Consider the following 112,922-nt stretch of genomic DNA (forward strand, 5'->3'; position numbering starts at 1 on the left):
GCGAGGGCTTCGACCTCACCGAGGCCGGCACCACCAAGAAGCTCGCGGTGTACGTCGTCCACGACCCCGAGGAGGTCCCGGGCGTCGCCCGCCTCGGCCCCGACCCGCTCGCCGACACCTTCGACGAGCAGACCTTCGCCGCGCTGCTCGACGGTGAACGGCGCCAGATCAAGGGGGCGTTGAGGGACCAGAAACTGATCGCGGGCGTCGGCAACGCCTACAGCGACGAGATCCTGCACGCGGCCCGCATGTCCCCCTTCAAACTGGCGGCGACCCTCACCCCCGAGGACGTGCACACCCTCTACGAGGCGCTGCGCACCACCCTCACCGAGGCCGTGGAACGCTCGCGCGGAGTCGCCGCGGGCCGTCTCAAGGCCGAGAAGAAGAGCGGCCTGCGCGTGCACGGCCGCACCGGCGAACCGTGCCCCGTGTGCGGCGACACCATCCGTGAAGTGAGCTTCAGCGACAGCTCGTTGCAGTACTGCCCGACCTGCCAGACGGGCGGCAAGCCGCTGGCCGACCGCAGGATGTCCCGGCTGCTGAAGTGAGCATCACGGCTGCGGCGCCGACACCGGCAGCGACAGCAGCCGCCCGCCGCCGACCGCCCACACCTCGAACCGTGCGATGGCGTCCGGCCGTTCCGCGGCCCCGCCCGTCACCGACACCCGGTCCGTACCGGCGCCGCCGTGCACCGCCCAGCTCGCGACCGTCTGCTCCGTCCCGTCCCGCCCCACCGCGACCAGCCGGCACACCCGAGGCCCGCCCGGATCCCGCACGTCCAGGTCGACCTGGCTTCCCCAGCCGCGCCCGTCCGCGGTGAGCCGGGCCGTCACCCCGGACACCGTGTCGCGCCCTCGCAGCGCGAGCCCGTCGCCGCCCGCGGCCGACTGCCGCAGCACGACGCCCGCCCCGGCCGCCACCATGAGCAGTGCCAGCGCGACGACCGCCGCCCAGGCCCGCCTGCGCCCGGCGCGGTGCAGCGCGCCCAGCCGGTCCACGGCCCGCTCGACGAGCGTCGGCGCGGGCCGCGCCAACCACTCCACGCACGGCGGCGTCGCCCGCGCGTACATCGTCAACAGGCCCGTGGTGGGCCGCAGTTCACCGATGTGCGCCGCGCAGGCGGCACAGGCCGCCAGATGGTCCTCGAAGCGGAACCGGTCCGCCGGGTCGAGAACCCCCAGGGCGTAGGCGCCCGCGTCACGATGCCGTTCCAGGGACCTCATGCGTTCCTCCCGCTCTCGACCACCGGTACGCACGGGGCAGCCGATTCATTCAAGCGACCGCGCGATTACACTCCGCCGCATGCTGCGCGTACTGGCCGTCGACGACGAGGAACCCGCCCTCGCCGAACTGCTCTACCTCCTGCGCGCGGACCCCCGCGTGCACAGCGCCGAGGGCGCCACGGACGCCACCGAGGCGCTGCGCCGCATCGGCCGCGCCCTGGAGGAGGGCCCCGGCGGCGACGGCGTCATCGACGTGCTCTTCCTCGACATCCAGATGGCGGGCCTGACGGGCCTCGACGTGGCGCGCCTCCTCGCCGGGTTCGCCCGCCCGCCGCTGGTCGTCTTCGTCACCGCCCACGAGGACTTCGCCGTCCAGGCCTTCGAGCTCAAGGCCGTCGACTACCTCCTCAAGCCGGTACGCCGCGAACGCCTCGCCGAAGCCGTCCGCAGGGTCGCCGAACGCGTCACCCTCGCCCCGCCCCCGGCCACCGTCGCCGACCGGATACCCGTCGAACTCGGCGGCGTGACCCGCATGCTGGCGGTCGCCGACATCACCTACGCCGAGGCGCAGGGCGACTACGCCCGCCTGCACACCGCGGACGGCGCCAGCCACCTCGTCCGCATCCCGCTGACCACCCTGGAGGAACGCTGGCAGCCCCTCGGCTTCGTCCGCGTCCACCGCAGCCATCTCGTCGCCCTGCACCGCATCGACGAACTCCGCCTCGACGGCGCCGGGATGACCGTGCGGGTCGGCGCCGCGCAGATCGCCGTCAGCCGCCGCCACACCGGCCGGGTGCGGGAGCTGCTGATGCGCCGCTCCAGCGGCTGACCAGCCCCCTTCCTCAGACGCGCGACTGATGCCTACACTCCGCCCGTGTCCGAACCCCGACGTCAGGTGGTGACCGGAGAGCCGCGCACCGCGCACGGCGCGACCGGTCCGCCCGGCCTGCGCACCCAGTGGGAGATCGACGAACAGACGACGCTCGGCGCCGCGTACGTCCGCTCCCTCATGCGCAGCCAACTGCGCGCGGGCATCACCGCGTTCGTCGTCCTGGCCGCCCCCGTGGCGATCCTCCCGCTCTTCTTCGGCGCCCTGCGCAACGCGGCCGTCGAATGGCTCGTCCTCGGCTTCGGCTGCTACCCGTTCCTCGTCCTCATCGCCTGGTGGTACGTCCGCAGGGCCGAACGCAACGAACGCGACTTCGCGGCCCTGGTCCGCGGCCGCGACGGCACCGACCCCGGAGCACCGTGAACGAGGCGTACGCGATCCCCGCGGTGGCCGTCGTCGTCCTCGCCACCGTCCTCATCGGCGGCTTCGGCCTGCGCATCTCCCGCACCACGTCCGACTTCTACGTGGCCTCGCGCACCGTCGGACCCCGCCTCAACGCCGCCGCGATCAGCGGCGAATACCTGTCGGCGGCCTCCTTCCTCGGCGTCGCGGGCCTCGTCCTGGTGCACGGCCCGGACATGCTCTGGTACCCGGTCGGCTACACGGCGGGCTATCTGGTGCTGCTCGTCTTCGTCGCGGCCCCGCTGCGCCGCTCGGGCGCGTACACGCTTCCCGACTTCGCCGAAGGACGCCTGGAGTCCCGCCAGGTCCGCCGGGTGGTCAGCATGTTCGTCGTCGGCGCGGGCTGGCTCTACCTCGTGCCCCAGCTCCAGGGGGCGGGCCTGACGCTCCAGATCCTCACCGGGGCGCCCCGCTGGTTCGGCGCCGCCCTCGTGGCGACCGTCGTGGTCCTCGCGGTCGCCGCGGGCGGCATGCGCTCCATCACCTTCGTCCAGGCCTTCCAGTACTGGCTGAAGCTGACGGCACTCCTGGTGCCCGCCTTCTTTTTGCTCCTCGCCTGGCGCGGCCAGGGCGGGCAGCCCGGGGCCCTGCCCGCCCCGGAGCCGCCCACGGCCGGCGCGGGCGCCGGGCAGCCCCTCGCCACCAGCCGCGCCGACCACCCGCTCTACGCCACGTACGGCCTGATCGTCGCGACGTTCCTGGGCACCATGGGCCTCCCGCACGTCGTGGTCCGCTTCTACACGAGCCCGCACGGCCGCGCCGCCCGCCGCACCACCGTGGTGGTCCTCGCCCTCATCGGCGTCTTCTACCTCCTGCCGCCGCTCTACGGCTGGCTCGGCCGCCTCTACGTCCCCGAACTCACCACCGCCCAGGACGCGGACGCCACCGTGCTGCTGCTGCCGGGGCGGATGATCGACGGGGTCGCGGGGGACCTGCTGGGGGCGCTGGTGGCGGGCGGCGCGTTCGCCGCGTTCCTGTCCACCGCGTCGGGCCTGACCATGGCGGTGGCCGGAGTCGTCAGCCAGGACGTGCTGCCCACCAGGGGAGTGCGGCACTTCCGGCTCGGCGTGGTCCTGGCCATGGCGGTGGCCCTGGGCGGCGCCCTCCTCGTCGACGGTGTCCCGGTCGCCGACGCCGTCGGCATGGCCTTCGCGGTCTCGGCGTCCTCCTTCTGCCCGCTCCTGGTCCTCGGCATCTGGTGGCGCCGCCTCACCCCGCCCGGCGCACTCGCGGGCCTGTTCCTGGGCGGCGGCTCGGCCCTCCTCGCCGTCACCCTCACGGTCTCCGGCGCGGCCACCTCGGGCTGGCTGCACACCCTCCTGGCCTGGCCCGCGGTCTGGTCGGTCCCGGTCGGCTTCCTGGCCATGGTCCTGGTCTCCCTGGCCACCCCCGCCGCGATCCCGCCGCACACGACGGCCACCATGACCCGCCTCCACCTCCCGGAGTCCCTGCGCGAGCCACCACGTCCGGCCGGCACCCGCCCGCAGCCCGCACCCCCCACGGCGAGAGGCGAAGAGCAGTGACAGCCACCGGTACGGTCACGGCGGTCCTCCTCGCCCTCTGCCCGCTCCTCCTGGGCGCGGGCTTCGTCCTCGGCCGCCGCACGGCCCACCCCACGGGCCGCAGCGACGTGGGCACCCCCGTGGAGCGCGCCACCTTCGAAACCCTGCACACGGCGTCGCTCGCCGCCCCGGCCCTGCGCGCGGGCCTCACCGAGGACACCGCCCGCACCTCGGCCCGCCGCCTGCGCAGCCTCCTCGGCACGGAGGCCCTTGCCCTCACCAACCGCTCCACGGTCCTCGCCTGGGACGGCGCGTCCGAGCACCCGCACGCCAAGCACGTGATGCCGCAACTGGAACCCCTGCTCGCCGGCGGCCGCACCGTCGCGTTCGACTGCGGCTGCGACACGCTCGACTGCCCGCTGCGCTGGGCCGTCGCCGCCCCGGTGGTGGCCGACGGCCGCGTACGGGGTGCCGTCGTCGCCTACGCCCCCCGCGAGTCCGCCGTCCTGGCCCGGGCCACCGACGAGGTCGCCCGCTGGGTCTCGGTCCAGCTCGAACTCGCCGAACTCGACCGCTCGCGCACCCGGCTGATCGAGGCGGAGATCAAGGCCCTGCGCGCGCAGATCTCGCCCCACTTCATCTTCAACTCCCTCGCCGCGATCGCGTCCTTCGTCCGCACCGACCCCGAGCGCGCCCGCGAACTGCTCCTGGAGTTCGCCGACTTCACCCGCTACTCGTTCCGCCGCCACGGCGAGTTCACGACCCTGGCCGACGAACTGCACTCCATCGACCAGTACCTGGCGCTCGTCCGGGCCCGGTTCGGCGACCGGCTCGCCGTCACCCTCCAGATCGCCCCGGAGGTCCTTCCGGTCACGCTGCCGTTCCTGTGCCTGCAACCCCTGGTGGAGAACGCGGTGAAGCACGGCCTGGAGGGCACCGTCACCCGCAGCCGCATCTCGATCGGCGCCACGGACGCGGGCGCGGAGGCCGAGGTCGTCATCGAGGACGACGGCGTCGGCATGGACCCGGACCGCCTGCGGGCGATCCTGCGCGGCGAGGGCGACCGCTCGACGGGCATCGGCCTGTCGAACGTGGACGAACGCCTGCGCCAGGTGTTCGGCGACGCCTACGGCCTGGTGATCGAGACGGCCGTGGGCGCGGGCACGAAGATCACCGTCCGGATCCCGAAGTACCGGGCCGGCGTCTACGCACCCTGACAGAACTCCGCGGCCGCATCAGAACAGATGGATCGCCAAGTGACCCAGCGGCAGACCGAGTTGCCACGCGGGCGTCCACACCTGTGGTCCGTCCTCCTCCTCGGGCACCGGCACGGCGTCGAGATCGGGGGCGAGCAGCTCGGTCTCCTCCAGCCATCTCCACGCGGCGGCGGCGAGCCGCAGATCCGGCGACCGGTGCCCCGCACCGCGCGCCCGCGCCTCCCGCTCCCGGAACCGCGCCCGTACCCAGGCCTGCCACGGCTGGTCGTACGCCGTCAGCGACGACCAGGTCTCCAGCTGCGACACCACGCGGATCCCGGACAGCTCGTCACCCGCGTCGGACAGGAAGATCGTCAGGGCGAGCGCGTCACGGCCCGCCCGGAACTCGAAGGACGTGGGCGGCATCAGATCGCCGGTCCGCAGCAGCTCGTCCGCGATGTACTCGGCGTACAACCAGGCCATGGGAACAGTGAGTTCACCATTGGCGGCACTCGACGCGCCGCCCTCGTTTCCGTACAGCATCCCTTCCTGCCTTCCTCCGGTCCGTGCGCTTCGCCGGCCCCCGGGTCCCACCCGTCCAACTCACCGGGGAGGACAGCGGATTACTCAACCGAGGAACGGCACCCCGAGCAAGGCGCTTTACCGATGCTTGACTTACGGTCCGGTTTCAACGCAGGTCAGGTGCGTAATCCGGAAGGACCCTTCGCAACGCCCGCAACGCGTAATACGCACGGGACTTGACGGTACCCGGGGGGATGCCGAGCGCTCGTGCGGCCTCCGCCACGCTGGCGCCCCTGAAGTAGACCTCCATCAGTACCGCCCGGTGATCGGGGCTGAGCGTCGCCACCGCGTCCCGCACGTCGAGCGCGGCGGTGGACCGGTCGGCGTGGTCGGCACAGACCCGGGCGTTCTCCAGCACCGCGTCACCGATCTCCGCCGGGCGGGCGAGCCGGGCCCGCCGCGCGTCGATGGCGAGCCTGCGGCCGACCGTGAACAGCCAGGGCCGCACCGACCCGTACTTCGCGTCGAGCGCCTCGGGATGCTGCCAGGCCCGTACGTACGTCTCCTGGACCAGGTCCTCCGCGCGCTGCCGGTCCCCGTCGCACAGCCGCAGCAGGAACGAGAACAGCGATTTGCCGTGCTCGCGCTGAACCGTGGCGAGGTCGTCCTCCGTGGTGGTGGGTGTGATGAGCGCCGTCGTCATGCGCGTATGGCAGCGCACGCCCGTGCGCCCGCCCAGGCACCGCGCAGGCATCTGCGGCAGACGGTCGAAGCCGTCGACGAACGGTGCGGTGAGCGGGCGCCTCCGCGCTACTCCTGCGATACGCGGTTGAGGGCGGAGCGCTTGTACGAGTACCCGAAGTAGATGATCAGCCCGATCGCGAACCACACGGCGAACCGCACCCAGGTCTGCCACTGGAGGAACGTGATCAGCCAGATGGAGAAGACCACCCCGACCGCGGGCACCACGGGCATCCCCGGCGTCCGGAACGTGCGCGGCAGCTCCGGCTGCCGGTAGCGCAGCACGATCACCGCGACACACACCACGACGAAGGCCAGCAGGATCCCGATGTTGGTCAGCTCGGCCGCCTCGCCGATCGGCAGGAACCCGGCGATGGCCGCCGACGCGAAGCCGACGATCCACGTCACGCGCGTCGGAACGTGCCGGGTGGGGTGCGTCTTCGCGAACCACTTCGGCAGCAGCCCGTCCCGGGACATGGAGAACCACACCCGGGTCACGCCCAGCATGAACGTGAACATCACCGTGAGGATGCCGATGATCGCGCCCACCGCGATCACGTCCGCGAGCCCGCTCAGCCCGACCGCCTTGAACGCCGTCGAGAACCCGCTCTCCGGGTCGATGTCCTTGTAGTTCTGCATCCCCGTGAGCACCAGGCACGCGAGCACGTACAGCACCATCGAGATCGCGAGGGAGTAGAGGATCGCCTTCGGCATGTGCCGCTGTGCGTCCTTGGACTCCTCCGCCGCCGTCGACATGGCGTCGTAGCCGAACACCGCGAAGAACACGGTCGCCGCGCCCGTGAACGCCCCGCTGACACCGAACGGGAAGAACGGCGTGTAGTTGCCCGTGTTGATGTGGAAGAAGCCCACACCGATCACCAGCAGCACCACGAGCACCTTGAGCACGACGACGACCGTCTCGAAGCGGGCCGCGTTCTTGATGCCGAGGGTCAGCAGATAGGCGATCAGCAGACACAGGAGCGCCGCGAAGAGGTCGACCTTGTGCCCGCTGCCGGTGCCGGGCGCGCCCAGCATCCACTTCGGCAGGTCGAGCCCCATCTCGCCCAGCAGGAAGCTGAAGTAGCCGGAGATCCCGATCGCGACGACCGCGACGATCGCCGTGTACTCCAGCAGGAGGTCCCAGCCGATGAACCAGCCCACCAGTTCACCGAGGACCGCGTACCCGTACGTGTAGGCCGATCCGGCCTTCGGGATGAGCCCGGCGAACTCCGCGTAGGACAGTGCGGCCGCCGCGCTCGCCACACCCGCGATCAGGAACGAGATCAGCACCGCGGGCCCGGCCGTGCCGTTGGCCACCGTGCCGGCGAGCGTGAAGATGCCGGCCCCGATGATGCCGCCGACACCGATCGCGGTGAGCTGCCACAGCCCCAGCGACCGGGTCAGACCGGGGCCTTCGCCGCCCCCGCCGCCCTCCGAGTCGTCGATCTGGTCGATGGGCTTGCGGCGCAGCACGCCCTGTCCCATCCGCAGTTTCGGTGGAGCTGTCATGAGCGCACCTCTTCGCATATGCGACGTCGGCCGATGGCCGATCATGATGCACCCAGGACGACACCGACGGAAGAAGGCGCGCGCCGCCGGACACGTCCTGTGGCACGGCGCCTACGGCACGACGGTGACCGGCCAGCGGCCCGCCTTCACCAGACGCACGGCGACGGAACCGACGATGCGGTGCCCGGCCTGCTCCGACACGCCGACGACCACGGCGTCCGCCTTCAGTTCGTCCGCCGCGGTCACCAGACCGTTGAAGGGATCGCCGCGGAAGGTGTGGAACTCCCAGCGCACGTCGTATATGTCCTTGACCCGTTCGGAGTGCGCCCGGATCTCCGCGACGAGACTCTCCGCGATCTCGTCGGTCGTCTCCGCCACGGACACCCCGAGGGCGGCCCCGGCGGCCATCACGGGCTGCACGTACACCACGGCGAGCAGGGCGTGCTGCCGCCGGGCCAGGCCGCCGGCGTAGGCCGCGGCCCGGAACGACGAGTCGGAGCCGTCGACACCGACGACGATCACCTTCGGGCCGTCCGTGCCGCGCTCGAACTGATGGGGCTGCTGTTCGGTCACGGCCAGAGGCTAACGGAAAGCGCTGGTAGGGGCGGCGGCGGGGCAGGGGCGCGGGGCCGGACGGGTGCTTTCGCACGTCTCATCCGGTGGTGGTGTGCGCGGTGACCCCGGCACCGTGCGACGGATGATTCATGACCAACCATCAGATCGCGCCCGGTCGCAGGACGTTGCTGCGCGGATTCACCGCCGTCGGCCTCGCCGCGCTCACCGGCTGCGCCGCCGCCGATCCCGCCGGCGCTCCGCGGGGGGCGAGCCCGAGCGCGGCGCCCGCCGCCGGCGGCCCGCCCGCGGCCCGCCCCCTGAAGCCGTCCGCGTACCGGCTCAGACCGATCACCGGATACGGCCCGCAGCGCACCGCCCGCACCCCGCTGAAGGCCCGTCACCAGCCCCTTCTGGAATGGGACTTCGGCCGCGGCGAACGCTCCATGGTGCTCACCTTCGACGACGGGCCCGACCCCCGCTACACCCCCGACATCCTGCGCACCCTGCGCAAGCACGACGTCCGCGCGATGTTCTTCGTGTGCGGCGAGATGGCCGTGGACAACAAGGACCTGCTGCGCGAGATGGCCGACGACGGACACGTCGTCGGCAACCACACCTGGACCCATCCGCTGCTGACCCGGATGACCCGCTCGGGGATGCGGCCGGAGATCGAGCGCACCTGCGAGGTCGTGGAGGACGCCGTCGGCGAGCCGCCCGCCTGGTTCCGCGCCCCCTACGGCGCCTGGAACCGGGCCGCCTTCCGGCTCGGCGCCGAACTCGGCATGGAGCCCCTCGCCTGGACCGTCGACACCCTGGACTGGAACACGCCCGGCACCGGCACCATCGTCTCCCGGGTCCTGGCCGGCGCGGCCCCCGGCGTCGTCGTCCTCAACCACGACGCGGGCGGCAACCGGTCGCAGAGCGTCGCCGCGCTGCGCGAGTACCTGCCCGCGCTGCTCGACGACGGCTACCGCATCACCGTGCCGCCGCGCCGCCCCGTCTGACCCGGACCGCGGCCGGGCGCCCGCCGGGACCGTGCGCTCAGCGCACGGACACCAGGCGGGCGAAGACCACCACGTTCCCGTCGTAGCCCTGCTGCTTGGAGAAACCGCCGCCGCAGGTGATGACCCGCAGCTCCGCGGCGCCGGTCGAGCCGTACACCTTCTTGCCGGGGAAGGCGGACTTCTCGAAGACCTCGATGCCGTAGATCTTGAAGACGGCCGTCTTGCCGTCCTTCCGCTTCACCTCGACGTGGTTCCCCTTCTTGAGGGAGCCGAGGCCGTAGAAGACCGCCGGGCCCTGCATGTTGTCGACGTGCCCGACGACGACGGCCGTGCCCTTCTCGCCGGGGGACACCGCGCCCGAGAACCAGCCCGCCAGATTCGGGTCCTGCGGCGGCGGCGCGTCCACCCAGCCCTCCGCGTCGAGACCGACCGGCATCACCGGCGCGTCGACCTGGATCGCCGGGATGCGCACCCGGTCCACCGCGGAGAACGGCAGCGGATCGGGCGCCTTCGAGGTGGCCCATACCGGCGTACGGCTGTCCGCGGCGGCGGCCGAGGCGGGCTGTGGCGGACCGATGTCGAATTCCCCGGAACCATTACGGATCAGGGCGAGACCGGTGAGCAGGACCAGCGCCATCACGCCCCATGGGGCGCGCTTTCTCGGCTGCTCCTCCTCTTCAAGGATTGCGTCGGACATTCGCTCATCCCCTCTGGAAACGGCGGCGAGACCGAATCCGTTGCGCGTATCAGCACGCTAAGTCGGCGGCGGCCGCGCAGCGACGGGGCAAAGGCGAACGGGTGGCCCCGACATCGCAGCTCAGAGGCCCGGTGAGCCATCCGAGTCGCCCCTTCCAGGAAATTTCTGACGGTCCGTGACCTGCGGCGATAACCGTCTTTACGGAATTCTGACGGTGTGTCGCCTCACCAGGACGGCCGATTCCCGAAATGCGGCTCTGCGCACGGCATCTGAGGGTTCGTCTGGGAGGCGTTCTCGCCGAAAGTCCCGGGGACCGTTCCCCGGGGACGTCTTCCGCGGAGGATTTCCATGCGTACCACCCGTGCCCTGGCGGTGTCCGCCGCCGCGGTCCTCGCCGTCGGACTCGCCGCCCCCGCCGCGTCGGCCTGGGAGGACCCGACCAACCTCTCGGTCTCGCCCAGCGTCATCCCGCGCGGCGGCGAAGTGACCGTGTCGGTCGACGGGACCAAGTGCCAGTCGAACAGCACGGCGTCCTCGGACGCCTTCGGCACGATCAACCTCAGCCCGGTCCCGGGCGGCAGCCAGGCCAGCGGGACGGCCACCATCAAGCACGACGCGACCGTCGGCGCGCACGACGTGAGCGTCAGCTGCCAGGGCGCCCCGCTGATGAGACCCGCGGCCTTCACCGTCATCCACGGCGGTGTCCGCGGCGGCCTCGGCGGCTCGACCCAGACCGGCGCGACCCCGACCGACATGGCGATCGGCGGGGCCCTGGTCGCCTCGGCGCTGATCGGCGGCGGCGTGTTCTGGATGCGCCGCCGTGCGGAGGGCAAGGCGTAGCACCGCGGAACACCCCCGGGACGACGGGCCCCGACCCCCTTCGCGGGGCCCGTGCACGTGAGAGGGCCGGTGCCCCGAAGACCGAGCGGTCTTCGGAGCACCGGCCCTCTCGGGGGACGTGTCAGGCGTCGCCCTCGCCGGTGCGCCGACGCGAGAAGTAGTACGCGCCGCCCATCGCGCCCACGATCAGGGCCGCGCCGAGACCGATCTCGTGCAGATCGAACCCGGCGAGGCTGCCCCCCACACCCGCCTTAACGCCGTGCGGCACGGGCGGCGGCTGCGGGTTGTCCTGTCTGCCCGAGGCGATGGTCAGGTCGACGCTGCGGCTCGGCCCGCCCTTGCACTCGAACTTCACGGTGTACAGGGCTGCCTGCTTGGCGTCCCAGTCGACGGTCGCGGTCTTCTGCCCGCTGCCGCTGTCGATCGTGACCGTGTCGAAGATGCCGGCCGACACGGTGGTGATGTCGCTGCACCCGCTCGCGTAGAGCGTGACCTGACCGCCCGCCGCGATGGTCGTGGGCGCGACGCTGACCTGGAACGAGTCGTTGTCGCCGGCCACCGCCGCGGGGGCGGAGAGCAGGAGGGCGGTGAGGCCGAGCGCGGCTGCCGAAGCGGTGCGTATCGCGGTCATGATGGAGTTCCTCCGGGTCCACGAGGAGCAGCTGCGGACCGGTTCCGCGCGCTTGGGACAAGCACCTCGATGCCCGAAACGCTAGGGACACCCCCTTATGGGCGCGATCGGTGTCGTACGAACGGGGCACAGGTGTGGGCCGGACAGGGGACACGACGGCCCGTCGGCGTCACCCGGCGCCGGGGAACAGCATCAGGAACGGCTGGGCCGTCGCCGCCACTCCACGGCTGTAGGGCGCGTCGAAGTCCCAGATGAGGAAGAGCAGGAAGGCGATCAGCGCGGAGAACAGCCCGGCGAGGATCAGCTCGCGGGGTGTGCGGCGGATCTGCAGCGCGAAGATCATGCCGATGGTGACCAGGGCGCCGATGACGAGCCCGAACCACACCACGCCCGGCATGGTGGCGCCGGTGGAGTCGGCACGCGCGTTACGGGCGTCGTCGGCGGCGGTCACCTGGTCGAGCAGCGGCTGATACGCCTGCGCCTCGAAGTCGTCCTTCGGCACGTAGTCGGTGACGTCGTGCCGGACCTTGTCGAGCAGCTGGGTGCCCTTGTCGGTCAGCTCACCCTTGGTGCGCATCGTGTGCCACTCGGTGGTCACGACATGGCTGACATATGCGTCGACATCCGCGCGGATCCGGTCCCGGACACCGGCCGGATAGACCCGGACGCGCTCGTGGATCTCGTGCAGCGCCTGCGCCTCGTTGCGGACGTGGTCCTGGGCGGCGCTGCGGGCCTCCCAGACGCCCGCGATGGCCAGACCCAGGACGATCGCGTAGACCACGCCGATCATCATCGTCATGTACTCGATCACGTCCGGGGTCTCGGACGGATCGTCGTCGTCGCCGATTCTGCGCTGCTGCAGGACCTGGACGGCGAGCACGATGGCGCACACGGCGACCATCGCGAGGGCGAGAACAAGCCATTCCGACATCGTTTACCTCACGAAAGGATCAGCGGGGGCGCAGGGCCGCGACCGCGAGCACCGCGGGCGCGGTGATGAGCAGGGTGAGCGTGACCAGGGACGGGCCGCTCTGGGGCGGCGCGCGGTGGACCGCGGGACGGTAGGCCGGGTAGTGCACGGGCGTGGGGGTCGGGGTCGGCTTCGGGGTGGGGCTCTTGGTGGGGGTGGGCTCGGGCTTGGGCGGGGGAGGCGGGGTGGGCGTGGGCGTGGGCGTCGGTGTGGGCGTCGGGGCCGGAGGTGGTGCCGGGGCCGCGCGCGGCGGTTCCGGTGTCGGGGTCGGAGTCGGCGGTGGTGCCGGAGGGGGCGGTGGCGGCGGGGGTTTCGGCGGTGGCGGTTTGGGCGTGGGCTTGGGGGTGGGCTTCGGCGGGGGCGTAGTGGGGCCCGCGCTGCAGAAACCGCCGTCGCCGGCCACCGCCACGGCGCCGCCCGTCGCGCCGCCGTCGACGGACGCGTAGGCGCAGGCGTCGGAGGGGGCGAGGGCCGACGCCGCCGCGGCGGGCACGCCGCACAGCCAGGCCGTGAACAGCACCGCGAGGACGCGTGGGACCAGGCCGGAGGTACCGCCTCCGGCCCGCTGGGTTCGATGCACGACGGAGAGCATGAGCACCCGCGGACTCCGGCACGCCGTGATCGGCGCGGATTGCCCCGAAGGAGGGGTGTGGGAGCACGCGGGGTTTGCGCGCCGCGCGACGGTGTCCGCGAGAAATCTTGGAGCGCGTTGAACGCACAGGGCGTCGCCGCCCGTAACTAGGGCCATGTGCGAACCCGACCGGGATCGCACAACACCCAAGCAATCAGCGGGAGTTGATGATGAAGACCTCCTGGCGGAGCGCCTCGCTCGTAGCGACAGGTGCGGCCTTGCTGGCGCTGACGACGGCGTGCGGTCAGGACAAGGGCGATCAGAGCGCGACCGGGCAGAACGTGGGCAACGCGTCCCAGGCGCAGGGCGGTTACGGCTCCAGCGGCTCCGACGCGTACGGCTCGTCGGGCGACAGTTCCGCGAGCCCCGCGGCCAAGGCCGAGTCGGCCGGTCAACTCGCCGCGTGGGACAGCGAGAAGCTCGGCAAGGTGCTCACCGACAGCGCCGGCATGACGCTCTACCGCTTCGACAAGGACACCGCGAAGCCGCCCAGGTCGAACTGTGACGAGGCCTGCCTGAAGACCTGGCCCGCGGTGCCCGCGAGCGGCGCCAAGGCCGCCACCGGGGTCGACTCCTCGCTGCTCGGCTCGGTGACCGCGGCGGACGGCACGAAGCAGCTCACCGTCGCCGGCTGGCCCGTCTACCGGTACGCCATGGACAGCAGCCCCGGGGACGCCAAGGGGCAGGGCGTGGGCGGAGTCTGGTACGCGGCCGCCCCCGACGGCAAGAAGGCGAGCCCGGCCGCGGCCGCCGCCCCGGCGGACCTGAAGGGCCTGTCCACCCGCAAGGACCCCAAGCTGGGCGAGATCGTCGTCGACAAGAACGGCATGACCGTCTACCGCTTCCTCAAGGACTCGGCGTGGCCCATCAAGTCCAACTGCGTGGGCGCGTGCGCGACGAAGTGGCCCGCCGTCGAACCGGTCGCGAAGAACGACACGAAGGACATTCCCCTCAAGGGATTCATGTCCTTCACCAGGCCGGACGGCAGCAAGCAGCAGACGCTGAACTGCTGGCCGGTCTATACGTTCTCCGGCGACAAGAAGCCGGGGGACACCAACGGCCAGGGAGTCGGCGGCACCTGGTACGCGGCCTCTCCGGAGGGAAAGCCGGTGGGCGCTCCCAAGTGACGCACCGCCGGTGCGGCGGGCAGTGAATCGAGTAACAACCCAGGAGGGGCCGGTGCGTCCGGCACGCGGCTCACAGTAGAGTCGTCAAGGATTTGGCGAATCGCCGGTCCGTTCCCACGCGGCCAAGTGAGGGTCATGCGGGGGTAACGGACCGGTTCTTCTCGGTTGGGAAAGAGATGGTTTCGGGGTGGTTTCGGATCGCCGCCAAATGGCACGTGCCGCAGGTAGTGACCGAGAACGGATGGTCAATTTCCGTTTTGGCTCGCTCCTTTGTCGGTTGATCAGTAGCCTCGCCTCGAACACCGGATCGCCTACGCCTTGGAGAGTTTGATGGAGCGTCCTGCCTGGGCCCCGCAGGGCATTGACATCACGGTGCCCAGTGTGTCCCGGATCTACGACTACTACCTGGGCGGTTCGCACAACTTCGAGGTCGACCGGGAAGCCGCCCGCAAGGCCATGGAGTTCCTGCCGGGCCTGCCGAAGATCATGCAGGCGAACCGGGCGTTCATGCGGCGGGCGGTGCGCTACGCCGCGGACCAGGGAGTGACCCAATTCCTCGACATCGGCTCGGGCATCCCCACCTTCGGCAATGTGCACGAGGTGGCCCAGCGGGTCCGGCCGGGCGCCCGGGTCGTCTACGTCGACCACGACCCCGTCGCCGTCGCGCACAGCAAGGCCGTTCTGGAGGACAACCCCGACACCGCCGTGCTCGCGGCCGATCTGCGCGGGCCGCGCGAGATCCTGCACAGCGCCGAGGTGGGTGAACTCCTGGATCTGGAGCGGCCGGTGGCGCTGCTCCTGGTCGCCGTACTGCACTTCATCGAGGACGCCGACGACCCGTACGGCGCGGTGGCCGAACTCAGCGAGGCGCTCGCACCCGGCAGCCTGTTGATCGTGACGCATGCCTCCTATGAGGGAATGCCCATATCGACGGAAGAGGCCGGCGGCGCGGTCGACGTCTACCGGAACGATGTCCGCAATCCGCTGATCATGCGGAACCGTGAGGAGATCGCACGGTTCTTCAAGGGGTACGAGGTGGTCGACCCCGGCATCGTCCCGATACCGGAGTGGCGGCCGGAGAACGCGCCGCAGGACATCGAGGACGCGGATCCTTATACATTCGCGGGCTATGTGGGAGTGGGGCGCAAGGCGTGAGCGAAGAGCCGGGCGGACCGGAAGACAGACTGCGCAGGTTCGCCACGATCTGGAGCCGGGCCATCTTCCCGGTGACGGCGACGTCGCTGACCAGGCCGGAGTTCGAGGAGGAGCTCGTCCCGCTGGCCCGCTCGCTGCGGGCGGCCCTGGCCGCGCGGACGCTGAACGCGGCACAGGGACAGGCCGTCGGAGCCGCGCTCGTCGACGCGCACTGCACCGACCCCGAGGCGCTCAGCCGCACCCTCGGCGTGGTCGACTCCTATCTCGTCCTGTACTGCGGCGAGGAGGCGGACACTCCTGAGCGCGAGGACGATCTGCGGGCCCGCTGCGCCCGTATCCAGCATGCCGTCGCCGCCGGTTTCGCCGCCGCGCTGCGCGAGCGCACCCTCGCCGAGCAGGAGGCCATCTCGCGGGCCGCGCTGAACGCGCGCAGCGCCGTCGCCGAGGCCCTGCACGCGAGCGAGGCCCGGTTCCGCGCGGTGTTCCACGGCGCCGCGATCGGCATCGCCATCGCCGCGCTCGACGGCACGGTCCTGGAAGTGAACGACGCGCTGGTGCGCATGTTCGGCGGCAGCGAGGGGACCCTGCGCGGCCGCAACCTCCGCGACTGGACCCACCCCGACGACGCCCCGCAGGTCTGGCACCTCTACCAGGAGCTGGTGCGCGGCGACCGCGAGCACTACCGGGTGGAGAAGGCGTTCTACCGCCCCGACGGCACCGCGCTGTGGACCAACCTGACGATGTCGCTGCTGCGCGACAAGGACGGCGAACCGCAGTACCAGCTGGCGCTGATGGAGGACACGACCGAGCGCCGGCTGCTGAATCTGCGGCTGCGCTACGAGGCCACGCACGACGCGCTGACCGGCCTGCCCAACCGCACCCTGTTCTTCGAGCGCCTGGAGAAGGTGCTCGGCGCGGGCGAGGGCCGCCGCTTCGGCCTGTGCTACCTCGACCTCGACGGCTTCAAGACCATCAACGACAGCCTCGGCCACGCGGTCGGCGACCGGCTCCTCGTCGAGGTCGCCGACCGGCTCCAGGCCTGTGCCACCGCGCGCGGCGAGATGGTGGCCCGGCTCGGCGGCGACGAGTTCGTGGCGCTGACCACGGGCCCGGACACCCAGACCGAGGTCGACGAACTCGCGGGCCGGATCATGAACGCGCTGGCCACGCCGATCCGCATCGACGGCCGCGAACTCACGGTGCGCGGCTCGATCGGCATCGTGGAGGGCCCTGCCGCCGACCGCAGCCCCGCCGAGGTGCTGCGCAGCGCCGACATCACCATGTACCGGGCGAAGTCCGCGGGAGGCAACCGCTACGAGCTGGCCGACCCCGAGGCGGACGCCCGCGCGATCACCCGGCACGGCCTGACGACGGCGCTGCCCGCCGCCCTCGACCGCGGCGAGTTCTTCATCGAGTACCAGCCGCTGGTCCACCTCGGCGACGGCAGCGTGCGCGGCGCCGAGGCCCTGGTCCGCTGGCTGCACCCGCAGCACGGGGTCCTCGGCCCCGACCGCTTCATCCCGCTCGCCGAGCACACCGGGCTCATCGTGCCGCTCGGCCGCTGGGTCCTGGAGGAATCGGTCCGCCAGGCCTGCGTCTGGCAGGACCGGCACGAGGACGCGGGCCCGCTGCGCATCAACGTCAATCTGTCGCCGAAGCAGCTCACGCACCCCGGGCTCGTCTCCGACACGGTCGACATCCTGGAACGCTCCGGCCTCGAACCCGGCGCGCTCTGCCTCGAAGTCACCGAATCGGCGCTGATCGGCGCCGACGACGACCTGCTCAAGCCGCTGCGCCGGCTCTCCGAGATGGGCGTCGACATAGCGCTGGACGACTTCGGCACCGGCTACTCGAACCTCGCGAACCTGCGCAGACTGCCGGTCAACGTGCTCAAGCTGGACCGTTCCTTCACCCAGGGAATGCAGCAGTTCCCCGCCGACCCGGTCGACCTGAAGATAGTCGAGGGCATCGTCTCGCTCGCCCACAGCCTGGACCTCGCGGTCACGGTCGAGGGCGTGGAGACCGGCGCCCAGGCCGAGCAGCTCAGGGAGCTGGGCTGCGACACCGCCCAGGGCTGGTACTACGCCCGCCCGGGTCCGCCGGACCGCCTGCACGAGCTCGCGCTCGCCGACGCCACGGGGTGAGCCGGTGACCGTCCGCTGGACGTACGCGTTCATCGACCGCCCGTACGAGGAGTTCGGCGCCGCCTGCGACTTCTGGGCCCGGGTGACGGGGACGCGACGGTCCGAACTGCGCGGCGAGCGTGGTCAGTTCGCCACGCTCGTGCCGTACGAGGGTGAGGGCGACCCGTACGTCAAGGTGCAGGGGGTCGCGGACGGGCCGGGTGGGGCGCATCTCGATCTCGCGGTGGACGATGTGCCGGGGGAGTCGGCGCGGGCGCGGTCTCTCGGCGCTGAACTCGTCTTCTCCGAGGAGGGGTTGGCGGTGCTGCGCTCGCCGGCCGGGCATCTGTTCTGTCTGGTGCCGTGGCTGGGGGAGTCGGTGGTGCCCGCCGGGGTCGCGGCGGCCGGGCGGCTCGATCAGGTGTGCCTGGACACGGCGCCGGGGGTGTATGCGGCGGAGGTCGACTTCTGGGCGGCGCTGACCGGCTGGCCCGAAGTCCCCTGTCGCAGCCCGGAGTTCCGGCTGCTGAAGTCGTCCCCGATCCAACTCCTCCTCCAGCGCCTCGACTTGGACGACCCCCCGACGGCCCACCTTGACCTCGCCTGCGCGGAGCCGTCCCGGGTGCGGTCCTGGCATGTCGCGGCGGGCTCCGCACTCCTTCGGGAGGGCCGATCCTGGTCCGTGATGCGCGACCCCACGGCGGCCCTGTACTGCTTGACGAACCGCACACCGTAGGGCTCCCTGGTCGTGTGCAGCTCCGGCGCGGGCTGACCGCGCAGTTCCCCGCGCCCCTAAAAGCATGCGTTTCGTCCTCGACTGACCGCCGGTGGGGGCTGGTCGCGCAGTTCCCCGCGCCCCTGAGGCATGCGCTCCGCGCAGCCTCCCCTTGAGGCAACGCTCCGCGCGCCTCTCCGCCGGAGGCTGCGCTCCCGCGAGCCTCTCCCGGGGAGGCTGCGGCTCCGCCGCGCCTCATTGATGAGATGCCGCACGAAGTGCGCATCTCAGGGGCGCGGGGAACGGCGCGACCAGCCACGACGAGAGGCGCGCGTGAGGAACTGGTTTGAGGGGCGCGGGGAACTGCGCGAGAAGCGGTCTCCGGGTCGCAGACGAACGACAACCCAGGGGCGCGGGGAACAGCGCGACCAGCCCCCCGCCGGCCGTCAGTCGAGTGGCGAGCCCCCGGTGGCCCCGCCCCGCTCCACCAGCATCCCCTGAAGCTCCCGCGCAGCCCGCGGCGGCGCGACGTCCGACCGGTGCGCCAAGGCGATGGTGCGCCGCAAGCCGGGCCGGGCCAGCGGTGTCACCCGGAGATCGGCCCCGGCCCGCGTCGCCACCATCGACGGCACCACGGCCACCCCGAGCCCCGCCCGCACGAACCCCAGCACCGCATCCATCTCCCCGCCCTCCACGGCGAAATCGGGCTCGAACCCCTCGGCCCGGCACGCGGCGACGGTCAGCTCCCGCAGGTCGTACCCGTGCCGGAACATGACGAGCCGCTCACCCTCCAGGTCGGAGATGCGCACGGACCGCCGCCCGCGCCCCGGCCGCGGCGCGCTCGGCGACGACACCACGACCAGCTCCTCGCGCAGCAGCTCCACGGAGGTCAGCGCGGGCGCCGGCGCCGGAAGCGGCAGTACGACCAGTGCCAGATCCAGCGCCCCGCGGGCCAGCTCCCGTACGAGGTCGTGCGAGCCGCCCTCCTCGATCAGCAGCTGGATCCCCGGGTAGCGGTCGTGGAAGGCGCGCAGCACGTCCGGAAGCAGGCCCGTGCACAGCGACGGCGTCGCCCCGAGCCGCACCCGCCCCCGCCGCAGCTGCGCCAGCTCCTGCACCTCGTGCCGCGCGGTGTCGGCGTCGGCCAGGATCCGCCGGGCCAGCGGCAGCAGCGCCTCGCCGGCGTCGGTGAGCGTGATGTTGCCGCGCGCCCGCTGGAAGAGATCGGCCCCCAGCTCCCGCTCCAGCGCCCTGATCTGCTGGGACAGTGACGGCTGGGCGACATGCACCAGCTCGGCGGCGCGCGTGAAGTGCCGGGTCTCCGCGACCGCGACGAAGTACTGGAGCTGCTGGAACTGCATGAGCCCCACTGTACCGCCGTGATAGCCACAGCCTATGGAAATGAGCTGGACCATGTCTTGGACCGATCAGGTCTTCGGGCCCTACCGTCTTGTGACATGGCTCTGGCAACGCGGACGGACCGACGACCGTCCATGACACGCACGGTGTGGGACAGCTCCGTCGGGAAGAAGACCGTGATGGCGGTCAGCGGCATCGTGATGCTGCTCTACCTGGTCGCCCACATGATCGGAAACCTGAAGATCTTCTTCGGCCCCGAGGAGATCAACCACTACGCGCGCTGGCTGCGCACCATGGGCGGCCCGGTCCTGCACTACGAGTGGGGCCTGTGGATCGCGCGCGTCGTGCTCGTCGTCGCGGTGGTGGCACACGCCACGTCCGCGTACCAGCTCAGCCGCCGCGACATCAAGGCACGCCCGAACAAGTACGTGCACAAGAAGCCGAGCGCCTCCTACGCCACGCGCACCATGCGCTGGGGCGGCATCATCCTCGGCCTGTTCATCGTCTGGCACATCCTCGACCTGACGACCGGCACGGTGCACCCCGGCGGATACCAGCACCTGCACCCGTACCAGAACATCATCGACACGTTCTCGACCTGGTACGGCAATGTCATCTACATCGTCGCGATGCTCGCCCTCGGACTGCACATCCAGCACGGGTTCTGGAGCGCCGCGCAGACCCTCGGTGTCGGCAGCCGCACCCGTGACCGCGTCCTGAAGACCGTCGGCAACGCCCTCGCCGCACTGCTCACGCTCGGTTTCATCGCCGTGCCCGTGGGCGTCATGACCGGATTGGTGAGCTGAAGAACATGACCTCCTCCCACGAGTACGCCGACTACTCGACCGGTGAACCCGTCGTCGACGCCAAGGCGCCGGGCGGACCCGTCCACGAGCGCTGGGACACCCGGCGCTTCGAGGCCAAGCTGGTCAACCCGGCCAACCGCCGCAAGCACACCGTCATCGTCGTGGGCACCGGCCTCGCGGGCGGTTCGGCCGGCGCGACGCTGGCCGAGCAGGGCTACCACGTCGTGCAGTTCTGCTTCCAGGACTCGCCGCGCCGCGCCCACTCGGTCGCCGCGCAGGGCGGCATCAACGCCGCGAAGAACTACCGCAACGACGGCGACTCCGTGCACCGCCTCTTCTACGACACGGTCAAGGGTGGCGACTTCCGCGCCCGGGAGTCGAACGTGCACCGCCTCGCGCAGATCTCCGTCGAGATCATCGACCAGTGCGTGGCGCAGGGCGTGCCGTTCGCCCGCGAGTACGGCGGTCTCCTCGACAACCGCTCCTTCGGCGGTGTGCAGGTCTCCCGTACGTTCTACGCGCGCGGGCAGACGGGCCAGCAACTCCTCCTCGGCGCCTACCAGGCCCTCAGCCGCCAGGTCGCCGCGGGCAACATCGAGCTGCACCCCCGTACCGAGATGCTCGACCTCGTGATCGTCGACGGGAAGGCGCGCGGCATCGTCGCGCGGGACCTCGTCACCGGCAAGATCGACACGTACTTCGCGGACGCCGTCGTCCTGGCCTCCGGCGGCTACGGCAACGTCTTCTACCTGTCGACGAACGCCATGAACTCCAACGCCACGGCGATCTGGCGGGCCCACCGGCGCGGCGCGTACTTCGCCAACCCCTGCTTCACCCAGATCCACCCCACCTGCATCCCGCGCACCGGCGACCACCAGTCGAAGCTGACGCTGATGAGCGAGTCGCTGCGCAACGACGGCCGCATCTGGGTGCCGAAGGCCAAGGGCGACGACCGCCCCGCGAACCAGATCCCCGAGGACGAGCGCGACTACTACCTGGAGCGCATCTACCCCTCGTTCGGCAACCTGGTGCCGCGTGACATCGCCTCCCGCGCCGCGAAGAACGTGTGCGACGAGGGCAAGGGCGTGGGACCCGGCGGGCAGGGCGTCTACCTGGACTTCGCCGACGCCATCGGGCGGATGGGCCGCAAGGCCGTCGAGGCCAAGTACGGCAACCTCTTCGACATGTACCAGCGGATCACCGACGAGGATCCGTACCAGGTGCCCATGCGGATCTACCCCGCCGTGCACTACACGATGGGCGGCCTCTGGGTCGACTACGACCTGCAGACCACCGTTCCGGGACTCTTCGCGATCGGCGAGGCGAACTTCTCCGACCACGGCGCCAACCGTCTCGGTGCCTCCGCGCTGATGCAGGGCCTGGCCGACGGATACTTCGTCCTCCCGGCCACGATCAACGACTACCTCGCGAAGAACCCGCACCACGACGAGGTGAGCGCCGACCACCCGGCTGTGCAGGAGGTTGTCGCCGAGACGGAGGACCGGCTGAACCTACTGCTGGCCGTGGACGGCGACCGCACCCCCGACTCCTTCCACCGCGAACTCGGCGAACTGATGTGGGAGTTCTGCGGCATGGCCCGCACCGAGGAGGGCCTGCGCAAGGCCCTCGGCCGGATCCCGCAGATCCGCGAGGAGTTCTGGCGCCGCATCAAGGTGCCCGGCACGGGCGAGGAGTTCAACCAGTCCCTGGAGAAGGCGAACCGCATCGTCGACTACCTGGAGCTGGCCGAGCTGATGTGCCTCGACGCGCTGCACCGCGCCGAGTCCTGCGGCGGCCACTTCCGTGAGGAATCGCAGACCCCCGACGGCGAGGCCGCCCGCCAGGACGAGGAGTTCTCCTACGCGGCCGCCTGGGAGTTCACCGGCACCGGCGACGCCCCCACCCTGCACAAGGAAGACCTGGTCTTCGAGTACGTCCACCCCACTCAGCGGAGCTACGCATGAAGCTCACCCTGCGCGTCTGGCGCCAGAAGAACGCCGACGCCGAAGGCGCCATGTCCACGTACGAGGTGGACGGGATCAGCCAGGACATGTCGTTCCTGGAGATGCTCGACACCCTCAACGAGGAACTCATCGAGGGCGGCGACGACCCCGTCGCCTTCGACCACGACTGCCGCGAGGGCATCTGCGGGGCCTGCTCGCTCGTCATCAACGGCGACGCCCACGGCCCCGAGCGCACCACCACCTGCCAGCTGCACATGCGGTCCTTCAAGGACGGCGACACGATCGACATCGAGCCGTGGCGCGCCTCCGCCTTCCCGGTCATCAAGGACCTGGTCGTCGACCGCTCGGCCTTCGACCGCATCATCCAGGCCGGCGGCTACATCACCGCCCCGACCGGCACCGCCCCCGAGGCGCACGCCACGCCCGTGCCCAAGCCGGACGCGGACTTCGCCTTCGAGCACGCCGAGTGCATCGGCTGCGGAGCCTGCGTGGCGGCCTGCCCGAACGGCGCGGCCATGCTGTTCACCTCGGCGAAGATCAACCACCTGAACGTGCTGCCGCAGGGCGCCCCCGAGCGCGAGACCCGCGTCCTGGACATGGTGGCGCAGATGGACGACGAGGGCTTCGGCGGCTGCACGCTCACCGGCGAGTGCGCGACGGCCTGTCCGAAGGGTATCCCGCTGTTCTCCATCACGAGCATGAACAAGGAGTGGCTGCGCGCCAACCGCAAGGTCAGCCGCTGAGCCGCGCCCTCACACGTCCCGCGAACAGCGCGGGGTGGGCGGGACCGGGAGCAGGTGCTCTCCCGGTCCCGTCATCGCGTTACAGGGTCTGACGCTTCGTCATGTCCGCGGGGTACCGTCCCCTCCATGTATCCGGGAACGTACGACCGAGCCAGGCCGGCCGTCGTCACGGCCGACGGCGACACCACCCTCACCTACGGCGAGCTGGAGGAGAACTCGCTGCGCCTCGCCGACCACCTGCGCACGCGGGGACTGCGCCGGGGCGACCATCTCGCCCTGCTCTGCGGCAACGAGCCGCGCGCGATGGAGGTCTACTGGGCCGCGATGCGCTCCGGCCTCTACCTCACGGCCGTCAACCACCACCTCACCGCCGACGAGGCCGCCTACATCGTGCGCGACTGCGGCGCGAGCGCCCTCATCGTCTCCGGACCGCTGAGCGAACTCGGGGCGGCCGTCGCCGATCTGGCGCCCGGCGTCACCCACGTGCTCGGTCTCGACGACGGCACCTACGACGCCGCGCTGCGGGCCGCGTCCGCCGAGCCGCCCGAAGTCCAGCCGCGCGGCACCGACATGCTCTACTCGTCCGGGACCACCGGCCGCCCCAAGGGCGTCGAACCCGCCCTGCCGGAGGGCGACGTCCGCACCGAACCGTCCACGGTGCAGCTCCTCTTCCAGCCCATGTACGGCTTCGACGAGAAGACGGTCTACCTCTGCCCCGCACCGCTCTACCACGCGGCGCCGCTGCGCTTCTGCGGCACGATCACCGCGACCGGCGGCACCGTCGTCCTGATGAACTCCTTCGATGCGCAAGGGGCGTTGGCGGCCATCGAACGCCACCGGGTCACGCACAGCCAGTGGGTGCCGACCATGTTCGTCCGGATGCTGAAGCTGCCCGACGCCGTCCGTGAGCGGTACGACACCTCGTCGATGAAAGTCGCCGTGCACGCGGCGGCGCCCTGTCCTGTTGAGGTGAAGCGTCGGATGATGGAGTGGTGGGGACCCGTCCTGTACGAGTACTACTCGTCCACCGAGGGTAACGGGATCACGTTCATCGGCCCGGACGAGTGGCTTCGCAGACCGGGTTCCGTCGGACGCGCCGGTCTCCTCGGCGAGTTGAGGATCTGCGACGAGGAGGGGAAGGTCCTGCAGGCAGGGGAGACCGGCACCGTCTACTTCGAGCGCGACGAACTCCCCTTCCGCTACCACCGCGACGACGACCGCACCCGCGAGGCCCAGCATCCCGAGCACCCGTCGTGGACCACCACGGGCGACATCGGTCACGTCGACGAGGACGGCTATCTCTTCCTCACCGACCGCAAGGCGTTCATGATCATTTCGGGTGGGGTCAACATCTACCCGCAGGAGATCGAGGACTGCCTCGTCCTGCACCCGGCGGTCGCCGACGTGGCCGTCGTCGGGGTGCCGGACGAGGAGATGGGGGAGTCGGTACGGGCGTACGTGCAACCGGCCGAAGGCGTCTCCACGGGAGCGGAGTTGGCGGCCGAACTGATCGGCTACGTCCGTGACCGCATGGCGCACTACAAGGTGCCCAAGGACGTCGAGTTCGTCGATGCCCTGCCCCGCACTCCCACCGGAAAACTGGCCAAGGGCAGGCTCCGTCAGGGCAGCAGGCGCGCGAGATAGGGGGCGGTGCGGCTCTCGGGGTGAGCGGCCACCTCGGCGGGCGGCCCCGCCGCGACGACTCGGCCGCCCGCATCCCCGCCGCCGGGGCCCATGTCGATCACCCAGTCCGCGCCCGCGACGACCGCCATGTCGTGCTCCACGACCACCACGGAGTGCCCCGCGTCGACGAGGCCGTTCAGCTGCCGCAGCAGCACCTCCACGTCGGCCGGGTGCAGCCCGGTGGTCGGCTCGTCCAGGAGGTACAGGGTGTGGCCGCGCCGCACCCGCTGCAACTCGCTGGCCAGCTTGATGCGTTGGGCCTCGCCGCCGGAGAGCTCGGTCGCGGGCTGGCCGAGCCGGAGATAGCCGAGACCGACGTCGAGCAGCGTCCGCAGACTGCGCTCCACGGCCGTCGCCGCGGGATCGTCCGCGAAGAACGCCGCCGCCGACTCCACGGTCAGATCGAGGACTTCGGCGATGTTCAGCCCCCGGTACGTGACCTCCAGCGTCTCCTTGTTGTAGCGGGCGCCCCCGCAGGTCGGGCACGGCGCGTACGTGCTCGGCAGGAAGAGGAGCTCGACGCTGACGAACCCCTCGCCCTGACAGGTCTCGCAGCGCCCGCCGGTCACATTGAAGGAGAACCGGCCCACGCCGTAGCCGCGCGCCTTCGCCTCGTCGGTGGCCGCGAACACCTTGCGCACGACGTCGAACAGGCCGGTGTAGGTCGCGAGGTTGGAGCGCGGTGTGCGCCCGATCGGCTTCTGGTCCACGACCACGAGGCGCCCCACACCCTCCCGGTCCTCCGTGATCTCGCCGATCAGCGTCGACTTGCCGGACCCCGAGACGCCGGTGACGGCCGTGAAGGCGCCGAGCGGGACGTCGACCGTCACGTCCCGCAGATTGTGCCGGGTCACCGGGCCGAGCGTGAACCAGCCTCGTGGAGTACGGATCTGACGCGTGGTCACCGGGGCGTCGTCGAACAGGAAGCGGGCGGTCGCCGAGCGCTCGACCCCCTTCAGCGCCGCCACCGGACCGCTGTGCAGCACCTCGCCGCCGTGCTCACCGGCCAGCGGACCCACGTCCACCAGCCAGTCCGCGTGCCGCATCACGTCCAGATGGTGCTCGACCACGAAGACGGAGTTCCCGGCCGACTTCAGCCGGTCCAGGACCGTGAGCAGCGACTCGGTGTCGGCCGGGTGCAGACCCGCCGACGGCTCGTCGAGGACATACACGACACCGAAGAGACCCGACCTCAACTGCGTCGCGAGCCGCAGGCGTTGCAGCTCGCCGGCCGACAGGGTGGGAGTGGCGCGGTCCAGGCTCAGATAGCCGAGGCCGAGCTCGGTGACCGTACCGATCCGGGCGCGCAGATCCTCGGTGAGCACGCGCGCCGTCTCGGAGGGGTCGGGCGTGTCCAGGACCCCGGCCAGTTCCGTCAGCGGCAGCCGGGCCAGCTCCGCGACGTCACGCCCCGCGAACGTCACCGCCAGCGACTCGGGCCGCAGCCGCGCACCGCCGCACACCGGACACGGCGCGCTGTCCAGGAACTTCTCCGCCTTCGCCCGCAACGACTGGCTCTTGGAGTCCGAGAAGGTCTTCAGGACGTACCGGTTCGCGCTCATGTACGTGCCCTGGTACGGGCGTTGGATGCGGCCGGCGTCCCGCACCGGGTGCACGGTCACCACCGGCTGCTCGTCCGTGAACAGGATCCAGTCCCGGTCCTCCTGCTTCAGCTCCCGCCAGGGCCGGTCCACGTCGTACCCGAGCGCGTCGAGGACGTCCCGCAGGTTCTTGCCCTGCCAGGCGCCGGGCCAGGCCGCGATCGCGCCCTCGCGGATCGACAGCGACGGATCGGGGACCAGCAGCTCCTCCGAGGTGCGGTGGACCCGGCCAAGACCGTGGCACTCCGGGCAGGCGCCGGCCGCCGTGTTCGGGGAGAAGGCGTCCGAGTCGAGCCGCTCCGCGCCCGGCGGATAGGAACCGGCTCGCGAGAACAGCATCCGCAGCGAGTTCGAGAGCGTGGTGACCGTGCCCACCGAGGACCGGGACGTCGGCGCCGAGCGGCTCTGCTGCAACGACACCGCGGGCGGCAGCCCGCTGATCTCGGCGACCTTCGGCGCCCCGACCTGATGGATGAGGCGGCGCGCGTACGGGGCGACCGACTCGAAGTAGCGGCGCTGCGCCTCCGCGTAGACGGTCCCGAAGGCGAGCGACGACTTGCCCGAGCCCGACACCCCGGTGAAGACCGCGAGGACGTCCCGGGGAACGTCGACGTCGACACCCTTCAGGTTGTGCTCACGGGCGCCGCGCACCCGCACGAAGCCGTCGTGGCGCGGATCGGACGGGGCGGGGTGGTGCATGGGGCGGGCTCCCGGTCGGGCGGAGGTCACTCTTCGTCGTGCTCCATGATCCACCCACCGGGGGCGGTGGCGCGCGCCCGGCGGCGCGGCCGGCGCACGTCCCGGAGAACGTCCGATGAATGATGTGCACATGCCTTGACGGGCCGTCGCGGGCCCCAGCACCGTTACGAGGTCTTCTTCGGTCGAGTGGGGGATTCGTGAACAGCAGACTGTTCGGCGTCGGCGCGGCACTGTGCGCCCTCGCCCTCGTGGGCGCGGCACCGCCACCGGCTTCGTCCGCGCCCCGGCACGGGCTGCCGCTCGGCGCCGCCGGCCTCTCCGAGACCCGGACGACCCGGACCCTCCAGCCGGGCGTGACGCTCACCCGCATCGTGCGCGGCGCCGACACCCCGGCCATGGACTGGACCGTGGAGCTGTCCATCCCGGGCGGCGCCGGATCCCCCGATCCGGACGCGCCGCCGAGCGCGCTCAAGGACGAGGAGAGCGCAGGCGAACTCCTCACGGCGCTGCGCGCCAAGGGCTTCGACGCCCGCTCCGAGAAGGTCACCACCCCGGCGACCGCCGACTACGCGGGCGGCACGCTCGGCTGGCGGGTCCGCGTCGGCACCTTCGCCGACGAGAGCGCGGCCACCGCGGAACGCACCCGGCTGCGCGCCGCCGGATACACCGGGTCCGCCTGGTACACCGGCTGGGACGGCGACGCGGGCGACCGCGGCCCCTGGCACATCGACGTCCTCACCATCGACCCGAAGAAGTTCCACGGCGACCTCAAGGCCTCCTACGGCGCCGACCTGGAGAACCGCGAGACGACCAGCGCGCTCGCCGCCGCCGACGGAGCGAGCGCCGGGGTCAACGCGGGCTTCTTCGTCCTCGACCCGAAGGCGGGCGCCCCCGGCGACCCGGCCGGCGTCGGCGTCTACGACGGGCAGCTGCTCAGCGAGGCGGTGAACGGCCGCCCCGGCCTCGTCGTCCACGACTCCGCGCGCGGCACCGACGTCACCCGCTTCACCTGGAGCGGCACCGCCACCGCGGGCCGCACCTCGCTCCCGCTGGACGGCGTCGACCGCGTCCCCGGCCTGATCCGCAACTGCGGCGGCACCGCCGACGACCTGCCGACGGCCCGGCCCCTGCACGACACGACCTGCATCGACCCCGACGAACTCATCGCGTTCACCCCCGAGTTCGGCAAGGAGACCCCGAAGGGCGAGGGCGCCGAGGCCGTGCTCGACCGGCACGGCAAGGTCGTCGAGGTGCGGTCCTCGCGCGGCGTCGCCCTGCCCGCCGGCGGCCGCAGCGTCCAGGCGACCGGCACCGCCGCCGCCCGGCTCACCGCACTCGCCGAGGCCGGCCGCACCCTGCGCGTCCGGAGCGGCCTGAAGGACACCAAGGGCCGCCCCGTCACCGCGTCCCGCACCACCAGCGTCGTCAACGGCGGCCCCGAACTCGTCCGCGACGGCCGCCTCCACGTCACCCCGGCCACCGACGGCATGGTGCAGCCCGGCAACCCGAGCTTCTACTACGGCTGGGTGCACAAGCGGAACCCGCGCACCTTCGCCGGGACCGACGCCGCGGGCCGGACCGTCCTCGTCACCGCCGACGGCCGCAGCACCGGATCGCTCGGCCTGAGCATCCCGGAGAGCGCGGCGGTCGCCCGGGCGCTGGGCCTCACCGACGCCGTCAACCTCGACGGCGGCGGCTCGACCACCATGGTCGTCGACGACCAGGTCATCAACGACCCGTCCGACGCCACCGGCGAACGCCCGGTCGGGGACGCCCTCCTGGTGCTCCCCGCCACACACTGACCCCGCACCTCCAGTACGGAAGCAGGCCAGGTACCGCACCGGAGCACGATCCGCCGACGCCCCACGGGAGCCGCCATGACCGCCGCCCTGACCCGCCGCGCCAGACGCCTGCTGCTCGTCCTGGCCGCGCTGCTGCTCACCTTCGGGGCGGCGCCGTCGACCGTCGCCGCCCCGGCCCCGCCCGCCGCGGAGGTCGTCGCCGTCACCCAGGTGGCCGAGCGGCAGGTGGACCTCTCGGTCCGCGCGTCGGCGCTCGGCGGCCGCACGGTGAAGGTGCGCCTGCTCACCCCCGACGGCTGGGACCCCGCCGACCGCGGCAGGCACTGGCCCACCCTGTGGCTGCTGCACGGCTGCTGCGGCGACTACACGTCCTGGACCGCCAAGACCGACGTCGCCTCTCTCGACAGCCTGCGCCACGTCCTCGTCGTCATGCCCGAGGCCGGCTGGAACGGCTGGTACAGCGACTGGTGGAACCACGGCCAGGGCGGCGACCCCGCCTGGGACACCTTCCACACCCGCGACCTGCGCCGCCTCCTGGAGCGCGACTGGGGCGCCGGCTCCCGCCGGGTCGTCGCCGGTCTCTCCATGGGCGGTCAGGGCGCGCTGATCTACGCGGCCCGCCACCCCGGCATGTTCAGGGCGGCGGCCGCCTACTCCGGCTCCGTCCACCCGCTCCTCAACGACGAGTCCACCACCCGCATCCTGGGCTTCTTCGCCGGTCAGAACACCGACCCGCTCCGCGTCTGGGGCGATCCCGTCGCCCAGCGCGCCATCTGGGCCGCCCACGACCCGTACCACCTGGCGAAGCGCCTGAAGTCGCTGCCGGTCTACCTCTCCAGCGGCGACGGCACCGCGGGCCCGCTGGACCCGCCGGGCACCACGAACGCCCTGGAGGCCGACTTCGACCGGCAGAACCACGCGCTCGCCGACCGCCTGAAGAGCTTGGGAGCCCAGCACCTCACCACCCACTTCTACGGCCCCGGCACCCACACCTGGCCGTACTGGCAGCGCGAACTGCACTCCTCGCTGCCGATGCTCCTGCACGGTCTCGGCCTGAAGAGCTAGCGTCGGGCGGGGCGTCAGGCTGGTGTCAGGCGGGCGATCCGGGCCAGCCGGCGGTACGACTCCAGCAGGCCCTCACGGTCGTACGTGCTGGTCGTCACCAGCACCTCCTGCGCCCCGCTCTCCTTGATCACCGTCTCCAGCTCGTCGGCGACCTGCTGCTCGGTGCCCGCGATGTGGCCGCGCAGGCCGGACTCGTAGAACTCGCGCTCCTTCGCGGTCAGTTCCAGGGACGCCACCCGCTCGGCGGGCGGCAGCGGCGGGAACGTGCCGTGCGTGCGCGAGTGCGCCATCGACCACGCCTCCGGGATCAGCAGCCGACGGGCCTCCGGCTCGCTGCCCGCGACCGCGACCGTCCCCGAGATCACGACGTACGGTTCCGCCGCCCACGCGGAGGGGCGGAACTCGGCACGGTAGCGGTCGATGCCGCGCAGCATCTTCTCCCGGCTGCGCAGATCGCCGATGACCATGGGCAGACCCGCCCGGGCCGCGATCGAGGCGCCCTCGCCCATCGCCAGGACGAACGGCGGCAAGGTCAGCCCCTCGGACGGGCGGGCGTGGGCGCGCGTCGCCGACGTACCGGTGAAGAACGCCAGGAGTTCGTCGAGCTGGCCCGCGAAGTCGTCGGCGACGTCCTTGTCCCGGCCCAGCGCCCGGCGCACCCCGTCCGTGAACCCGACCGACCGGCCCAGGCCCATGTCGATCCGGCCCGGGAAGAGCGCCTCCAGGACCCCGAACTGCTCGGCCACCACCAGCGGCTGATGGTTGGGCAGCATGACGCCGCCGGTGCCGACGCGCAGCCTGCGCGTGGCCCCCGCGACGGCCGCCGCCAGCACCGTGGGAGCCGAACCGGCCACCCCGGGCACCCCGTGGTGCTCGCTGACCCAGAACCGGTGATACCCGAGCCGCTCCAGGTCCTGGGCGAGCGCGACGGTGTCGCGCAGGGCGTCGGGGCCGGAGTGGCCCTCGCGGGTGCGGGAGCGGTCCAGGACGGAGAAGCGGGTCGTCTCGATCACGGTGGTCACGTTCTGTTCAACGTACTGAGCCACCGGGGATTCCCGGCAATAGGCTGAAACCCGTGACCTCCGACAAGAAGCCGCTGGCTGTTTTCGATCTCGACGGAACGCTCGCCGACACCGCGCACCGGCAGCGGTTCCTGGAGCGGAAGCCGCGGGACTGGGACGGCTTCTTCGGCGCGGCCCCGGACGATCCTCCGCTGTCCGAGGGCGTCGCCCTGGCGCGGGAGAGCGCCGAGGAGTGCGAGGTCGTGTACCTGACCGGGCGGCCCGAGCGCAGCCGGGCCGACACCGTGGCCTGGCTCGCCGCGCAGGGGCTGCCCGCGGGCACGCTGCACATGCGACGTGACGACGACCGCAGGCCGGCCCGGCGGACGAAGCTGGAGATCCTGCGGCGCATGGCGCGCGGCCGCACCGTCCGGATGCTCGTCGACGACGACGAACTGGTCTGCGACGAGGCGGAACGCGCCGGATTCACCGTCGTGCGGGCCCGCTGGGCGAGCACGTCGACGGCCCTGAAGGACGCCCAGGAGCGCGAGGGACGTACCTGACGGCGGGTGGTGGGCCGACCGGCTCACTCACCGTCCTCGAGGCGGAAACCCACCTTCAGGCCCACCTGGTAGTGCTCGACCTCCCCGTCCACGATCTGGCCCCGGACCTGGGTGACCTCGAACCAGTCGAGGTTGCGCAGGGTCTGCGAGGCACGGCTGATGCCATTGCGGATCGCCTGGTCGATCCCCTCGTGGGAGGTGCCGACGATCTCCGTGACGCGGTACGTGTGATTCGACATGCTTCCACCGTGCCTCAGGCCGGGGACTTGCGCGAGGGATCACGCGTTCGACTTACTTCCCGGTAACTCTTGACCGCGGCAATGGTCCATACCAAAATCCAGCCACACCCGTACGAGCGTTTCGCTCGTTCCCCCACGTCGGGCCGAACCTCCCTGTCCGCAGGCAGAAAGTGACCCTCGTGATCTCCCGCCGTGCCCTGCTGTCCCTCGGTCCCCTCGTCGCCGCGTCCGGCCTGCTGACCACGGCGTGCAATGTGCTGCCGGGCGGTGACGCGGGACGGACCACCGTCACCGTGTGGCTGATGCAGGGCAGCGCGTCGGACGCCTTCATCGAACGGTTCACCAAGGACTTCGAGGCCGAGCACGGCGATCTGCGCCTCGACGTCCGCATCCAGGAGTGGACGGGCATCGGCGAGAAGGTCACCAAGGCGCTCGCCACCAAGGACGGGGGCTCCGGCGTCCCCGACGTCATCGAGGTCGGCAACACCCAGGTCCCGGGATACGCCGACGGGGACGGGCTGCTGGAGCTCTCGCTGGAGTCCGCGCGCGACCTCGGCATGGACGACTGGCTGCCCGGCCTCGCCGAGCCCGGCGCCGACAACGGCCGCCAGTTCGGCATCCCCTGGTACGCGGCCAACCGCGTCGTCATCTACAACACGTCCCTCTTCGACGCGGCCGGCATCAAGAAGCCGCCGAAGACCCGGGACGAATGGCTCGACATGACGCGCCGCCTCGACTCCGGCGGCACACAGGGCATCTACCTCGCCGGGCAGGACTGGTACACGCTGTCCGGCTTCATCTGGGACGAGGGCGGTGAACTCGCCCACGAGTCGGCGGGCACCTGGACCGGCGCCCTGCACACCGACGCGGCCCTGCGCGGCATGGCGTTCTACGGTCAGCTCCAGGCGCTCGGTGACGGCCCCAAGGACGCCGACGAGGAACACCCCTCGCAGGCCGACCGGTTCGCCGAGGGCGACGTCGCCCAGATCATCTCGGTGCCGGGCTCCGCGCAGCGCATTCTCCAGAAGAACCCGTCCCTGAAGGACAAGCTGGGCTTCTTCCCGATCCCGGGGAAGACGGCGGCGCGCGCCGGTGCCGTGTTCACCGGCGGCTCCGACCTCGTCATCCCCGCACACACCGCCCACCGCTCGGCCGCGGTCGCCGTGGTGGAGGCCCTGGCCGGGAAGAAGTGGAACACCGACCTGGCCAGGACCATGAACTACGTGCCGAACAAGACCACGCTCGCCGCCGCGGTGGCCGGCGAGCCCGGTGTCGCCGCGATGGCCGTGGGCGCCGCCCACGGCAAGGCGACCCCGGCCTCCCCCCTCTGGGCGGCCGTGGAGGCCGCCGACAACCCCATCAAGTCCTACATGTCCCGGGTCCTGATGGGCGCCGACCCGAAGACGGAGGCCCAGAAGGCGTCGAAGGAGATCACGAAGCGCCTGGACGACCGGGCCGAGTAGACGGAGACCGGCGCCCCGTCAGGGGCGCGGGGAACTGTGCCACCAGCCACGACGCGCCGGCACCCGGAGAACTCCTCAGCCCCCGACCCCGCTGAGCGACAACGCGAACCGCCCCGCGTCATCGGTCCACCAGTGCGTCAACTCCATCCCGGCGGAGCGCAGTTCGCCCGCGACCCCGTTCCGCCGGAACTTGGCGGACACCTCGGTCCGTACCTCCTCACCGTCCGCGAACTCGACCACCAGATCCAGCGCCGGAATCTTGACGACCTGCTCCCGAGCGGAGCGCAGCCGCATCTCGATCCACTCGGCCCGCCCGTCCCACAGGGCGACATGCCCGAAGGCGGCCGGGTCGAAGTCGGCGCCCAGCTCCCGGTTCATCACGGCCAGCACGTTCTTGTTGAACGCGGCCGTGACCCCGGCCGCGTCGTCGTACGCGGCGACCAGCTCGGCCTCGTCCTTGACCAGGTCCGTGCCGAGCAGGAAGAAGTCGCCCGGCGAGAGCATCCCGCGCACCGACGCGAGGAACGCCGTCCGCTCCTCGGGCAGCAGATTGCCGATCGTGCCCCCGAGGAACGCCACCAGACGCGGCCCCGGAGTCGCGGGGAGCACCAGATCGCGGGTGAAGTCGGCGACGAGCGCGTGGATGTCGAGTCCGGGACGGTCGGCGTGCAGCGAACGCGCCGCACCGCGCAGCGCGCTCTCGCTGACGTCCACCGGCACGTACGCCGCGAGATCCGGCAGCGCGTCCAGCAGATGGCGGGTCTTGTCCGACGAGCCCGAGCCCAGCTCGACCAGGGTGCGCGCCCCGGTCGCCGCCGCGATCTCGGACGCGCGGGCCACCAGGATCTCCCGCTCGGCCCGGGTCGGGTAGTACTCGGGCAGCGTCGTGATCTCGTCGAACAGCTCGCTGCCGCGCGCGTCGTAGAACCACTTGGGCGGCAGCGTCTTGGGGGAGCGGGTCAGACCGTGCAGGACGTCGGCCCGCAGGGCCGCGCCGGTCGCGTCCTCGGGCAGGGTGCGGGTGACGTCAAATGGGGGGTTCGTGGTCACGCGGGCTCCTTGAGCGGGGTGAGCAGGACGTCGGTGCGGCTCGCGGCGAGCAGGGTGCGGTCGGGCACCTCGACCCAGCGCGGATCGTCGTCGTAGGGCTCGGAGGCGACGACGGTGCCGCGAGCGGGGTCGGCGAGGTACCACAAGGTGTCGCCCCAGGCCGTCGCGGCGATCGTCTCGCCGTTGGTGAGCAGGAGGTTGAGACGGGCCGCGGGCTGCGCCTCGGCCACGTCGAGCACGGTGTCGGCCAGCGCCTGGGCGGGCTCGTCCCCGGTGCGCAGCCGGTGCAGGGCGAGCGCCCACAGGAACGCCGCGTCGCACCGCGCCTCCATCGACAGCAGGCCGGCGGCGGGCAGCGCGGACACGAGCGGGGCCAGCGACCCGGGCCAGCCCGGCACCGCGCCGTTGTGGCTGAACAGCCAGGGGCCCGCCGCGTACGGCGCCGCGGCGGCCTCCCCGTCCGCGCCCGCGAGCGTCGCGTCCCGTACGGCGGCCAGCAGCGCCCCGGAGCGGACGACCCGGGTCAGATCCGCGTACGCGGCGTCGCCCCAGACCGGCCCGAAGCGGCGGTAACGGGCGGGCACCGGGTCCCCGTCCGCGTACCAGCCCACGCCGAAACCGTCGGCGTTGACCGTCCCGTGCCGCTGTCTGCGCGGCTCCCAGGACTGGCGGAACAGACTGTGCGGCGGCGCGTTCAGCACCTCGCCGAGCGCCACCGGTGGTCCCAGGTAGGCAAGATGACGGCACATCAGGAACCGTCCTCCCGCGCCTGGGCGTCCCGCGCCGTGCGGAAACCCGAGAAGATCTGGCGGCGCACCGGAAGGTCCCAGTTGCGGAACGTGCCCCGGCAGGCGATCCGGTCCACCGCGAACGACCCGCCGCGCAGCACCTTGTGGTCGGAGCCGAAGAAGACCTCCGAGTACTCGCGGTACGGGTAGGGGGCGAAGCCGGGATAGGGCAGGAAGTCGCTGGCCGTCCACTCCCACACGTCACCGATCAGCTGCCGCACCCCGAGCGGCGACGCACCGAGCGGATAGCTGCCGGCGGGGGCCGGGCGCAGATGGCGCTGGCCCAGGTTCGCCCGCTCCGGCGTCGGATCGGCGTCGCCCCACGGGTAGCGCGTCGAGCGGCCCGTCGCCGGATCGAAGCGGGCCGCCTTCTCCCACTCCTCCTCCGTCGGCAGCCGGCGCCCCGCCCAGCGGGCATAGGCGTCGGCCTCGTACCAGCTCACGTGCAGCACCGGCTCGTCGGGCGGCACCACCTCCGTCACCCCGAACCGCCGGCGCAGCCACTGGCCGCCCGCGTCCCGCCGCCAGAACAGCGGTGCCTCCAGGCCGTGGTCGCGCACCATGGCCCAGCCCGCCGACGACCACCAGTCGGGCGTGCGGTAGCCGCCGTCGGCGATGAACTCCAGATACCTCCCGTTCGTCACCGGCGCGGTGTCGATGAGGAACGGCGGCACCAGGCGGGTGTGGGCGGGCCGCTCGTTGTCCAGTGCCCAGGGCTCCGCGGACGTCCCCATCGTGAACGGGCCGCCGGGTACGAGCACTTCGGCCGGTCCGGTGAACGGGACGGCGAGCGGTTCGGGGTCCGGAGCGGTCAACGCCGTCGCACCCGTACGGAGCTGATGGGTGATCAGCATCGTTTCGTCGTGCTGCTGCTCGTGCTGGGCGATCATGCCGAAGGCGAAGCCCGACCGGGTCAGCCGCGCGCCTCCTTCGGCGTCGAACGACGCGCCGGCCAGCACGTCCAGGGCCCGACCGCGCACCTCCGCCGCGTAGCCGCGTGCCTCCTGCGGCGCCAGCAGCGGCAGCTTGGGGCGCTCGGCACGCGGATGCTCGAACGCGTCGTACAGCGGGTCGATCTCCGGCCGGATCGCCTCCCGGCCGCCGACGGCCCGCAGCAGCCACTGCTCCTCCTGATTGCCGATGTGCGCGAGATCCCACACCAGCGGGGACATCAACGGCGAGTGCTGCGCCGTCAGTTCGGGCTCCTCGACGCAGCTCGTGAGCAGCGTCGTGCGCAGCCGCGCGGTCTCCAGGGCCTCGACCGCGCGGCTCCTGAGCGCCTCCGGGTCCATGGCCCCGCTCTCCGCGCCTTCCGGGGTCTGCTGACTGGTCATGAGCGGACGGTCCTCCCCTGTGCGGATGCGGTCGCGGGACCGCTGAGCCGGTCGAGCACGTCGTCGGCGGGACAGCGGCCCCGCAGGACGTAGCGCTGTGTGAAGTCGGCGACGGCCCGGATCACCCCGGGGTCCGCGCCGATCCGGGGGAGCGCGTCGAGCGCCGCGGTGAAGCAGGCCGCGGCCGCCTCCCGCAGCTCCGGATCGGTGAGGGCGAGGCGGGCCGCGTCCTGCCACAGCGGGTTGTGCGGCGCGGGCAGCGGCCCGGAGCGCTCCGCCAGCGGCTTCACGGCCCGGTACGCGGTCTCGGCGGCCTGCGGATCGTCGAACAGGGCCGTCGTCACGGCGAGCGGGATCAGCCAGCCGTCGTCGCCGTCCTGGGCGTCGATCATGCGGAGTTCGAGGTGGCCGCGCGGGCGCACCGGCGGGAACAGCGTGGTCAGGTGGTAGTCGAGGTCGGACCGGGTCGGCGGGCGCGGAGCACCCGTGCGCACCCACTCACCGAACGTCAGCCGTTCGGGCACCTCCCACGGCCCGCTCTCCCGGCGTACGCACATCACCGGCGCGTCGAGGACGTGCCGCGCCCAGGCCGTGCGCGGCTCCGCGGCCGGGCCGGGCGCCCCGGAGCGTCCCCGGTCGATGCGCTCCCACAGCAGCTGCCGCGTGGAGCGCCAGCCGGTGGCCCGCCCGGACAGCATCGGTGAGTTGGCGAAGGCGGCGACGAGGACGGCGCCGAGCAGGTGGGACAGCACCCAGCGCCTGCCGTGGCCCAGGGGGCCCGGTTCCTCGTACCCCGCGTCCAGGCACACCTGGACGGACGCGGACGAGCACATCATGGAGCGGCCGGCGGGACCGGCCCGGTCGAGGGAGGCCTCCAGGGCGTCGTAGCGGGGTTCGTGCAGGACGCGGCGGGGCGGCCGCCAGGGGTCGGTGCCCTGGCCCGAGAGTGCGAGGCCGTGCTCGCGGAGCACGGAGCGGACGGTGGTCAGATCGGCCCGCATGGCCGAGACGCATTCCGTGAGGGTGGCGGCGGGGAGCGAACTGAGCTCCAGCTGGCCGCCGGGTTCCACCGTGAGTGCCGAGTGCAGGGGCACGGCACGCAGTGCGACATAGGCCGCGTCGAGTCGTTCGGGAGCCAGTGGGAGCCAGGGCGCCCCCTGCGGGCGCGGCTCGTGGACGATCCATTCCAGTTCGACACCGACCGTGCGCGGCGGTCCGGTCTTGAAGCAGATGCCCCGGATCAGGGCCTCCACCTCGGCCTCGGTGCGCAGTACACCGGGGCTCGTACAGTCTGCCTCGCTCATACCGGGATTCCTCCTGGTCCTCACCCGTTCCATGGTCCCCGGTCGGGGCCATGGCGTCGATTCGGCCCGGGTCGGGCCTTTTCGGGCAACGCTCGTCCTACCCAAGACCCTCGCCGGGAATCGCACAAGGGTGCGCCTCATGGTGGGAGTGGCCCGATTCGCCCGGCGAAAACCTGTTGTCCGCGAGGTCACCGAGCGCACACGATGGGTTCATGAGAAAGACGGGGGAGGGCGTGTGAGCGCCCGGCTGCGGGAGATCGCGCAGCGCACGGAGGAGATCGTCGCCGCGGGGGAGTACGTCACGGGGGACGGGCGCACGATCCACCTCGCCGACGCGGTGGCACGGGCCAGGGAAGGGACTCGCGTGTACGGTCCCGAGCCGGTGACCGTGCCGCACGCGCCGGCCGTGGCGACGCCGTCGGTCGAGGTCACGGGGGAGAGCAGCCTCGACGCGGCGCGCCGCATGACGGGGGAGCGGGCGGAGCGGATCGCGGTGCTGAACTTCGCGTCCGCCCGCAACCCCGGCGGCGGTTTCCTGAACGGGGCACAGGCCCAGGAGGAGGCCGTCTGCCGGTCCTCGGCGCTCTACACCTGCCTGCTCGAAGCGCCGGAGTTCTACGAGCACCACCGCGCCGACCGCGATGTCTTCTACACCGACCGGGTCATCCACAGCCCCGGCGTACCGGTGTTCCGGGACGACCGCGGCCGGCTCCTCGACGAGCCCTTCGAGGTGGGCTTCCTGACCTCACCCGCGCCGAACGCCGGGGTGATCGCCCGCCACACCCCGGAGCGGGTCGACCGGATCCCCGCCGCCCTCGCGAGCCGCGCCGGGCGCGTCCTGGAGGTCGCGGCGCTGCACGGCTACCGACGCCTGGTGCTCGGCGCGTGGGGCTGCGGCGTGTTCCGCAACGAACCCGAGCAGGTCGCGCGGGCCTTCGCGGACCTGCTGGACGGCCGCTTCCACGGCCGTTTCGAGCAGGTCGTCTTCGCGATCCTCGACCGCACGAAGGACGCGGCGACCCGCTCGGCGTTCGAGCGGGTCCTCACCGGCCGCCAGGGCCTGTCTCCCAGGGCCGCTCAGCGCCAGCCGTAGCGCTCCCGCAGCCGCAGCACCACCGTGTTGAACCGGCCGCGGTCCAGGGCGCACGCCTCGCGCCGCATCCCCTGGTCGTGCACCCGCAGCACCCGGTCCAGATCCACCCACGAGTCGCGGCCCTCCCGGTCCCACGGCCCGGAGCCGAGCGCCACCCACTCGCGGTCCTGGTCGTGCCGCTTGCTCGACAACTGCACGGCCAGCAGCGTCCCGGCCGCCTCGCGGGCGACGACGAGAACGGGACGGTCCTTGCCGCGCCCGTCGTTCTCCTCGTAGGGCACCCACGTCCAGACGATCTCCCCCGGATCGGGGTCGCCGTCGTGCGCGGGCGCGTACTCGGTGCGCACCGGGCCCACCCGGCGCGGCTCGGCCTCCACCGTGGCCGTCGCACCGAAGCGGCCGGGGTGCTCGTTCGCGGAATCATCCGTAAAGGCAGTCACGCGGGTCACGTTAGAGCCTGGACGGCCCAATCCGTGCGGCGGGTCCGGCGGTCGGCCCACAGGCTCGGGGCATGGCACGACGACGCATACACCTGACCGCCCTGACCGCACTCCCCGCGTTGCTGCTCCTGGCCGGCGCCCTCGCGCCCGTCACCGCACGGGCCGCCGACACCCCGGCCGCCGACACCCTGGCCCCGCCGCGCACCGTCTCGGCCTGGCTGCCGTACTGGGACCAGGAGAACGCCTACCAGGACGCCCTGGAACACGCCGCCCAGATCCGCACCATCAGCCCCTTCTGGTACCAGGTGAAGTCCGCGGGCCGCGTCGACGGCCACCCCGGCGCAGGGGAGCGCCGCATCATCAACGGCCTGCACGACAAGGGCATCCAGGTCGTCCCGACGGTGATGGAGACCATGAAGCCCGGCGCCCTCGGCGCCGTCATGACCAGCGCCGACCGCCGCGCCGAACACATCGACGCGCTCCTCGCCGTGGTCCGCAGCCGCGACTACGACGGCATCGACCTCGACTACGAGACCATCGCGCCGAGCCCCGACGCCACCTACCGCGCCGTGCGCACCGGGTACGCCGACTTCGTCACCGGTCTCTGCGCCCGCCTGCACGAGATGCGCAAGCAGTGCTTCGTCACCGTGACCCCCAAGACCCGTACCAGCGGCCGCGTCTGGGACTACGAGCGTCTTGGCGCCGCCGCCGACCGGGTCCGCGTCATGGCGTACAACCTGCACTACGCCGAGGGCGCCCCCGGCCCGCTCTCCACGCCGCAGTGGTACGACGAGATCCTGGCCACGGCCACCGCCCAAGTCCCGCGCGCCAAGCTGGAGATGGGGCTGCCCGCCTACGGCTGGAACTGGGCGGTCGGCGACAAGGCCCGCGCCCGGCACGTGACATGGAAGGACGCCGAGGCCCTGCGCCGCAAGGAAAAGGCGCCGTACACCCTCGATCCCGACTCCAGCACCCCGCACTTCACCTACCAGGACGGCACGACCCGCCGCACCGTCTGGTACCAGGACGCGCGCGGCACCGCAGCCCACCTGACGGTGCTGCGCGACCACGGCGTCCCGCACACGGTGCTGTGGGCGCTGGGCTTCGAGGACCCCGGAGTGTGGAAGGTGCTCGCCGACGGCTAGGCACCTCAACGGCCGCCGCGCGAAAGCGTGTTGAAGGCACGTACGGCACGGAGTGCCCGCCCGGCGTCCGGTGCGGGCACCCCTTCTGGAAGGATGCCGTACGTCATGGTGGAGAAACCGCAGATACCCAGTCAGCAGCCCGCGCCCGGCGATTCCGTGGGCCCGTCCCGCGGCTCGGCGCCGACGAGCGCGGACGTCGCGCGCCAGGCCGGGGTCTCGCGCGCCACCGTCAGCTACGTCCTGAACAACACCAGCGCCGTACGGATCAGCGAACCCACCCGGCGTCGCGTCCACGAGGCCGCCAAGGAGCTCGGCTACGTCCCGCACGCGGCCGCCCGCAGCCTGCGCGCCGGGCACACCCGCATCGTCCTCATGCCGGCGCCCGACGTACCGGCCGGCACCCTGTACAGCGGATTCCTCAACGAGTTCCAGTGGGCGCTGAGCCGGTTCGACTACACCGCCGTGCAGTACGGGAGCGTGGGCGTCGGCGGCGACGACGCGGCCCGCGCCTGGGCCGAACTGCGGCCCGTCGCCGTCCTCGCCCCGGTCGGCATGGGCCGGCGCGGCATCGGCATCCTGCAACGGTCCGGCGCCAAGGCCGTCATCACGCTCGGCGCGGAACCGGTCGAGGGAGCACACGCCCTGATCGCCGACCACCGCGCGGTGGGCCGGGTCGCGGCGGACCATCTGCGGGAGCGCGGGCACCGTCGGATCGGGGTGCTGATGCCGCGGGAGGAGGGCCTGGACGCGTTCGCCGCACCACGCCTCGCGGGCATTCGGCAGGCAGGCGCCGAGGCGGTCGCGCTGCCGGTCTCCTACGACGAGGAGAGCGCGGCCCAAGTGGTCGCGAGGATAAGAGAGTCGGGGCTCGGCGCCGTCTTCGCCTTCAACGACGAGTACGCGATGCTGCTGATGCGGGCGTTGCAGGACGCGGGCGTCGGCATCCCCGACGACGTGTCCGTCGTCGGCGCCGACGATCTGATGCTCGGGCGACTGCTGCGGCCCCGCCTGACGACCGTCCGGCTCGCCCTGCCCTCCGGGCAGGAACTGGCGGAGTTCGTCGACCGGCTCGTGCGCACCCCGGCAGCCGAGCCGGAGACCAGGGACGTGCTCGGCGCGAGCCTGGTGCGGCGCGAGTCCACCTGACCCCGGCCGCACCCGCCCCGAAGGGCTCAGGCCTCGTCGGTCGGCTGTCCCTGCTGCCCTTGCTGAGCCTGCTGCTCGGCGACGGACTTGCGGACCTCGTCCATGTCCAGCTTGCGGGCCTGGCCGATCACGTCGTCCAGCGCCTCCTGGGGGAGCGCGCCCGGCTGGGCGAACACGGCCACCTGGTCACGGACGATCATCAGCGTGGGGATCGACTGAATGCCGAAGGCGGCGGCCAGCTCGGGCTGCGCCTCCGTGTCGACCTTTCCGAAGACCAGGTCGGGGTTGGACTCGGCGGCCTTCTCGTAGACCGGGGCGAACTGCTTGCAGGGCCCGCACCAGGACGCCCAGAAGTCGATCAGCACGAACTCGTTCTCCGTGACCGTCTGATCGAAGTTCTCCTTCGTCAGCTCCATGGTGGTGCTGCTCATGGTGTTTCCCTCTTCCTGCTTCCTGGGTTCGGGGGCGAAGCCGTAGGGGGCAATGCCTTTGTGCACAACCGTCCGCATGACGGACGTATTCCGCGCCCATACCCATGTGGCCCGCACGCACACCTACGACCACACTGGGCGTCATGACACATGCCACGGATACCACGAATGACCACGCGTACGACGTTGTAGTGCTCGGGGCGGGACCGGTCGGGGAGAACGTCGCCGACCGGGTGCGGGCAGGCGGCCTGAGCGCGGCGATCGTGGAGAGCGAGCTCGTCGGCGGCGAATGCTCGTACTGGGCCTGCATGCCCAGCAAGGCGCTGCTGCGCCCGGTGATCGCGCGGGCCGACGCCCGGCGGGTGCCGGGCCTGCGCCAGGCCGTTCAGGGACCGCTCGACACGGCCGCCGTGCTCGCCCACCGCGACGATTTCACCGCTCACTGGAAGGACGACGGCCAGGTCGGCTGGATCGAGTCCATCGGGGCGGATCTCTACCGGGGCCACGGCCGCCTCGACGGGCCCCGCCGGGTCACGGTGACCGCCGAGGACGGCACGGTGACCGTGCTCACCGCCCGGCACGCCGTCGCGGTCTGCACCGGCACGAGCGCCGCCCTGCCCGACCTGCCGGGACTGCCGGAGATCAAGCCCTGGACCAGCCGGGAGGCGACCAGCGCCGACCGTGCGCCCGGACGTCTGATCGTGGTCGGCGGCGGGGTCGTCGCCGTCGAGATGGCCACGGCCTGGCAGGCGCTCGGCTCGCAGGTCACCCTGCTGGTGCGCGGCGCCGGCGTGCTGGACCGGATGGAGCCGTTCGCCGGGGAGCTGGTCGTCGACGCCCTGCGCGAGGCCGGAGCCGACGTGCGGACGGGCGTGTCGGTCACGGCCGTCGAACGCACGGACGGCACGATCTCGGCCACGCTGACCGACGGGACGGTCCTGGAGGCGGACGAGATCCTGTTCGCGACGGGCCGCGCCCCGCGCACCGAGGACATCGGCCTGGACACGGTCGGTCTCGCCCCCGGCTCCTGGCTGACCGTGGACGACAGCCTCCGCGTCGAGGGCAGCGACTGGCTGTACGCGGTCGGCGACGCCAACCACCGGGCGCTCCTCACCCACCAGGGGAAGTACCAGGCGCGCATCGCGGGCGCCGCGATCACCGCCCGGGCCTCCGGGGTCCCGCTCCTCGAGACCGACCCGTGGGGCGCCCACGCCGCCACCGCCGACCACGCCGCCGTCCCGCAGGTCGTCTTCACCGACCCCGAGGCGGCGAGCGCGGGCCTGACCCTCGCCGAGGCGGAGGCGGCCGGGCACCGCGTCCGCGCCGTCGACTACGACCTGGCGAACGTGGCCGGATCCAGCCTCTACGCGGACGGCTACACCGGCCGCGCCCGCATGATCGTCGACCTGGACCGCGAGGTGCTGCTCGGCGTCACGTTCGTCGGCCCCGGCGTCGGCGAACTCATCCACTCGGCGACCGTCGCGATCGCAGGCGAGGTGCCGATCGAGCGCCTGTGGCACGCGGTGCCGGCGTACCCGACGGTGAGCGAGGTGTGGCTGCGGCTGCTGGAGACGTACCGCGGCTAGGCCGGCCCCGGGTCGGCGGTTGCCGGAGTGGCACCGGGGTCGCACGCTTGTCCTGAGAAGGAGCGTGATCGCCGTGGCCCGCAACCGCCGACTCGTCCTGAGCCCGCCCGCCGAGGTGTGGCGGCTGCTGTCCGACGGCCATCGCTACGGCGAATGGGTGACCGGGAACCAGCAGGTGCTCGCGGTGGACCCGGACTGGCCCGCCGTGGGCACCACGCTGCGGTTCCGGGTCGGCATCGGCCCGCTGACCACCGACGACATCAGCATCGTCCGGATCTGCGAGCCCGGGCAGCGGCTGGAGCTGGAGGCGAAGGCGGAGCCGTTCGGCGCCGCCCGCGTCGCCATGCGGCTGATCCCGTGGGGCGAGCACACGCTGTTCGTCCTCGACTGGCATCCCCTGCGGGGCCCGGGCACCCGGATGCACGGGCTGCCCGTGGACTACCTGGTGAAGGTGCGCAACGGCATGATGCTCACCAAACTGGCGAAGATCGCGGTCGCCGAGCGGTCGGGGAAGGCCCCTGTCCGCTAGTGCTGCTGCGGCTTCTGCGGGGTCGCCTCGCTCGGCCGCACCACCACGAACCCCTCGCCCTCCAGCATGAGTTGGACCGCCTCCCCGGACCCGCCGCGGATCATCGACCCGATGGACTGCGAACGGTGCAGGGAGGTCCGCAGGTCGGCGGTCCAGCCCACGATCGCGTCCGTGTCGACGTACACCGGCTGCTGCGGCGCCACCGGCAGCACCAGCGGATTGCCCTCGCAGACCAGGCCGAGGCGGCCGTGCCCCGTGAACACGCTGTTGAACAGGCCGCCGCCGCTGATGCCGGCGCCCTTCACCGTCTTGATGTCGTAGGACAGCGTGGGGTCGAAGCAGAGCACGTTGCGCCCGTTGACGGTGAACACGTCGCCCGGTTCGAGGTCCACCACGAACACGTTCTGCGCCTCTTGCGCGAACCAGGCCTCGCCTCTGCCCTTCACCTTCATCAGGGGAAGCCCCTCGCCGGTGACGGCCCGCTTCAGCATCCCGCCGACGCCCTGGCCCTTGCGCTCGAACTGCAGATTCCCCCGGTAGGCGATCATCGCCCCCTGCCGCGCCATCATCTCCCCGTCGACGACGTACCGGATCGACTTGGCGTTCTGCACGGACATGCCCGGCGCCACAGCGGCCTGCACCATGAACTCATTCGCGAAAAGATCACCCTTCATCCGGGCATCGTGTCCCGGAGGGAATCGCTCCCACAAGGTGTGCGCGTGATCCATGGTGAACGCCGCCGACGCCCGGGCGTGCAGGCGCACCGGGCGCCGACGACGAGTGAGGTGAGCGGACGGGATAGAGCCCGCTGACTCACCCCGTACTACCGGCCCAAGTCAGCGCGTGGATGCACTTGTTGGGGAAGTTCTTTCGATTTCCCGGACGGCCGATCGCGAAGAAGTGTTCGCGAAGAACTCTTCCCGAACGACTCTTCTCCTTCTACGCTCGGGTGCCATGCGAGAAGCCGCCGACGAACAGCCCCACGACCCGCATGTCCCGCCCGTCGAGGCCGAGTTCACCCTCGACACCGCCGCGCTCCGGGTGCTCGCCCACCCCGTGCGGCTCGCGCTCCTCGACGACCTGCGGCGCCGGGGACCCGCGACCGCACGGCAGTTGGCGCGGCGCTTCGACCTCGACTCCGGGGTCGCCAGCTACCACCTGCGCCGGCTCGCGGCGGGCGGACTCATCGAGGAGGACGTCGAGCGCGGCAATCGGCGGGACCGGTGGTGGCGGGCGCTGCACCGGGCCTCGCAGCACGACCCGGCCGAGCGCGGCGGACCCGAGGGGCGGGACTACGCCCGGGCCGTCGCCCTCGCCGCGGCCGAGAGGCTGCGCGCGGCCGCCGCGCGGACCGTGCCCGCCATGCCCGACGCGTGGTTCGCCGTGTCCGCCTTCAGCGACTTCAGCGTGCGGGTCACGCCCGACGAACTGCACGCGCTGAAAAGCGAGTTGTACGCCGTCGTCGCCCGGTACCGGGACAAGGAGCCCGCGCCCGGCGCCGTGCCTGCCACCGTGCAGTTCCAGGCGTTCCCCTCCGACGAGGCAGCGGGGGCATGACCGCGACGGTGTCCGCGCCGGCCGCCCACCGCGATCCGAACGTGCTGCGCTGGCTCGGCGCCTACACCACATCCGTCACCGGCGATGTCCTCTACATGACCGCCCTCACCTGGGCCGTCGTCGACACCGCCGGACCCGCGCAGGCCGGGTTCGTCCTCGCCGCCGGCGCCGTGCCCCGCGCTCTTCTCATGCTCGGCGGCGGAGTGCTCGCCGACCGGCTCGGGCCGCGCCGGGTGCTCATCGGCAGCGATCTCGCGCGCTGTCTGACCGTGCTCGCCGTGGCCGCCGCCCTCTCCGCGGGCGGTGCCCACCTCGCGGTGCTGTGCGCGCTCGCGGTCTGCTTCGGCGTCGCCGACGCGCTGTTCCTCCCGGCCGTGGGCGCGCTGCCCCCGCGGCTGACCGCGCCCGACCAGCTGACGCGCGTCCAGGGCATGCGGTCCCTCGCGGTGCGGTGCGCCAACACCGCGGGGCCGTTCGCGGCGGGCGCGGCGCTCACCGCGGGCGGTGCGGCAGGGGCGTTCACGGCGGTCGGCGCGCTGTTCGCCGTGTCCCTGGTGCTGCTCGCCCGGCTGCGCGTGCCCGGCGCACCGGAACCGGTCGCGGCCTCCGCCGGGTCCCAACTCCGCGACGGGATCCGCTACTTGGGGAGACACCGTGCCCTCGTGCGGCTCGTCGCCGTCATCGGGCTCGGCGAGATGTGCTTCAGCGGTCCCGTCGGCGCCGCGCTGGTCCTGTTCACCGACGAGCGCGGCTGGCACCCCGGCACCCTGTCGCTGCTGCTCGGCGCGTTCAGCGTGGCGGGCGCGGCGGCGGGCGTCGCGCTCACCCTCGTACGCCGTGTGCCCGCACCGCGTACCCTGCTCGCCGCGAGCCTGGCCCTCACCGGCGGGCTCGTCGCCGCCATCGGGCTCGCCCGCCCGGGACCCGGCGCCGCCGTCGCCCTGTGCGCGCTGCTCGGCGCCGCGAGCGGGGTGCCCATGGTCCTCGGCCACGCCCTCCTCCAGCAGTGGACCGACCCCGGCTACACCGGCCGGGTCACCTCGGTCACCTCGCTGTGCACCCTCGGACTGAGCCCGCTGCTGCTGCCGCTCGCCGGTCTTGTCGCGGCGGCCCGGGGCGCCGGGGTGTTCCTCGCCGGATGCGGCGCGGTGTGCCTGCTGGCCGCCGCGCTCGCCCTGTCACTGCCGGCGGCCCCGCGCCCGTGACGCCTGCTTCACGGCCTTCAGGATCACGAACTTCGGGTCGCCCGCGACCAGTTCACTGGTGCCGAACAGGCGGCGCAGCTTGAGGTGGTAGCCCAGGTGCCGGTTGCCCACCACCCACAGCTCACCGCCCGGCGCCAGCGCGGCACGTGCCTGCGTGAACATGCGCCAGGCCGTCGCGTCGGTCGTCGCCTGGTGGGAGTGGAAGGGCGGGTTGTTCAGGACGAGGTCGACACTGCCGTCCGGGACGCCCTCCAGACCGTCGGCGGCCCGGAAGCGCGCCTCACCCGACGCGTTCTCCCGGTACGTGGCCTCGGCGGACGCCACCGCCTGGTACGACTCGTCGGTGAAGAGGACCTCTGCGTCGGGATGGGTCAGCGCGGCCGTCGTGCCGACCACTCCGTTCCCGCAGCCGAGGTCGACGATCCGTCGGGCGTCCGTGGCCCGCGGCAGGTGCTGGAGGAGGAAGCGGGTGCCGATGTCGAGGTGCTCGGCGCAGAACACCCCTGCGTGATTGACGACCGTGCGGCCCGCGAGTGGGCCGATGTCGTCGGGCAGCGCGTACCGGTGCGGCCAGGGGTTCGGGCCCGGCGTCAGGGACGGATCGGGGGTGGTGAAGATCAGCCGCGCCTTCTTCTCGGCGAGCGAGGTGCGGGTCGGGCCGATGATCCGCTCGAACAGCTGGAGCGTCGAGGTGTGGATCTCCTTGACCATGCCGGTGCCGACGACCACCGTGCCCGCGTGGACGGCGGGCCGCAGCCGGTGCAGCTGGTCCTCCAGGAGCGCCAGGCTCTTCGGGACGCGCACGAGGAGCACGTCCGCCCGGGCCGGCGGGGTGTCCTGCGTGGTCAGCAGGGTCGGCCCCGAGAGGCCGTTGCGCTTGAGGTTGGTCCGCGTGGCCTCCAGGCCGAGGTACGAGTCCGAGATCACCGTCGGCGCGCGGCCGCCCGTCCCCGCGAGGGCCGTGCCCAGGGCGCCCCAGCGGTCCCCGACGACCACGACGGACCCGGACAGGTCGACGCCCTGCTCGGCGAGGTGCTTCAGCAGATAGGCGTCGGCCGCGTCCCAGGCGCGCAGCGGGTCGCGCGGGTCCTCGGGATGGCGGGTGAGGGCCAGGTCGGACCAGGGTGTGGTCAGGACGGGTGCGGGGGCGGCCTTGTCGGTGCGGTTCATCGTCTCGCAAGGCTAGCCGAGGCCCCCGGACCGTCCCGCCTCGGCCGCACCGCCGGTGATCAGTCCTCGGGGAAGTCCCCGGCGAGGGCCGCCGCCATCCGCAGGTGCGGCGCCGCCTCGGTGTCCCGGCCCTGCCGCTCCAGCGTGCGGCCGAGCATCAGCCGGGCGTAGTGCTCCACCGGGTCGCGCTCCACGATGGTGCGCAGCTCGGCCTCGGCGCGCCGCAGTTGCGCCGAGTGGTAGTAGGAGCGGGCCAGCAGCAGACGCGGGGCGACCTGCTCCGGGACCTCGGCGACGAGACCGTCCAGAACCCGGGCGGCGGTCGCGTACTCCTTGGCGTCGAAGAACATCCGCGCCCGCTCCCAGCGCTCCGCGGCCGTTCCGTGCGAGTAGTACTCCTGCTGCTCCACTGTTGCCTCCTTCGCGGCCGTCAACAGGGTGCGCCCCCGGCATATTCCTGGGGCCCGCGCGGCTCAGGCGAGGCCCGCCCGCAGCGCCGCCTCCAGCTCGAAGCGGGCGTCGGGATCGGCGAGCTGGGCGCCGAACAGACGCTGGAGATGGTGCAGCCGCTGCCGGGCGGTCTGCGGGTGGATCGCGAGGCGCTCGGCGAGTTCCGGGGCGCTGCCGTGCGGCGTCTGCAGATGGGCGAGCAGGGTGTGCGAGAGCCGGTCGCGCTGTTTCGGCGTGAGCGCGTCCAGCGGGGCGAGCCGCCGGGCCGCCATGAGCCGGACCAGCGGGGGATCGGCGAGCAGCAGCAGATCCGTGAGCCGCCGGTCGGCGTCGGCGGGCTCGCCCGCCGGGGCGTGGGCGCGCAGCGAGCGGGCCCAGCGCAGGGAGTCGGCGGCCTGCCGCAGCGGCACGACCGGGCCCGTGGCACCCGCGCGGTCCTGCAGCGCCTGCCGCAGCAGGGGGTCGGCGAACAGCTCCGCCGGATCGGGCACCAGCAGGCACGGCGCGGGCCCGTCGAGATCGGCGAGCACCAGCGACGGCAGCCGCAGCCCGTGCGACGGCCTGCCGGGCACGCCCGTGCGCGGACCCGGCCCCGGGCTCAGGGCGACCGCCGCCACCGTCCGTGGCAGCGGCCACTCCGCGTCCCGCGCCGCCTGCCGCAGCACGTCGTCGGGCACGGGGTCCGACCGGGCCGTACGCGGATGCGGGCCGGGGGAGGGGTCGGGCGCGATCAGCAGGGTGAGCAGGCGGTGTCTGCGGCGGCCGAGCGTGCCTGCCGCGTCGGCCTGGGCCCGGGCGTACGCGGCGACGGACGCGGCCGCGATCTCGTCGATGTGCGTGAAGGCGGTCTCCGCGAGCTGCGCCACCGCGTCCGTGGCGAGCGACAGACGGCGGGCGACGCGCACATAGCGCCGCCACGCGACCCGGCCGCCGAGCCGGTACGCGGCCTGCAACGCGTCGAGGCTGCGGCCCTCCGACAACTCGCCGCGGCCCAGGGCCCGGTAGACGGGCAGCCGCTCCGCGTCGAGTTCCCCGCCGCCCTCCTCCACCCGGTCGACGAATTCCGCGAGAGCGGTTTCCACCCCGTTCTGGATGGCGGCGCCGAACTGCCCTGACAACGGGCGGGAGAATTCCGGGATCTGGCGGCGGATTTCATGAATGATCTCGGCGGCAAGGGTGCGGTTCTCCTTGCGGAGTTCCGCCGCGAGCCGCTGCGGAAAGGCCGCCCACGCGCCGCCGAAGCCCGGCGCGCCGGCCGTGCCGGAAGCGTTCATGCCCCACCTCAACTCCCGTCCGTCCCGCCGAGTATGGGCCGTTGTTACTCACGGGTCAAGATGTTGACGGCAAGTCAAATAGCGTCGCCGGTGGGCCGCTCACCAGCGATATCGTGGGCCGTCCGGGTGGGACTACCGGCAAAACACTCATGTGGGTGACACCTTCGGTGGCGGCCGCGAGCCAAATCCTGGCACCGTCCTGCGCGCCTCACGCATCCCTCTGCCCACACCGTTGCCGTGGCCCGGAACTGCTTCTAGCTTCTCGCCGTCCGACGCCGCTATTGGCGCGGTATTCCAGAACAAGGGACGGTACTGGAAATGAGACACACGATTTTCGGCGCGGTAGCCGCGAGCGCCCTTGGGATTTCCGGGCTGCTCGCTCTTGGCGCGCCGAGCGCCTCGGCGGCCGACAGTTCCCGGCCGGTCGAGTACAACTTCACCAGCGGATTCCTCAAGGGATTTCTTCAGGCGGGCCAGGCCCCCGACGGAGCCAACGACTGGGCGTGCCGGCCGAGCGCCGAGCACCCGCAGCCCGTCGTCCTCATCCACGGCACGCTGGAGAACATGAACGACAACTGGCGGGGCGCGGCGCCCCTGCTGGCCAACAACGGGTACTGCGTCTTCGCCTTCAACTACGGCTCCGACAGCGAGACCGGCGCCGTCCAGGGCACCGGTCCCATGAAGGACAGCGCCGCGAAGCTGGGCACCTTCGTCGACAAGGTGCGCGCCGCCACCGGAGCCGCCGAGGTCGACCTGGTCGGGCACTCGCAGGGCGGCGGCCCGATGCCGCGCTACTACCTGAAGAACGACCCGGACGCCGCGGGGAAGGTCGCCAAGCTGATCGGCATCACCCCGTCCAACCACGGCACCACCCTGAGCGGCATCACCGAGCTCGGCAAAGCCCTGCACCTGCTGGAACCGGCCAACGACCTGCTGACCAAGACCAGTCCGGCCCTCGTCGAGCAGGAGATCGGCTCGGACTTCAACAAGCAGCTCGACGCGGGCGGCGACACCGTGCCGGGCGTCGACTACACGGTCATCGCCAGCAAGTACGACGAGGTCGTCACGCCGTACACCAACAGCTACTTGACGGCGGGTCCGGGCGCGACGGTCCGCAACATCCGCGTCCAGGACTCCTGCGCCCTCGACCTCACCGATCACCTCGAAGCCGCGTACGACCCGATCACCCTCACGTACGTGCTGAACGCGCTCGACCCCGCGCACCCGCGCCCGGTGAAGTGCCAGGCCGTGCTTCCGCTCACCGGCCCCGTGGGCCCGGTCCGCTAGGAGGGTGAGCGAACGACGGGGCGGGGCCGTTCGCGGACCCCGCCCCGTGTGGCGCCCGGGGCGCCGGGCAGGCTGGGGTCATGCACACCACGGACGCCGAAGGACCCGCACACCGCCTCCTCCCCGGCGCCCCGCAGTCGCCGGTGATCCTGCACGTGCCGCACGGCTCCCGCACGATCCCGCCGGACGTCCGCTCCGGCATCCTCCTCGGTGACGCGGCCCTGGAGCGGGAGCTGGACCTGATCACCGACGCGCACACCCAGGAGATCGCCGCCCGCGCCGCCCGGGACGCGCCCGTGACACCCTGGCGGTTCGTCAACGAACGCTCCAGGCTGGTCGTCGACCCCGAGCGGTTCCCCGACGAGCGCGAGGAGATGCACGCGGTCGGCATGGGCGCCGTCTACACCCGCACCACCCACCGCGCCCCGCTGCGCGCCGAGCCCGCACCGGACGAAGCCGCCCTGCTCGCCCGCTACTTCGAGCCCTACGCAGAGGCGATGACCCGGGCGGTCGAGGACCGGCTGACCGCGACCGGCCGCGCGGTCGTCATCGACGTGCACTCCTATCCGAGCCGCGCCCTGCCCTACGAACTGCACGGCACCGGCCCCCGCCCGCCGGTCTGCCTCGGCACCGACCCCTTCCACACCCCGGACACGCTCCTCGCCCACGCGCGCACGGCGTTCGCCCCGCTCGGCGAGAGCGGCCTGGACACCCCGTTCGCGGGCACGTACGTTCCCTTGCGCCACTACGGCACGGACCGCCGGGTCACCGCCGTCATGCTGGAACTCCGCCGTGACCTGTACGTGGACGAACCCGTCACCCCGCACCGGGGGCTCGACGCGGTGGTGGCCGCCCTGACCGACCTGATCCGGAAGGTGACCGGTGAACCTGCCTGAACCGCCCGCGAAGGCGCCCTTCCTCTACGTCGTCGTGTGCGCGGCCGGGGCCGCCGACGGCATCGGCAAGCTGATCGGCCCGGCCCAGGAGGCCGGCTGGGACGTCGGGGTGATCGCTACCCCCACGGCGGCCGACGGCTTCTTCGACGTCGAGGCGGTCCGGGCACAGACGGGCCGCCCGGTCAGAGCGGCGTCCCGTCGGCCGGGCACCCCGCGGCCGTTCCCGTCCGCCGACGCCGTCGTGGTCGCCCCCGCCACCTTCAACACCCTCAACAAATGGGCCGCGGGCATCGCCGACACCCTGGCCGTGGCCACGCTCTGCGAGGCCTTCGGCGCGGGTGTGCCGGTCGCCGCCGCCCCCTGCGTCAGCGCGGAACTGGCCCGGCATCCGGCCTACCAGGAGAGCGTGCGCCGGCTGCGGACGATGGGCGTGCGCCTCGCGGACGGCCCGTTCGGCTGGGAGGCGGCGACGGAGCTGCTGGCCGGACTGCGCGCCCGTACGGCACCTCAGGACTCCTGAGCGGCCTCCTGCGCGATCTGGTCGAACTGCGCCGCCATCGCCGCCTGCAACGCGTTCGCCCCCGACAGCGGCCGCACCATGACGGTGAACTCGTCGATCAGCCCCTCGTCGTTCACGTGCAGGAAGTCGCAGCCGGTCAGCTCCCGGTCGCCGACCCGCGCCGCGAAGACGAGCGCGTGATCGCGGCCGCCCGCGTCGTTGATCTCCCGTACGTAGTGGAAGTCCTCGAAGACCCGGGTCACCCCGCGCAGGATCGCCGCGGTGATCGCCTTGCCCGGGTACGGCTTGAAGACCACCGGGCTGGTGAACACGACGTCGTCGGCGAGCAGCGCCTCGATCGCCGCGTGATCGTTCGCCTCCACGGCCTTGCGGAATGCCTCCATGGCGACACCTCTCCTGATTCCCGGGCCACCGGCCCGCCGATCCATCCGTACTCAACTAATTGAATAGGTGTGGATGAAAGTAATCGCATCGCTGTACGGTGTCCAGATGTCTCTCAGATACGCGGTGCTCGCGGCCCTGCTGGAGGGTGAGGCGTCGGGCTACGACCTGGCGAAGATCTTCGACGTGTCCGTGTCGAACTTCTGGGCGGCGACGCCCCAGCAGCTCTACCGGGAGCTGGAGCGGCTCGCCGCCGACGGCCTGATCCGGGCACGCGTCGTGCCGCAGGAGCGCAGGCCGAACAAGCGGCTGTTCACGCTCACCGACGACGGCCGCGCCGACCTCGCCGCCTTCACCACCAAGGAACCGCGCCCCATGGCGGTGCGCGACGAACTGATGGTCAAGGTGCAGGCGTCGGACATCGGCGACACGGCCGCCGTGCGCGCCCACATCGAGGAGCGCATGACGTGGGCGACGGGCAAGCTCGCCCGCTACGAGCGCGTGCGCGCCCACCTTCTCCAGGGCATGACGGAGGAGGAGTTCCTGCGCGACGGCGAGCGGGTCGGCCCGTATCTGACCCTGCTGCGCGGCATCTCCTTCGAGGAGGAGAACCTCCGCTGGGGCCGCCGCGCCCTGGAGATCCTGGACCTGCGCACGGCACGGGCGGAGCGATGAACCCTTCTTCCTCCTCCGCCCCTCCGGCGACCTACCTGCGCTACGTGGCGCTCGGCGACAGCCAGACCGAGGGCGTCGGCGACGGCGACGACACCACCGGGCTGCGCGGCTGCGCCGACCGCCTCGCCGAACGGCTCGCGGAGCTGGACTCCGGGACGCGGTACGCGAATCTCGCGGTGCGCGGCCGCCTCGCCGGGCAGGTCCGCGCAGAGCAGCTCCAGCCCGCGCTCGCCCTGCGCCCCGACCTGGCGACGGTCGTGGCCGGGGTCAACGACCTGATGCGGCCGTCCTTCGACGCCGACGAGACGGCCGGCCACCTGGAGGCCATGTTCGCCGCGCTGACGGAGGCGGGCGCCAAGGTGGCCACGGTGACCTTCCCCGACGTCGGCAGGATGATCCCGGTGGCCCGCCCGCTGGGCGGCCGGATCACCGCGCTCAACGCCCGGATCCGGGTCGCCGCCGAACGCCACGACGTCGCCGTCGCGGAGACCGCGCACGCGCCGGTCTTCATCGACCCGCGGCTGTGGGCTGCCGACCGGCTGCACGCGAGCCCGCTCGGCCACGCCCGGATCGCGGCCGCGGTCGCCGACGCCCTCCACCTGCCCGGCAGCGACGACTCCTGGACCCGGCCGCTGCCCCCGCAGCCGGCCGCGGCCCGCGCGGCGGCGGCCGAACTGCGCTGGCTCGCCTCGTACCTGGGGCCGTGGCTCGGCCGGCGGCTGCGCGGCAGGTCCTCCGGCGACGGGCGCGCCGCCCGCCGCCCGCAGCTGCTACCCGTCAGCCCCGCGGAAGCGTGACCAGGGACTCCGGCGTCAGATCCGCGAGCGTCGGGTAGCCGTCGACGGCCATCGTCAGATCGGCCTCGGCGAGCAGTGAGCGCAGCACGTGCACGATGCCGTCCTCGCCGCCCACGGCGAGCCCGTACGCGTACGGGCGTCCGACGCCGACGGCCGTCGCGCCCAGCGCGAGCGCCTTCACGATGTCGGCGCCCGAGCGGACCCCGGAGTCGAAGAGCACCGGCATGCCGTCGGCCGCCTCGACGACGCCGGGCAGCGCGTCGAGCGCCGCCAGGCCGCCGTTGGCCTGGCGGCCGCCGTGCGTCGAGCAGTAGATGCCGTCCACGCCGCCGTCCCGGGCGCGGCGCACGTCCTCCGGGTGGCAGACGCCCTTCAGGATCAGCGGCAGATCGGTCAGCGACCGCAGCCACGGCAGGTCGTCCCAGGTGAGCGGATTGCCGAAGAGGCCCACCCAGGAGCCGACGACGGCCTGCGGATCGTCGGACGGGGTGAGCTCCTTGAAGCGCGGGTCGGAGGTGTAGTTGGCGAGACAGTGGCCGCGCAGCTGCGGAAAGTTCGCCGTGGACAGGTCGCGCGGGCGCCAGCCCGTCACCCAGGTGTCGAGGGTGACCACGATGCCCTTGTAACCCGCCGCCTCGGCCCGCTTGACCAGGCTCTCCGCGAGCGCCCGGTCGGTCGGCGTGTACAGCTGGAAGAAGCCGGGGGTGTCACCGAACTCGGCGGCCACGTCCTCCAGCGGGTCCACCGTCAGCGTCGACGCCACCATCGGCACCCCGGTGCGCGCCGCGGCCCGCGCCGTGGCCAGATCGCCGTGCCCGTCCTGCGCGCACAGCCCGATCACCCCGACCGGCGCCATGAACAGCGGCGACGCCAGCCGGTGCCCGAAGAGGTCCACGGACAGGTCCCGCTGGGTGGCGCCCACCATCATGCGGGGCATCAGCCCGTAGCGCCCGAACGCCTCCACATTCGCCCGCTGGGTCCGCTCGTCCCCGGCGCCACCGGCCACATACGACCAGATCGACGGCGGCAGCGCCGCCTCGGCCCGCCGCTCCAGCTCGCCGAACTCCATGGGGAGCGTGGGGACGACACCGCGCAGTCCGTCGAGGTAGATCTCGTACTGGTAGTCGCCGAACTGCGGGCTCATGCGGGACCTCTTTCTGCGCGTCGTTGAGGAGCGAGGCCCAATCTGCCAGCAGAAACGCGCCAGGGAAAGAGATCATTTCGCGGTGGTGGCGAACGCCACGGACCGGGTGAGGATCCGCTCGACCGCCTCCTGCTCCAGGCCGTACCAGCCGTGGTCCGCGCCGGGCACCGTGACCAGCTCCACCGGTGCTCCCGCCGCCCGCAGCGCTCCCGCCAGGTCCCGCCCGTGCGAGCAGGCCACCATCGTGTCGGCCTCGCCGTGCACCACCAGGAACGGCGGGGCGTCGCGGTGCACCTGGCGCACGGGGCTCGCGGCGACGGCGGCCTCCGTCACGTCCCCGGGAGCCGCGCCGAGCAGCAGCGCCTCCGGCGTCGCCGGGTCGGCCGGGTCGAACGGCGGGCGCGGCGTCGTCAGATCGGCGGGCCCGTACCAGACCACCGCCCCCGCGAGGCGCGGCTCCCGGTGCGTCAGCGCGAGCAGCGCGGCGAGGTGCCCGCCCGCCGACTCGCCCCACACCACCGTGTGCGCCGGATCGACGCCCAGCTCGGCCGCCCGGACGCCGAGCCAGCGCAGCGCCGCCCGCAGATCCTCCAGCGGGGCGGGGAACGTGGCCTCGCCGCTGAGCCGGTAGTCGGCGCAGGCCACCGCGAGTCCGGCCGCCGCGATCCGCTCGAAGGGCCCGGGTTCCCAGGCGCGTGTGGTCACCCCCATGTCGTCGCGCAGCCCGCGCCGCCACGCGCCGCCGTGCACGAACAGCACCAGGGGAGCGGGGCCCGGGGTGCCGGGCAGCCACAGGTCCAGTTCCAGCGGGCGTGCGCCGTCGGGAACCGCGTACGGCACACCTCGCAACAGCCGTATCCCGCCCGGGCGTTCGGCCGCAGGCGGCAGCGGAGCGACATCGGGGTGCGGGGCGGCGATGAGCGCCCGCAGTTCGCCCGGCGTCACCGGTCGCCCCACTGGTGCTCCGGCAGGAAGCGCACGTCGAACTGCTCGGGCACGGAGGCGAACGTGTGCGGCTCCGGCACGAACGGCATCGCGGGCAGACCGAGGTGGTCGGTCGGCGTGCCCAGTGTCTCGAAGAACCGCTCGAAGGTGCCGCCGGGGCCGGCCGCGACGCCGACGATCTGCGTGTGATGGCGCTCCATGCGATAGGCGTGCGGGCAGTTCTTCGGCACGAACCCGAAGTCGCCCGGTGTCAGCACCCGTTCGCTCTGCTCGCCCTCGGTGTCCTCGACGAAGAGCCGGACCGCGCCCTGGGTCACATAGAACACCTCGTACGTGTCCGCGTGCACGTGCGCCGGGATGATGTCGCCCCTCGGGCCCTCGACCGTGAAGAAGTTGAAGGTGTTCTCCGTCTGCTCGCCGCCCGCGTAGACCGTGATCAGATCCCCGAACAGATGGGCGCGGTCGCCCTCGCCCTTCTCGATGACGTACGGCTTCGACGGGTCGGCCGGGATGCGCGAGGCGGCGCGGTACCGCGTCGCGAACTCCATGGTCATGTCTGTCCACCCTCCTCGTGTCAGGCTGCCTGACGATCGACGTCAGGTAGCCTGACACGAGCTGCGGGTGGTGGGCAAGAGCCGCCCACGAGGTGCGAGGAAGCCATGACCGAGGCCCGACGCGATCTGCCCCAACTCCTCGGGGAGGCCCGGCGCTGGTTCGAGGACGGCCTGCTGGCCGCGCTGGAGGCGGGCGGGGTGCCGGCCGTCACTCCGGCGCAGGTGCAGCTCTTCGCCGCGCTCGGCGCCGAGGGCGCCACCGTCGCCGAGCTCGCCCGGCGCGTGGGCGTCACCCGGCAGACCGTCCACCAGGCCGTGCGCTCACTGATCGCCGCGGGCCTGCTGGAGCAGATCCCCGATCCGGCCTCCGCGCGGCAGCGCCTCGTGCGGCGCACACCCGCCGGGCGGTACGCCCACGACCGGGCCCGCCGCGCACTCGGCCGCCTGGAGGCGCGGCTCGCCGAACGGATCGGCGAGGAGGCGCTGGCCGCGCTGCGCTCCGCGCTGGAGGCGCCCTGGGGGGACCCGCCCGGCCGTCGCTGACCCTCCCCGGCCCGCCGAAATGGGCGCCCACCTGTGCAAACAAAATCGTTGACAATTCTGTTCGCCTAGATTTAGCGTCGACAGGCACTCACTCAGGGAGGGCAGATGCCGAAGGAAGCCCGTCCAGGCTCCGGAGAGCAGGCCAAGCAGTACGCGCTGGAGCGGCTCCGGCAGTCGATTCTGCGCGGCGAGATGGCACCGGCGCAGCGGCTGGTGGAGAACGAACTCGCCGAGCAGTACGACGTCACCCGCGCCAGTATCCGCGCCGCACTGCTCGACCTCGCCGCCGAAGGACTGGTCGAGCGGATCCGCAACCGCGGGTCGCGAGTGCGCGTGGTCACGGTGCAGGAGGCCGTGGAGATCACGGAGTGCCGGATGGCGCTGGAGGGACTGTGCGCGGCCAAGGCCGCCGAGGTCGCCACCGACGCCCAGCTCGACGAGCTGACCGATCTGGGCACCGCCATGTCCAAGGCGGTCGCCGAGGGCGATCCGATCACGTACTCCGAGCTCAACCACGACCTGCACGCCCGGATCCGGGACATCTCCGGCCAGCAGACGGCCGTCGGTCTCCTGGAGCGGCTCAACGCCCAACTCGTGCGCCATCGGTTCCAGTTGGCGCTGCGTCCGGGGCGTCCGCAGCAGTCCCTGAGTGAGCACCTGGCGGTGATCGAAGCGATCCGCGCCAGGGATCCGCAAGCGGCCGAGACGGCCGTTCGCGCCCACCTCAGCAGCGTGATCGCCGCCCTGCGCGACGACTGAACCGCTCCTGGGGCAGGCGCACACCTGTCACCGAGGAGATGCAGCATGACCAACGGCCAGGGCGCGCCCGCCGCCACCCCACGTTCGACACTGGTGATCACCGCGCACGCCGGGGACTTCGTGTGGCGGGCCGGCGGGGCCATCGCGCTCGCCGCCGCCCGCGGCGAGCAGGTCACCATCGCGTGCCTGACGTTCGGCGAGCGCGGAGAGTCCGCCAAGGCCTGGCGGGAGGGGAAGAAGCTCGACGAGATCAAGGCGCTGCGGCGCGACGAGGCGGAGCGCGCGGCCGCCGAACTCGGCGCTCAGGTCCGCTTCTTCGACGCCGGTGACTACCCGCTGCTCGCGACCGCCGAGCTGACCGACCGGCTCGTCACGGTCTACCGCGAGACCCAGCCCGACGTCGTGCTCACGCACCCGGCCGACGACCCGTACAACGGCGACCACCCGGCCGCCCACCGGATGGCCCTGGAGGCCCGCGTCCTCGCGCAGGCCATCGGCTACCCCGGCGAGGGCGAGATCATCGGCGCCCCGCCCGTCTTCTACTTCGAGCCGCACCAGCCGGAGATGAGCGGCTTCAAGCCCGAGGTCCTCCTCGACATCACCGAGGTCTGGGACACCAAGCGCGCGGCCATGGAGTGCCTGGGCGCGCAGCGGCACCTGTGGGACTACTACACCGATCTCGCCGTGCGCCGCGGGGTCCAGCTGAAGCGGAACGCCGGGCCCAACCTGGGGCTCGCCCACACCACCATGGCCGAGGCGTACATGCGCCCGTACCCGCAGATCGCGAAGGAGCTCGCCTGATGCCCGGCATCATCGTCACCGACCCGCCCAAGGCCGAGGCCGAGGACGTCGAGGCGCTCGCCGGGTACGGCGTCGCCACCGTCCACGAGGCGATGGGCCGCACCGGACTGCTCGGCCACCACCTGCGCCCCAACCAGCGGGACACCCGCGTCGCGGGCACCGCCGTGACCGTGCTGTCCTGGCCCGGCGACAACCTCATGATCCACGCGGCGGTGGAACAGTGCGGCGAGGGCGACATCCTCGTCGTCACCACCACGTCGCCCTCCACCGACGGCATGTTCGGCGAGCTCTTCGCGACCGCCCTGAAGCGGCGCGGAGTGCGCGGCATCGTCACCAACGCCGGTATCCGCGACACCGCCGAGCTGCGGGAGATGGGTTTCCACGCCTGGTCGGCAGCCGTCTCCGCGCAGGGCACGGTGAAGGCCACCGGCGGCAGCGTCAACGTGCCCGTCGTGATCGGCGGGGAGACGGTCCGTCCCGGTGACGTGATCGTCGCCGACGACGACGGCGTGGTGGTCGTCCCGCGCGAGCGCGCCCAGGAGGCCGCCGCCAAGTCGCAGGCCCGCGAGGACAAGGAGGCCGCCACCCGCGCCGCCTTCATCGAGGGACAGCTCGGCCTGGACCGGTACGGGCTGCGGGAGACCCTGCGGGATCTCGGGGTCGAGTACCGGACGTACGAGGAGCACACCGGAGCCGGCGCGTGACCGGCCCCGCCCAGGTGCGCTGCATGCTGATGCGCGGCGGCACCTCCAAGGGCGCGTATTTCCTCGCCGACGACCTGCCCGCCGAACCCGCCGACCGGGACGCTCTGCTGCTGCGCGTCATGGGCAGCCCCGACCCGCGCCAGATCGACGGACTCGGCGGGGCGCACCCCCTGACGAGCAAGGTGGCGGTGGTGTCCGCGTCGGCCGACCCCGAGGCCGATGTCGACTACCTCTTCCTCCAAGTCGGCGTGGAGAAGCCTGAGGTGTCGGACCGTCAGAACTGCGGCAATCTGCTCGCGGGCGTGGGCCCGTTCGCCGTCGAACGCGGCCTGGTGCCCGCCGGGCCGGGGGAGACCTCCGTGCGGATCCGTATGGTCAACTCCGGTGACCGTGCCACGGCGACCTTCCCGACGCCCGGCGGCCACGTCGACTACACGGGCGACGCGGAGATCTCCGGAGTCCCCGGTGCCGCGGCCGCCGTCGTGATCGAATTCCCGCCGGGGGAGAGCGCGTTGCTGCCCACGGGCCGGGCGCGCGACACCGTCGCCGGCGCCGAGGTCACCTGCGTCGACAACGGCATGCCGACCGTCCTGATCCCCGCCGACGCCCTGAAGGTCACCGGATACGAGACGCCCGAGGAGCTGGAAGCGGACGAGGAGCTGGCCGTCCGGCTGCACGACATCCGGCTCGCGGCAGGGGAGTTGATGGGACTCGGCGACGTCACGACCGCCACCGTCCCCAAACTGACCCTGCTCGCCCCGCCCCGGCACGGCGGCGCCGTCGCCACCCGTACCTTCATCCCCGTCCGCTGCCACACCTCCATCGGCGTGCTCGGCGCCGCGAGCGTGGCCGCGGGCATCCGGATCGACGGCAGCGTGGCCGCCGGGATCGCGGCGCCGCCCGCCGAGGGCGACCGGTTGCGCATCGAACACCCCACGGGATTCACCGACATCGAGAGCAGCCTCGGCGTCTCCGCCGACGGCGGCCCCGCACCCCGCCGCACCGCCGTGGTCCGCACGGCCCGCAAGATCTTCGACGGCACCGTCTTCCCCAGGTCCGCCACGACGGCGCCCCTGCCCGCCCCGACCTCAGGAGGTCAACGATGACTCCGCCCCTCGGCGACATCGCCCACATCGGCCACGCCCAGCTGTTCACCCCGGACCTGGACGCCTCCGTCGCCTTCTTCACCGACTTCCTGGGTCTCACCGTCAACGGGCAGGACGGCGACACCGTCTACCTGCGCACGTTCGACGACTACGAGCACCACAGCCTGGTCCTCACCGCCCGCGACCGGCCCGGACTCGGCCGGCTGGCGCTGCGCACCTCCAGTGAGGAGGCCCTGCACCGGCGCGTCCGGGCGGTCGAGGAGGCGGGCGGCAGCGGCCACTGGGCCGAGGACGAGCCGGGCCTCGGCAAGCTCTACGTCACCACCGACCCCGACGGCCACGAACACGCCCTGTACTGGGAGAGCGAGCACTACCGGGCACCGGACGAGCTGCAGCCGGCCCTGAAGAACCAGCCGCAGGCCAAGCCCAACCGGGGCGTCGGCGTCCGCCGCCTGGACCACGTCAACTTCCTCGCCGCCGACGTCCTCGCCAACGCCGAGTTCCAGCAGAACGTCCTCGGTGCCCGCCCCACCGAGCAGATCAGGCTCGACACCGGCCGGGTGGCGGCGCGCTGGCTGACGTACACGAACAAGTCCTACGACGTCGTCTACACCGAGGACTGGACCGGCAGCGAGGGCAGGCTGCACCACATCGCCTTCGCCGCGGACACCCGCGAGGACATCCTGCGCGCCGCCGACCTGGCCATCGACACCGGCGTCTTCATCGAGACGGGCCCGCACAAGCACGCCATCCAGCAGACGTTCTTCCTCTACGTCTACGAACCCGGCGGCAACCGTATCGAGCTCTGCAACCCGCTCACCCGGCTCGTGCTCGCCCCCGACTGGCCGCTCATCACCTGGACCGAGGCCGAGCGCGCCAAGGGCCAGGCGTGGGGCTTGAAGACCATCCAGTCGTTCCACACCCACGGCACCCCGCCGGTCCAGGGCTGACCTGCGCCTTCCGGCCCCGGGGAGCGCCACGTTCCACCGGGGCCGAAATGTTTCCTGGGATTGTCAACAAAAGTGTTGACGAGAGGGCCGGGACTTCTTAGCGTCTACGCCACTCCCCCCATCCGGTCGCGTGAGCCGCACGCCGCACCGTCCCCACCCACCGCCTTTTGCAGCCAGGGACCAGGATCCCCACCCGCGTCCCGCACGAGAGGAAACAACGATGTCCTCCTCCGCCACCACGTCACTCGCCGAGGCGAGCGGCACCGCGGCGCACAGAAGCCGTAACGCCGTCATCGCCCTGTGCTGGGCGCTCGTCCTGCTCGACGGCATCGACACCTTCATCTACGGCTCGGTGCTGCCCAGCATGCTCGGGGAGAAGACCCTCGGCCTGACCGCCGCCACCGCGGGCAGCATCGGCAGCTGGTCCAACTTCGGCATGCTGCTCGGCACGATCCTGTCCGGCATGGCGTCCAACTGGATCGGCCGCCGCGTCGTGGTCCTCACCAGCGTGTGCGTCTTCACCGTCGCCACCCTGGGCACCGGATGGTCGCAGAGCGCCGGCATGTTCGGCGCCTTCCGGTTCGTGTGCGGGTTCGGCCTCGGCGCACTGCTGCCGATCGCGATCTCGTACGGCATGGAGTTCACCAGCAAGGGCCGCCGCGCCCTCGCCACCGGCGTCATCATGACCGCGCACCAGACCGGCGGCGCCGTGGCCCCGCTGATCGCGCTGTGGCTGGTCGACGACTTCGGCTGGCGCTCGGCGTTCCTCGCCTCCGCGGTCCCGGCACTGATCCTGCTCCCGGTCGCCTACAAGCTGCTCCCCGAGTCGCCGACCAACCTGCTGACCCGCGGCCGCCGCACCGACGCCGAGCAGCTCGCCGCCTCCTTCGGCACCGAACTGCCCGAGCCCAAGACGACCCGCACCGGCGCGACCGACAAGCTCGACGCCCTGAAGAACCTCTTCCGCGGCGGCCAGTGGTCCACCACCCTGTGCTTCTGGCTCACGTCGTTCGCGGGCCTGCTCCTCGTCTACGGGGTCGGCCAGTGGCTGCCGAAGATCATGGTCGATCTCGGCTACGACACCGGCGACTCGCTCCTGTTCTCCACGTTCCTCAACGTCGGCGGCATCTGCGGCATGCTCATCGCCGGCCGCACGGCCGACCGGATCGGCCCGCGCAAGGTCGTCATCGCCTGGTTCGTCCTCACGGCGGTCTTCGTCTACCTCATGGGCGTCGAGATGGCGGTCGGCGTCCTGTACGTGGTCGTCTTCTTCGCCGGCCTCCTGCTCTTCTCCGGCCAGACGATGGTGTACGCGACGGTCGGCACCCACCACAACGACGAGGACCGCCCCACCGCGCTCGGCTGGGTCTCCGGCATGGGCCGCTTCGGCGCCATCTTCGGCCCGTGGATCGGCGGCGCGCTGATCTCGGCGGGCAACGCCGACCTGGGCTTCACGATGTACGCCTGCGCGGCCCTGTTCGGCGCCGTGATGATGGCGCTCGCCGCGCTCACCATCAAGGCACGCGCGAAGGCCTGACGGCGCACCGGTGCCGGGCGCCCCTCGACGGGAGCGCCCGGCACCGCCTGTCAGTGCCCGTGCTGCGGGACGCCCCGCCCGCGCAGCACGACGGCCGACGCCACCGCGCCGAGCGCGCACAGCAGCCCGGTGACGAGCGCGGCGGTGTGCACCCCGTTCATGAACGCCTGCGAACTGCCCTCCACGACGGCGGACTTGAGCCCGCCGGGCATCGACCCGGAGACCGGCGCGACGCCCATCGACACCGCGTCCCTCGCCTCCGCCAACGGCCCGGCGGCCTGCTCCGGCACCCCGGCCGAGACCAGTTCACCGTGGAGCGTGGCTCCGACCCGGCCGCTGATCAGGGAGACCAGGACGGAGGTGCCGAGCGCTCCGCCCACCTGGAGCGCGGTCGCCTGGAGTCCGCCGGCCACGCCCGCGTCCTCGACCGGCGCGCTTCCGACGATCGCCGCCGACGACGCCGACATCACCATGCCGACACCCAGGCCGAGCGCCACGAACGGCGGCCACAGCGCCCCGTACCCGGACTCCGCGCTCCAGGTCAGCATCAGGAACGACGCGGCGCCCTGCAACACCATGCCGAGCGGCATCGTCAGCCGCGGCCCGAACCGGTCGGTCAGCGCGGCCCCGAGCGGCGAGGCCACGACCGAGGCGAGGCTCAGCGGCAGCGTCCGCACACCGGCCTCGACCGGCGAGAACCCGCGCACGTTCTGCAGGTACAGCATCACGAAGAAGATCCCGCCGAGCAGCACGAAGAAGTTCAGCGCGGTGATGACGGTGCCGACGGTCAGGGCCGGGCTGCGGAACAGCCGCATCGGCAGCAGCGCGTGCGGGGTGCGCGCCTCGAACAGGCCGAACGCGACGAGCAGCACGAGGCCCGCGAGGATCGCCCCGACGGCCCCGGCCGACCCCCAGCCCCAGCTCTCGCCCTTGACCACGCCGAACACCACGACCAGCATGCCGAGCGCCAGCAGGACCACACCCACGACGTCGAACTTCTGGCCTGCTGCGGCCGTGTTCCTGCTCTGCGGCAGCACGAACGCGCTGACGGCGAGGGCGAGCACGCCGACCGGCGCGTTGATGTAGAAGACCGACTCCCAGTTGACGTGCTCGACGAGCAGACCGCCGACGATCGGGCCGAGCGCCGTCGACACCGACGACACCATGGCCCAGATGCCGACCGCCATGCCGAACCTGCGCGGCGGGAAGACGGCCCGCAGCAGCCCCAGGGTGTTCGGCATCAGCAGGGCCCCGAAGAAGCCCTGCGCGGCGCGGAACGCGATGACCAGCTCGATCGACCCGGACAGGCCGATGGCCACCGAGGCAAGGGTGAACCCGGCGACACCGACCAGATACACGGTCCGCCGCCCGAACCGGTCGCCCAGCTTCCCGCCGAGGATCAGTGCGGCGGCGAGCGCCAGCAGATAGGAGTTGGTGACCCACTGGAGCCCGGCGGTCGAGGCGTGGAGGTCGCGGCCGATCTCCGGGTTGGCGATGGAGACCACCGACCCGTCGAGGCCGACCATGAACAGGCCGAACGCGACGGCGATCAGCGTCAGCCAGGGATTGGCGCGCCGCCCGGCGGGCGCCGGAGCCGGCTGCGCGGGGGCGAGCTGGACTGCGGACGACGGGGCTACCGACGAAGGGGGCATACGACTGCCTTGTCTGATACGGAGGTTGAGCGTGCCGGGGCACGAAAGAGCCCTGCCCCGGACGGCCGGGACAGGGTGGGATGCGGCAGGACGGGGAGGGCTGGGTCAGTCCTCGGTCGGCCGCAGATGGGTGTCGAGCGCGTTGAGCGCGCCCAGCGCGGAGCCGAGCGCGTCCAGCTCGCCGCCCGTCAGATGCCGCAGCGCCGCCGACAGGTGACGGCGCGCGATGCCCTCCGCCTCCGCGATGCGCTCGCGCGCCACCGCGGTGGTGTGCAGATGGGCCACCCGCTTGTCCGCGGCGTCGCCGCGCCGCTCCAGCAGTCCCTCACGGGTGAGCTGGGAGACGAGGGCGCTGACATTGTTCGCCTGCATCAGCAGGGACCGCGCCGCCTCGCGCACGGTGACACCCTCCTGGTCCGCCACGAGACGGAGCAGGGTGATCTGGGCCTCGGGCAGCCGGTCGTGCGGGAAGTCCCCGAGGATCCGCCGGTCGAGCGTCCGGTGCAGCGTCGGCAGGCACGCCGCGAGCGCGGAGGCGACGCGGTCGATGTCCTGGCGGGCGGCGGCGGCAGCGGGCATGCCGCCGAAGATAGGTCTACGGAGATAGGTATGTCAACATAGGTAAAACGTCGGGGTCGCGACGGCCAGGACATCAGGGTCGCGCTCCACCGTGGGGTTTACGCCGATGGGACCCGACTCCTCCCCGGGTATGACACCGCCCGCGGGCGCCTACCGCGTCCGTGGGCGCGGACTGTGGCTCAGAGGCTGACCCCTCGGCCCGCGCGGGCCGCGAGGATGGACACAGATCCTGCCGACCCCTCTGACGTGCAACGACGCACCACCGGGCGTGGTCGCACCTGCCTGAGAGACCTCTCACGACCCCGACGGGAGCCCCCTTCGCCGTGGCTACGTTCCTGTACAAACTCGGCCGGCTGTCCTTCAGGCGCCGCCGCTACGTCGCACTGCTGTGGGTGCTGCTGCTCGGCGGAATCGGCTTCGCGTCGTCGGCCGCGCCCGCCCCGCCCGCGGACTCCTTCTCCATGCCGGGCACCGAGTCGCAGAAGGCCTTCGACCTCCTCGACGAGAAGTTCCCCGCGGCCAACTCCGAGGGGGCGACCGCCCGCGTCGTCATCCGCGCGCCCGGCGGCGAGAAGCTGACCGATCCCGCGGCCAAGGCTGATGTGCGCACGATGGTGACGCAGCTCGGCGACGGACCCCAGGTGGCCTCGGTCGCCGACCCGTACAAGGCGAACGCCGTCAGCAAGGACGGCTCCACCGCCTACGCCTCCGTCACCTACAAGGTCGCCGGCACCGAGCTGACCGACAAGGCGCACGAGGCCCTGACCAAGGCCATCGACGACGCGCGCGCCGACGGCTTCACCGTCGAGGCGGGCGGCGACGCCGTCGAGGCCGACCAGGACATGGGCGGCAGCGCCGAGATGATCGGCATCGCGATCTCCGCGGTCGTCCTGATCCTCACCTTCGGCTCGCTGGTCGCCGCGGGCATGCCGCTGCTGACCGCGATCATCGGCGTCGGCATCGGCGTCTCCGGCATTGCCGCGCTCGGCAGCGTCCTGAACCTCTCCGGCACCACGTCCACCCTGGCCTCGATGATCGGCCTCGCCGTCGGTATCGACTACGCGCTCTTCATCGTCTCCCGCTACCGCGCCGAGATAGCAGAGGGCCGTGAGGGCGAGGAGGCGGCGGGACGTGCCGTCGGCACCGCGGGCTCCGCGGTCGTCTTCGCGGGCCTGACCGTCGTCGTCGCCCTGAGCGGCCTGTCGGTCGTCAACATCCCGATGCTCACCAAGATGGGCCTGGCCGCCGCCGCGACCGTCGCCATCGCCGTGCTCATCGCCCTCACCATGATCCCGGCGCTGCTCGGTTTCGCCGGCAAGAAGGTGCTGCGCCGCAAGGACCGCAAGGCGACGGGCCCGGTCGCCGAGTCCGGCAAGCCCAACCTCGGCACCCGCTGGTCCCGCTTCGTGCTCCGCCGCCCGCTCGGCGTGCTCCTCGTCGGCGTCCTCGGTCTCGGCGCGATCGCCGTTCCGGCGGCCAGCCTCGAACTGGGTCTGCCCGACGACGGTTCGTCCGCGCCGGACAGCACCCAGCGCAAGGCCTACGACATGCTGTCCGAGTCCTTCGGCGCGGGCTTCAACGGCACGCTGATGGTGACCGTCGACGGCAAGGGCGCCGCCGGTGCGGCGAAGCAGGTCGGCGCCGACCTCGCCAAGGTCGACGGCGTCGTGGCGGTCACCCCGGCCCAGGTCAACCCGGCCGGTGACACCGCGATCATCACGGTCGTCCCCAAGACGGGCCCGAGCGACCACAAGACCGAGGAACTGGTCCGCGAGATCCGCTCGGACGCCACGGACTGGCAGGCGCAGACCGGCGCCGAGATCCTGGTCACCGGCGCGACGGCCATGACGATCGACTTCTCGCAGACGCTGGACGACGCGCTGGTCCCGTACCTCCTGCTGGTGGTCGGTCTCGCCTTCCTCCTGCTGATGCTGGTCTTCCGCTCGATCCTCGTCCCGCTCAAGGCCGCCCTCGGCTTCCTGCTCTCCGTCGCGGCGGCGCTCGGCGCCGTGGTCGCGGTCTTCCAGTGGGGCTGGCTCGCCGACCTCTTCGGGGTGGAACAGCCCGGCCCGATCATGTCGATGATGCCGATCTTCCTGATCGGCGTGGTCTTCGGACTCGCCATGGACTACGAGGTGTTCCTCGTGACCCGGATGCGCGAGGCCTACGTCCACGGAGCGCGGCCCGGCGAGGCCATCGTGACCGGGTTCCGGCACGGCGGACGGGTCGTCGGGGCCGCCGCCGTCATCATGATCAGCGTCTTCTCCGGCTTCATCATGGAGAACAACAGCATGATCAAGATGATGGGCTTCGGCCTCGCCATCGCCGTCCTCTTCGACGCGTTCGTGGTCCGCATGGCGATCGTGCCCGCGGTCATGGCGCTGCTCGGCAAGTCGGCCTGGTGGCTGCCCCGCTGGCTCGACAAGGCGCTGCCCAACGTCGACGTGGAGGGCGAGAAGCTGCAGAAGACCCTGACCGCCGAGAAGCCGTCGGCGCAGGAGGACCGCGAGCTGGAGCCCGCCCAGGGCTGATCCCCGCACCACCGCTCGTTCAGGGCCCGCTCCGACTCGTCGGGGCGGGCCCGTCGGTCTGTCCGGCGAGCGCTCCGCCCACGACCGACTCCACGATCTTCCGGACCTCCGCGCGCCCGGGCGGGCCGTCGTCGCGGCCCGCGAAGAGGAGATGGCCGGTGCCGACCAGGGTGAGGGCGAGCGTGTCGACGTCGGTGGCGGGCGCGATCCGGCCCGCCGTGCGCTCGGCGCCCAGATAGGCGATCAGCGCCTGCGTGGCCTGCGCGAGCACCGTGACACCGGGGCGGCCCGCCGCCCGCAGCCGGGCGCGCAGGCCGTCGCGGAAGGTGATCAGGGTGACCAGCGCCAGCGCGACCGGGGTGAAGAGAGCGGTCAGCGCGTCGGTGAGATGGCCGACGACGGAACCGGTGCCCGCCGACCCGGCCAGCGTCGCGCCCCGCGCGTCGATCCCGCCGACCCGGTCGAGGATCAGCTCGCACAGGAACGCGTCGAAGTCCGCGAAGTGCCGGTGCAGCACCCCCTTGGCGCAGCCCGCCTCGTCGGTGACGGCCCGGCTGGTGAGCGCGGCGGCGCCGTCCCGCAGCAGCACGCGCTCGGCCGCGTCGAACAACTGCGCGCGCACATCGCGGATGGCCACCCCGGTCGGCACCTGCGTCCCCCTTCGTCGGATGGGCCCACCGTGGACAAGTGGGCATGCGCCCACCGTAGACGAGTGGGCATGTGCCCACCTAGAGTGGGCGCATGCCCACTAACCCTGCCTCCGGTCCGGACGCACCGCACAAGGCCCGTGGCATGGCGGAGTCGTTCGGCACCGACCCCGCCCGCTACGACCGCGCCCGCCCCCGCTACCCGGACGCCCTGGTGCGGCGGATCGTCGCCGCGGCGCCCGGCCGCGACGTCCTCGACGTGGGATGCGGTACGGGGATCGCCGCGCGCCAGTTCCGGGCGGCGGGCTGCACCGTCCTCGGCGTCGACGCCGACGCGCGCATGGCCGGCTTCGCGCGCGACCGCGGACTGCCCGTGGAGGTCGCCGGGTTCGAGAGCTGGGACGACGCGGGCCGCACCTTCGACGCGGTCGTCGCCGGGCAGACCTGGCACTGGATCGACCCCGTCGCGGGCGCGGCGAAGGCGGCGCACGTGCTGCGTCCCGGCGGCCGGATCGCCCTGATGTGGAACGTCTACCGGCCCGCCGGCGACCTCGCCGACGCGTTCGCCGCCGCCCATCGCGCGGCCCTGCCCGACGCCCCGCGGACGCCCTGGAAGCGCTCGGCCTCCGAGGCCTACGGCGCCCTCTTCGAGAAGGTGGCCGACAGCCTGCGCGCCGTCGCATCCTTCGGCGAACCCGAGCGCTGGGAGGTCGCCTGGGAACAGCCCTACACGCGCGACGCCTGGCTGGAACACCTCACGACCAGCGGCGAGGCGGCGCTGTACACCCCGCGTCAGACGGCGGACCTGCTCGCCCGCACCGGCGCCGTGATCGACGCGCGCGGCGGCACGTTCACGATGCCGTACCTCACCGTGGCGGTCACGGCTGCCGCGTCCTGACCTCCGGCGTCGCAGGCGTTGTCAGTACCGGGTGCTATCCCTGGGAAGGGAAGAAGCACGACGGACCGACGACGGAGGAGTCATCATCCAGGACGGACGGCAGCGGCGTTCCGGGCAGGACCTGTGTGTGCGGCGGCATCCCGAGACACAGGTGGAGTGCGTGCTCCCCGACACGCACTACCCGCGCCCGCACTACGCCTTGGACGGAACGGCATGGCACGACGGCCTGTGCGGCGCGTGCCACGGCAGCGGGAGCCGCGACGGAGAGGTCTGCGACTCCTGCCGCGGCGGAGGTTTCTGCCTTCTGGAGATCGAGATCGACGCGGACATCGAGGGGGAGTGAGAGATGAGGCCGTCGGGCGGCGTCAGTCCTTGTAGACCTCGGCCCGGTCCACGCTGACGAAGGAGCCGGTGGACGCGGCGCTGTGCTCGCCGGTGACCCGTACGCGCAGCGTGTGCGGGCCGCTCGCCAGGCGCGGGCTCAGGTACTGGAGCGTCTCGCCGGTGCGGATCGCGCCGTAGAAGTCGACGCGCTGTTCGGGCCCGCCGTCGACGCTGACCGCCGCGATCCCGTTCCCGGTGTCCTTGACCGACAGGAGCGCGATCCGGGTGCCGGAGAAGGTGAACGTCGCCGTGTTGCCGGCCTTGTCGCTCCAGTGGTCGTCGCTCCAGAAGCACTGCGCGGCGCAGCCGGTGCCCGAGTTCCAGGTGCCGGTGTACGTCACGCCGCCGTCGCCGCTGGTGCGACTGTCGTCGTTGATCCAGTAGTTGCCCGAGCCGGGGTCGCCGGACGGCAGGTTCTGGGTCGCGCCCATGGCGAGCGGCGTGCCGAGGTTCGGGCTGCCGTCGGCGTTCCAGGAGATCTTCTGCGCGCGGGTCGTGCGGTTGGTGTACGTGTTCGTGGACGTGGTCTTGGCGTGGTAGACCAGCCAGTCCTCGGTCCCGTCGGGGGACTTGAAGAAGGCGTGGTGGCCGGGGCCGAACACGCCGCGGGCGTCCGCGCGGGAGAACACCGGGCCCGAGGTCTGCGTCCAGTTGCCCGGGACGAGCGGATCGGCGTTGTCCGCGAGGGACATCATCCAGACCTGGTAGTCGGGCTTCCCGGTGTCGCAGGTCGAGTACGTCATCCACGTACGGCCGTTGCGGTTCAGGAACTCCGGGCCCTCGCGCACCTCCGGGCAGCCCCCGGCGGCATTGATCGCGACCGCGTCGCCCGACACGGTGTACGGGTTCGACATCGGCGCGATGTTCAGGCCGTTGTGCTGGTACGGGTTGATGCCGCTGTACGCGAGATACAGCTTGCCGTTGTGCTGGAGGATGCCCGGGTCGATCGCGAAGTCGCCGGTGTGGTTGGGCGGGGCGAGCTTCGCCTTGAAGTGGTACGGCCCGGTCGGGTCGTCGCCCGACGACTCCAGGACGAAGAGCCGGTGGTGGTCGTCCGTGCCGTCGTCGGCCGTGTAGTACAGGTACCAGTGGTTGTTGAAGCGGTAGAACTCGGGCGCCCAGATGTGCTGGTTGCGGGAGGTGTCGGTGTCCGTCCACACCGTCTTCGGCTCGGCGTCGAGCAGGGTGGCCAGGGACGGCGAGCTCCACATCTTGATGCTGTCGCCCTGGGTGGTGGTCAGGTGGTAGGCCCCGTTCGCATACGTCAGATAAGGATCGGGGCCGGTGTTCAGCGGGTTGCGGAAGGTGCCGCTCGCGGCCACGGAACTCGCCGGCCGTGCGGCGGGCTCCTGATGGGCGCTGGCCTGCGGGCTGCAGGCCAGCCCCGCGAGCAGTGCGAGGAGTGCGGGAACGAGGGCGGTACGGGACCGTGCGCGCACGAGCGGCTCCTTACATCGATGTAAGTCCCAGAGGTTCAGGACGTTAGGGAAGGGGGCGGTGCGGTGTCAACGAGGCGCTGCCGGTCAGGAGTTGCTCCTGGTGCACAGGGTTACTGCCCGCCGAGGCCCGTCGTCGCCACGGACTTGACGATGTGCCGCTGGAAGAAGACGAACACGGCGACCAGGGGCAGCGCCGCGAGCACGGCCGAGGCCATCGACTGCGCGTACTGGATCCCGTACGCGTCCTTCACCGTGGTGATGCCGACCGGCAGCGTCATCAGGGAGGGGTCGGACGTCGACACGAACGGCCACAGGAAGTTGTTCCACGCCCCGATGAAGACGAAGATCGCGACGGCCGCGAGCATCGGCCGGGACAGGGGAAGCAGCACCGACCAGAAGATCCGCCAGTGCCCGGCGCCGTCGATGCGGGCCGCCTCCTCCAGTTCGACGGGCAGCGAGTCGAAGTGCTTCTTCAGGATGAACACCATCACGGGCGCCACGGTCTGCGGCAGGATCACCGCCGCGTACGTGTCGAGGAGATGCAGCGTCAGCATCTGCTCGAACCACGGCACGATCAGGATCTGCGGCGGTACCAGAACCGCCGCGATCGTCAGGGCGAACAGCCACTTGCGGCCGGCGAACAGGGTACGGGAGAAGGCGTAGCCGGCCATCGCGGAGACCAGCACGGTGATCACGGTGACGGCGACGGAGATCAAGAAGCTGTTGAGCATCCACAGCGGCAGATCGCCGCGCTCCCACACGGTGCTGAACGCCTGGAGCGTGAAGCCGTGCTGCGGCCAGATCCAGTGCACCGGATCACTCGCGTCCGCTTCGGACTTGAAGGCCGTGAGCAGCGCCCACGCCATCGGCAGCAGCCAGATCAGGGCGGCGACCACGAGGACCACGAGGGCGAGGGCGCGTGTGGTGCGGCCCGCGCCGAGGGTGAGGTTCGTGGTCGTGCGGCCCTCGGCCCGGCCCGGCCGCGGCGGGCGGACGGGAACGATGCGCTGTCTGGCGGGGCGGACGGGGGCGTCGGTGGTGGTCGTCATGTCACTTCTCCCGGCGGCGGAGTACGGCGAACTGGGCGGCGGAGGCGAGCAGCACGAGGGCGAAGAAGATGTAGCTGATCGCCGACGCGTAGCCGAGCCGGTAGCCGGTGAAGCCGACGTCGTAGATGTACTCGACGACCGGCCGCGTCGAGTTGTTCGGGCCGCCCTTCGTCAGCAGGTACACCTGGTCGAAGACCTTCAGGGAGGCCAGGACCTGGAGCACGGTGATGACCGTCGTGATGCGGCCCAGCTGCGGCAGCGTGATCGAGAACAGGCGCCGCCAGGCACCGGCGCCGTCGATGGCTGCGGCCTCGTACAGGTGGTCGGGGATCGACTGGAGGGCGGCCAGGTAGAGCAGGAAGTTGAAGCCGACCGTCCACCACAGGGTCGTCAGCGCGATCGCCCACAGCGCCACCGACTCGTCGCTCAGCCAGGCGACCTGGTCGAGGCCGATCGCGCCCAGCAGGTGGTTGTAGACGCCGAGATCGGGCTGGTAGAGCCACAGCCAGAGCAGGCCGACGACACCGACGGGAAGCAGGTACGGCGCGAAGAACGCGAGGCGCCACACCCATTGGCCCGGCAGGCCGGTGTGCACGAGGAGCGCCATGCCGAGCGCCACCACGACCAGCGGGACGGTCGAGATCAGCGTGAACAGGACGGTGTGCCACAGGGCCCGCCACATCTCCGCGTCCCCGAACGCCTCGCTGAAGTTGTCGAGGCCGACGAAGGACGGGGCGTGCGCGGACAGCGCCTTGTCCGTGAGCGCCGTCCACAGGCCCTGGCCGAGCGGCCACAGCAGGAAGACGGCGAACAGGACGAGGAAGGGGAGGGCGAAGAGCAGGCCCGGGGGCAGCAGCCGGCGCGGCGACGGCGGTCCCGGCCGGGGTGAGACGTGCGGAGAGGACATCGTTGTGCCTCCAGGGAGTGTCAGGCCGGGCTGGGCTTGGAGAGGAAGGTGTTGACGCGGCGCACCATCGCGCGCGCCGCGCGGTCCGGGGAGAGACCGTCGAGCAGGGCCTGCTGGAGCACCTGCGACATGGCGTTCTGGAAGTCGGAGCCCGCGCCGACGAACCAGGCCGCCGGGTCGAGGACCACCTGCGACGCGGCCGACTTGTAGTGGGCCTGCGGCAGCAGTCCGGCGTACGCCTTGGTGCGGGTGACCGGCGTGTATGCGGGGATGTGCCCGGCGGTCGCCCAGGTCTGGCCCGCCTTGAGCAGCGCGGCCACGGCCTGGTGGGTGCGGCGGCGGTGCTCGGCGTCGGGGCTGTCGCGGTGGGGGAGCACGAAGGAGTGCGAGTCGGCGTAGATCGCGGGGGTGCCGAAGACGGTCGGGAACGGGGCGGCGTCCACCTTCTTGTCCGCGGTGCGGAACGTGCCGAGCTCCCACTCGCCGGACAGCGCCATCGCCGTCTGCCGGTTGGTGAACGCGGCCACGCTCGCGTTGTAGTCGAGCCGCTTGGGGTTGGCCTTGCCGTCGACCAGCTTGGCCATGAACGCGATGACCTCGGCCATGCGGTCCAGGTCCACCTTCGCGGGCCCGCCGGGCGGCAGGTCGAAGACGCCGCCCGTCTGCTTGTACAGGCCGTAGAAGAGCCGCCAGCCCTGCGCCGTGTCGTTGACGTACCCGAAGGAGATGCCCTCTTTGCCCGAGGCCTTCGCGAGCTCCCGACCGGCGGCGAGGAACTGGTCGGGGGACGAGAACGCGTCCAGGTCCAGCGTGCCGTCCGCCTTCAGAAGGCCCGCCTTCTTCACCGGCTCTGGGTGGAAGAACACGATGAAGGGGTGGGTGTCGAGCGGGATCGCGTAGGTCGCGCCGTCGTACTGCGTCCGGCTCCACACCGCGTCGGCGAAGTCGCCCTCGTGGACGCCGAACTCGGCCAGCAAGTCCATGTCCCACGGGTCCACGAGCCCGGTCGGCGCGTAACCAGCGAGCCGCGACATGTGCGCGACGGCCACGTCGGGACCGCGCCCGCCGGCCGACGCCATGGCCAGCTTCGTGTAGTACGGGGTGCCCCACTCCAGGACGGTGCGCTCGATGTGCGTGCCCCGCATGTCGGGCTGCGCCTTGCGCACCATCTCGTTGAGCAGGCCGCCGTCGGCTCCCTGGAACAGGTCCCACAGGCGGACCGTGCCGTCGCCCGCGGCCAGTGCGCTGCCGCAGCCGCTGAGCGCGCCCGCGCCGAGGACCGAGGCCCCGGCGGCGAGCGCGGCCGTCAGGGCGCGGCGTCTGGTGAGCGCGGGGCGACCGACGGGGGCGGGTGTGCCGGTCATGAGGCTCCTTCCCGGTGGGCGGCGGGGTCGTCCCGACACCGCCGCCCACGGACATACATCGATGTAAACGAGAGGATGGGCTGAGCTAGTTCACGTTCTCGAAGGCGGCCGCGCGGAGCTGGGCCGCCCGCAGCAGGGCGGTGTCGACCTTCTCGCCGCGGTCGAAGCGGTAGATGCCGTTGCGCTCCTGGAAGACGTCCGTGAGCTGGGTGTAGCAGTAGCCGAACATGTCCGGGTCGTCGAGCAGGACACCCGTCAGGCCGGTAAACCGCTCGACGAACTCCTCGGCGCTGCGCGGCCGTTCGCCGTAGCCCCAGGAGTCGTCGAGGACATTGCCGGCGGCCTCGGCGGCGGCCGCCGCGTCCCACCAGATGCCGCCGAACTCGCTGCAGAAGTACGGCTGCCCGCCGTACGGGACCGACCAGACGCGGCCGTCGGGGCCGGTGTTGAGGTACGGCCGGTTCTCCGCGAGGCCGCTCATGATCTTCGCGAACTCCGCCGGGTCCTGCTCGTAGCAGTGCGAGTCGTACACGTCGGTCTCCGGCACCCGGTGCGCGTACCCGGAGGCGTCGATCACCGGGCGGGTGCCGTCGGCCTGCTTCGTGGCCCGGAACATCGCGTGCGTGACGTCGTCGAGCTGTGTGATGCGGTCGTGCAGGTTCTGGTACGTCTCGTTGAGCGGGCACCAGCCGATGACCGAGGGGTGCGAGTAGTCCCGCTCGACGGCCTCCAGCCACTGGGTGACGTAACTGGCGTCGGGCCGCTGGTTGTCGTCGCGGACGCCGACCTCGCAGCCCCAGTCTCCGAACTCGCCCCACACCAGATAGCCGAGCCGGTCCGCGTGGTACAGGAACCGCTCCTCGAAGACCTTCTGGTGCAGCCGCGCGCCGTTGAAGCCCGCGGCGATGCCGAGTTCGATGTCGCGCACCAGGTCGGCGTCGCTCGGCGCCGTCATCAGGCCGTCCGGGTAGTAGCCCTGGTCGAGGACGAGCCGCTGGAAGACGGGCTCACCGTTCAGGAGCAGCCGCTTGCCGTCGATCGAGACCGAGCGCAGACCGGCGTACGAGGTCACCCGGTCCACCGGGGCGCCCTCGGCGTCGACGACCTCGAAGGTGAGGTCGTACAGGTGCGGGTCGGCCGGCGACCACACGCGCTGCCGGTCCGCGGGCACGGCGAGGGCCAGGCGCGGGCTGAGGTCCAGGTCGGCGCGGGCCTCGGCGGTGACGATCGCGCCCCGCTCGTCGGCGAGGGTGGCGCGCACCCGGTGGCCCGGGGCGTTGCCGGTCAGCGGCAGCTCCAGGTGGAAGGCGCCCGACGCCAGGTCCGGGGTGATCCGGGGCCGCCGCAGGGCGACCGTGCGCGGCACCGGCTCCAGCCACACCGTCTGCCAGATGCCGGTGGTGCGGGTGTAGTGGCAGTGCGAGTTCGCGAACCAGGTGGCCTGCTTGCCGCGGGCCTGCGGGCCGTGCCGGGTGTCGCGGGCCCGTACGACGAGCGTCAGCTCCTCGCCGGGAGCGGCGATGTCGCCGAGGTCCGCGGTGAAGGGGGTGAAGCCGCCGCGGTGCCGGGCGACCTCGGTCCCGTTCGCCCACACCGTCGCGTCGTGGTCCACCGCGCCGAAGTGCAGCAGCACCCGGGCGTCCGTCCAGTCGGCGGGCACCGTCACCGTGCGCCGGTACCAGACGGCCTCCAGGAAGTCCGTGTCGCCGATCCCGGACAGCTCCGACTCGGGGCAGAACGGCACGGTGATGCGGTCGGCCAGCTCCCGCTCCCGCAGGCCGCGTTCCAGACCGGTGTCGGACCGGTCGGTCTCGAACTGCCAGGTGCCGTTGAGATTCAGCCAGGCGTCGCGGGCGAACTGCGGTCGCGGGTACTCGGGACGGGGGACGGGCATGGTGCTCCTTGCCGGATCAATGCGGTGTGCCAGTCGGTGCGCGGCTCATGGCACCATGGCGATTACATCGTTGTAAATATCCGAGCGGGGCGGGATCCGGCCCGAAACCGTTTCGTGATGCTCGGTACGATCGCGGACGGCAGACGGAAGGAATGGACAGCGTGGCGGCCAGACCCAGGATCAAGGACGTTGCGGAGTACGCGGGTGTCTCGCCCAAGACGGTCTCCAACGTGATCAACAACTTCGAGCATGTCTCCGACCGGACCCGCGAGGTCGTCCGGGAGGCGATCGACGCCCTGGGCTACCGGGTCAACATCGCGGGCCGTCAGCTGCGGCAGGGCCGCACCGGCATGATCACCCTCGCCGTCCCCGAACTCGACGTCGCCTACTTCTCCGAGCTGGCCAAGCACGTGATGACCGAGGCCGACCGGCACGGCCGAACGGTGCTGCTGAACCAGACCGGCGGCTCACGCGAGCGTGAACTGGCCGCGCTGCACGGCTTCGACGCCCAGTTCTCCGACGGGATCATCCTCAGCCCGCTCGCGCTCCAGCCCCGGGACCTCGCCACCCGCGACCGCAGGCTGCCCGTGGTCCTGCTCGGCGAGCGGCCCGCGGAGGGCAGCACGGATCACGTCGCGATCGACAACGTCGGGGCCGCGCGCGACGCCACCGAACACCTGCTGGCGCGCGGCAGGCGCCGGATCGCGGTGGTCGGCGGCCGGGTCCGCGGCCGAGTGGGCACCGACCGGCTGCGCACGGACGGCCACCGGGCGGCCCTGAAGGCGGCCCATGTCCCCTTCGACCCCGATCTCGTGATCGGCGTCGACGCCTACCACTGGCGGGACGGCGCCCGGGCCGCGGCCGCGCTCCTCGAACTCCCGACGCCGCCGGACGCGCTGCTGTGCCTCAACGACCATCTCGCCCTGGGCGCGCTGCGGGCCCTGCACGAGAAGGACGTGAGCGTGCCGAAGGACATCGACGTGGTCGGCTTCGACGACATCGAGGCGTCCCGGTTCAGCGTGCCGACCCTGACGACGGTGGCCCCGGACAAGAAGGAGATCGCCCGCGCCGCGGTCGCCCTGCTCGTCGACCGCATCGACGACCCCGACGGCGGGCCGCTCCAGGACCACGTGGTCGGGCACGAGGTGATCGTGCGGGAGAGCACCGGAGGCTGAGGCCGCCGAGGTCTGCCTACCCCGTGGATCCCGGGCGTTCGAGGCGGACCACGACGGGAGCGTTGAAGGGGGCTCCCGACTGGTTGACCTGAACGTGCCCGCAGCCGAGCCAGATGTCGGTGCCGGGGACCCGGCGCACCGCCGACAGCCACAGCGACTGGTTCGACGACTTCCCCGCGCCGGTCGACACCGGGAGCCGGTGCCGCCCGACCTTGACGCACGTACCGTCGTCGCTCAGGTACCAGTTCCCGTCCAGGAGAAGACCACCGTCGTCCTGGCCCACCGGGACGCGCAGCTCGCAGCCGCCCGGCGCCGGGTCCTGCTCCACCCACTCCGAGCCCTCGCGGCGCAGCCGGATGTACTCGTCGTCGGGCTCGGCACCCTCGCCCTCACCGTGATTGAAGCTGTTCAGGCCGTACGCGCGCACCTCGCCGCCGTCGAGCACGAAGGCCGTGGTCAGCCCGGCGCCGGCCTCCGCCGGAATCGGGTCCTCGAAGCGGCTCACGGGGGTGTCGACCGCCCGCCACGACGTGCCGTCCCAGTGCATCGTGGCCGGCTGGTCGTAGGGGAGGCCGCCCGGCGCCTGCGTGCCGGGACCGGTCGAGCGCCGGCCCACCGCCCATACGTCGTCGCGGTCCACGACGGCGAGGTCCGCGGTCTTGTACGGGAGCCGGGTCGTCGTCCAGCGGCTGCCGTCCCAGTGCTGGGCGGACCGCTCGTCGGCCAGGGCCCAGATGTCGTCGGGGCCCGTCGCCTCCAGATCGCCGACGTTGCCCGTCGGCGGGTGCGGCACCGCGGACCACTCGGTGCCGTCCCACTGTGCCCACTCGGTCGTGCCGGACGCCTCGCCGGTGCCCTGCGGCCGCAGCCACAGCGTGGCCTCGCCGATCTCGTCGAGCTTGGGCGGGTAGTCGGACCGGCCCAGGGCGTCGGGCAGTTCCTCGCGCGTCCAGCGGGAGCCGTCGTAGTGCATCAGCGTCGCGGCGACGTTGCCGTTGTTCTCCTGGCCGACCGCCCAGATGTCGTCCTCGGCGAGGGCGGCGACATCGGTGAACTCGCCGTCGAAATCCGCTATGTGCGCGAACTTCCAGAGAGGGGAGGCCGCGGCGGACGTGGGGGAGGAGCGCGGGCTGCCGGAGCCGGTGGCCCGGTCCTTGCCCGGTTCGCCGTCGGTGCCGCATCCGGTGGCCGTGAACACGGCCGCCAGCACGGCGGCGGCCGCCAGGGCTCGGGACCCGGTCCCCGTGACGCTGCGCATGATCGCTCCCCTGTCTCCGGATTTCCGTGATCCGTCCGGCGAACGGCAGCGTATCGGCGCGTGGACAGCGGGACGGCTCAGACCCTGTCGAGCAGCGCCGACGCCCGTACGGCGCCGACCGGGTGGCCGTGGCCGAGGACCGGGACCTCGGTGAGCGCGGCGAGGCGCGGGTCGGCGTCGACGTCCACCCCGATGTGGCGCAGCGCCGCGGTCAGCACGACGGACCGGGGCCGCTGTCCGCCGTCGGCGATCTTCAGGGCGACGGCCGAACCGTCCGGCAGGGCCAGCGCGTAGACCCCTTCGGCGCCGTCCTTGGCGACGGCGCCGGGCAACGCGCGCATGAGGGCCGTGACATCGCGGCCGGTGCCGCCGACGTACTCGGGGTGGGCGTTCATCGCCGTGACCACCCGGTGCTCGTGACGGCCCGCGGGCGCGGTCGCGAGCCGGGCGAAGGCGCGGGCCAGACCGGTGAGGGTGAGCGCGAACAGGGGAGCGCCGCAGCCGTCCACGCCGACCGCGGCCGAGGTCTCGCCCGCCAGCTCCTCCAGCGTGCCGCGCAGGGCCCGTTGGAGCGGGTGACCGGGGTCGAGGCAGGTCTCGGTCGGCCAGCCGGCGGCGACACAGGTGGCGAGCATCGCCGCGTGCTTCCCCGAGCAGTTCATGGCGATCCTCGTCGGCCCCTGCCCGGCGGCGAGGTACGCGGCCTGTGCTTCGACGCCCAGGGGCAGGTCGGCCGTGCACCGCAGGGCGTCCTCGGTCAGCCCCGCTCCGGCGAGGATCCTGCGCACGGCGTCGAGGTGGAAGTCCTCGCCGGAGTGGCTGGCACAGGCGAGAGCGAGCAGTTCACCGTCGAGACCGAGTCCCGCCCGCGCCATGCCGACGCCCTGCAACGGCTTGTTGGCGGAGCGCGGAAACATGGGGGCGTCGACCGGGCCCGCGCTCAGGACCGTACGGCCGTCGGGGGCGAGCGCCACGACCGATCCGTGGTGCACGGACTCCAGGAAGTCCCCGCGCCAGACCTCCGCGAGCACGGCATGGGCGGTGTCTGGGGCGGCCCGGCGTTCTGAGGCGGTCATGCCTGTCCCTCCGATCGGTTGCGCGGCCCGGCGCGGGAACGCCGGTGGCCGTCGAGCTGTCGACAGTCGTCCCCCGTCGACAGAGGATCATCCCCATGACATCTCGCTCCGGCCACCACCCCGGCCTCCGTCCCCGCCCCCGGGACCTGGGCATCGCCCCGGGCGTGCTGCCGCCCGGCCCGGGGAACTCCCTCACCGATGTGCGGGGCGTCCGCGTCGGGCACGTCACGCTCGCCCATGACGACGCGGAGCTGCCCGTACGCACCGGGGTCACCGTCGTCGTCCCGGCGCCCGGCTCCGTGTTCCGCGACAAGCCCGCGGCGGGCCTGGAGGTCGTCAACGGCTTCGGGAAGGCCGCCGGTCTCAGTCAGATCGCCGAACTCGGCGTCCTGGAGACCTCGTTGGCCCTCACCAACACCCTCGGGGTCGGCGCCGCCCTCGAAGGGATCGTCCGGCACGCGCTCGACGGGCACCCCGAGATCGGCACGACCACCGGCACCGTCAACGCGGCCGTGTTCGAGTGCAACGACGGCTGGCTGAACGACATCCGCGGCCTGCACGTGCGTCCCCGGCATGTGCGCGCCGCCCTCGACGCGGCGACCGACGCGCCCGTCGCCGAGGGAGCGGTCGGGGCGGGCACCGGCATGGTCTCCTTCGGCTGGAAGGCGGGCATCGGCTCCAGCTCGCGCGTCGTCGACGCCGGGGACGGTATCCACTGGACCGTGGGCGCGCTGGTCCTCGCCAACTTCGGCAGCGCCGCCGACCTGACCGTCACCGGGATCCCGGCCGGTCGCACGCTCACCCCCGAACAGGCGGCGGAACAGGCGGAGTTCGCGCGCGGCGCCGGATCGTGCGTCGTCCTCGTCGCCACGGACGCCCCGGCCGACGCCCGGCAACTGCGGCGCATCGCCAGGCGGACCACGGTGGGACTCGCCCGGACCGGCGGCATCGTCCAGCACGGCAGCGGCGAGTACGCGCTCGCCTGGTCGACGGCCCAGCGCACCCCGCACACCCCGCAGGGTCCGGTGCGGGCCGCGTCCGCCGTCGCGGAGGACGGCCCCCTGATGGACCTGCTCTTCCGCGCCGCGGCCGAGGCCACCGAAGAGGCCGTCCTCGGCTCGCTGTTCGCCGCGCACCCGGTCACGGGCGTACGGGGCCACCACGCACCGGCGCTGCCCACGGAACAGGTGGCCCGGCTGGTCCGCGCGGCGACCCCGTGACCTGTGCCGTCAGCGGGCGCCCGCCGCCGTGACGCGCTTCTCGAACCAGAGATGCGCGTACGGCTCGTCGTTGAAGGCCGGGACCTCCTGGAACCCGGCCGACCGGTAGAGCCCGATCGCGGAGTCGAGCACCTTGTTGGTGTCCAGGCGCAGGATCTCGCGCCCGTGCGCGGCGGCCAGCGCCTCCAGTTCGGCGAGGAAGCGGCGGCCCAGGCCGAGACCCCGGGCGTGCGGGGCGATCCACATGCGCTTCACCTCGGCCGGCGCGTCGGCGGGCAGCTTCAGTCCCGCGCAGCCCACGGCCTCACCGTGCAGCCGCGCGACGAGGAACAGGCCGCGCGGCGGCCGGAGTTCACCCGCGTCGGGCAGCAGACTGCGGGCCGGGTCGAAACCGGTGTCGAAGCGCTCCTGGAGCTCGGAGAAGTAGGAGAACAGGCAGTCACGGGCGTCCGGATGGTCCGGGTCGACGGTGTCCAGGGTGACCGTCGCCGCCGTCAGCAGCCGGTCGACCTCCGCCATGGCGGCGACGAGCCGGGCGCGCTGCGTGGTGTTCAGCGGGGCGAGCAGGGACGCGGCCAGTTCGTCGCTGCGGCCGTCGAGCGCGGCCCGCTCCGTGCGGCCCGCCTCGGTGAGCCGGACGGTGCGCACCCGCCGGTCCCGGGGCAGCGGCTCCACGGTGACCAGACCGTCGGCCTCCAGGGCGCGCAGCAGCCTGCTGACGTACCCGGAGTCGAGTCCGAGCCGATCCCGCACCTTCCGCACGTCCCGGCCCTCGTCGCCGATCTCCCAGAGCAGCCGTGCCTCGCCGGCCGGCCGGTCGCGCCCCAGGTAGTGGTCGTGCAGCACCCCGACGCGTTGGGTGACGGTGCGGTTGAAACGGCGTACCTGATCGATCTCTGTCGCTTCCGTGGTCATTCTCTGACTCTAGTCAGAGAAATGCTCGCGGGGCAACGGCGAAAGCCGGGGCCCCGCGCCCGCGGTGCCCCGGCTGCCGTCCGCCTCACTGCCGAAGCGGGTCTCGTCGCCTCACTTCCTGCGCCTCCGCCGGGCCAGCCACAGGACGAGCGCCCCGGCGGAGGCGGCCAGCAGAGCGATGGCGCGAGGATCCCGCGCCGACCGGGCCGCCTCGGACCCCGCCGGGCCGGACAGCTTGTCCTGTGCCTGATGGGCGACGTCCGAGACCTTCGTCCTGGCGGTGTCCGCCGCTTCGGACGCCTGCTCCTTTACGTGCGCGGCCCGGTCCTTGGCCCGCGCCTTCACATCGGCCTTGGCGGCCAGCGCCTCGACCGTCTCGCCCAGCTCCGCGCGGGTCCGCTCGACCTTGTCGCGCAGCTCGTCCGGCTCGGACGCCGACCCGTGCGCGGGCGGCTCAGACTCGTGTGTCATCGGTGGGCACTCTCCTTGATCTCGGCCACGTCGGCCTTCACGTTCTCGATGGTCGCGGCGGGGGCCGGAGGGGCGGCCTTGCCGAACTGGCGCTTGCCCCGCGCGCCCAGCACGGCGGCGAGCACCCCGAGCACCGCGGTCACGGTCAGCGCGGCGGCCCACACCGGCCACACGACCGCGAGACCGGCGATCGCGGTCGCCACCGCCGCCTGAAGCATCAGGAACCCGACGATCCCGGCGCCGCCGAAAAGTCCCCCGCCCCTGCCGTAGCGCCTGCCCTTCTCCTTCATCTCCGCCTGAGCGAGCCGTAGCTCACCTCGCACCAGCTCGGTGAGCTGGTGCGAGGCGCGCTGGACCAGCTCACTGACCGGTTCCTGTCCCGTGTCGCGGCCTTCCGTGGCGGACTGCGGCCGGCTGTCGGGCACGGCGGTCACCTCCCCATTCGTGTGCTCCCCGGGTTTCCCGGGGTGTTCCGGATGCCTCCTGCAGGGCGTAGGCAGCCGGGTACCCAGACAGAGCGGGCCCATCCGTTTAGAGACGCCGCGCTCGGAGAGTCGGACGGTGGCCCCGTTCAGGGACGGGGCGAGCCGGGTGCGATTCCCGACAAATGGCCGACTCGCCGAAGGGGCCGCAGGATGGAAGAGCTGCCGGGGCGTTCCGCACGCCCCCGAGCGCGGAGGAGATGCCTCTCGGCAACGGGTCGTGTCGCGGAGTCGGCGAGGCCCACGAGGCGCGGACAACATCCCCATCGAAAGGCACGCGTTTCCCATGAGTGACGTCACAGGCAAAGCGACCACCACGGATGCCGGAATCCCGGTCGAAAGCGATGAGCACTCGCTCACGGTCGGCGCCGGTGGCCCGATTCTTCTGCAGGACTCCTATCTCATCGAGCAGATGGCCCAGTTCAACCGCGAGCGGATTCCGGAGCGACAGCCGCACGCCAAGGGCAGCGGCGCCTTCGGCCACTTCGAGGTGACGGCGGACGTCAGCGCGTACACGAAGGCCGCCCTGTTCCAGCCGGGGACCAGGACCGACCTCGTCGCCCGGTTCTCGACCGTCGCGGGGGAGCGCGGGAGCCCCGACACCTGGCGCGACCCGCGCGGATTCGCGGTGAAGTTCTACACCACCGAGGGCAATTACGACATGGTGGGGAACAACACCCCCGTCTTCTTCATCAAGGACCCGATGAAGTTCCAGCACTTCATCCGGTCCCAGAAGCGCCGGGCGGACAACAACCTCCGCGACCACGACATGCAGTGGGACTTCTGGACCCTCTCGCCGGAATCCGCCCACCAGGTCACCTGGCTCATGGGGGACCGGGGCATCCCGCGCAGCTGGCGCCACATGAACGGCTACACCTCGCACACGTACATGTGGATCAACGCCCAGGGCGAGCGGTTCTGGGTCAAGTACCACTTCAAGACCGACCAGGGCGTCGAGACCTTCACCCAGGACGAGGGTGACCAGATGTGCTCGGCGGACACGGACTACCACACCCGGGATCTATTCGAGCACATCCGCGACGGAGAGTTCCCCAGCTGGACGCTGCACGTGCAGGTCATGCCGTACGAGGACGCCGCGGACTACCGCTTCAACCCGTTCGACCTGACCAAGGTGTGGCCGCACGCCGACTACCCGCTCATCGAGGTCGGCCGGATGACCCTGGACCGCAACCCCACGGACAACCACGCGGAGATCGAGCAGGCGGCGTTCCAGCCCAACAACCTCGTCCCGGGCATCGGCCCCAGCCCCGACCGGATGCTGCTCGCCCGGCTCTTCTCGTACGCCGACGCCCACCGGCACCGGATCGGCGGCAACTACCAGCAGCTGCCGGTCAACGCCCCCGTCGCGCCCCTGCGCACGTACTCCAAGGACGGGGCGATGGCCTTCCGCAAGACGGAGGACCCGGTGTACGCGCCGAACTCCAAGGGCGGCCCGGCGGCCGACATCGAGCGCTACGCGCCGCCGAGCTGGCACGCGGACGGCGACATCACCCGCGCGGCCTACGTCGACCACGCCGAGGACGACGACTGGGGCCAGGCGGGCACCCTCGTGCGCGAGGTCTTCGACGACGCCGCCCGCGACCGGCTCGTGGACAACGTCGTCGGCCACCTCCTCAACGGGGTGAGCGAGCCGGTCCTGGCCAGGGCCTTCACGTACTGGTCGAACATCGACAAGTCCGTCGGGGAGCGCATCGAGCAGGGTGTGCGCGCCAAGGCGGACCAGAAGGACCCCAAGGCCGACCAGCAGGCCAACCCGGCGCGCAGCAGCATGCAGGACAAGGCCTGAGCAACTGAGCGACCGACCGATCCGGCACGGTCGACCGTCCGCCCGCCGCCCTCAGGGACGGCGGGCGGACGCCTGCGCGCAGGGGGCCGTGACCTGCGATGGGACAATGACGGCATGACAGGCGCTGAGGAGTTCACCCCCGAGTCGGACCGTGTCATGCGCACTCTGCGCGATCAGATCATCGAGGGGACGCGGGCGCCCGGCAGCAGGCTGGTCGAGCGGGAGATCGCCCAGGAGCTGGGGGTGAGCCGCCTCCCGGTGCGGGACGCGCTGCGGGACCTGGCGGGCGAGGGCCTGGTGACGCCGCGCCCGCGCACCTGGGCCGTGGTACGCGAGTTCACGCCGGCCGACATCGCCGACCTGGGCGAGGTGCGGTCGGCGCTCGAGGTCCTGGGATTCCGGCTCGCCGCGCAGCGTCGTACCCGGGCCGGCCTCGCCCGGCTCCGCGCCGATCTCGACGCCGAACTGGACGCCGCCGCGCAGGGCGACGGCACCCGGGCCCGGAACGCGGCGGCCGACTTCCACGAGACGGTCACCGACCTCGCCGACAACGCGCTGCTGAGCGAGCTCAACCAGACGCTGCGCAGCCGGATGCGCTGGCTGCTCGGCCAGCACGACGACTTCGGCGCCGTGGCCGGCGAGCACGAGGAGCTGTACCGGGCGATCGAGGCACGGGACGTGGGCCGCGTCGAGGAGCTGACGGAACGGCACCTGGCGACCAGCGAGGTGGAGGCCGTGGCGCACCAGCGCGGCCGGCCGGTTCAGACCCCGCGGTAACGCCAGAGCGCCGGCATCCGCAGCGCGAGAGCGGCCAGGAAGGCGACGAGGATCAGGGCGCTGACGAACGTGGTCGTGGCCACGCCCGCGTACTGTGCCGAGGCACCGAGGACGAGTGACGACACCGGCATGACGCCGATGGCGAGCTCCTGCACCCCCAACGCCCTTCCCTGCACGGCCGGTTCGGTCGTCATCAGCAGCAGGGTCGTCTGCAGCACCCCGAACGCGGCACTGAGCAGACCGATCCCCGCCATCAGCGCGAACGACACCGCCACCTGGTGCGACAGCGCGAACGCCGCCCACAGGGCCGCCCAGCCCGCGGTGCCGAACACGAACAGGCCGCCCTTGAAAGGGAAGTCGCCGAGCGCCGCGATGACCGTCGAGCCGACGAGCCCGCCGACGCCGCTACAGGTGAGCAGCCACCCCAGTCCGTCGGCGTCGAGCCCCAGCGACTGCCGCGCGAACACCGGCATGAACGCCTGATACACGGGCCACAGCAGCACGTTCGCGGCGAGGGTCACACCGAGTACCCCCGTGGCAAGGCGGCTGCGCAGGATGTGGCGCACACCGCCGACGAGCATGACCCGCAACGACTCCTCGGTGTACGGGAGTTCGGTGCCGCGTGCCCCACGGGCCCGGCGCAGCGGCCCCAGCGCGAGCAGGGAAAACCCGTACCAGCACGCGGAGATCCACAGCGCGGCCGCGGCACCGAAGGCGCTGATCAGGGCGCCGCCCAGGGCCGGGCCGAGGACCTGGGTCATGTTCATCGCCATGGCGTTGAGGGCGTTGGCGTTGCTCAGATGGCGGCGTCCGACCAGGGAGAGGACCAGCGCCGAGCGGGCGGGCTGCGACGGGGACTGCGCCAGACCGATGGCGAGGCCGCCGAGCACCAGCGCCCAGTACGGCACTTGTCCCGTCGACTCCAGGGCCGACAGGAGGACGGCGGCGCCCAGCGCCCAGCCGCACGCTATGGTCAGCAAACGTACGCGATCGTGACGGTCGGACAGCACCCCGGCCAGCGGTCCGAGCAGCATCGGGGCGAGTCGCACCGCGGTGAAGACCGCGAGCAGGAACTCCGAACCGGTGGTGTCGAAGACGATCCAGCCCAGCACCATCGTCTGGGTCCACGCCCCGCCGAAGAAGAACACGTTGGAGACCCACAGGGCGCGGAACTCCCTGCTCGCGCGCAACGCGGCGAGCGGACCCGCCCGGCCCGTCCGGGAGTTCTGCGGGGGTGCGTCCGGCGGGTTCCTGCGCACCGTGGCGGTGCTCCTCTCCTGTCGGTGCCGCTCCGGCGACGCGGGGCGTCGGGCGGAGCGGGATCGATACTTGGTATACCGGCGGGTGCCGAGGTGGGGTTCAGGCGCCGACGAAGACGACGTCGCCGGGCACGTCGGCCCGGATCTCCGTGCCGACCTCGCGGGCCAGCAGGTCGTCGAGGCGGTCGAGCGGGCCGATCAGAGCGCGTCCGCCGGCCCTGGCCACCCGCACCGCGGCCTCGACCTTCGGCTGCATCGACCCCTCGGCGAACTGCATGGCGGCCAGCCCCTCGGGGGAGGCGGTGAGGATGTCGCGCTGCTCCGGCGTGCCCCAGTTCTCACTGACGAAGTCGCCGTCGGTCAGCATGATCAGCATGTCCGCCCGCAGGTCGGCGGCGAGCGCGGCGCTCGCCGCGTCCTTGTCCACCACGGCCTGCATGCCGATCTGCCGGCCGCGGGAGTCGGTGCGCACCGGCACCCCGCCGCCGCCCACGCAGACGACCAGCGTGCCGTGGTCCAGCAGCGTGCCGACCAGGGGTGCCTGCATGATGCGCAGCGGGTGCGGCGACGGCACGACACGGCGGAAGGCGCCGCCGTCCTTGGCGATCGTCCACCGGTACTCGGCCGCGGCCTCGGCGGCGTCCTGCGCCGAGTAGGTCGGGCCGATCAGCTTGGTCGGCCGCTCGAAGGCCGGGTCCGCCTCGTCGACCTCGGTCGTGGTGACGAGGGCGGCCACCTCGCGCTCGCCCGCCAGGGCGTTGGACAGCTCCTGCTGGATGACGTAGCCGATCATGCCCTGGGTCTCGGCGCCGAGGATGTCCAGCGGGTAGGCGGCCACGTCCTGATAGGCGAGGTTCTGCAGGGCGAGCAGGCCGACCTGCGGGCCGTTGCCGTGCGTGATGACGACCTCGTGCTCGCGGGCCAGACCGGCCAGCGCCTGGCAGGCGCCGCGGACGTTGGCACGCAGCCGGTCGGCCGTCATCGGCTCCCCGCGTCTGGCCAGGGCGTTGCCTCCGAGAGCGACGACGATGCGCATGGTGATGTCCCTTGTCGAGAAGTGCGGGTACAGGTGTTCGCCTACGAGACGCCGAATGGTATACCAAGGTGGGTGTTCCGCAGGGGGCACTGTCGGAAGAGCTCGCACACCGGGTGGGAGCTGAAGCGTGAAAGGGGCGCGACGTCATGCACGGCGACGAATCCGCCCGGACGTGTACGGTGTTCGGGCTCTCCGGCGACGCCGAACTCCTGGACCTGCTGTGCGCGACGACCGGAGAGGGCCGGATCCACTCCGTCTTCACCCGCGTCGTCAACCTCCTCACCCCCGACGGCCTGCTCGTCACGCTCGCCGCCCGCGACGGCGGCGACGCTCCGCGGACCCTCGTCGTCGACACCCCCGACTGGACCGCGACCGCACTGACCGCCGGGCGGCCCGTGACGTTCGCACCCGGGAATATCCTCCTCGCCCCCGGACCCCGCCCGCTGCGCGTGACCAGCGCCGACGCCCGGTCCTGGCGCCCGAAGGCCCCGAGCCTCACCGGCTTCGCTCCCGGCACTCTCGCCCGCGTCTCCGCCCAACTCGACGCGCTCAACCAGGAGTTCGGCCCCCGAGGCGGCATGCTCGGCCCGGTCCCCGGCGCCGGACCGCTCGAACTGGCCGTCGCCCGCGCCCTCGACGCCGGACGCGCCACCCTGCTCACCGCACTGCGCCACGGCGAGGGCGACGCCGCGATCCGGCGCGGAGTCCTCGCCCTGCTCGGCCTCGGCCCCGGCCTCACCCCGGCCGGCGACGACTTCCTCACCGGCCTCACCTTCGTCGCGGCCCTGCCCGGAGCCGCACCCACCGGACTCGTCCCCGCCGTGCGCGCCGTCCTCGCCGAGCACCGCGGACGCACCACCGACGTCTCCCACGCGACGCTGACCGAGGCCACGCGCGCCCGGGTCAGGGCCGAACTCATCCACGTACTGCGGCAGTCGGCCGAAGAGGACCGGCCGCCGCACGCTCCTGTCCGCAGGCTGCTGGCCATCGGCCACACCTCGGGCAGCGACACCCTGTCCGGCCTGGTGGCCGGGCTCCACCTGGAAGAAGAACTGCGAGGTTCGCTGTGAGTACCACCACAGCCGTCGTACGGAAGAACACGTACTACGACTCCGTGTCCCTGATGTCCGTCTCGACCAAGGCCAACGCCCTGGAGGGGGTGGAGCAGGCCTTCACCGCCATGGGCACCGAGATGAACAAGGGGGTCCTCGACAATCTGGGCCTGCTCACCGACGAGCTGCGGGACGCCGCGAGCGGCGACCTGATGATCGTCCTCGTCGCCGCCGACGGCGCCGCCACGGACGCTCTGCTGACGCAGGTCGAGGAGCTGTTGCAGCGCAAGGCCCCCGCGTCCGCCGGGGCCGGAGCGGTCACCTACCGCACCCTCACCGGCGCCGCCGAGGCCGTCGACGGAGCCAACCTCGCGGTCATCGCCGTCAACGGCGCGTACGCGGCCCGCGAAGCCCGCAAGGCCCTCACCAGCGGCCTGCACGTGATGCTGTTCAGCGACAACGTCTCCGTCGCCGACGAGGTCGCCCTCAAGCAACTCGCCCACGAAAAGGGCCTGTTCATGATGGGCCCCGACTGCGGCACCGCCATCGTCAACAACGTCGCCCTGTGCTTCGGCAACAAGGTGCGCCCCGGCTCCGTCGGCATCGTCGCCGCCTCCGGCACCGGATCGCAGGAGGTCTCCGTCCGCGTCCACGCGCTCGGCGGCGGCGTCTCCCAGCTGATCGGCACCGGCGGCCGCGACCTCAGCGAGGAGGTCGGCGGCCTGATGATGACCGACGGGATCCGCGCGCTCGCCGCCGACCCGGCGACCGACGTCATCGTGCTGGTGTCCAAGCCGCCCGCGCCGTCCGTCGAGCGGAAGGTCCTGGCCGAGGCCGCCGCCGCGGGCAAGCCCGTCGTCGTCCACTTCATCGGCGGCTCCGAGGAGGCGGTCACCGCCGCGGGCGCGCACTTCGCCGCCTCCAGCCTCGACGCGGCCCGCCAGGCCGTGGCCCACGCGGGCGTCGAACCGGCCGCCACCACCGAGGAGTTCGACGCCGGGGCCGCCGCCGACGCCGTCGTGAGCCGCCTCGCGGAGGGCCAGCGCCACGTGCGCGGCCTGTTCTGCGGCGGCACCCTGTGCGACGAGACGATGTACGCCGTCCGGGACGCGGGCGTCGACGTGTACAGCAACATCCAGAAGGACCCGGCCTTCCGCCTCGCCGCGACGGCGCCGAGCACCGGCCACACCTTCCTCGACTTCGGCGACGACGACTTCACCAACGGCCGCCCGCACCCGATGATCGACCCCGCGCTGCGCCTGGAGCGGCTCGTCGAGGAGGCTAAGGACCAGTCCGTCGCCGCGCTCGTCCTGGACTTCGTCCTGGGCTTCGGCTCCCACGAGGACCCGGTCGGCACCACCCTGCCCGCCATCCGCGAGGCACAGCGCGTCGCCGCCGACGCGGGCCGCCACCTGCCGGTGATCGCGTACGTCCTCGGCACCGACCTGGACACCCCGTCGGTCGCCGCCCAGAGCGCGGCCCTCGAAGCCGCCGGCGTCCTCGTCACCCGCAGCTCCACCGAGACGGGCCGGTTCGCCCGCGAGATCGCCCGGAAGGCCAAGTAGTCATGAACACCCCCGAAGCGAACACCCCCGAGGCGACCACTCCCGCCGCCGCTCTGTTCGGCGCCGACCTGAACGTCGTCAACGTCGGCCTCGCCATGTTCGACACCGACATCGCGGCCCAGGGCGCCCGCGTCACCACCGTCGACTGGACCCCGCCCGGCGGCGGCAGCGTCGAGGCGGCCCGCGCCCTCGACACGCTGGACGCGCCCGAACTCGCCGCCCGCATCGAGGCGGCCAACGCCGAGGCCGTCGAGCGGATCACCGCCGCCCGCCCGATGCTCGTCGGTTACGGCCGCGCCCTCGACGTGGTCCCCGGCATGACCCCGACCACGATCCTGCACGCGGGCCCGCCGATCACCTGGGACCGTATGAACGGCCCGATGAAGGGCGCGGTCACCGGCGCACTCGTCTTCGAGGGCCTGGCGAAGGACCTGGAGGAGGCCGCCGAGGTCGCCGCCTCCGGGCGGATCACCTTCAAGCCCTGCCACGAGATGAACGCGGTCGGCTCCATGGCCGGCGTCACCTCCGCGTCGATGTACATGCACATCGTCAGGAACGAGACGCACGGCAACACCGCCTACACCAACCTGTCCGAGCAGATGGCGAAGATCCTGCGGATGGGCGCCAACGACGCGTCGGTCGTCGAGCGGCTGATCTGGATGCGGGACGTCTTCGGCCCGATGCTGAAGGAGGCCGTCGAGTTCACCGGCCCCATCGACCTGCGGCTCCTGCTGTCCCAGGCGATCCACATGGGCGACGAGTGCCACAACCGCAACGGCGCGGGCACCCTGCTGCTCTTCCAGGCCCTCGCGCCGGGCCTGCTCCAGTCGTCGTTCACGACCGCGCAGAAGAAGGAGGTCTTCGACTTCGTCGCGTCCTCCGACTACTTCTCCGGGCCGACGTGGATGGCCGTGGCGAAGGCCGCCCTCGACGCCGCGAACGGCATCGAGCACTCCACGATCGTCACCGCGATGGCCCGCAACGGCGTCGAGTTCGGCATCCGCGTCGCGGGCCTGCCGGGGCAGTGGTTCACGGGCCCGGCGCAGAAGGTCGTCGGCCCCATGTTCGCCGGGTACAGGCCGGAGGACTCCGGGCTCGACATCGGGGACAGCGCGATCACGGAGACGTACGGCTTCGGCGGCTTCGCGATGTCGGCGGCGCCCGCCATCGTCGCCCTCGTCGGCGGCACCGTCGCCGAGGCGGTGCAGTACACCCGGGACATGGGCGAGATCACCACGGCACAGAACACCAACGTCACCATCCCCGCCCTCGACTTCCAGGGCCTGCCCACCGGCATCGACGTCCGCAAGGTCATGGACACCGGCATCCTGCCGATCATCAACACCGCCATCGCCCACAAGGAAGCGGGCATCGGCATGATCGGCGCGGGCATCACGCATCCCCCCGCCGAGGCCTTCACCAAGGCGGTCACCGCCCTCGCCGAAGCGTTCGCCGGCTCTCCCTCCTGACGGTCCCGACGCGCGCGAGCGCCCGCCCCGGAAGCCCACACACACGATGAACACAGAGCACTCCGCCCTGGACCCGGCGAGACAGCCGGACACCGCTGCCCTCGACGCCGAGTACGAGCACAGCCCGGTCCCCGCCGACCGGCGCAAGTCGCTGTGGACGGTCTCGGCCGTCTGGTTCGGATTCCCGATGATCCTGACCAACGCCGTCCCCGGCGGCGTGGTCGTCGCCATGCTGGGCTTCTGGCGCGGGATGGCCGCCATCGCGGTGGCCAACCTCGTCATGCTCCTCTACGTGGGGATCCTCAGCCACCGCGCGGGCTCCACCGGCGAGAGCTTCTCGCTCCAGGCCACCCGCACCTTCGGCCGCGCCGGATACGTCGTCGCCGCCGCGTTCCTCGCCACCATCGTGGTCGGCTGGTTCGCGTTCAACACCGGGGCCACCGGCGCCACGCTCCACCAGGCGTTCGGCTGGCACGAGCGGCTGGTCGCCGTCCTGGCCGGGCTCGGGTTCATAGCCCTGACCTACCTCGGCATCAAGGCGCTGTCCTGGCTGGGCGCCGTCGCGGCCCCGCTCTTCATCGTCGCGGGCGTGACCGCCCTGGTGATCGTGGCCGGCGAGCACGATCTGGGGGCCGTCTTCTCGTACGAGGGCGTGGGCGGCGCCTCCACCCTCACCTTCGGCGCCGCCGTCTCGACGATCATGGCGACGTTCGCCGACTCCGGCACCATGACCGCCGACTTCACCCGCTGGTCGAGGAACGGCAGGCAGGCGGTCCTCGCGACCATCAGCGCGTTCCCGGTCGCCAGCGTCGTCGCGCAGGTCACCGGCGGTCTGGTGGTCCCGGCGGGCGCGATCGCCGCCCCGGCCGTCACCGGCGGCGACTTCCTGCCGATCCTGACCGGCGAGCACTCGGGCGTGCTCAACGTCCTGGCCGCGGTCTTCGTCTTCGTCAACCTCGGCTCGGTGTGCAGCCACTGCCTCTACAACGGGGCGCTCGGCTGGTCCCATCTGACCGGCCGGACCATGCGGCTGATGACGATCGTGCTCGGGCTCGTCGGCACGGCGGCCGCGCTCGCCGGCGTCTGGGACCACTTCCTCGACTGGCTCGTGATCCTCAGCGTCTTCGTCCCGCCGCTGGGCGGAGTCCTGATCGCCGACCAGTTCTTCGCCCGCGGTGGCCGCGGTGCGATGGACCGCCGGGCCACCACGGCCGTGCGGCCCACCGCGTTCGGGGCCTGGGCGATCGGCGCGGGCGCCGCTGCCGTCGCCCACTGGTCGGCGCCGCAGCTCTCCGACGCCGTCACCGGCCTCGTCGTCGCCGTCCTCGCCTACGCCGTGCTCGAACGGTGCGTGCCCGCTTCCGATCAGTGATCGTCCCGGCGCGGTTCGTCCGGATCCTGCCACGAGTCCTGCCGCGGCTGCGGCGACTGCGGCGGATTCGGGCGCCGGGCCAGGCGGCGCCTGCTCGTCCACAACAGGGTGAGCAGGCCGATCACGATCAGAACGCCGACGACGGTGAAGATCCAGGAGGCGCTGCCCGAGGCAGCCAAGGTACGCATACCTGCCTGTACCTCATGAAACGGCCGTCAATCACTTCAGCAGCACAGGCCACCCGGTTGGGGCTCAGGGCAGGCCCCGGTCCCGCCAGGCCCGGTACCGGGCCTGCTGTCTCGCGCTCTCGCCGAGGGCGACGAGCAGCCGCATCCCGTACGTGCGTACGGTCACCGGAAGCCAGAACGAGCCCGCCCGGCCGTGCAGCAAGGACCCCTCCGCGAGTCGGTCGAGTTCCTTCGCGACGTCCGGCAGCAGCCGGTCGCCGCAGACCCGCTGGGCGTCGTCAGCGGTGAACGCGCCGATGAAGACGGACAGCCGGGCCCACAGCAACCGCTGCGCGGGGGTGCACAGTTCGTGGCTGCGGCCCAGCACGGTACTCAGCGAATGGTGGTGCGCGGGGCGCCGCCGCGGATCGCAGTCCGGGGGCGCGAGATCGTCTCCGACGTCCAGCGCGTGCTCCAGTTCGCTCAGGCTCAGTGTGCCCAGCTTGGCCGCGGCGAGTTCCAGGGCGAGCGGCAGCAGGTCGAGGCGCCGGCACAGACTGCGCGCGAGCACATCGTGGAGCGGTGTGCCGACCGGGTCGGGCGCCGCCGCCCGCGCGCGGCCCAGGAACAGCTCCATGGCCGCCTCCTCGCTCAGCGGCCCCACGACGAGCACCCGCTCCGCCGCCGTCCGCAGCGGCAGCCGGCTGGTCACGAGGACCCGGACACCGGGACACCGCCACAGCAACTCGGGGACGAGGATCTGACAGGCGTCGGCCAGGTGTTCGGCGTTGTCGAGGACGAGCAGGACCTCGCGTCCGTCGAGATGGGACAGCAGACTGTCGCGCACCGGACGGCCGTCGGAGACGTCGAGACCGACGGCGGCGGCGATCGCGTGCGGCACCAGGGCCGCCTTGCGCAGCGGCGCGAGATCGACCACGTGGGCACCGCCGCGCGCGGCCGGACCCGCGGCGATCGTCCGGGCGAGCCGGGACTTCCCCACACCGGGCAGTCCGCTGAGGGTGAGATGGCGGCCGTCGGCGAGCAGCGCTCCGGCCTCCGCCAGGAGCGTGTCGCGCCCCACGAATCCCGCGTCCGGTGGATTGGCGTTCATGATCGGCTCCCGCCTGTCGTGCGCCGCCGTGGGGACGTCCTGCCGTGTGCGGGAACAGAGTCGGTCGGGGAGAGAGTGCGCGGCGTCCGCACGATGACCCATCAGGGGTACGGAAAACAGGGCCGAACGGTACCCGATCGTGGGCCTCCCGGTGCATGCCGGAACGGACTCGGTATACCGACAGGCCTACCGAGACGGCCGGGCGCACAGGGCGAGCCGGTCATTCTTTCAAATTGTCGCCCCGTCCGGGCGGTTCTGTGCGGAACCGGGGTGTGGCGGTCGGATTTCTCCCTAGCGTGATCGCAGGCCCTGTCACAGCAGTCCAGTCCTGGGAGCAGCACCGCTCATGAACGAACGTGCCAGCCGTCGCACCTCCGGCGAACTCCCCGCCGACGCGACCCACTTCATCGGCCGCCGGCGCGAACTCGCCCGGCTCGCCGACGTACTCGGCCGCGCCCGGCTCGTCACCCTGACCGGGCCCGGTGGCGTCGGCAAGACGCGGACCGCCGTCCGAGCCGCCCACCGGGCCCGGCGCGACTTCCCCGACGGCGTGTACATGGTGCACCTGTCGGCGCTGACCGACCCCGAGCTGCTCGCCAACACGGTGGCCGCGGCGCTCGATCTGCCCGAGCAGGCGGCCCGGCCCGCGATCGAGATCGTCGCCGACCATCTGGAGGACAAGGCGGCCCTGCTCGTCCTCGACACCTGCGAGCACCTGGTCGACGCGTGCGCGATGCTCTGCGACACCTTGCTGCCCGCGGCGCCCCGGCTGCGGATCATGACCACCAGCAGACAGCCGCTCGACGTGGTGGGGGAGCACGTGCTGCCCGTCTCCCCGATGGAGGTGCCCGACGGCCCGCAGGAGGCCGACGCCACCGCGCCGTGCGACGCCCTGCTGCTGTTCGAGGACCGGGCCGAGGCGGCGGTCGCCGGGTTCACCGTGAACGACGACAACCGCGCCGAGGTCCTCGCCCTGTGCCGGCGCCTGGACGGTATCCCGCTCGCCATCGAACTGGCCGTCTCCCGGCTGCGCGTGCTCTCCCTGGAGGAGATGCTCGGCCGGCTCGACGACCGGTTCCGCATCCTCACCGGCGGCCGGCGCACCTGCGTCCCGCGCCACCAGACACTGCGTACGGCGATCGCCTGGAGCCACGACCTGTCCACGGACCAGGAGCGGGTGCTGTGGGCCCGGCTGTCCGTGTTCGCGGGCGAACTGAGCCTGAGCGCGGCGGAGGAAGTCTGCTCCGACGACCGGACGCTGCCGCCCGAGGAGGTGCTCGACGCGCTCATCGGTCTCGTGGAGAAGTCCGTCGTCCTGCGGGTGGAGACCCCGGACGGCACCCGCTACAGGATGCTCGACACCATAAGGGAGTTCGGCCTGGACCAGCTGGCCGGGACGGGGGAGGCGGAGCGCACCCGCGCCCGCCATCTCGCCCACTTCCTCGGCAAGGCCCGCGACTTCGACCGGCGGTGGACGACCGACGCCCAACTGCCGCTGCTGCGCGCCCTCGTGCACGACCAGGCCAACCTGCGCGCCGCCCTGGAGTACTGCGCCTCCCCGCAGGGACCGGCCTGCGACGGCCTGGAACTGGCGACGGCCCTGTGGGGCTACTGGCACTGCACGGGCCTGCTCACCGAGGGCCGCTACTGGCTGCGCCGCGCTCTGGACGACTGCCCCGGCGACAGTCCCACCCGCGTCAAGGCCCTCTGGGTGAAGAGCTGGTTCATGGACCTCCAGGGCGAACGCGGCAACAACGAGGTGCTGCTGCGCGAGGCCGAGGAGACGGCCGCCCGGATCGGCGACCAGCTGGGCCAGGCCTGGACCCTCGCCTTCCAGGCCCACCGCCGCTATTTCGAGGGCCGGTTCGAGGGCTGCGCCGACGACTTCGACGAGGTGCGCTCGCAGCTGTCGGGTCTCGGCGACGAGCAGGGCCTGCTCATGCTCGGCTTCTACGCGGGCTTCATGCTGATCCTCGACGGCGACCTCGACAAGGGCATCGCCTGGTGCGACGACTCCCTCTCCCGCAACGCCGAACAGCCCCAGGAGCAATGGGCCCGGAGCTGGGCCCTGTGGGTCAAGAGCGTCGGCCTGTGGCTCCAGGGCGGCAAGGAGGGCCGGGAGGCGTCCGTCGAGTGCGCCCGCGAAGGCATCCGCTGCAAGGCGGCCCTGCACGACATGATGGGCCTCGCCCACTTCCTGGAGGGGCTCGCCTGGTACGCGGCGACGCTGCGCCACTTCGAGCGGGTCGCCGTCCTCCAGGGCGCCGCCGACGCGCTGTGGCGCCGGGCCGCCAAGGAGGCGCGGTTCGCCATCCCCGTACTCCACGAACTGCACGACGTGGCGGCCCGGGAGGCCCGTGAGGCGCTGGGCGCCGACGGCTACCACGAGTCGTTCAGCGAGGGCGGGCGGCTCTCCCCGGAGGCCGCCGTGGAGGCGGCCCTGCAACAGAGCACGGCGGAGGCCCCCGCGGTACCGGCCCAGCGTCCCGGCCCCGCCGAGGGGCTCACCCCGCGGGAGCGCCAGGTCGCGGCGCTCGTCAGCGAGGGCCTGACCAACAAGGAGATCGCCGCCCAACTCGTCGTGTCCAAGCGGACGGTCGACTCCCACGTCGAGCACATCCTGACCAAGCTGGGCTTCGGCTCCCGGTCGCAGATCGCCGCGATGCACGGAGCGAGCGGCGCCGTCCGGCAGTGATCCGCTCAGCCGGTCTACCCCCGGCCCGCATCAAGATCTACGGTGACGGAGTACCGCACGACCTGGACCGATACCCGGCCGCTGCTGTCTCCCGGTGTGTCTCCCGGGCGCGCGGTCCGCCCTTCGTCACGCCCCCGACCGATGGAGCTCTCCAGGTGTCCACCCCCGCCCCCGGCGTCGCCCGCGACGCCGGCACCCGCATCGCCTCCGCCGAGGTGCTCGTCTCCTCGCCCGGCCGTAACTTCGTGACGCTGCGCCTGCGCACCGAGGACGGCGTCGTCGGACTCGGCGACGCGACCGTCAACGGCCGCGAACTGGCCGTCGCCTCCTACCTCGACGACCACGTCACCCCGCTGCTCATCGGGCGCGACGCCCACGCGATCGAGGACACCTGGCAGTACCTCTACCGGGGCGCGTACTGGCGCCGCGGTCCCGTCACCATGGCCGCGATCGCGGCGGTCGACACGGCGCTGTGGGACATCAAGGCCAAGCTGGCGGGCCTGCCCCTCTACCAGCTGCTCGGCGGCCGCAGCCGGCGCGGCTGCCTGGCCTACGGGCACGCGAGCGGCGCCGACCTCGAGGAACTGTTCGACTCGATACGCGACCACCTGGACCAGGGCTACCGCGCCATCCGCGTGCAGAGCGGCATCCCGGGACTCGGCTCCGTCTACGGCGTCGCCTCCAGCGCCAACGCCGCGGTCGGCGAGACGGGCGCCACCTCCCGCTACGACCACGAGCCCGCCCGCCGCGCGAACCGGCCGGTGGAGGAGGAGTGGGACACCCGCGCCTACCTGCGGCACGCCCCGAAGGTGTTCGAGGCGGTCCGCGCCGAGTTCGGCCCCGAACTGCCCCTCCTGCACGACGCCCACCACCGCCTGACCCCCATCCAGGCGGCCCGGCTGGGCAAGGACCTGGAGCCCTACGACCTGTTCTGGCTGGAGGACGTCACCCCGGCGGAGAACACCACGATGCTGCGCCGCGTCCGCGAGCACACCACGACACCGCTGGCGATCGGCGAGGTCTTCAACACCATCTGGGACTACCGCGAGCTGTTCGAGGAACAGCTCATCGACTACGTACGCTCGCCCGTCACCCACGCCGGAGGCATCACCGCGCTGCGGCGGATCCTCGACTACGCGGCCGTCTACCAGATCAAGTCGGGCGTCCACGGCCCCACGGACATCTCCCCGGTCGGCCTCGCGGCCGCCCTGCACCTGGGCGTCGCGATCCCCAACTTCGGCATCCAGGAGTACATGAAGCACTCCCGCGCCACCGACGAGGTGTTCCGGCCCGCCTACCGGTTCACCGACGGCCTGCTCACCCCGGGCGAGGAGCCGGGCCTGGGCGTCGCCTACGACGACGAGGCCGCGGCGGCCCATCCCTACGCCGCCGCCTACCTCCCGGTGAACCGGCTGAAGCTGGACGGATCCCTGCACGACTGGTGATCGCGGCCAGGCGTGGCCCGGGGGAGCACGGGCAGGCGGGAGGGGTCAGGCGCACCACCACCCATCCGACCCCAGGAGGAGCCTCGTCATGAGCGCCTTCGACATGACCGCCGCGGGACGTACGACCTGTTCGCAGGCGCGGGCGGAGACCAGCGCCGCGGTCCGGCCGCTGTGCGCGGCGGTTCCGTGGCGGCTGGCGCGCCGGCTGTCCGAGGACGCGATGCTGGTCGCCGACGAACTGGTCTCCAACGCGCTGCGGCACGGGGACGGCATGACCCGCTTCAGCGCCTGTGTCCACGACCGCGCGCTGGTGATCCGGGTCCGTGACCGCAGCGACCGGCTCCCGGGCGACCAGCCCCACGACCCGACGCGGCCCGGCGGTTTCGGCTGGCTGATGATCCAGCACCTGTCCCAACGGGTCAGCATCGACCGGCACGACGACGGCAAGACCATCACCGCGGTGCTGGCCGGGGTACGGCCGCACGAAGGATCGCCCGCCAGGAGTTGAGCGGGTATCCGGGGGCAATCGGGTGACATGTCAACTGGATCGGTCACTTCACATGGTGTCGGGCACGCCCGGCGCGCGGCGAACAGCAAAACGGTCGCGATGGCGGCCCGCGCGGGCTTCGTCGCCCGTGGGGTCATCTACGTACTCATCGGCGTGCTGGCCCTGCGCATCGCCTTCGCCGACGGCGGCGGAAAGCAGGCCGACCGCGGCGGGGCCATCGCGGAGATAGCGGACAAGCCGTTCGGCGTGGTCCTGCTGTGGGTGCTCGGCATCGCCCTGGCCGGCATGGCCCTGTGGCGGCTGTCCGAGGCGCTGTTCGGGCAGGCGGGCCCCGACGGCGACAAGCCCGGCAAGCGGGCGATCGCCGCGGGACGCTTCGTCTTCTACGGGTTCGTCTCCTACTCCGTGCTCTCCTTCGCCGCCGGGGACAAGTCCAGCGGCAGCGGAAGCTCCGACAAGAGCTCCAAGGACATCACCGCGAAGGCGCTCGACTGGCCGGGCGGCCAGTGGATCGTGGGTGCCGCCGGTGTGGCCGTAGCCGTCGCCGGTGTCTGGATCGCCGTGCGAGCCATCATGCGCAAGTACCACAAGCACCTGAAGATGTCCGAGATGTCTGACAAGACCCGCAAGGGCGTCGACATCTTCGGCGTGTTCGGCGGCGCGTCCCGCGGCACCGTCTTCGCCGCCGCGGGCGGCTTCGCCATCGCCGCGGCGGTCCAGCACAAGCCGGGGAAGGCCAAGGGCATGGACGACACCCTGCGCTCCTTCACCGACACCCCGGCCGGCCCGTGGCTGCTCGTGCTGATCTCCGTCGGCCTCGCCGCCTTCGGGATCTTCTCCTGGGCGAACGCCCGCTGGCGCAAGGTCTGAGCGGGGACGAGGCCGGTGCCGGGCGTCAGTTCGGCACGGTGGCCGACGCGAAGTACGGCTTGCACACGGTCCCGTCGTAGTCGGTGGCGATCTCCAGGAGGTTGCCACCGTCCGCCGAAGGCAGCAGCGCCGAGCTGTAGTTGGGGCAGTAGTCGACGGTCGTGGACGTCACCGACACGGGGGCCTGGATCTCCCGCCACGTCCCGGAGCCGCCCGCGTCGTTGACCCAGACGGTGCTCCCGCTGCCGCCCGCGCGGGAGCCGTCCGCGTTGTACATCACCTGTCCGACGAGGAAGAGCCGGCCGCTCGCACTGCCCGCCAGCGGGGACCAGCCGACGGTCGGCGCGTGCTTGAAGTACTTGCCGTCCTGGGTCTCCGGGCGGTAGCCGAGGTGGGCGGGATCGCCCCAGTTCCAGCCGTCGGACGAGGTGCGGTAGTGCACGACGCACACGTACTGTCCGCTCGCCGCGCAGATCTCGTACGACATGAAGTACGAGCCGTCGCCGAGCCGCCGCACCACGGCCATGCCGGGCCGGTCCGAGGCCAGTGTGCTCGCGACGGTGTCGTGGTGGCCGGTCCAGGCGACACCGTCGGAGGTGCGGGCCGCCACCAGTTTCTGGCTGTGCACGCCGTCGGTCTCGTCGGAGTAGTGGCACACGAGGTTGCCGTCGGCGTCGACGGAGAACTCCGGCTCCCACAAACCCTTGTCGTTCGCGGCCGTGGCCACCGTGGACAGATAACTCCAGGTGCGGCCGATGTTGTCGCTGCGGAAGACCCTGATCGCCATCCGGCGCCCGGCCTCGTCCTGGCCGACCGACGACGCCCAGAGCAGCGTGCCCGCCGGGAGCGAGCCGACGGCGCGCGGCAGTTCGAAGAGGGTGGAGCAGCACAGGCCCTGACCGCCGGCCGCCTCCGGGTCGCCGACCGTGCCGACCTGGGTGAAGGTCTTCCCGCCGTCGGTGCTCTCGTGGATCGCGCCGAGACCGTCGTTGCCGGAGAACGTGACGACGGACGCGAGCACCCGCCCGTTCGCCGCGCCGCTGTGTTCCAGGCGCACGGCCCGCGGGTACAGGCCGGTCCCGTCGCGCAGCAGAGTGCCGGTCGCGGCGTGCGCCGTCGTCGGCGGCGCGACCAGGGCGACCAGCAGGCCGAGCAGGAGCGCGACAAGCAGCGACGGACCGGCCGTCGCCGGCCGGTCCGTCGCTGAGCGGGTCAAGATGCGTGGCCGGAACGTCATCGGGCCTCCTGCGAGCCGTGGGGGAGGGGCGCATGGCGCGGTGGGGGTGCGGGGTACGAACGAGACCCGTGGGACACGAGCCGGTTTACATCGTTGTACTCAGCCGCTGAGGCGCCGTCAAGAGGCCCTGGAGTCCCCGCTCACAGGAAGTGCTGGATGGTCCTGGTCGCCTTCTCCGCGGCCCGGAAGGCCAGCGGCCGGTCGGCCCAGCGTTCGGCCCGTACGCGATTGCTGTGCGAGACGTCCTGTTCGTAGTCGGCGTCGAGGGCCGCGGTGAAGGTCTCGTCGAGGACGGCGAGCATGACTTCCTCGTCGTGGTCCAGCGAGCGCCGGTTGAGGTTCGTGGAGCCCACCAGCGACGCGATCCCGTCGACCGTGACGACCTTGCAGTGCAGCATGGTCCGCTGGTACTCGCGCACGACCACTCCGCACTCCAGGAGCCGGGCGTAGTGGTGGCGGCCGGCGATCCGGCTCACCTGCTTGTCCGTGTGCGGTCCCGGCACGAGCAGTTCGACCTCGACGCCTCGCCGGGCCGCCGCGCAGAGCAGGTCGACGAAGTAGACGTCCGGCGAGAAGTAGGCGGTGGCCAGACGCAGCCGGGTCTGCGCGGACTCGATCACCACGCGCAGCAGGGTCTGCATGTCCTGCCAGCCGATGCTGGCCGAGCCGCGCACGACCTGGACGATGGCGTCGCCCTGCGGCTCGTGGTCGACGAAGCGGTCGCGCTCGTCGAAGAGTTCGTCGTGGCACTCGGCCCAGTTCTGGGCGAAGGCCGCGCAGATCCCGTCGACGGCGGGCCCGCTGACCCGCACATGGGTGTCGCGCCACTCGCTCGGGTCGCGTGCGTCGCCGCACCACTCCTCGGCGATGCCGACGCCGCCGGTGAACGCCGTCGTCTCGTCGACGACCAGCACCTTGCGGTGGCAGCGGTGGTTCTGCTTGAAGGGGGAGAGGTGCAACGGCTTGCGGAACCAGGCGACCTCGACCCCGGCCTCGTCCATGAGGGAGAGCAGGTCGCCCTCGATGGTCCGGCTGCCGAAGCCGTCGAGCAGCAGCCGGACACGGACTCCGGCGCGGGCGCGGTCGGCGAGGGCGTGCGCGAACTCGCGGGCTATGTCGCCGCGCCAGTAGACGAAGGTCATCATGTCGATGGTGTGCTCGGCGCCGCGTACGGACTCCAGCATGGCGGGGAAGATCTCGTCGCCGTTGCGCAGCGGCGTCAGCGCGTTGCCCTCGGTGGCGGCGATGCCGATGAGGCGCTCCAGGCGGCGCCGCAGCCGCTGACGGGCGTCGTGCGGATGCTCGTCGGCGGCTGCGGCGGGGCTCGTGGGAGCCGTGGCGTTCACGGTCACGGGATGCTCCGGGGGTGTCGGGGACAGTGGCAGGACATCCACTGCCCCGTCACGAACCCTTCACGCCGTCTTCCGGTGACCGATTGCTGGTCAGGGACGTGTCATGGCTCTCACTGCCCGAACCGTCCGCAGCAGGTCAGCAGCTGAGGTTGCCGCCCGGCTCGACCCCCAGGATCTGGGTGAACTTCTCGTAGCTGTCGATGCGGCTCTGGACCTGGGCGGGGTTGCCGCCGTCGCACTCGATGCTGCCGTTGATGCTGCGGATGGTCTCGCCGAACCCTGCGCCGTTCACTATGGCGTTGTGCGGGGTCATCGTCCCCGGCCCGGTCTGCGTGTTCCAGTACCAGAGCCCGGTCTTCCAGGCGACGGCCGAGTCGTTCTGGACCAGGTCGGGGTTGTTGAGCAGGTCGATGCCGAGGGCGTCGCCCGCCGCCTTGTAGTTGAAGTTCCAGCTGAGCTGGATCGGGCCGCGCCCGTAGTACTTGTCGGTGCCCGCCGGGCAGCCGTAGGACTGCGAAGTGTCGCAGTAGTGCGGGTAGTTGGCGGTGTTCTGCTCGACGACGTAGACCAGGCCGCCGGTCTCGTGGCTGACGTTGGCGAGGAAGGCGGCGGCCTCCTGCTTGCGGACGGTGTCGCTGCCGGTTCCGCTGAACCCCGGGTACGCGTCGAGCGCGGCGGTCAGCCCGGAGTAGGTGTAGAAGGAGTTCCGGCCCGGGAACATCTGGTCGAACTGGGCCTCGCTGACGACGAACTCCGCCTGCGTGGAGGACTCCCGGGCGGGCTGGTCGGCCGGCTTCTCGGCGAAGGCCGGGGCGGTCAGGGTCAGCGCGGTGAGGGTCGCGGCCGAACCGGCCGCGGTCAGCAGGGCGAGGATGCGATGGCGCATGCGTGCGCTCCCAAAGAGGAAAGGTGTGGGGGGTGGGCGTGCGAAGCCGTGGTGCCGGGGGTCCGTGACGTGCCCGGTCGGGGCGTGCCGTGGGGGGAGGGCCCGCGGCACCACGGAGGCGGGGGAGTGGGGTCAGCCGCCGACGTTCACGTCGATGCAGGCGTAGAACGCGTTGGTGGTGTCGGCGATGTTCCAGACGGCCAGCACCTTCTGATGCCCCGTCAGTGAGCCGAAGTCGACCTGGTGGGTGACGGTCGCGCCCGGCTTGGCACCGTTGTCATTGAACTCGGCGATCTCCTGGCCGCCGACGAAGTACTGCCAGGTGCTCGTCGCGTGCTGTGCGGTGAGCTTCCACTCGAACGTCGTGCTGCTCTGCACCGGTGTGGCGACCCAGCCCTTGGAGTCGTCGTCGAGCTCCGCGAAGCGGCTGTTGCCGCCGCTGCAACTGGTCAGGCCCTTGGGCCCTTCCACGCTCTGCGGCTCGTAGGTGATGTCACCGCAGGACACCGTGCCGGCCGCGCACTGCGCCTGGCGGCTGGGCGGTGAGGAGATGTAGCCGTGGGCGCTGGCCGAGCCGGCGGGAAGGCTGAGGGCCAGGACCGGGGCGAGAGCCGCGCCGATGAGGGCGGCCGTCTTCTTGCGGGCGTGCATGCCTACTCCTTCACTTCAGGTCTTCCGGAGCGCGCGTGATGTGGGGACGCACGTCCGGAACGGCCTCTCGAGGGTGGGGCCAAGAGGCGCGAAGGGACATGGAGTCAGCCCTGTGGGGCAGGGTCGACTCCCGTAAGCGGAACGGCCGTTGACGCTTGGCCTAGACCATACAAGTGGCTGTGTTCCTGTCAAGGTCCAGTCGGCCCGTGCGAAGCCCGCGGGGCCGCGACGCACAGTGCCCCCGGTCGCCGGGCGGCGACGCGGGGGCACTGGGGGACAGGCGGGCTGAGCTGGGGCGGGGTGAGGCCCGCCGTGCGGGCCGGTCAGCTTCGCGGAAGCTGGGTGGCCGTCTCCAGGTAGAAGGTGTCGATGCTGCGGACCGCCGCCTCGAAATCCTCCAGATTGACCGGCTTCGTGACATACGCGTTGGCGTGCTGGTGGTAGGCGTCGGTGACGTCGTCGGGCGCCGCGGACGTGGTCAGCACGACCACCGGGACGGCGCGCAGGGCGGCGTCGTCCTTGAGGATGCGCAGCAGCTCCCGCCCGTTCATTCGCGGCATGTTCAGGTCCAGCACGATGAGGTCCGGGAGCGCCGTCTCCGGGTCGCGCAGATACTCCAGGGCCTCCAGCCCGTCGGCGACCTGCGTGAGATTGCGGGTGCTGTGCTGGGCGAGAGCGTCCTGGATCAGCAGGGCGTCGGCGAGGTCGTCCTCGACGAGCAGGACGTCGTAGGAGCGAGGAGCAGCGATCATGGTGTGGTACTCCGGGGGACGAGTGGGGGGCACGGACGGCCGTCATGGGTGATGAGCCCGGGCCAGCGGCGGCGCGCCCCCTGACGGCTGAGGTGTGTCGCTTCGCCGATCTGAGGGTAACCGGCGCCCGCGGCGGCGGCGTCGCGGGCCGCTTCGCCCTCCAGTTCGCTGACCGCGTGCTGGAGCGCGGTCAGGACGCGGAGCCGCCGCAGGGCATTGCGGGGCGCTTCGCCGCGGAGATCGTGATCAGGGACATAACCGACCTGCGGGACGAGGTCGGCGACGAGGTTCTGGACGGCCTGGACGGCCAGTTCCTCGAAGGTACGGCTTCCAGGGAGAGGTGACGGATCATTTCCTGGCATACCCGAACCGTACCGTCGCAGAATGCACGCGACAACAACTGTTGTCGTTGGCGTATCGTATCGACGCTGCTGCCGTCGGCATCAGGCCTCGTGGCGGTCCAAAGGAGCACAGAAGCATGGACGTGGGCGGAGGCCGGCGCGAGCCGGTGGGCATAGCCCGTTGGACGACCCGGCGGTGGCTGACGACCGGGGTCGCCGCCAGCGCGGTCGTGCTGCTGATCCTCGGGTCGCTGGGCGCGTGGGCGCTGAGCACCACGTCACGGCTCACGGACGAGGTCGTCCAGTACCGCTCCCCGGCCCTGATCAACGCGGTGCGCCTGGAGGCGGCCCTGGTCAACCAGGAGACCGGTGTCCGGGGCTACGGGCTCACCGGCCGCCGCGACTTCCTCACGCCCTACACGCAGGGCCGGGCGGACGAGAAGACCGCGCTGACGTCGCTGGACCGGCTCGTCGCAGGATCCGGCGAGGCCGAGAAGGACCTACGCGAGGTGCGGACGGCCGTCGCGACGTGGCAGCGGCAGCTGGCGCGCCCGGTCGCCGAGGCGTCGAGCGCCGACGCGGTCCGGACGGCCGCCGGGCGGGCGGCGGACGGCAAGCGGCTGTTCGACGCCGTGCGCGGCTCGCTCTCCCGCCAGCAGGACCATCTGCTGGCCGCCAGGATGCGGGCGGGCGACGACCTCGACGCGGCGCAGCGCCTGAGCAACCTGGTGTTCATCGCCATCGCCGTCGTCATCGTCGTCCTGATGTGCGCCATCTTCTACGGGCTGCGGCGCGGCGTGACCGGCCCGCTGACCCGCCTCGGCGACGCCGCGCGGGACGTGGGCCGCGGCGAGTTCGACCGGCAGGTCCCCGCGACCGGGCCGGCCGACCTCCAGCAACTGGCTCGCGACGTCGACGGGATGCGCGAGCGGCTGGTGCGTGAGCTGGCCAGCAGCGAAGAGGCCCGCACGCTGCTCGACCAGCAGGCCGACGACCTGAAGCGCTCGAACGCGGAGCTGGAGCAGTTCGCGTACGTCGCCTCCCACGACCTCCAGGAACCGCTGCGGAAGATCTCCAGCTTCACGCAGCTGCTCCAGCGCCGCTACGGCGACAAGCTGGACGAGCGGGCGGACCAGTACATCGCCTTCGCCGTGGACGGCGCCAACCGTATGCAGGTCCTCATCAACGACCTGCTGATGTTCTCCCGGGTGGGACGTGTCCACGACGAGCGCTCCGTGTCCCTGGAGAACTCCCTGAACGCCGCGGTCGACGCGCTCAGCGTGGCCGTGGAGGAGTCGGGCGCGCGCATCGAGCACGACGAACTGCCGACCGTGCGGGGCGACGCCGGACAGCTGGGCCTGCTCTGGCAGAACCTGCTGTCCAACGCCATCAAGTTCCGCGCCCCCGACCGCCCTCCGCACATCCACGTGAGCGTCCGCGAGGAGGACGACATGTGGCGCTTCACCGTGCGGGACAACGGCATCGGCATCGCCCCCGAGTTCCGCGAGAAGGTCTTCGTGATCTTCCAGCGGCTGCACACCCGCGAGGCCTATCCGGGCACCGGCATCGGCCTCGCGATGTGCAAGAAGACCGTCGAGTTCCACGGAGGCACCATCAGCGTCGACCCGGTCGACGGCGACGGCACCTCGATCAGCTTCACGTTCCCCCTCCAACCGTCCGCCTCGGCGGCCGACAGCGAAGGATCGCTGCTGCGATGACAGCGCTCGATGGGACGTCCACCGCACCCTGCCGGATCCTGCTGGTGGAGGATGACGCCGGGGACGCCCTGCTCGTCGAGGAACTGCTGCTCGACACCGACCTCGACCACGTCCTGGTCCACTGCCGCACCCTGGGTGAGGCCCGCGAGACGCTGACGGCGCGGCGCAGCGACTGCATCCTGCTCGACCTGCATCTGCCCGACGCCTCCGGGGTCGGCGCCGTCGCCGAACTCCTCGACGCGGCCGGGGACGCCGCCGTCATCGTCCTGACCGGACTGGCGGAGTCCCAGGCCGGAGTCGAGGCGCTGGCCGCCGGCGCCCAGGACTACCTGGTCAAGGGCAAGGTGGAGCCCGATCTGCTGCAGCGTGCCGTGCGCTACGCCGTGCACCGCAAGCAGGCCGAGCGGGCCAACGCCAATCTGCAGGCGGGCAAGCTGCGCGCCGAGGAGAACGCCCGCCTGGAGCGCGGCCTGCTCCCGGCGCCCATGCTGTCGTCCGGCGACGTCGTCGCCACCAGCCGCTACTTTCCCGGCCGCCAGCAGGCGCTGCTCGGCGGCGACTTCCTCGACGTCGTGGAGACCCCCGACGGACAGGTGCACGCCGTCATCGGCGACGTCAGCGGCCACGGCCCGGACGCCGCGGCCCTGGGCGTGTGCCTGCGCATCGCCTGGCGCTCCCTGACCCTGGGTGGCCATCGCGGCGGAGCGCTCCTGGAACTCCTGGAGCAGATGCACATCGCCGAGCGCAGCACCACCGATCTGTTCACCACGTGCACCCTGGTCACCGTGGACCGGAACACGGGCACCGCATCCCTCCACCTCGCCGGTCACCACGCGCCGCTGCTGACCTCCCACGGACGCTCCCGGGAACTCGGCATCCAGCACGGAGTGGCCCTCGGCATAGCCCCGGGCCTGCACAAGTGGCCGGTCACCACCGTCCGGCTGCCGCCCTCCGGCTCCCTGCTGCTCTACACGGACGGCCTGGTCGAGGGGCACGTCGACGAGAGTGCCGAGCGGCTCGGCGTCGACCGGCTGCTCGCCATCATGGACGGGTGCGCGAACGCCGACGCGGGCACGCACCTGGACCGCATCCTCGACGAGGTCCGGGTCCGCAACGCCGGCCGGCACACCGACGACCTCGCGGTTCTGCGGCTCGACTGGTCCGGGCTGCCCGCGGTGCCGTCCCAGCGCACCCGGGCCGGAGTGCGCTGACCCCTCCTCCCAGTCGTCCTTCCGTCCGGAAACGGTCCGCCCGGGACGCGGGCCGCGCCCGCAGGCAGCATCATCGGGAGAGCGGGGACGACACGCCTGCGCAGGCTCCGGGCGGAGGGAGTGAGCCCCATGGAGAGGACCGTGCCGGGCCGGGTGGTGCGCGTGGCCGCCTTTGTGGGGACCGTGCTCGCCACGGTCTGCGTCATCCTGGCGGCGAGCCTGCGCGGCACCGTGCTCGCGCCGGACTTCTACGCCTCGGCCCTCGACCGGGAGCACGCCTACGACCGGCTCTACGACCAGATCCTCGTCGATCCGCGGACGGCGCCGACGACCCGGCAACTCCTCGCCCAGCTGCCGGTCCCCGAGGCGCAGGTGACGTCCAACATCAAACTGGTGCTGCCGCCCGACACGGTCCGCGCCCTCGTCCGCCAGCAGATCGACGCCACCGTCGGCTACCTCAACGGCAGCCGGTCCACCCTCGACCTCACCGTCGACCTGCGGCCGGTGCTGGCCAACCTCGACCAGCTCGCCCAGATCTACCTGGGCGACCTCGTGGCCGGCGTGCAGAACCAGTCGGAGCCGGACTTCCGGAAGTTCTCCGCCGACGTCTCCGCCGCGCTGCGCGAACTCGCCGCGGGCCGCGCGCCGCAGGGCGTGCCCCAACTGTCGCTGACCGAGAAACAGGCGGAGGCGGCGACCGCCGCGCTGCTCGCCGTCGCCCCCGAGAACCAGCGGCAGGCCCTGCGCGGCGAGGTGGAGACCGCGCTCGCCGACGGCGACGTGGCCACCGCGCTGGCGGCCGTCGCCGCCTCCGCGCAGACCGACCGCTCGGGCTCGGCCGTCCGCCGGCTCCAGGAGAGCCTGGACGGCGGTACCTGGGACCCCGCCACGGTGCTCGCCGCGTCCGGTGACGATCTGCGGGCGGTGCACGACATCCGGCCCTACACCTCCGTGGGGCTCGGCCTGGTGGAGGCGCTCGCGGCGGTGGTGCTCGCGCTGTGCCTGGTCGCGCTGTGGATCACCGGCCCGGAGCGCCCGGGCCGCAGGCTCCTCGGCCTGGCCGGACCACTCTTCGGCGGCGCCGCCCTGGTCGCCGTGGCCGTCGGCGTCTGGGAACTGCTCGGCGACGGACGGCTCGTCACCCCCTCCGCGTCCTGGCCGCCCACCCTGAACCGGCTCATCGACGACGTGCAGGACCGCGCCCACGGCATGCTGCTCGACACCGTCCTGCTGACGGTCCTGGTCGCCGTGGCCGCCGCCGTGCTGCTCGCCGTCGCCGGGCGCCTGCTCGACCGGCGCCGCACGCACACCGCCGCCGCCTGGCGGGCGCCCGCGATCGGACTGGGAGCGGCCGGGCTGGCCGTGGCGGGCATCGTCGTGACCCCGCTGCTCACCGCCGCCTCCGCCCCGCGCCTGTGCCAGGGCAGCGCCGCGCTGTGCGACCGCCCCTACGACGACGTGGTCCAGCTGACGGCGCACAACGCGATGTCGACGACCGTCGACCGCTTCATCGGGCCGCTCCAGGACCCGGACATCACCGCCCAGCTGAACGACGGCGTACGGGCCCTGCAACTCGACACCTACCGCTGGGAACGGCCCGAGGAGATCACCGCGCGACTCGACGAGTCCGACTTCACGGCCGAGCAGAAGCAACTCGTCCGGCGAGCCGTCAACACGATCAACCCGCCCCGCGACGGACTGTGGCTGTGCCACGCCGTGTGCCGGGCGGGCGCCGTCGCCCTCGTCCCGGAACTGCGCGAGATCGGCGCCTGGATGCGGCAGCACCCCACGGACGTCGTCACCTTCATCGTGCAGGACGAGATCAGCGCGAGCGACACCGAGCGGGCCTTCCACGAGGCGGGCCTCGACCCGCTGCTGTTCACCCCCGACGCCGACCCCGACCACCCCTGGCCGACCCTCGGGGAGATGATCGACAGCGGCCGGCGGCTCGTCGTGTTCGCCGAGGACGCCGACGGCCCGGCCGCCTGGTACCGGAACTTCTACCGGTACGGGATGGAGACCCCGTTCGCGTTCCGTTCGCCGCAGGACATGACCTGTTCCCCGCACCGGGGCGGCACCGGGAAACGACTGTTCCTGCTCAACCACTTCATCACCGACAACGGCGGCAGCCGCCTGGACGCGGGCACGGTCAACGCCCGCGGGTTCGTCCTCGACCGGGTCCACCGGTGCGAACGCGAGCGCGGCCACCCGGTCAATTTCGTCGCCGTCGACTACGCGACGATCGGCGACGCCGCGGGCGCCGTCCGTGCCCTCAACGAGGAACGCGCGACGGGCTGACCCGGACGGCTCACCTCCGCATCCCGGGGCCCGGTCGCCGCGTACGCGCGGGTGACGGGGGAACGCGGGTGGGACCCGACAGCCGGAGCGAGAAGAGGGTCCATGGAACGCGTGAACGTCTTTCTGGCCAGACACCTCTGGGTGCAGCTTCTGCTGGGCGTGCTCGCGGGTGCCGTGGTCGTCCAACTCCTTTACCCGCAGGGCTCGTTCGGCGCGATCCTGATACGCACCGTGTTCTCGTCCTTCGGCGGTGTGTGCTTCGTGCTGGTGATGCGGCGCAAGGAGCGGCGGGCCGCCGGCAGCACCGACGGTCTGATCTCCCTCGACCGGCGGCTGCGCACCGGCGACGTCCCCTCGGATCCCGGTGAGCGGCAGGCCATGCGCAGGCTGGTCGACCAGCGTCTGCACCGGACCCGGCACCGCAAGGCCGTGCTCGCCTTCCTGACGGTCCTGTTCGTGGGGGTCACCGTCGGGACGGCCTTCACGGCGGGGCCGCGCCAGACGATCGGGATCGCGATCGTGACCGTGGTGTTCCTCTCCTGGATGGCGTACATCAGCAGCCTCCAGAACCGCCGGCTGCACGCCATGGACGCCGCCCTCAGAGGCGCGCCCTCCGGTATCGCCTCCCCGGCGACGGACGGCACCCCGCCGGCGCACGAGCCCGTTCCCGCGCCGCCGCACCGCATGCCCTGACCCCTCCGGCCCGCCGGGGTGCGGCCCGCGCCGACTGCGGGCACGCTGGAGGGGCAGCCAGGCAACCGGAGAGCGAGCCATGTTCCGCAGCAGGTCGGTCGACGACGGCGAAGAGTTGCTCGAACGGCTCGGGACGATGACGGCGCGCGCCCGCGAGCTGGCCGCGACCCAGCGCTCCCGCGTCGAGCTGGCGGTGGAGCTGCAACGCGGCATGCTGCCCCGCGACCTCCCGCACCCGCCCGGCATCCGGGTCGGTGTCGGATACACCCCGGCCACCCATGGGCTCAACGTCGGCGGCGACTGGTACGACGCGTTCACCCTTCCGGACGGCAGCATCGGCATGTCCATCGGCGACGTGCAGGGCCACAACATCGAGGCGGCCGCCTTCATGGGGCAGGTCCGCGTCGCCCTGCGCGCCCTGGCCTCGGTGACCGCGGACCCCGGCGAACTGCTCGCCCGGACGAACGACCTCCTCGTCTCACTCGACGCCGACCTCTTCGCCACCTGCACCTTCATGCGCCTCGACCCCCGCACCGGGGTCCTGGACTGCGCCCGTGCCGGGCACATCCCGCACATCTGGGCGACCGCCGACGGCCGCTCCGGCGTCGACGACAGGGAGGGCGGACCGCCCCTCGGTGTGCTCCAGGGCGCCGCGTACCCCGTCGCCCGCCACCGGCTCACCGAGGGCGGCGTCTTCGTGCTCCTCACCGACGGCGTGGTGGAGGGCCCGGCGCTGAGCCTCGACGAGGGTCTGCGCCAGGTCACCCGGCTCGCCGAGGTCGCCGTCGTCGCCGGCATGAGCATCGACGCCCTCGCCGGGGCCGTCATGAAACTCGCGGACTCCGTGGGCCACGAGGACGACGCGGCCGTGCTCGTCGTCGGCTACGACGGAGGCCCCCGCTGGCGGCGGCCCACGGAGGCGCCACCCGCCTGATCGGACGCGGCGCCGGTGGCCGAGGAGCCCGGACCGGTGTCTCATGGCTTTGTGGTGGACAGCCGATGGTTACGACGGCCCGTGGTGACGGCCCTCACGACGCTGGTCGTCGCCGCCGTCTACTACCTGTCGGGGCGGCTCGGCCTGCTGGGCAAGCTCGACATCGAGGGCATCGTGGTCACCCCCGTCTGGCCGCCCTCCGGCGTCGCCGTCGCCGCGCTGCTGGTCTTCGGCCTGTGGGTGTGGCCCGGCAT

Annotated in this window: 109 protein-coding genes (2 of these 109 cut by a window edge); 60 read left to right on the top strand and 49 right to left on the bottom strand. The window is 72.1% G+C overall.

All coding sequences use genetic code 11. The features are described 5' to 3' along the window. Positions 1-548, top strand: the 3' portion of a protein-coding gene (locus tag K377_RS02695; RefSeq protein WP_111661425.1) for an Fpg/Nei family DNA glycosylase. The gene continues 313 nt to the left of window position 1, outside the view; 548 of the gene's 861 nt are visible here — the last part of the coding sequence; its start codon lies beyond the left edge, outside the window; the stop codon is at positions 546-548. A 3-nt stretch (positions 549-551) separates the two neighbouring features. On the opposite strand, the gene K377_RS02700 is transcribed toward K377_RS02695, so the two are convergent. Continuing rightward, the gene (locus tag K377_RS02700; RefSeq protein ID WP_111661426.1) at positions 552-1,223 is read right to left on the bottom strand and encodes a zf-HC2 domain-containing protein; all 672 of its coding nucleotides are present in this window, start codon (positions 1,221-1,223) and stop codon (positions 552-554) included. Positions 1,224-1,302: 79 nt separating this feature from the next. Between K377_RS02700 and K377_RS02705 the strand changes: the two genes are divergently transcribed. From K377_RS02705 to K377_RS02720, 4 genes are all read left to right on the top strand, one after another. Continuing rightward, the gene (locus tag K377_RS02705) at positions 1,303-2,052 is read left to right on the top strand and encodes a LytTR family DNA-binding domain-containing protein (RefSeq protein WP_111661427.1); all 750 of its coding nucleotides are present in this window, start codon (positions 1,303-1,305) and stop codon (positions 2,050-2,052) included. 69 nt (positions 2,053-2,121) lie between these two features. Then, positions 2,122-2,475, top strand: coding sequence for a hypothetical protein (locus K377_RS02710; protein ID WP_111661631.1), 354 nt, complete (start codon positions 2,122-2,124; stop codon positions 2,473-2,475). Further along, complete coding sequence (locus K377_RS02715) at positions 2,472-4,037, top strand: cation acetate symporter (protein WP_111661428.1); 1,566 nt, start codon at positions 2,472-2,474, stop codon at positions 4,035-4,037. Before K377_RS02710 ends, K377_RS02715 begins: the two co-directional genes overlap by 4 nt. Continuing rightward, on the top strand, positions 4,034-5,233 hold the full coding sequence (locus K377_RS02720; RefSeq protein WP_111661429.1) for a sensor histidine kinase: 1,200 nt from the start codon (positions 4,034-4,036) through the stop codon (positions 5,231-5,233). Before K377_RS02715 ends, K377_RS02720 begins: the two co-directional genes overlap by 4 nt. Before the next feature lie 18 nt (positions 5,234-5,251). Here the strand turns inward: K377_RS02720 and K377_RS02725 are convergent, their stop codons facing one another. The 4 genes from K377_RS02725 to K377_RS02740 form a co-directional block, all read right to left on the bottom strand. Next, positions 5,252-5,755, bottom strand: a complete 504-nt coding sequence (locus tag K377_RS02725; protein WP_111661430.1) for a hypothetical protein — start codon at positions 5,753-5,755, stop codon at positions 5,252-5,254. Between the two features lie 145 nt (positions 5,756-5,900). Further along, a complete protein-coding gene (locus K377_RS02730; protein ID WP_111661431.1) occupies positions 5,901-6,437 on the bottom strand; it encodes a sigma-70 family RNA polymerase sigma factor in 537 nt (178 codons plus the stop codon). Positions 6,438-6,544: 107 nt separating this feature from the next. Further along, positions 6,545-7,984, bottom strand: a complete 1,440-nt coding sequence (locus K377_RS02735) for an amino acid permease (RefSeq protein WP_111661432.1) — start codon at positions 7,982-7,984, stop codon at positions 6,545-6,547. A 111-nt stretch (positions 7,985-8,095) separates the two neighbouring features. Further along, positions 8,096-8,557 carry a universal stress protein gene (locus tag K377_RS02740; protein WP_111661433.1) on the bottom strand — a complete coding sequence of 154 codons (462 nt, stop codon included), beginning with the start codon at positions 8,555-8,557 and terminating at the stop codon, positions 8,096-8,098. Between the two features lie 131 nt (positions 8,558-8,688). Here K377_RS02740 and K377_RS02745 point away from each other — a divergent pair, with 131 nt between their 5' ends. After that, positions 8,689-9,543: a polysaccharide deacetylase family protein gene (locus K377_RS02745; protein WP_111661434.1), complete on the top strand. Its 855-nt coding sequence runs from the start codon at positions 8,689-8,691 to the stop codon at positions 9,541-9,543. Between the two features lie 37 nt (positions 9,544-9,580). On the opposite strand, the gene K377_RS02750 is transcribed toward K377_RS02745, so the two are convergent. Continuing rightward, entirely contained in the window at positions 9,581-10,240 is a 660-nt protein-coding gene (locus K377_RS02750) for a class F sortase (protein WP_111661435.1), read from the bottom strand. Between the two features lie 348 nt (positions 10,241-10,588). On the opposite strand from K377_RS02750, the gene K377_RS02755 reads away from it, so the two are divergent. Continuing rightward, a complete protein-coding gene (locus K377_RS02755; RefSeq protein WP_111661436.1) occupies positions 10,589-11,080 on the top strand; it encodes a hypothetical protein in 492 nt (163 codons plus the stop codon). A gap of 121 nt (positions 11,081-11,201) precedes the next feature. On the opposite strand, the gene K377_RS02760 is transcribed toward K377_RS02755, so the two are convergent. From K377_RS02760 to K377_RS41270, 3 genes are all read right to left on the bottom strand, one after another. Next, positions 11,202-11,711, bottom strand: coding sequence for a hypothetical protein (locus K377_RS02760; protein WP_111661437.1), 510 nt, complete (start codon positions 11,709-11,711; stop codon positions 11,202-11,204). Between the two features lie 169 nt (positions 11,712-11,880). Continuing rightward, complete coding sequence (locus K377_RS02765) at positions 11,881-12,642, bottom strand: DUF4239 domain-containing protein (RefSeq protein WP_111661438.1); 762 nt, start codon at positions 12,640-12,642, stop codon at positions 11,881-11,883. Between the two features lie 19 nt (positions 12,643-12,661). Next, positions 12,662-13,261, bottom strand: coding sequence for a hypothetical protein (locus K377_RS41270; protein ID WP_181512471.1), 600 nt, complete (start codon positions 13,259-13,261; stop codon positions 12,662-12,664). A 221-nt stretch (positions 13,262-13,482) separates the two neighbouring features. Here K377_RS41270 and K377_RS02775 point away from each other — a divergent pair, with 221 nt between their 5' ends. The 4 genes from K377_RS02775 to K377_RS02790 all read left to right on the top strand — a co-directional run bounded on the left by K377_RS02775 (position 13,483) and on the right by K377_RS02790 (position 18,453). Continuing rightward, positions 13,483-14,439 carry an SCO0930 family lipoprotein gene (locus tag K377_RS02775; RefSeq protein WP_111661439.1) on the top strand — a complete coding sequence of 319 codons (957 nt, stop codon included), beginning with the start codon at positions 13,483-13,485 and terminating at the stop codon, positions 14,437-14,439. Between the two features lie 330 nt (positions 14,440-14,769). Further along, positions 14,770-15,594 (top strand): SAM-dependent methyltransferase, encoded by an 825-nt coding sequence (locus K377_RS02780; RefSeq protein ID WP_111661440.1) that lies wholly within the window; start codon positions 14,770-14,772, stop codon positions 15,592-15,594. Then, on the top strand, positions 15,591-17,738 hold the full coding sequence (locus tag K377_RS02785) for a bifunctional diguanylate cyclase/phosphodiesterase (protein ID WP_111661441.1): 2,148 nt from the start codon (positions 15,591-15,593) through the stop codon (positions 17,736-17,738). The genes K377_RS02780 and K377_RS02785 overlap by 4 nt, the downstream gene beginning before the upstream one ends. Before the next feature lie 4 nt (positions 17,739-17,742). Beyond that, on the top strand, positions 17,743-18,453 hold the full coding sequence (locus K377_RS02790) for a VOC family protein (protein ID WP_111661442.1): 711 nt from the start codon (positions 17,743-17,745) through the stop codon (positions 18,451-18,453). A 425-nt stretch (positions 18,454-18,878) separates the two neighbouring features. Here the strand turns inward: K377_RS02790 and K377_RS02795 are convergent, their stop codons facing one another. Further along, complete coding sequence (locus K377_RS02795; protein WP_111661443.1) at positions 18,879-19,793, bottom strand: LysR family transcriptional regulator; 915 nt, start codon at positions 19,791-19,793, stop codon at positions 18,879-18,881. Between the two features lie 132 nt (positions 19,794-19,925). On the opposite strand from K377_RS02795, the gene K377_RS02800 reads away from it, so the two are divergent. The 4 genes from K377_RS02800 (at position 19,926) to K377_RS02815 (ending at position 24,948) form a co-directional block, all read left to right on the top strand. Further along, positions 19,926-20,597 (top strand): succinate dehydrogenase, encoded by a 672-nt coding sequence (locus tag K377_RS02800; protein WP_161195163.1) that lies wholly within the window; start codon positions 19,926-19,928, stop codon positions 20,595-20,597. A 5-nt stretch (positions 20,598-20,602) separates the two neighbouring features. Further along, complete coding sequence (locus K377_RS02805; protein ID WP_111661445.1) at positions 20,603-22,561, top strand: fumarate reductase/succinate dehydrogenase flavoprotein subunit; 1,959 nt, start codon at positions 20,603-20,605, stop codon at positions 22,559-22,561. Then, positions 22,558-23,304, top strand: a complete 747-nt coding sequence (locus K377_RS02810) for a succinate dehydrogenase/fumarate reductase iron-sulfur subunit (RefSeq protein WP_111661446.1) — start codon at positions 22,558-22,560, stop codon at positions 23,302-23,304. The genes K377_RS02805 and K377_RS02810 overlap by 4 nt, the downstream gene beginning before the upstream one ends. Positions 23,305-23,430: 126 nt before the next feature. After that, positions 23,431-24,948 (top strand): acyl-CoA synthetase, encoded by a 1,518-nt coding sequence (locus tag K377_RS02815; RefSeq protein WP_111661447.1) that lies wholly within the window; start codon positions 23,431-23,433, stop codon positions 24,946-24,948. Here K377_RS02815 and K377_RS02820 read toward each other — a convergent pair. Then, on the bottom strand, positions 24,924-27,287 hold the full coding sequence (locus K377_RS02820; RefSeq protein WP_111661448.1) for an excinuclease ABC subunit UvrA: 2,364 nt from the start codon (positions 27,285-27,287) through the stop codon (positions 24,924-24,926). The genes K377_RS02815 and K377_RS02820 overlap by 25 nt on opposite strands. A gap of 197 nt (positions 27,288-27,484) precedes the next feature. Here K377_RS02820 and K377_RS02825 point away from each other — a divergent pair, with 197 nt between their 5' ends. Further along, the gene (locus K377_RS02825; protein ID WP_375605898.1) at positions 27,485-29,089 is read left to right on the top strand and encodes a phosphodiester glycosidase family protein; all 1,605 of its coding nucleotides are present in this window, start codon (positions 27,485-27,487) and stop codon (positions 29,087-29,089) included. Positions 29,090-29,164: 75 nt separating this feature from the next. Then, the gene (locus K377_RS02830; protein WP_111661449.1) at positions 29,165-30,154 is read left to right on the top strand and encodes an alpha/beta hydrolase family protein; all 990 of its coding nucleotides are present in this window, start codon (positions 29,165-29,167) and stop codon (positions 30,152-30,154) included. Positions 30,155-30,168: 14 nt separating this feature from the next. Here the strand turns inward: K377_RS02830 and K377_RS02835 are convergent, their stop codons facing one another. After that, positions 30,169-31,176, bottom strand: a complete 1,008-nt coding sequence (locus tag K377_RS02835) for an LLM class flavin-dependent oxidoreductase (RefSeq protein ID WP_111661634.1) — start codon at positions 31,174-31,176, stop codon at positions 30,169-30,171. A gap of 53 nt (positions 31,177-31,229) precedes the next feature. Here K377_RS02835 and K377_RS02840 point away from each other — a divergent pair, with 53 nt between their 5' ends. Beyond that, positions 31,230-31,718, top strand: coding sequence for an HAD family acid phosphatase (locus K377_RS02840; RefSeq protein ID WP_111661450.1), 489 nt, complete (start codon positions 31,230-31,232; stop codon positions 31,716-31,718). A gap of 23 nt (positions 31,719-31,741) precedes the next feature. On the opposite strand, the gene K377_RS02845 is transcribed toward K377_RS02840, so the two are convergent. Beyond that, a complete protein-coding gene (locus K377_RS02845) occupies positions 31,742-31,957 on the bottom strand; it encodes a dodecin (RefSeq protein ID WP_111661451.1) in 216 nt (71 codons plus the stop codon). 170 nt (positions 31,958-32,127) lie between these two features. Here K377_RS02845 and K377_RS02850 point away from each other — a divergent pair, with 170 nt between their 5' ends. Further along, positions 32,128-33,420 (top strand): extracellular solute-binding protein, encoded by a 1,293-nt coding sequence (locus K377_RS02850; RefSeq protein WP_375605899.1) that lies wholly within the window; start codon positions 32,128-32,130, stop codon positions 33,418-33,420. Between the two features lie 75 nt (positions 33,421-33,495). Here the strand turns inward: K377_RS02850 and egtD are convergent, their stop codons facing one another. Genes egtD through egtA form a run of 4 tightly spaced genes read right to left on the bottom strand, consistent with a single transcriptional unit; the run spans position 33,496 to position 37,896 of the window. After that, positions 33,496-34,470, bottom strand: a complete 975-nt coding sequence (gene egtD, locus K377_RS02855; RefSeq protein WP_111661452.1) for an L-histidine N(alpha)-methyltransferase — start codon at positions 34,468-34,470, stop codon at positions 33,496-33,498. Further along, on the bottom strand, positions 34,467-35,219 hold the full coding sequence (gene egtC, locus K377_RS02860) for an ergothioneine biosynthesis protein EgtC (protein WP_111661453.1): 753 nt from the start codon (positions 35,217-35,219) through the stop codon (positions 34,467-34,469). The genes egtD and egtC overlap by 4 nt, the downstream gene beginning before the upstream one ends. Next, complete coding sequence (gene egtB, locus K377_RS02865; protein ID WP_111661454.1) at positions 35,219-36,592, bottom strand: ergothioneine biosynthesis protein EgtB; 1,374 nt, start codon at positions 36,590-36,592, stop codon at positions 35,219-35,221. Before egtB ends, egtC begins: the two co-directional genes overlap by 1 nt. Continuing rightward, complete coding sequence (egtA, locus tag K377_RS02870; RefSeq protein WP_111661455.1) at positions 36,589-37,896, bottom strand: ergothioneine biosynthesis glutamate--cysteine ligase EgtA; 1,308 nt, start codon at positions 37,894-37,896, stop codon at positions 36,589-36,591. Before egtA ends, egtB begins: the two co-directional genes overlap by 4 nt. Positions 37,897-38,131: 235 nt before the next feature. On the opposite strand from egtA, the gene K377_RS02875 reads away from it, so the two are divergent. After that, positions 38,132-38,989 (top strand): TIGR02452 family protein, encoded by an 858-nt coding sequence (locus K377_RS02875; RefSeq protein ID WP_111661456.1) that lies wholly within the window; start codon positions 38,132-38,134, stop codon positions 38,987-38,989. Here the strand turns inward: K377_RS02875 and K377_RS02880 are convergent. Beyond that, on the bottom strand, positions 38,974-39,429 hold the full coding sequence (locus tag K377_RS02880) for a type II toxin-antitoxin system PemK/MazF family toxin (protein WP_111661636.1): 456 nt from the start codon (positions 39,427-39,429) through the stop codon (positions 38,974-38,976). The two genes, K377_RS02875 and K377_RS02880, sit on opposite strands and share 16 nt — an antisense overlap. Positions 39,430-39,500: 71 nt before the next feature. Here K377_RS02880 and K377_RS02885 point away from each other — a divergent pair, with 71 nt between their 5' ends. Continuing rightward, the gene (locus K377_RS02885; protein WP_111661457.1) at positions 39,501-40,574 is read left to right on the top strand and encodes a glycosyl hydrolase family 18 protein; all 1,074 of its coding nucleotides are present in this window, start codon (positions 39,501-39,503) and stop codon (positions 40,572-40,574) included. A 93-nt stretch (positions 40,575-40,667) separates the two neighbouring features. Further along, entirely contained in the window at positions 40,668-41,720 is a 1,053-nt protein-coding gene (locus K377_RS02890; protein WP_111661458.1) for a LacI family DNA-binding transcriptional regulator, read from the top strand. 26 nt (positions 41,721-41,746) lie between these two features. On the opposite strand, the gene trxA is transcribed toward K377_RS02890, so the two are convergent. Then, complete coding sequence (gene trxA, locus K377_RS02895; protein ID WP_111661459.1) at positions 41,747-42,151, bottom strand: thioredoxin; 405 nt, start codon at positions 42,149-42,151, stop codon at positions 41,747-41,749. 143 nt (positions 42,152-42,294) lie between these two features. Here trxA and K377_RS02900 point away from each other — a divergent pair, with 143 nt between their 5' ends. Both K377_RS02900 and K377_RS02905 read left to right on the top strand, forming a co-directional pair. Beyond that, the gene (locus tag K377_RS02900; protein WP_111661460.1) at positions 42,295-43,737 is read left to right on the top strand and encodes an NAD(P)/FAD-dependent oxidoreductase; all 1,443 of its coding nucleotides are present in this window, start codon (positions 42,295-42,297) and stop codon (positions 43,735-43,737) included. Between the two features lie 73 nt (positions 43,738-43,810). Next, entirely contained in the window at positions 43,811-44,266 is a 456-nt protein-coding gene (locus tag K377_RS02905; protein ID WP_111661637.1) for an SRPBCC family protein, read from the top strand. Here K377_RS02905 and K377_RS02910 read toward each other — a convergent pair. Further along, complete coding sequence (locus K377_RS02910) at positions 44,263-44,940, bottom strand: AIM24 family protein (RefSeq protein WP_111661461.1); 678 nt, start codon at positions 44,938-44,940, stop codon at positions 44,263-44,265. The genes K377_RS02905 and K377_RS02910 overlap by 4 nt on opposite strands. Positions 44,941-45,220: 280 nt before the next feature. Here K377_RS02910 and K377_RS02915 point away from each other — a divergent pair, with 280 nt between their 5' ends. Together K377_RS02915 and K377_RS02920 are read left to right on the top strand one after the other, a co-directional pair. Continuing rightward, positions 45,221-45,823 carry a transcriptional regulator gene (locus K377_RS02915; protein WP_111661462.1) on the top strand — a complete coding sequence of 201 codons (603 nt, stop codon included), beginning with the start codon at positions 45,221-45,223 and terminating at the stop codon, positions 45,821-45,823. Next, a complete protein-coding gene (locus K377_RS02920) occupies positions 45,820-47,028 on the top strand; it encodes an MFS transporter (protein WP_111661463.1) in 1,209 nt (402 codons plus the stop codon). Before K377_RS02915 ends, K377_RS02920 begins: the two co-directional genes overlap by 4 nt. Here the strand turns inward: K377_RS02920 and K377_RS02925 are convergent. From K377_RS02925 to K377_RS02935, 3 genes are all read right to left on the bottom strand, one after another. After that, positions 47,002-48,198 carry a methyltransferase gene (locus K377_RS02925; protein WP_237551869.1) on the bottom strand — a complete coding sequence of 399 codons (1,197 nt, stop codon included), beginning with the start codon at positions 48,196-48,198 and terminating at the stop codon, positions 47,002-47,004. The two genes, K377_RS02920 and K377_RS02925, sit on opposite strands and share 27 nt — an antisense overlap. A gap of 59 nt (positions 48,199-48,257) precedes the next feature. Beyond that, the gene (locus K377_RS02930; RefSeq protein WP_111661639.1) at positions 48,258-48,548 is read right to left on the bottom strand and encodes a tetratricopeptide repeat protein; all 291 of its coding nucleotides are present in this window, start codon (positions 48,546-48,548) and stop codon (positions 48,258-48,260) included. A 123-nt stretch (positions 48,549-48,671) separates the two neighbouring features. Next, the gene (locus K377_RS02935) at positions 48,672-49,922 is read right to left on the bottom strand and encodes a helix-turn-helix domain-containing protein (protein ID WP_111661464.1); all 1,251 of its coding nucleotides are present in this window, start codon (positions 49,920-49,922) and stop codon (positions 48,672-48,674) included. 318 nt (positions 49,923-50,240) lie between these two features. Here K377_RS02935 and K377_RS02940 point away from each other — a divergent pair, with 318 nt between their 5' ends. From K377_RS02940 to K377_RS02950, 3 genes are all read left to right on the top strand, one after another. Continuing rightward, on the top strand, positions 50,241-51,209 hold the full coding sequence (locus K377_RS02940) for a triacylglycerol lipase (RefSeq protein ID WP_111661465.1): 969 nt from the start codon (positions 50,241-50,243) through the stop codon (positions 51,207-51,209). A gap of 80 nt (positions 51,210-51,289) precedes the next feature. Further along, complete coding sequence (locus K377_RS02945) at positions 51,290-52,105, top strand: N-formylglutamate amidohydrolase (protein WP_111661466.1); 816 nt, start codon at positions 51,290-51,292, stop codon at positions 52,103-52,105. After that, entirely contained in the window at positions 52,098-52,625 is a 528-nt protein-coding gene (locus K377_RS02950) for a flavoprotein (protein WP_111661640.1), read from the top strand. The genes K377_RS02945 and K377_RS02950 overlap by 8 nt, the downstream gene beginning before the upstream one ends. Here the strand turns inward: K377_RS02950 and K377_RS02955 are convergent. After that, entirely contained in the window at positions 52,613-53,008 is a 396-nt protein-coding gene (locus tag K377_RS02955) for a nuclear transport factor 2 family protein (RefSeq protein WP_111661467.1), read from the bottom strand. The two genes, K377_RS02950 and K377_RS02955, sit on opposite strands and share 13 nt — an antisense overlap. Before the next feature lie 106 nt (positions 53,009-53,114). Between K377_RS02955 and K377_RS02960 the strand changes: the two genes are divergently transcribed. Together K377_RS02960 and K377_RS02965 are read left to right on the top strand one after the other, a co-directional pair. Continuing rightward, complete coding sequence (locus K377_RS02960; RefSeq protein WP_111661468.1) at positions 53,115-53,681, top strand: PadR family transcriptional regulator; 567 nt, start codon at positions 53,115-53,117, stop codon at positions 53,679-53,681. Continuing rightward, positions 53,678-54,478, top strand: coding sequence for an SGNH/GDSL hydrolase family protein (locus tag K377_RS02965; RefSeq protein ID WP_111661469.1), 801 nt, complete (start codon positions 53,678-53,680; stop codon positions 54,476-54,478). The genes K377_RS02960 and K377_RS02965 overlap by 4 nt, the downstream gene beginning before the upstream one ends. Here K377_RS02965 and K377_RS02970 read toward each other — a convergent pair. The 3 genes from K377_RS02970 to K377_RS02980 all read right to left on the bottom strand — a co-directional run bounded on the left by K377_RS02970 (position 54,459) and on the right by K377_RS02980 (position 57,121). Continuing rightward, positions 54,459-55,622, bottom strand: a complete 1,164-nt coding sequence (locus K377_RS02970; protein ID WP_111661470.1) for an alpha-hydroxy-acid oxidizing protein — start codon at positions 55,620-55,622, stop codon at positions 54,459-54,461. The two genes, K377_RS02965 and K377_RS02970, sit on opposite strands and share 20 nt — an antisense overlap. 72 nt (positions 55,623-55,694) lie before the next feature. Beyond that, positions 55,695-56,579, bottom strand: coding sequence for an alpha/beta hydrolase (locus tag K377_RS02975; protein WP_258394959.1), 885 nt, complete (start codon positions 56,577-56,579; stop codon positions 55,695-55,697). Next, the gene (locus K377_RS02980; RefSeq protein WP_111661471.1) at positions 56,564-57,121 is read right to left on the bottom strand and encodes a quercetin 2,3-dioxygenase; all 558 of its coding nucleotides are present in this window, start codon (positions 57,119-57,121) and stop codon (positions 56,564-56,566) included. The genes K377_RS02975 and K377_RS02980 overlap by 16 nt, the downstream gene beginning before the upstream one ends. A 105-nt stretch (positions 57,122-57,226) precedes the next feature. On the opposite strand from K377_RS02980, the gene K377_RS02985 reads away from it, so the two are divergent. The 7 genes from K377_RS02985 (at position 57,227) to K377_RS03015 (ending at position 63,521) form a co-directional block, all read left to right on the top strand. Further along, positions 57,227-57,664: a MarR family winged helix-turn-helix transcriptional regulator gene (locus K377_RS02985; RefSeq protein ID WP_111661472.1), complete on the top strand. Its 438-nt coding sequence runs from the start codon at positions 57,227-57,229 to the stop codon at positions 57,662-57,664. 105 nt (positions 57,665-57,769) lie between these two features. Beyond that, entirely contained in the window at positions 57,770-58,423 is a 654-nt protein-coding gene (locus K377_RS02990) for a GntR family transcriptional regulator (RefSeq protein ID WP_111661473.1), read from the top strand. Between the two features lie 45 nt (positions 58,424-58,468). Further along, positions 58,469-59,224 (top strand): PIG-L deacetylase family protein, encoded by a 756-nt coding sequence (locus tag K377_RS02995; protein ID WP_111661474.1) that lies wholly within the window; start codon positions 58,469-58,471, stop codon positions 59,222-59,224. Beyond that, positions 59,224-59,928: a 4-carboxy-4-hydroxy-2-oxoadipate aldolase/oxaloacetate decarboxylase gene (locus K377_RS03000; RefSeq protein WP_111661475.1), complete on the top strand. Its 705-nt coding sequence runs from the start codon at positions 59,224-59,226 to the stop codon at positions 59,926-59,928. The genes K377_RS02995 and K377_RS03000 overlap by 1 nt, the downstream gene beginning before the upstream one ends. Beyond that, positions 59,925-61,034: a 4-oxalomesaconate tautomerase gene (locus tag K377_RS03005; RefSeq protein ID WP_111661476.1), complete on the top strand. Its 1,110-nt coding sequence runs from the start codon at positions 59,925-59,927 to the stop codon at positions 61,032-61,034. Before K377_RS03000 ends, K377_RS03005 begins: the two co-directional genes overlap by 4 nt. Then, positions 61,031-61,984: a catechol 2,3-dioxygenase gene (locus K377_RS03010; RefSeq protein WP_111661477.1), complete on the top strand. Its 954-nt coding sequence runs from the start codon at positions 61,031-61,033 to the stop codon at positions 61,982-61,984. The genes K377_RS03005 and K377_RS03010 overlap by 4 nt, the downstream gene beginning before the upstream one ends. 220 nt (positions 61,985-62,204) lie before the next feature. After that, on the top strand, positions 62,205-63,521 hold the full coding sequence (locus tag K377_RS03015) for an aromatic acid/H+ symport family MFS transporter (protein ID WP_111661478.1): 1,317 nt from the start codon (positions 62,205-62,207) through the stop codon (positions 63,519-63,521). A gap of 50 nt (positions 63,522-63,571) precedes the next feature. On the opposite strand, the gene K377_RS03020 is transcribed toward K377_RS03015, so the two are convergent. Together K377_RS03020 and K377_RS03025 are read right to left on the bottom strand one after the other, a co-directional pair. Continuing rightward, positions 63,572-65,173, bottom strand: a complete 1,602-nt coding sequence (locus tag K377_RS03020; protein ID WP_111661479.1) for a DHA2 family efflux MFS transporter permease subunit — start codon at positions 65,171-65,173, stop codon at positions 63,572-63,574. Positions 65,174-65,278: 105 nt separating this feature from the next. After that, complete coding sequence (locus tag K377_RS03025) at positions 65,279-65,752, bottom strand: MarR family winged helix-turn-helix transcriptional regulator (protein ID WP_111661480.1); 474 nt, start codon at positions 65,750-65,752, stop codon at positions 65,279-65,281. A gap of 323 nt (positions 65,753-66,075) precedes the next feature. On the opposite strand from K377_RS03025, the gene K377_RS03030 reads away from it, so the two are divergent. Next, on the top strand, positions 66,076-68,283 hold the full coding sequence (locus tag K377_RS03030; protein ID WP_111661481.1) for an MMPL family transporter: 2,208 nt from the start codon (positions 66,076-66,078) through the stop codon (positions 68,281-68,283). 19 nt (positions 68,284-68,302) lie between these two features. On the opposite strand, the gene K377_RS03035 is transcribed toward K377_RS03030, so the two are convergent. Beyond that, positions 68,303-68,932: a TetR/AcrR family transcriptional regulator gene (locus tag K377_RS03035; RefSeq protein WP_181512461.1), complete on the bottom strand. Its 630-nt coding sequence runs from the start codon at positions 68,930-68,932 to the stop codon at positions 68,303-68,305. A gap of 92 nt (positions 68,933-69,024) precedes the next feature. Here K377_RS03035 and K377_RS03040 point away from each other — a divergent pair, with 92 nt between their 5' ends. Together K377_RS03040 and K377_RS03045 are read left to right on the top strand one after the other, a co-directional pair. Further along, positions 69,025-69,828 (top strand): bifunctional 2-polyprenyl-6-hydroxyphenol methylase/3-demethylubiquinol 3-O-methyltransferase UbiG, encoded by an 804-nt coding sequence (locus K377_RS03040; protein ID WP_111661482.1) that lies wholly within the window; start codon positions 69,025-69,027, stop codon positions 69,826-69,828. Between the two features lie 160 nt (positions 69,829-69,988). Further along, positions 69,989-70,171 (top strand): hypothetical protein, encoded by a 183-nt coding sequence (locus K377_RS03045; RefSeq protein ID WP_146614679.1) that lies wholly within the window; start codon positions 69,989-69,991, stop codon positions 70,169-70,171. Between the two features lie 22 nt (positions 70,172-70,193). On the opposite strand, the gene K377_RS03050 is transcribed toward K377_RS03045, so the two are convergent. The 5 genes from K377_RS03050 to K377_RS03070 form a co-directional block, all read right to left on the bottom strand. Beyond that, positions 70,194-71,651, bottom strand: coding sequence for a family 43 glycosylhydrolase (locus tag K377_RS03050; RefSeq protein ID WP_111661484.1), 1,458 nt, complete (start codon positions 71,649-71,651; stop codon positions 70,194-70,196). A gap of 110 nt (positions 71,652-71,761) precedes the next feature. Beyond that, entirely contained in the window at positions 71,762-72,700 is a 939-nt protein-coding gene (locus tag K377_RS03055; RefSeq protein WP_111661485.1) for a carbohydrate ABC transporter permease, read from the bottom strand. Between the two features lies 1 nt (position 72,701). Beyond that, positions 72,702-73,607 carry a carbohydrate ABC transporter permease gene (locus K377_RS03060; protein ID WP_111661486.1) on the bottom strand — a complete coding sequence of 302 codons (906 nt, stop codon included), beginning with the start codon at positions 73,605-73,607 and terminating at the stop codon, positions 72,702-72,704. 20 nt (positions 73,608-73,627) lie between these two features. Next, complete coding sequence (locus tag K377_RS03065; protein ID WP_111661487.1) at positions 73,628-74,971, bottom strand: extracellular solute-binding protein; 1,344 nt, start codon at positions 74,969-74,971, stop codon at positions 73,628-73,630. Between the two features lie 85 nt (positions 74,972-75,056). Then, positions 75,057-76,865, bottom strand: coding sequence for a glycoside hydrolase family 2 protein (locus K377_RS03070; RefSeq protein WP_111661488.1), 1,809 nt, complete (start codon positions 76,863-76,865; stop codon positions 75,057-75,059). Positions 76,866-77,017: 152 nt separating this feature from the next. On the opposite strand from K377_RS03070, the gene K377_RS03075 reads away from it, so the two are divergent. After that, positions 77,018-78,040, top strand: a complete 1,023-nt coding sequence (locus K377_RS03075) for a LacI family DNA-binding transcriptional regulator (protein ID WP_111661489.1) — start codon at positions 77,018-77,020, stop codon at positions 78,038-78,040. A 16-nt stretch (positions 78,041-78,056) separates the two neighbouring features. Here K377_RS03075 and K377_RS03080 read toward each other — a convergent pair whose 3' ends face one another. Next, positions 78,057-79,298 (bottom strand): hypothetical protein, encoded by a 1,242-nt coding sequence (locus K377_RS03080; protein ID WP_111661490.1) that lies wholly within the window; start codon positions 79,296-79,298, stop codon positions 78,057-78,059. Between the two features lie 77 nt (positions 79,299-79,375). Then, positions 79,376-80,374, bottom strand: coding sequence for an asparaginase (locus tag K377_RS03085; RefSeq protein WP_111661491.1), 999 nt, complete (start codon positions 80,372-80,374; stop codon positions 79,376-79,378). 95 nt (positions 80,375-80,469) lie between these two features. Between K377_RS03085 and K377_RS03090 the strand changes: the two genes are divergently transcribed. Next, positions 80,470-81,594, top strand: a complete 1,125-nt coding sequence (locus K377_RS03090; protein WP_111661492.1) for a P1 family peptidase — start codon at positions 80,470-80,472, stop codon at positions 81,592-81,594. A 9-nt stretch (positions 81,595-81,603) separates the two neighbouring features. Here the strand turns inward: K377_RS03090 and K377_RS03095 are convergent, their stop codons facing one another. From K377_RS03095 to K377_RS03105, 3 genes are all read right to left on the bottom strand, one after another. After that, positions 81,604-82,509, bottom strand: a complete 906-nt coding sequence (locus tag K377_RS03095; RefSeq protein WP_111661493.1) for a bifunctional helix-turn-helix transcriptional regulator/GNAT family N-acetyltransferase — start codon at positions 82,507-82,509, stop codon at positions 81,604-81,606. Between the two features lie 111 nt (positions 82,510-82,620). Continuing rightward, complete coding sequence (locus K377_RS03100) at positions 82,621-82,980, bottom strand: DUF3618 domain-containing protein (protein ID WP_111661494.1); 360 nt, start codon at positions 82,978-82,980, stop codon at positions 82,621-82,623. Then, positions 82,977-83,405, bottom strand: a complete 429-nt coding sequence (locus K377_RS03105) for a phage holin family protein (protein WP_258394960.1) — start codon at positions 83,403-83,405, stop codon at positions 82,977-82,979. Before K377_RS03105 ends, K377_RS03100 begins: the two co-directional genes overlap by 4 nt. Positions 83,406-83,748: 343 nt before the next feature. On the opposite strand from K377_RS03105, the gene K377_RS03110 reads away from it, so the two are divergent. Both K377_RS03110 and K377_RS03115 read left to right on the top strand, forming a co-directional pair. Then, on the top strand, positions 83,749-85,269 hold the full coding sequence (locus tag K377_RS03110) for a catalase (protein WP_111661496.1): 1,521 nt from the start codon (positions 83,749-83,751) through the stop codon (positions 85,267-85,269). Positions 85,270-85,383: 114 nt separating this feature from the next. After that, positions 85,384-86,046, top strand: a complete 663-nt coding sequence (locus K377_RS03115) for a GntR family transcriptional regulator (RefSeq protein WP_111661497.1) — start codon at positions 85,384-85,386, stop codon at positions 86,044-86,046. Here K377_RS03115 and K377_RS03120 read toward each other — a convergent pair. Both K377_RS03120 and K377_RS03125 read right to left on the bottom strand, forming a co-directional pair. Next, on the bottom strand, positions 86,031-87,305 hold the full coding sequence (locus tag K377_RS03120) for an MFS transporter (RefSeq protein WP_111661498.1): 1,275 nt from the start codon (positions 87,303-87,305) through the stop codon (positions 86,031-86,033). The genes K377_RS03115 and K377_RS03120 overlap by 16 nt on opposite strands. 100 nt (positions 87,306-87,405) lie before the next feature. Further along, positions 87,406-88,341: a carbamate kinase gene (locus K377_RS03125; protein WP_111661499.1), complete on the bottom strand. Its 936-nt coding sequence runs from the start codon at positions 88,339-88,341 to the stop codon at positions 87,406-87,408. A 146-nt stretch (positions 88,342-88,487) separates the two neighbouring features. On the opposite strand from K377_RS03125, the gene K377_RS03130 reads away from it, so the two are divergent. Genes K377_RS03130 through K377_RS03145 form a run of 4 tightly spaced genes read left to right on the top strand, consistent with a single transcriptional unit; the run spans position 88,488 to position 93,799 of the window. Beyond that, entirely contained in the window at positions 88,488-89,411 is a 924-nt protein-coding gene (locus K377_RS03130; RefSeq protein ID WP_111661500.1) for a DUF2877 domain-containing protein, read from the top strand. Beyond that, positions 89,408-90,958, top strand: a complete 1,551-nt coding sequence (gene fdrA / locus K377_RS03135; RefSeq protein WP_258394961.1) for an acyl-CoA synthetase FdrA — start codon at positions 89,408-89,410, stop codon at positions 90,956-90,958. Before K377_RS03130 ends, fdrA begins: the two co-directional genes overlap by 4 nt. A gap of 2 nt (positions 90,959-90,960) precedes the next feature. Continuing rightward, the gene (locus K377_RS03140; protein WP_111661501.1) at positions 90,961-92,427 is read left to right on the top strand and encodes a DUF1116 domain-containing protein; all 1,467 of its coding nucleotides are present in this window, start codon (positions 90,961-90,963) and stop codon (positions 92,425-92,427) included. Between the two features lie 46 nt (positions 92,428-92,473). Then, positions 92,474-93,799: a cytosine permease gene (locus tag K377_RS03145; RefSeq protein WP_111661502.1), complete on the top strand. Its 1,326-nt coding sequence runs from the start codon at positions 92,474-92,476 to the stop codon at positions 93,797-93,799. Here the strand turns inward: K377_RS03145 and K377_RS03150 are convergent. Further along, positions 93,793-93,987: a DUF6479 family protein gene (locus tag K377_RS03150; RefSeq protein ID WP_111661503.1), complete on the bottom strand. Its 195-nt coding sequence runs from the start codon at positions 93,985-93,987 to the stop codon at positions 93,793-93,795. The genes K377_RS03145 and K377_RS03150 overlap by 7 nt on opposite strands. 64 nt (positions 93,988-94,051) lie before the next feature. Beyond that, positions 94,052-95,077 (bottom strand): AAA family ATPase, encoded by a 1,026-nt coding sequence (locus tag K377_RS03155; protein WP_161195164.1) that lies wholly within the window; start codon positions 95,075-95,077, stop codon positions 94,052-94,054. A 346-nt stretch (positions 95,078-95,423) separates the two neighbouring features. On the opposite strand from K377_RS03155, the gene K377_RS03160 reads away from it, so the two are divergent. The 4 genes from K377_RS03160 (at position 95,424) to K377_RS03175 (ending at position 100,595) form a co-directional block, all read left to right on the top strand. Beyond that, positions 95,424-97,772: a LuxR C-terminal-related transcriptional regulator gene (locus K377_RS03160; protein ID WP_111661505.1), complete on the top strand. Its 2,349-nt coding sequence runs from the start codon at positions 95,424-95,426 to the stop codon at positions 97,770-97,772. Between the two features lie 155 nt (positions 97,773-97,927). Beyond that, positions 97,928-99,217 (top strand): D-mannonate dehydratase ManD, encoded by a 1,290-nt coding sequence (gene manD / locus K377_RS03165; RefSeq protein ID WP_111661506.1) that lies wholly within the window; start codon positions 97,928-97,930, stop codon positions 99,215-99,217. Between the two features lie 88 nt (positions 99,218-99,305). Continuing rightward, a complete protein-coding gene (locus tag K377_RS03170; protein ID WP_111661507.1) occupies positions 99,306-99,725 on the top strand; it encodes an ATP-binding protein in 420 nt (139 codons plus the stop codon). A gap of 27 nt (positions 99,726-99,752) precedes the next feature. After that, positions 99,753-100,595, top strand: coding sequence for a DUF1206 domain-containing protein (locus K377_RS03175; protein ID WP_111661508.1), 843 nt, complete (start codon positions 99,753-99,755; stop codon positions 100,593-100,595). Between the two features lie 25 nt (positions 100,596-100,620). Here the strand turns inward: K377_RS03175 and K377_RS03180 are convergent, their stop codons facing one another. From K377_RS03180 to K377_RS03200, 5 genes are all read right to left on the bottom strand, one after another. Further along, the gene (locus K377_RS03180; protein ID WP_237551870.1) at positions 100,621-101,832 is read right to left on the bottom strand and encodes a sialidase family protein; all 1,212 of its coding nucleotides are present in this window, start codon (positions 101,830-101,832) and stop codon (positions 100,621-100,623) included. Positions 101,833-101,972: 140 nt separating this feature from the next. Then, entirely contained in the window at positions 101,973-103,184 is a 1,212-nt protein-coding gene (locus K377_RS03185; protein WP_111661509.1) for a phosphatidylserine/phosphatidylglycerophosphate/cardiolipin synthase family protein, read from the bottom strand. Between the two features lie 136 nt (positions 103,185-103,320). Next, positions 103,321-104,070: a chitinase gene (locus K377_RS03190; RefSeq protein WP_111661510.1), complete on the bottom strand. Its 750-nt coding sequence runs from the start codon at positions 104,068-104,070 to the stop codon at positions 103,321-103,323. Positions 104,071-104,202: 132 nt separating this feature from the next. Beyond that, positions 104,203-104,721: a lytic polysaccharide monooxygenase auxiliary activity family 9 protein gene (locus tag K377_RS03195; RefSeq protein ID WP_111661511.1), complete on the bottom strand. Its 519-nt coding sequence runs from the start codon at positions 104,719-104,721 to the stop codon at positions 104,203-104,205. A gap of 323 nt (positions 104,722-105,044) precedes the next feature. After that, on the bottom strand, positions 105,045-105,473 hold the full coding sequence (locus K377_RS03200) for a response regulator (protein ID WP_111661512.1): 429 nt from the start codon (positions 105,471-105,473) through the stop codon (positions 105,045-105,047). Between the two features lie 44 nt (positions 105,474-105,517). Here K377_RS03200 and K377_RS03205 point away from each other — a divergent pair, with 44 nt between their 5' ends. The 7 genes from K377_RS03205 to K377_RS03235 all read left to right on the top strand — a co-directional run. Continuing rightward, positions 105,518-105,817 carry a hypothetical protein gene (locus tag K377_RS03205; protein ID WP_111661513.1) on the top strand — a complete coding sequence of 100 codons (300 nt, stop codon included), beginning with the start codon at positions 105,518-105,520 and terminating at the stop codon, positions 105,815-105,817. Positions 105,818-105,951: 134 nt separating this feature from the next. After that, positions 105,952-107,532, top strand: coding sequence for an ATP-binding protein (locus K377_RS03210; protein ID WP_111661514.1), 1,581 nt, complete (start codon positions 105,952-105,954; stop codon positions 107,530-107,532). Next, a complete protein-coding gene (locus K377_RS03215) occupies positions 107,529-108,743 on the top strand; it encodes a PP2C family protein-serine/threonine phosphatase (RefSeq protein ID WP_111661515.1) in 1,215 nt (404 codons plus the stop codon). The genes K377_RS03210 and K377_RS03215 overlap by 4 nt, the downstream gene beginning before the upstream one ends. Before the next feature lie 129 nt (positions 108,744-108,872). Next, entirely contained in the window at positions 108,873-111,041 is a 2,169-nt protein-coding gene (locus K377_RS03220; protein WP_111661516.1) for a PI-PLC domain-containing protein, read from the top strand. A gap of 102 nt (positions 111,042-111,143) precedes the next feature. Beyond that, positions 111,144-111,734, top strand: coding sequence for a hypothetical protein (locus K377_RS03225; protein ID WP_237551871.1), 591 nt, complete (start codon positions 111,144-111,146; stop codon positions 111,732-111,734). A 79-nt stretch (positions 111,735-111,813) separates the two neighbouring features. Further along, complete coding sequence (locus tag K377_RS03230; RefSeq protein WP_111661517.1) at positions 111,814-112,668, top strand: PP2C family protein-serine/threonine phosphatase; 855 nt, start codon at positions 111,814-111,816, stop codon at positions 112,666-112,668. A 51-nt stretch (positions 112,669-112,719) separates the two neighbouring features. Next, positions 112,720-112,922: the 5' end (the start) of an MASE1 domain-containing protein gene (locus K377_RS03235; protein ID WP_111661518.1), read on the top strand. The gene runs 820 nt beyond the window's last position; only the first 203 of its 1,023 coding nucleotides appear in the window; it begins with the start codon at positions 112,720-112,722; its stop codon lies beyond the right edge, outside the window.

The organism is Streptomyces sp. PsTaAH-137, assembly GCF_003259365.1.
GTDB lineage: Bacteria > Actinomycetota > Actinomycetes > Streptomycetales > Streptomycetaceae > Streptomyces.

Bases quoted from the DNA above. Each gene is read 5' to 3' on its own strand.
- K377_RS02700 (WP_111661426.1), bottom strand. From the start codon at position 1,223: ATGAGGTCCCTGGAACGGCATCGTGACGCGGGCGCCTACGCCCTGGGG.
- K377_RS02705 (WP_111661427.1), top strand. From the start codon at position 1,303: ATGCTGCGCGTACTGGCCGTCGACGACGAGGAACCCGCCCTCGCCGAA.
- K377_RS02725 (WP_111661430.1), bottom strand. From the start codon at position 5,755: ATGCTGTACGGAAACGAGGGCGGCGCGTCGAGTGCCGCCAATGGTGAA.
- K377_RS02730 (WP_111661431.1), bottom strand. From the start codon at position 6,437: ATGACGACGGCGCTCATCACACCCACCACCACGGAGGACGACCTCGCC.
- K377_RS02735 (WP_111661432.1), bottom strand. From the start codon at position 7,984: ATGACAGCTCCACCGAAACTGCGGATGGGACAGGGCGTGCTGCGCCGC.
- K377_RS02745 (WP_111661434.1), top strand. From the start codon at position 8,689: ATGACCAACCATCAGATCGCGCCCGGTCGCAGGACGTTGCTGCGCGGA.
- K377_RS02750 (WP_111661435.1), bottom strand. From the start codon at position 10,240: ATGTCCGACGCAATCCTTGAAGAGGAGGAGCAGCCGAGAAAGCGCGCC.
- K377_RS02755 (WP_111661436.1), top strand. From the start codon at position 10,589: ATGCGTACCACCCGTGCCCTGGCGGTGTCCGCCGCCGCGGTCCTCGCC.
- K377_RS02760 (WP_111661437.1), bottom strand. From the start codon at position 11,711: ATGACCGCGATACGCACCGCTTCGGCAGCCGCGCTCGGCCTCACCGCC.
- K377_RS02765 (WP_111661438.1), bottom strand. From the start codon at position 12,642: ATGTCGGAATGGCTTGTTCTCGCCCTCGCGATGGTCGCCGTGTGCGCC.
- K377_RS02775 (WP_111661439.1), top strand. From the start codon at position 13,483: ATGAAGACCTCCTGGCGGAGCGCCTCGCTCGTAGCGACAGGTGCGGCC.
- K377_RS02780 (WP_111661440.1), top strand. From the start codon at position 14,770: ATGGAGCGTCCTGCCTGGGCCCCGCAGGGCATTGACATCACGGTGCCC.
- K377_RS02795 (WP_111661443.1), bottom strand. From the start codon at position 19,793: ATGCAGTTCCAGCAGCTCCAGTACTTCGTCGCGGTCGCGGAGACCCGG.
- K377_RS02800 (WP_161195163.1), top strand. From the start codon at position 19,926: ATGACACGCACGGTGTGGGACAGCTCCGTCGGGAAGAAGACCGTGATG.
- K377_RS02805 (WP_111661445.1), top strand. From the start codon at position 20,603: ATGACCTCCTCCCACGAGTACGCCGACTACTCGACCGGTGAACCCGTC.
- K377_RS02810 (WP_111661446.1), top strand. From the start codon at position 22,558: ATGAAGCTCACCCTGCGCGTCTGGCGCCAGAAGAACGCCGACGCCGAA.
- K377_RS02815 (WP_111661447.1), top strand. From the start codon at position 23,431: ATGTATCCGGGAACGTACGACCGAGCCAGGCCGGCCGTCGTCACGGCC.
- K377_RS02820 (WP_111661448.1), bottom strand. From the start codon at position 27,287: ATGCACCACCCCGCCCCGTCCGATCCGCGCCACGACGGCTTCGTGCGG.
- K377_RS02830 (WP_111661449.1), top strand. From the start codon at position 29,165: ATGACCGCCGCCCTGACCCGCCGCGCCAGACGCCTGCTGCTCGTCCTG.
- K377_RS02845 (WP_111661451.1), bottom strand. From the start codon at position 31,957: ATGTCGAATCACACGTACCGCGTCACGGAGATCGTCGGCACCTCCCAC.
- egtC (WP_111661453.1), bottom strand. From the start codon at position 35,219: ATGTGCCGTCATCTTGCCTACCTGGGACCACCGGTGGCGCTCGGCGAG.
- egtB (WP_111661454.1), bottom strand. From the start codon at position 36,592: ATGACCAGTCAGCAGACCCCGGAAGGCGCGGAGAGCGGGGCCATGGAC.
- egtA (WP_111661455.1), bottom strand. From the start codon at position 37,896: ATGAGCGAGGCAGACTGTACGAGCCCCGGTGTACTGCGCACCGAGGCC.
- K377_RS02885 (WP_111661457.1), top strand. From the start codon at position 39,501: ATGGCACGACGACGCATACACCTGACCGCCCTGACCGCACTCCCCGCG.
- K377_RS02890 (WP_111661458.1), top strand. From the start codon at position 40,668: ATGCCGTACGTCATGGTGGAGAAACCGCAGATACCCAGTCAGCAGCCC.
- trxA (WP_111661459.1), bottom strand. From the start codon at position 42,151: ATGAGCAGCACCACCATGGAGCTGACGAAGGAGAACTTCGATCAGACG.
- K377_RS02900 (WP_111661460.1), top strand. From the start codon at position 42,295: ATGACACATGCCACGGATACCACGAATGACCACGCGTACGACGTTGTA.
- K377_RS02910 (WP_111661461.1), bottom strand. From the start codon at position 44,940: ATGAAGGGTGATCTTTTCGCGAATGAGTTCATGGTGCAGGCCGCTGTG.
- K377_RS02915 (WP_111661462.1), top strand. From the start codon at position 45,221: ATGCGAGAAGCCGCCGACGAACAGCCCCACGACCCGCATGTCCCGCCC.
- K377_RS02920 (WP_111661463.1), top strand. From the start codon at position 45,820: ATGACCGCGACGGTGTCCGCGCCGGCCGCCCACCGCGATCCGAACGTG.
- K377_RS02925 (WP_237551869.1), bottom strand. From the start codon at position 48,198: ATGAACCGCACCGACAAGGCCGCCCCCGCACCCGTCCTGACCACACCC.
- K377_RS02930 (WP_111661639.1), bottom strand. From the start codon at position 48,548: ATGTTCTTCGACGCCAAGGAGTACGCGACCGCCGCCCGGGTTCTGGAC.
- K377_RS02935 (WP_111661464.1), bottom strand. From the start codon at position 49,922: ATGAACGCTTCCGGCACGGCCGGCGCGCCGGGCTTCGGCGGCGCGTGG.
- K377_RS02940 (WP_111661465.1), top strand. From the start codon at position 50,241: ATGAGACACACGATTTTCGGCGCGGTAGCCGCGAGCGCCCTTGGGATT.
- K377_RS02945 (WP_111661466.1), top strand. From the start codon at position 51,290: ATGCACACCACGGACGCCGAAGGACCCGCACACCGCCTCCTCCCCGGC.
- K377_RS02955 (WP_111661467.1), bottom strand. From the start codon at position 53,008: ATGGAGGCATTCCGCAAGGCCGTGGAGGCGAACGATCACGCGGCGATC.
- K377_RS02960 (WP_111661468.1), top strand. From the start codon at position 53,115: ATGTCTCTCAGATACGCGGTGCTCGCGGCCCTGCTGGAGGGTGAGGCG.
- K377_RS02965 (WP_111661469.1), top strand. From the start codon at position 53,678: ATGAACCCTTCTTCCTCCTCCGCCCCTCCGGCGACCTACCTGCGCTAC.
- K377_RS02970 (WP_111661470.1), bottom strand. From the start codon at position 55,622: ATGAGCCCGCAGTTCGGCGACTACCAGTACGAGATCTACCTCGACGGA.
- K377_RS02980 (WP_111661471.1), bottom strand. From the start codon at position 57,121: ATGACCATGGAGTTCGCGACGCGGTACCGCGCCGCCTCGCGCATCCCG.
- K377_RS02985 (WP_111661472.1), top strand. From the start codon at position 57,227: ATGACCGAGGCCCGACGCGATCTGCCCCAACTCCTCGGGGAGGCCCGG.
- K377_RS02990 (WP_111661473.1), top strand. From the start codon at position 57,770: ATGCCGAAGGAAGCCCGTCCAGGCTCCGGAGAGCAGGCCAAGCAGTAC.
- K377_RS02995 (WP_111661474.1), top strand. From the start codon at position 58,469: ATGACCAACGGCCAGGGCGCGCCCGCCGCCACCCCACGTTCGACACTG.
- K377_RS03000 (WP_111661475.1), top strand. From the start codon at position 59,224: ATGCCCGGCATCATCGTCACCGACCCGCCCAAGGCCGAGGCCGAGGAC.
- K377_RS03010 (WP_111661477.1), top strand. From the start codon at position 61,031: ATGACTCCGCCCCTCGGCGACATCGCCCACATCGGCCACGCCCAGCTG.
- K377_RS03015 (WP_111661478.1), top strand. From the start codon at position 62,205: ATGTCCTCCTCCGCCACCACGTCACTCGCCGAGGCGAGCGGCACCGCG.
- K377_RS03020 (WP_111661479.1), bottom strand. From the start codon at position 65,173: ATGCCCCCTTCGTCGGTAGCCCCGTCGTCCGCAGTCCAGCTCGCCCCC.
- K377_RS03025 (WP_111661480.1), bottom strand. From the start codon at position 65,752: ATGCCCGCTGCCGCCGCCGCCCGCCAGGACATCGACCGCGTCGCCTCC.
- K377_RS03040 (WP_111661482.1), top strand. From the start codon at position 69,025: ATGCCCACTAACCCTGCCTCCGGTCCGGACGCACCGCACAAGGCCCGT.
- K377_RS03055 (WP_111661485.1), bottom strand. From the start codon at position 72,700: ATGACGACCACCACCGACGCCCCCGTCCGCCCCGCCAGACAGCGCATC.
- K377_RS03060 (WP_111661486.1), bottom strand. From the start codon at position 73,607: ATGTCCTCTCCGCACGTCTCACCCCGGCCGGGACCGCCGTCGCCGCGC.
- K377_RS03065 (WP_111661487.1), bottom strand. From the start codon at position 74,971: ATGACCGGCACACCCGCCCCCGTCGGTCGCCCCGCGCTCACCAGACGC.
- K377_RS03070 (WP_111661488.1), bottom strand. From the start codon at position 76,865: ATGCCCGTCCCCCGTCCCGAGTACCCGCGACCGCAGTTCGCCCGCGAC.
- K377_RS03075 (WP_111661489.1), top strand. From the start codon at position 77,018: ATGGACAGCGTGGCGGCCAGACCCAGGATCAAGGACGTTGCGGAGTAC.
- K377_RS03080 (WP_111661490.1), bottom strand. From the start codon at position 79,298: ATGCGCAGCGTCACGGGGACCGGGTCCCGAGCCCTGGCGGCCGCCGCC.
- K377_RS03085 (WP_111661491.1), bottom strand. From the start codon at position 80,374: ATGACCGCCTCAGAACGCCGGGCCGCCCCAGACACCGCCCATGCCGTG.
- K377_RS03090 (WP_111661492.1), top strand. From the start codon at position 80,470: ATGACATCTCGCTCCGGCCACCACCCCGGCCTCCGTCCCCGCCCCCGG.
- K377_RS03095 (WP_111661493.1), bottom strand. From the start codon at position 82,509: ATGACCACGGAAGCGACAGAGATCGATCAGGTACGCCGTTTCAACCGC.
- K377_RS03100 (WP_111661494.1), bottom strand. From the start codon at position 82,980: ATGACACACGAGTCTGAGCCGCCCGCGCACGGGTCGGCGTCCGAGCCG.
- K377_RS03110 (WP_111661496.1), top strand. From the start codon at position 83,749: ATGAGTGACGTCACAGGCAAAGCGACCACCACGGATGCCGGAATCCCG.
- K377_RS03115 (WP_111661497.1), top strand. From the start codon at position 85,384: ATGACAGGCGCTGAGGAGTTCACCCCCGAGTCGGACCGTGTCATGCGC.
- K377_RS03125 (WP_111661499.1), bottom strand. From the start codon at position 88,341: ATGCGCATCGTCGTCGCTCTCGGAGGCAACGCCCTGGCCAGACGCGGG.
- K377_RS03130 (WP_111661500.1), top strand. From the start codon at position 88,488: ATGCACGGCGACGAATCCGCCCGGACGTGTACGGTGTTCGGGCTCTCC.
- K377_RS03140 (WP_111661501.1), top strand. From the start codon at position 90,961: ATGAACACCCCCGAAGCGAACACCCCCGAGGCGACCACTCCCGCCGCC.
- K377_RS03145 (WP_111661502.1), top strand. From the start codon at position 92,474: ATGAACACAGAGCACTCCGCCCTGGACCCGGCGAGACAGCCGGACACC.
- K377_RS03150 (WP_111661503.1), bottom strand. From the start codon at position 93,987: ATGCGTACCTTGGCTGCCTCGGGCAGCGCCTCCTGGATCTTCACCGTC.
- K377_RS03155 (WP_161195164.1), bottom strand. From the start codon at position 95,077: ATGAACGCCAATCCACCGGACGCGGGATTCGTGGGGCGCGACACGCTC.
- K377_RS03160 (WP_111661505.1), top strand. From the start codon at position 95,424: ATGAACGAACGTGCCAGCCGTCGCACCTCCGGCGAACTCCCCGCCGAC.
- K377_RS03170 (WP_111661507.1), top strand. From the start codon at position 99,306: ATGAGCGCCTTCGACATGACCGCCGCGGGACGTACGACCTGTTCGCAG.
- K377_RS03175 (WP_111661508.1), top strand. From the start codon at position 99,753: ATGTCAACTGGATCGGTCACTTCACATGGTGTCGGGCACGCCCGGCGC.
- K377_RS03180 (WP_237551870.1), bottom strand. From the start codon at position 101,832: ATGACGTTCCGGCCACGCATCTTGACCCGCTCAGCGACGGACCGGCCG.
- K377_RS03190 (WP_111661510.1), bottom strand. From the start codon at position 104,070: ATGCGCCATCGCATCCTCGCCCTGCTGACCGCGGCCGGTTCGGCCGCG.
- K377_RS03195 (WP_111661511.1), bottom strand. From the start codon at position 104,721: ATGCACGCCCGCAAGAAGACGGCCGCCCTCATCGGCGCGGCTCTCGCC.
- K377_RS03200 (WP_111661512.1), bottom strand. From the start codon at position 105,473: ATGATCGCTGCTCCTCGCTCCTACGACGTCCTGCTCGTCGAGGACGAC.
- K377_RS03205 (WP_111661513.1), top strand. From the start codon at position 105,518: ATGGGTGATGAGCCCGGGCCAGCGGCGGCGCGCCCCCTGACGGCTGAG.
- K377_RS03210 (WP_111661514.1), top strand. From the start codon at position 105,952: ATGGACGTGGGCGGAGGCCGGCGCGAGCCGGTGGGCATAGCCCGTTGG.
- K377_RS03215 (WP_111661515.1), top strand. From the start codon at position 107,529: ATGACAGCGCTCGATGGGACGTCCACCGCACCCTGCCGGATCCTGCTG.
- K377_RS03220 (WP_111661516.1), top strand. From the start codon at position 108,873: ATGGAGAGGACCGTGCCGGGCCGGGTGGTGCGCGTGGCCGCCTTTGTG.
- K377_RS03225 (WP_237551871.1), top strand. From the start codon at position 111,144: ATGGAACGCGTGAACGTCTTTCTGGCCAGACACCTCTGGGTGCAGCTT.
- K377_RS03230 (WP_111661517.1), top strand. From the start codon at position 111,814: ATGTTCCGCAGCAGGTCGGTCGACGACGGCGAAGAGTTGCTCGAACGG.